The sequence below is a fragment of the Flavobacterium sp. Root935 genome (assembly GCF_001429295.1).
Taxonomy (GTDB): domain Bacteria; phylum Bacteroidota; class Bacteroidia; order Flavobacteriales; family Flavobacteriaceae; genus Flavobacterium.
Map to the genome: position 1 here is coordinate 1 of NZ_LMJL01000012.1, position 115,343 is coordinate 115,343.

Here is a 115,343-nt window from a genome sequence, read left to right on the forward strand (position 1 = left end):
GTTAAGCCCGCCTGCGCAGATGGTACTGCAGTATTGTGGGAGAGTATGTCGCCGCCTTTTTTTGAAAACCTCGTTCTACGAACGAGGTTTTTTATTCCAAATTTACTTTAAGTAAATACGGTACCTTAGCTCAGATGGTAGAGCAATGGACTGAAAATCCATGTGTCCCTGGTTCGATCCCTGGAGGTACCACATAATGCTCGGATGGTGAAATTGGTAGACACGCTGGACTTAAAATCCAGTGAACAGCAATGTTCGTGCGGGTTCAAGTCCCGCTCTGAGTACTAAAAACTTCAATTGGCTTTGCTAATTGAAGTTTTTTTTTGCTTTAAAGCGAAATTATAAATTCAGTCAAACTGAATATTTTTTATATTTTTACTTTTTTATTGAAGAGGAATAATATGTTTGTTAGATATTTAAAACATCATTTTACACGATAAAGGTTTAATTTAATCTATTTTATATGAAGACTTATTTTATTCTATTTTTTCTTTTACTCTGTATTTATTCAAATGCACAAAAGCAAGAAGTTCAAAAGAGTATCGATGTATTCTTTGACGGTTTTCATCAAAGAGATTCAATGAAGATAAAATCGGTTTGTGCAGATAAAATGATTCTACAATCGATTAGTGAAAGTTCTTCAAAAGGAAATAAATTATCTGATGAAAGCACTAAGGAATTTTACAAATCTATCGCTTCTATTCCTTTGAATATGAAATTTCAAGAGAAAATTTTAAATTATAATATCCAAATTGACGGTACTATGGCTCATGTCTGGGCTTCTTATGAGTTTTACATTAATGATAAATTAAGCCACAGAGGTGTAAATACTTTTACTTTATTTAAAGAAAAAGATATTTGGAAAATCATTTATTTGATTGATACCAGAAGAAAATAGTTAATTATGAAGTACTTGAGTATTATAATATAAACAAATATCTGTTAGTAAACATTCTTCGCATTTTGGTTTTGGCCTGCATATTTCTCTTCCTAAAAATGAAATTGCCATTCCAATTTCTGACCAGATATTTTTTGGTAAAACGTTCATCAGATCTTTTTCTATTTTATTTCCGTCTTTAGATTCTTTTACAATTCCAATTCTGGGCGCAACTCGGATTACGTGTAAATCAGCAATAATTCCTTCTGCTGGTTGGTGCGTTTCTCTTAAAATGACATTGGCTGATTTTCTTCCAACACCTTTTAAAGCGGTTAAGCCGGACATTGTTAATGGAATATCTTTATCGTTTTTAATTGATTTAGCAATTTCCAAAAGCCAATTTGCTTTTGTTCCATGGTTGCGAACCTTACTTACATATGGTGAAAAAGTTTCCAAATCAGTTTTTGATAAACTATTTAATGTTGGAAATTTTTCGAATAAAGCTGGAGCAATATTATTGATATTAGCATCGGAATCTTGCGCAGACAGAACAACCATTACCAAAAGCTGGTACGTATTTTTGTATTCTAAAGGATGTTTCTTGTCCTTATATTTCTTTAAAATGGGTTTTAATTTAGTTTCCCAATTTAATGTTTCTCCAAATAAATCCATTCATGATATTTTTTAAAAATTGATATTGAAGTAGTTACTTATATAAAGTTAATTTATTTTAATGAATTCTAAAGTTTTTTTAATCACATTATGATTGCCTAATATTTTTCTGTGACCAAGTCCGTCTGTTAGGTAAAGGGTTCCTTGTTCAAGATTTTGATGAATGTGAATTCCTGCTTTAACCGGAACTTCGGGATCATCATTATCATGTATTACTAAAACTGGAATTTTTATTTTCTGAGCTGCTCGATATGCTGAAAAGTCATCCATTTTGACTTTATATTTTTCTTCAAATAAATCTCTTAAATTATCACCAATTTCCTTTTTTAATCCTAATTTAAAAATAAACTCATTCAAAATATCTTGTACAATATCACCACTTCCTATTATTACAGCTTTATTTACTTTTAAACCGTCTTTAATCGCATTTAAAACGGACATTCCGCCAAGTGAATGTCCAATTGCAATTTCAAAAGGTCCAAATTCCTTTTCAATTTCAAGAATAGAAGCTATAAATTCAGACATTATTGTGGTTTTGCCTTCTGATTTTCCATGTGCTGGAGCATCAAAACTAATAGTTGAATAGCCATTTTGTAAAAGCTCATCTGCGATTTTGAATAACTGTGTTCCGCGGCCAGACCAGCCATGAACTAATAATATTTTATGCTCACTTTTGCCATATTCATAAGTCACAACGCTCTTATCGATTGCAGGAACATTAATTGTTTTTTGAATGCTTTTACGATCCATTTCAAATTCTCGTTTTGGAACTTTATGTTTTACTGGTGTTGTAAATATTCTTGCAGCAAATTTTGTAACTAATTTTTTAGAAATAAAAGCGCAAATTTTGGCAGATATTATAATTATCTGAGGAATTTTTAATGATTTAGTGGGATTGATTGCCTTTTTTGCCATTTCAATAAAACTTTTTTGGAAGCGGAACTTTGCTTATTTTTTGCTAAATTTAGAAAACATAAAAGTAACATATTACTGATTGTTCTTAAATAATAATTGCAAATTAATTTCTAAATGGAAATATTTCATATTAGTGCAGAATGTTATCCAATGGCAAAAGTTGGTGGTTTGGCCGATGTGGTTGGAGCGCTTCCTAAATATCAAACTAATGCTGGCCATAATGTACAAGTTGTTGTTCCTGCTTATGACACAAAATTTAAAAAAGAAAATCAATTCGAATGCGTTCATTGGGGATCTGTTAAACTCGGAAGTTTTAATTTTCCTTTTAGCGTTCTTAAAGAAAGCACAGATGTATTAGGTTATGAGCTATATCTTATAGAAATAAATGAATTATTCGATCGTCCAAATGTATATGGTTATGAGGACGATATAGAGCGGTTTTTATCTTTTCAGATTGCGGCCTTAGATTGGATAATTGCTCGAAATGAAGTTCCTGATGTAATTAACTGCCATGATCACCATACTGGGTTAATTCCATTTTTAACTCAATTTGCTTATAAATATGAAAAATTAAAAGATCTAAAAACAGTCATAACCATTCATAATGGTTTGTATCAAGGATGGTTTGGTTTTGATAAACTGCACTATCTGCCAGAATTTGATTTGAAGCACGTTGGATTTTTAGAGTGGAACAATTCAATAAACTCACTAGCTGTTGCAGTAAAATGCGCTCAGGCTGTTACTACAGTTTCTCCGAGTTATTTAAATGAAATTAACTACGCAGCAAACGGTTTAGAAAATTTATTTAATTCTGTTAGAAATAAATCAAAAGGAATTTTAAATGGAATTGATATTGAAGTCTGGAATCCTTTAAAAGATAAAATGATTGCAGAGAATTATTCGATAGAGAATTTTGAAATTGGCAAACAAAAAAATAAGGAAAAATTGTGTGAACAATTCGAGCTTGATCCGTCAAAACCTTTATTTAGTTTTATAGGACGTTTGTTTGAAGAAAAAGGAGGCGATTTACTACCTCAGGCTTCTGCATTAGCATTATCTGAAAATTTTGAAAATATCAATATCCTAATTCTAGGTTCAGGAAATTCAGAAATTGAATCGCAGTTAACACAATTGCGTAATGACTATAAAGGAAATTATAATGTTTTTATTGGGTATAATGAAGAATTAGCGCATTTGATTTATGCAGGTTCAGATTATATTTTAATGCCTTCGAGAGTTGAGCCTTGCGGTTTAAACCAAATGTATGCCATGAGCTACGGAACAATTCCGATTGTTAGGAGAACGGGAGGATTAAGAGATACGGTTATTGATTTTGGTGATGAAGGCAATGGAATCTGCCATGATCAGGCTTCGGTTGGAGATATTTGTTATTCCATAAATCGAGCTGTTAAATTATACGATGATAAAATAAGTTTCAATAAAGTTTTAAAAAGAGGAATGGAAGCTGACCATTCCTGGGAAAGTGTTTGCCAAGATTATATCGAGATATACAACCTAATAATTGAGAAAAATGAAATTTAAAAAGAAAAATGTAGTTGCTATTATTTTAGGAGGAGGACAAGGATCACGTTTGTTTCCATTAACAGAAACGAGATCAAAACCAGCCGTTCCGATTGGAGGAAAATATCGTTTGGTGGATATTCCAATTTCTAATTGTATCAATTCTGATATTTTTAAAATATTTGTTTTGACACAGTTTAACTCTGCATCTTTAAATGCACATATTAAAAACACTTTTAATTTTAGTATTTTCAGTCAGTCTTTTGTAGATATTTTGGCGGCAGAACAAACTCCAGATAATCCAACTTGGTTTCAGGGAACTGCAGATGCTGTCAGACAGTGTATGTCACATTTTTTAAAACACGATTTCGATCATGCTTTGATACTTTCTGGTGACCAGTTATATCAAATGGATTTTAATGAAATGCTTGAAGCACATATTGCTGCTGATGCTGAAATTTCTATTGCCACTTTACCAGTAAATGCAAAAGATGCACCAGAATTTGGAATTCTTAAAACCGATCATGAAAACAATATTCATGCTTTTATAGAAAAACCACACGCTTCATTGTTACCGGAATGGGAATCTGAAGTGAGTGAACATATGCAGGAAAAAGGTAAAAAATACTTAGCTTCAATGGGGATTTATATTTTCAATAAATCATTGTTAGTGGAGTTAATGGGGGATCAGGAAACTAAAGATTTTGGTAAAGAGATTATTCCGCAGGCCGTTGGAAAACATAAAATATTAAGTTATCAATACGAAGGCTATTGGACAGATATTGGAAATATTGAATCGTTTTTTGAAGCCAATATTGGTTTAACAGCAGATATACCAGAGTTCAATTTATTCGACAATGAGAATAAAATTTTTACCAGACCAAGATTATTGCCGCCTTCAAAATTTAGAAATTCTATTATTAACCAATCTTTAATTTCTGAAGGCTGTATTATTAATGCCAAAGAAATAAAAAGTTCTGTAATTGGTATTCGCTCCAGAATTGGAGAAGGCACCGTTTTAGAGAACTGTTATGTAATGGGTAATGATTTCTATCAAGATCTGGATGAACTAAATTTTGAGAGCGGGATTAATAAAATTCATGTAGGTATTGGTGAAAATTGTTTTATTAAAAATGCGTTAGTCGATAAAAATGTACGAATAGGAAATAATGTTCACATTAACGGCGGAAAACATTTGGATAATTTTACTAATGAATTATACAGTATAAAAGACGGAATTGTTGTGATTAAAAAAGGGGTTACGTTATCTGACAACTTTAGAATTGAATAAAATTTAGAATTCCAATAATTAAACTCAAAATTCCAATTTTCAATCGTTGCCTTAAAAAACAAATATGACTAAAGTAATCACACATTCTCTATTTACAGATTTTGATATTGATTTATTCAAAGCTGGTAAACACTTCAAATTATATGAAAAATTAGGAGCGCATTTAATTGAAGTTAATGGAGTTAAAGGTGTTTACTTTGCCGTTTGGGCACCTACAGCACATTCTGTTTCAGTTGTAGGCGATTTTAATTATTGGACTCAAGGCGAACATAATTTAAATGTTCGCTGGGATTCTTCTGGAATTTGGGAAGGATTTATTCCTGATATTTCAAAAGGAGCTCTTTATAAATATAAAATCCAATCGAATATTGGAGGAATTGTAACCGAAAAAGCAGATCCTTTTGCTTTGTATTGCGAAAATCCACCTCATACTGCATCTGTAGTCTGGGATTTAGATTATAGCTGGAAAGATGAAAACTGGATGCAGAATCGTCAGGAATTTAATGCTTTAGACAAACCTTATTCTGTTTATGAAGTTCATTTAGGTTCTTGGAAAAGAGCTGAGCACAATCGCTTTTTAAGTTATTTAGAGCTTGCCGATGATTTAGTTAAATATGTAAAAGAAACGGGTTTCACGCATGTAGAATTTATGCCGATTATGGAATATCCTTATGATCCTTCTTGGGGTTATCAGCTAACTGGATATTTCGCGCCAACTTCACGTTTCGGGAAGCCTCAAGATTTTATGGTTTTGGTTGATAGATTGCATCAGGAAGGAATTGGTGTAATTTTAGACTGGGTTCCATCGCATTTTCCTGATGACGCACACGGTTTGGGTTATTTTGACGGATCACATTTATATGAACATCCAGATCGAAGAAAAGGATATCATCCAGATTGGAAAAGTCTGGTTTTTAATTATGGAAGAAATGAAGTCCGCGCTTTTTTAATCAGTAACGCTGTTTTTTGGCTTCAGAATTATCATGTTGACGGATTAAGAGTTGATGCCGTTGCTTCGATGTTATATCTTGATTATTCTAGAAAAGAAGGGGAGTGGGAAGCTAATATTTTTGGAGGAAGGGAAAACTTAGACAGTATAAGTTTTCTTAAAGAATTTAATGAAGTAATCTATGCTAATTTCGAAGGTGTTCAAACTATTGCAGAAGAAAGCACTTCTTTTCCTATGGTTTCAAGACCGACATTTACAGGCGGATTAGGTTTCGGGATGAAATGGATGATGGGCTGGATGCACGATACCTTAAAATATTTTGAAAAAGAAACTGTCTATCGAAAATATCATCAAAATGATCTGACTTTCTCGATGACCTATGCGTTTACCGAAAATTTCATGCTTCCTTTTTCTCATGACGAAGTAGTGTATGGGAAAAAATCTCTTAATTATAAAATGCCGGGCGATGAATGGCAGCGATTTGCCAATTTGAGATTGTTATACGGTTATATGTTCACTCATCCAGGAACTAAATTATTGTTTATGGGAGCTGAATTTGGCCAGACAAGCGAATGGAATTTTGAGCAAAGTTTAGACTGGCATTTACTGCAATATGATTTTCATTCGGGAATAAAAAGATTGATTACAGATTTAAATCAGCTTTATAAATCATGTCCTGCATTGTATGAAAAGCAATTTACAGTAGATGGTTTTGAATGGATAAATTACTCCGATCATCAAAATGCGGTTTTATCTTATATCCGAAAAGGAAATAATCCCAATGAAAATGTAATTGTAGTCTGTAATTTTACAGAAGTAATAAGAGAAAATTACAGAATAGGAATTCCGAAGAAAGGTAAATTACAAGAAATTTTTAATAGCGATGCATTGATTTATGGCGGTGGCGGTGTTGGAAATGGAAAAACATTAAAAATTGATTCAATATCTTATGACGGAAGAGATTTTTCAGTTGAATTAATTTTACCACCTTTAAGTGTAACCGTGTATTCTTTCGTTTAAAAAAAATCTTACATTCATTTCCATAAGTGCTGTTTTGTCATTTTATTGTTCTTAAATTATCGATTTTTCGATTTTTTGAGCAGTAATTTAATTCTCGATCAGAAAAAACGTTTTCGTGAATAAACCTTTTATTCATAGGGCTTTACTAACTTTTTTTGTATGTTTGAAATAGAGATTAGCGTTTTATAATTAATTCATTAGCGATATGATTACAAACACATCATTAGAATACAAAGGCGATTTATATCCATCAAAAATTGTTTCGTACGAGCAGGAAGGAGATTCGATTTTTTTCAATACGGATAATAAAGTTATTTTAAAAGTCACTATTCTTAGAGACAGTTTGATTCGATTTCGCTTCACTACAAAAGGTTATTTTAGTAATGACTTTTCATATGCGATTGATAAAACACAACTTCATGGTTACAATTTCTTGGAACTTACAGAGGAAGAAACTTTCTTTCAGATTAGAACCAGCAAAGTAAAATGTAAAATTCAGAAAGCTGATCTTCGTCTAGCTATTTACGACCTAAATGACTTTTTGATTCTTGAAGATGAACTTGGTTTTCATTGGGAAGAAAGCTACGAATACGGTGGAAATATCGTAAAAATGAGTAAGTTTTCTAAAGATGGCGAATGTTATTATGGCCTTGGCGATAAGGCAACTCAAATGAACCTTAAAGGCAAAAGAGTCGAAAATTTTGCCACAGACCAATATGCTTATCAAAAAGATCAAGAGCCTTTATATAAGGTAGTTCCATTTTATATAGGACTTCATAACAAACAATCTTATGGTATTTTCTTTGACAATACTTTTAGAACTTTTTTTGATTTTTGTCAAGAAAGAAGAAATGTTACGAGTTTCTGGGCCGAGGGTGGAGAAATGAATTATTATTTCTTTTATGGTCCGCAAATGCAGGATGTTGTGACAACTTATACCGACCTGACCGGTAAGCCAGAATTACCTCCTTTATGGGTTTTGGGATATCATCAATGTAAATGGAGTTATTATCCAGAAAGTAAAGTAAAAGAAATTACTTCAAAATTTAGGGAACTTCAAATTCCTTGTGACGCCATTTATCTAGATATTGATTATATGGAAGGATTTCGCTGTTTTACTTGGAATAAAAACTATTTTCCAGATCCGAAAAAGATGGTTGCTGAATTAGCAGAAGATGGTTTTAAAACGGTTGTTATAATAGATCCCGGAATCAAAATCGATAAAGATTATTGGGTGTATCAAGAAGCTTTAGAAAAAGATTATTTCTGTAAAAGAGCCGATGGCCCATATATGAAAGGAAAAGTTTGGCCTGGTGAATGTAATTTTCCAGATTACACAAATCCCGCAGTTAGAGAATGGTGGGCTGGATTATTTAAAGAATTAGTTTCAGAAATAGGAGTGAAAGGAGTTTGGAATGATATGAACGAACCTGCAGTGATGGAGGTTCCAAATAAGACTTTTCCAATGGATGTTCGTCATTTTTATGATGGAAATCCGTGCAGCCATAGAAAGGCCCATAATATTTATGGAACGCAGATGGCAAGAGCAACCTATCATGGAGTGAAACGATTTACATATCCAAAACGTCCTTTTGTTATTACAAGATCTGCATATTCTGGTGCTCAGCGCTATACTTCTTCTTGGACAGGAGATAACGTGGCAACTTGGGAACATCTATGGATTGCTAACATTCAAGTGCAAAGAATGTCAATTTCAGGAATGGGATTCACAGGGTCAGATATTGGAGGATTTGCAGAACAGCCAACGGGCGAATTATATGCGCGATGGATTCAGCTAGGCGTTTTTCATCCGTTTTGCAGAACGCACTCTTCTGGAGATCATGGAAATCAGGAGCCTTGGGCGTTTGATGAAGAAGTGATTAATATTACCAGAAAATTTGTAAGTCTTCGTTATCAATTATTACCTTATTTATACACCATGTTCTGGCAGTATATTGAAGAAGGACTTCCAATGCTGAAACCTTTGGTTTACTACGATCAAGATGATACACAAACACATTATCGTAATGATGAATTTATCTTTGGAAATCAAATTTTAGTCTGTCCAATTCTTGAACCTAATGCTGTAGGTCGTCGTATGTATATACCAAGAGGTGAGTGGTATAACTACTGGACAAATGAACTTTTTATTGGAGGAAGAGAGATCTGGATTGACACTAAATTTGATGAAATTCCAGTTTTTGTAAAAGCAGGAGCCATTATTCCAAAATATCCGGTACAGCAGTATGTAGGAGAATTAGAATTTGATGAATTGACGCTTGATGTTTACTTTAAAAACGGAAAAGAAAAATCTGTTGTATATGAAGATGCACAAGATGGTTACGATTATAAAAAGGGACGTTACAGCTTTTTATCTTTTAGATCTATAGGAAAAGAAAAAGAACTAATTATTCAGCTTCATAAAGAAGGTAAATACGATACTCCTTATAGCAAATACAAAATTAATTTAATCGGTTTGCCGTTTAAAGTTTCTGAAATAGAAATAGACAATGAAAAAATTGAATTTGATAAAATTAATTTCGAACAAAATAATTTCTTAATTGTTGAAAAAGAGTTTAATGAATTACACATCGTAGGTGAATAGTTAAATTCTGATATTTTTTCACTTAATTGTATAAAATAAAATATTTTTTTTAATTGTATTTTTGGAAGAAAATTAGCTAGAATTATGAAAAAATATTTCTTTTTAGGAATTTTTGGAGCACTTGCAATGGCTTGTGCAACAAATCCAATCACAGGTAAGCAAAATTTGAATTTTGTTTCTAATAGTGAGTTATTTCCATCTTCATTTCAGCAATATAGTCAGTTTTTATCTGAAAATAAAGTGATCACTGGAACTGCAGATGCAAAACTTGTTGAAACTGTCGGCTATAAAATTAAGCTTGCAGCAGAAAAATATTTAACGTATTTGGGACAATCTCAGTATTTAAAAGACTACCGTTGGGAATACAAATTAGTGGACAACAAAGAGGTTAACGCATGGTGCATGCCAGGTGGAAAAATTGTTGTTTATTCTGGTATTTTACCCATAACTCAAAATGAAGCTGGTTTAGCAACAGTAATGGGACACGAAGTTTCACATGCACTTGCTAATCACGGAGCGCAAAGAATGTCTGCGGCACAGTTACAGCAAATTGGAGGTGTAGCGCTAGATGCAGCCACAAGTGGTAAATCTGAGTCTACAAGACAAATATTTTCGCAGGCTTACGGACTTGGTTCTGAAGTGGGAGTTATGCTGCCATTTAGCAGAAGCAACGAGAGCGAAGCCGATAAAATTGGTCTGACTCTTATGGCAATTGCAGGTTATAACCCAGATGATGCTATTGCATTCTGGACTAGAATGTCTGCAAAATCTGGAGGAGCTGGAACACCAGAATTTATGAGTACGCACCCTTCTGATGCTACAAGGATTGCAAATATAAAATCTTTAATTCCAGAAGCTAAAGCTATTGCGCTTAAAGTTGGAACTATAAAATAAGTTTATATTCTCAAGAGTATAATTTTAAAAGCTATTCATTTTTTGAATAGCTTTTTTGTTTTTAGTACAGTTGATAATTTAATAATGCACGAATTGAATAATTAATATTTGATTATAATAAAAATTGGATAAATTCGTAGGCTGTTATCAAAACCATATATATGAAAAACCTACAAAAAGGAGATAAGAAGCTGTTAAACGCCTGGGCATTTTATGATTGGGCCAATTCGGTTTATACATTGACTATTGCATCTGCAGTATTTCCAATTTTTTACGAAGCATTATTTAGTGATAGAGATCATTATATAGATGTTTTTGGACTTCATTTAAAGAACTCAGCTTTAATAAGTTTTATTACTGCTGCCGCATTTTTGGTTGTTTCGTTTATTTCCCCATTACTATCTGGGATTGCAGATTATGTGGGAAATAAAAAATCCTTTATGAAGTTTTTCTGCTATTTAGGAGCATTATCTTGTATGGGATTGTATTGGTTTGATCTGGACAATATTTACATTGGATTATTATTTTATTTCCTAGGATTATTAGGATACTGGGGAAGTTTAGTTTTTTATAATTCTTATCTTCCAGATATTGCTTTTGAAGAACAGCAGGATAGAATTAGCGCCAAAGGATATTCATTAGGATACGTAGGAAGTGTCATTTTGCTGATTGTCAATTTAGCCATGATTATGAAACCAAAGTTATTCGGAATTACCGGTACAGATGGAGAAGCTGCAATGAAAGCAATGCGCTATTCGTTTATAATGGTAGGAGTTTGGTGGATTTTATTCAGTCAATATACCTATTATTATTTGCCAAAAGGAAGTAAAGAAACAGGGCAAAAATTAACTAGATCTGTAGTGTTTAACGGATTTAAAGAATTAAAGAAAGTTTGGGCATTATTACAGGAAAACATTCCTTTAAAACGTTATTTAGGAGGTTTCTTTGTTTCGAGTATGGCTGTACAAACGGTTATGCTTGTAGCTACATATTTTGGAGCGCAGGAAATTCAATGGTCGTCTAAAGAAGAAAGCACTATTGGACTTATCATTTGTATTTTAATAATTCAGTTGGTAGCCGTTGTTGGTGCTGTTTTAACTTCAAGAGCTTCTGCTAAGTTTGGAAATATTCCAACTTTAATTGTCATTAATATCATTTGGGCCGTATTTTGTGCGCTTGCCTTTTTTATAATATTACCAATACATTTTTATGTTATGGCAACAGTTGCAGGTTTTGTAATGGGAGGAATTCAAGCGCTGTCCCGATCAACTTATTCTAAATTATTACCAGAAACAGAAGATACCGCTTCGTTTTTTAGCTTTTATGATGTTGCTGAGAAGATCGGAATTGTAATAGGAATGTGTGTTTACGGAATTATAGATCAAATTACAGGAAGTCCGCGTGCGGCGATTGTAATTTTAGCAATCTTTTTCGTTACAGCCATATTTCTTTTAAGAAGAGTACATAAAAAAGACGTTTCAAATTAATGAAACGTCTTTAATAATATTATATCACGAATTGCAGTAATTATTGATTGATGATAGTTTTTGTAATTCGTGATATTTTTTAATAATTAACCTTTTGAAATACTTCCTGAACCCGAAACTTTTACATCTCTTTTCTCAGGATTTCCTAAATATTTAATATTTCCTGAACCTGAAACTTTTCCAGTTAGGCTTGATTCGCAGTTTACAGTGCTGTTTCCAGATCCAGAAACATTAGCTTCTACATTTTTAGATTTTAAATTAGAGGCATTTACATTTCCCGAGCCAGATATTTTGCTGGTAAAAGAATCAGCTCTGCCTTTTAAAACCACGTCACCAGAACCGCTTAAGGCTAAATCAAGATTTTTTGCGTCAATTTCTAAATTAAAATTTCCAGATCCTGATAATTTGGCAGATAAGTTATCGCTTGTAATTTTATTTTTTGTTCTAATATCTCCTGAACCAGATAAAGTAACAGCAGAAATTTTCTCAAAAGGAACTATAACTTCAATTTTCTTCCCTATACTTGTGCGAATTTGAGTTCCTTTTTCAACATAAATTTTTAACTCATTTTCTTCAACTTCAACCTTAATTACGGCGAGTAGATTTTCTTCTCCTTTAATTGTAATTTTCCCTTCTTTTCCGGCAACTAAATCAACATCAAAAGAGCCCGCAATTTTGATTCCGTCATAATCGCCAGTTGTTCTTGTTTGGGTCACCATCTTACCGTTTCCATTTACTTTATTATTAGACCATTGTGCTTTAGCACTGCCGTTCACTAGAAAAACTGCTAAAAGTAAAAGTAAAATTGATTTTTTCATTGTTTTGATTTTTAGATGATTAATTTTTTATTAATGAAATGTTCCCATAGTTTGAATTAATATTAATCTTATTTTGTCCTTTTTTTCTGTAGAAACCGCTTATTCTTTTGCTGTTGCTTTTTGTTTCTGAAACTGAAATATCTAAAGAATTATCATGTTTGATGTTTGAATATCGGGCAGAAACATCAAAATCGAATGCATAATTAGGTGCGTAGCCAATAGCAATATCTGTGTATCCAGAATTTATGTTTACATTTCCAGCTTTTTCATTCAGAGTTCCAATATTGATTTTGCTGTAGTTTGTATCAAAACTAAAGTTGCTTGAAACCTCTCCAATAATAAGCGTTAAATAATTTCCTGAACCATTTAACGAATTGATCTTTTGGAACTTAAATGTGCCATAATTGCATTGGTATTTTATATTTTGAGCCTCGTTAAGATTAACATCGGTATAATTTGCATTTAGATTTAAATTACCAGAATCATTAATTTTTAGACCAGAATATCTGGCGTTAATTGATCCTGTTTTGATAAAATTTATACTTGAATTTTGACAGTATGCAATTTCAATTTGATTGTTGGATCCATTTAGTTTATCTAAGGTAACTTTGCCGTATTTACAATTAATATCAGTATTTGCTTCTAAGCTCAAAGCAGAAATATTACCATATTTGTTTACCAATTTGACAGAACCATTTTTAGGAATTTTAATTACGTAATTGATCTCAAAACTATTATTGCTTCCTTTACTTTTAAGAGAAGAATTTCCAAGATTAGTTACAGCTGAAACCAAACTTTTAAGAGCAGAAATTTCTACATCAATACTGTTTAAACGTTCGTTAACCCAGTTTTCATTTGGTCCATTCACTTTGATCGTGATATCAAGATCTATTTTGTCTTCATTCCATGTTGAGACCGTAATATTTCCGTATTTATTATCAATATCAATTCCAGCGTTTGAATTGACGATGTATGTTTTTTTAATGTTTTTTTGTTTAGTAATAAAAGTGTCATCATTTGAAAATCCTAAAAAAGGAATCAAAATAAATAAGATTAATACGTTATAGTGTTTTTTCATTAGAGGTGTTTTTTAATTTTTCGTTGTCTTCAATTCTTTTTAAAACGGTTTGCAAAAAAGAAATTCTGGTTTGGAGATTACTGATCATTGCATAAATAATCTGTTTGTTTTCGCCATTTTTTTGCAGTTCGTTAATGATTTTTTGATAATCAGCATCAAAGGTTTTCATTTGTTTTAATGCATCATTTATAATCTGCTCATTTTCTGGCGAACTCTTTTCTTTTAATTTAACCAGTTCATTATCGATCAGAATATTGAAAATAGAATCGGTTCGTTTAGTTTCTTTGGAGGCAAATTTGAATTCTTTTGGTTTTTCATTTTTATAAAAAATAGAAATTCCGAGCATTAATACAATCGAAGCGGCAATAGCTGTTATAAACCAGTATTTTTTCTTCGGTTCTTTTTTATTTAATTTTTGCATAAAATCAACTTGATGATCGGAGTTTAATTCCTGAACATCCCATTGGTTTTCCAATCTGCTGAATAATTTGTCTAAACTGTCTTTTTCATTTTTCATATTCCAATTCATTTTATATTTCTTCCAATTTTTTCCTTAGACTATCTTTGGCTCTGCTCAAGGTCGTTCTGCAGTTTGCATAGGTAATATTCAAAATTTCGCAGATTTCCTCCTGATCGTAGCCTTCAATGTAAAACAGTGTTAAAACCATTCTGTAATTATCCTTTAGCTGCAGGATAGTATCTAGAACCTGTTTTAGTTTAAGATTTTCTAAGTCAATATTTTCAGAAATTATTCCATCATTTTCTTCGACTTTGTATAATTGTTTGCTTATATCTTCTACTTGAAAAGTATTATTTTTTTTATAAAAATCGATACTATAATTAATGATTATTCTTTTTAACCACGCACCAAAAGCCACTTCTTGTTTGTAGTCGTTAATTTTTGTAAAAGCCTTTAAAAAACCTTCCTGCATGACGTCTTGTGCAAAATGTTCGTCTTTTACAATGCGATAAGCCACATTATACATCGCCTTGCAATAGCGGTTGTAAATTTCAAACTGCGCTTTCTGATTATTGCTTTTACAAAGCGCAATTAATTCCTCGATATTTTGGTTGTTTTGACTCAAGTCGTGGCTTTTGGTTTTTAATAGGGACTGTACTTTTTTTGGTTTGTTACACTTTTGATAAAATTAATTTTATTTTTTTTCAATCAGCAGAAAGTTATAAATCAAAATCTGATTTTAAAACTGACTTATTTTGCATTTGGCATAATGATTGTCTATTTTTATGGCCTGTCTTGTAAACTAAGCTCTTATCAAAAACAATACTTTTTAAGGAACGATTTACAGATAGTTTTAAACTTTTAATGACAAAACGACTTATATATTATTATGTCAAATCATAAAATACTTACTATTGACAATCTGTCACTTCAGGAATTAGATTCAGAAGCAGAATTAATTCCATTATTAACTCCAGAGGACGAAGAGGAAATGAACAATGAGGAACTGCCTGTTTCTCTGCCAATTTTACCTTTACGAAATACAGTTTTATTTCCAGGAGTTGTAATTCCGATTTCTGCGGGAAGAGATAAATCTATTAAATTGATTAATGATGCCAATGCGGGCGGAAAAATCATTGGAGTTGTATCTCAAATTAATGAAGAAGACGAGGATCCGTCAAAAGACGATATTCACAAAATAGGAACTGTAGCGCGTATTTTACGTGTTTTAAAAATGCCTGACGGAAACGTAACCGTTATTCTTCAAGGTAAAAAACGTTTCGAAATTGACGAAGTTGTTTTAGAAGAACCGTACATGACAGCAACAATAAAAGAAGTTGCTGAAGAACGTCCTGAAGAAAATGATTCTGAGTTTACAGCTATTTTAGATTCTGTAAAGGAATTGGCAATTCAAATTATAAAGGAAAGTCCAAACATTCCTTCTGAAGCTACATTTGCCATTAAAAACATTGAAAGCCAGTCGTTTTTAATCAATTTTGTTTCTTCTAATATGAACTTATCTGTAAAAGAAAAACAAGGTCTTTTATCGATAAATGGATTGAAAGAACGTGCTTTAGAAACATTACGTTATATGAATGTTGAGCTTCAAAAACTAGAATTGAAGAATGACATTCAGTCAAAAGTTCGTTTTGATTTAGATCAGCAGCAAAGAGAATATTTTCTTCACCAGCAAATGAAAACCATTCAAGAAGAATTGGGAGGCGTTTCGCAGGAAGAAGAAATGGACGAAATGGGGCTGAAAGCGAAAACCAAAAAGTGGGACGAAAAAACGCAGAAACATTTCGAAAAAGAATTGTCAAAAATGCGTCGCATGAATCCGCAGTCTCCAGATTTTGGAATCCAGAGAAATTATCTAGAATTATTTCTAGAACTGCCTTGGGGCGAATATTCTAAAGATAAATTCGATTTGAAATTTGCCCAAAAAGTTTTAGATAAAGATCATTTTGGATTGGAAGAAGTTAAGAAAAGAATGATTGAACATTTGGCAGTTTTAAAATTGCGAAATGACATGAAATCTCCAATTATATGTTTAACAGGGCCTCCAGGAGTTGGTAAAACTTCAATTGGTCGTTCGGTTGCAGAAGCTTTAGGCCGTGAGTATGTACGTATTTCATTAGGCGGTTTACGCGATGAAGCAGAAATTCGCGGACACAGAAAAACCTATATTGGTGCAATGCCGGGAAGAATTATTCAAAGCTTGAAAAAAGCTGGAACCTCTAACCCTGTATTTATTCTGGATGAAATTGATAAATTATCAAGCGGCAATAGTGGCGATCCTTCTTCTGCTTTATTAGAAGTACTTGATCCAGAGCAAAACAGTGCTTTTTATGATAATTTCCTAGAAATGGGTTATGATTTATCGAAAGTAATGTTCATCGCGACATCAAACAATATGGCAGCGATTCAGCCAGCATTGCGCGACAGGATGGAAGTTATAAAAATGTCTGGTTATACTATTGAAGAAAAAGTAGAAATAGCAAAAAGACATCTTTTTCCAAAGCAATTAGAAGCACACGGTTTAACGGCAAAAGATTTAACTATCGGTAAAAAACAATTAGAAAAAATTGTTGAAGGATATACAAGAGAATCTGGTGTTCGTAATTTAGAAACTAAGATTGCCCAAGTTATTAGAAATGCTGCAAAATCTGTAGCAATGGAAGAGGAGTACAACAAAAAAGTTACTGACGAAGATATTATTTCTATTTTAGGAGTACCTAGATTAGAGCGTGATAAATATGAAAATAATGACGTTGCAGGAGTAGTTACAGGTTTAGCTTGGACAAGTGTAGGCGGTGATATTTTATTTATAGAATCATTGATTTCTGAAGGAAAAGGGGCTTTGACCATTACAGGAAATTTAGGAAATGTAATGAAAGAATCTGCAACTATTGCTTTAGAATATATTAAGGCAAATGCAAAGAAACTTGGTTTAGCAAGCGAGTTGTTTCAAAAATATAACATTCACTTACACGTTCCAGAAGGAGCGACACCAAAAGACGGACCTAGTGCTGGTATTGCAATGTTAACTTCTTTAGTCTCTTTATTAACGCAAAAGAAGGTAAAGAAAAGTCTTGCCATGACAGGAGAAATTACTTTACGTGGGAAAGTTTTGCCTGTTGGCGGAATTAAAGAAAAAATCTTAGCTGCAAAAAGAGCGGGTATTAAAGAGATTATTCTGTGTCACGAAAATAAAAGTGATATTGACGAAATAAAAGCTGAATATTTAGAAGGACTTACTTTTCATTATGTAAAAGAAATGAGTGAAGTATTATCTTTAGCTTTGACAGATCAAAATGTGAAAAATGCTAAGACCTTAAAATAAAAGTCAATTAAATTTCAATATATTAAAATCCAAATTCCAACTTTACTTAAAGATTGGGATTTGGATTTTTTTATTCAATTCAGTGAAAGTTCTTTTAATTGAATTTTGGAATTCTTTTTTAATTGGAATCTGTGTTTTTTTTATAATTTTTTCAAGCGTTTGAAGTTGAAATTATGCTATAATTATTGAAAAACAGATACTTATAAAAATTATTTTTTAAGTTATATAATTTTATCTTTGTATTTACGTTATTCCCATATAGGAACGTTCCAAAAACATGTTAAAACAGATCGTTTTATTTCTGATATTACTGATTTGCTCGGCTTCGTTCGGACAAGTTGGAGGGCGTTACACTTATCAGTTTTTAAACTTAACTACTTCACCAAGGCAGGCAGCGTTAGGAGGAGATATTATTACCATATATGATGAAGATGTTAATCAAGCCATGTCTAATCCTGCACTTATAAACGCTGATATGGACAATCACCTAGCAATGAATTACGGAAGTTATTATGGAGAAGCCTCTTACGGCACTGCTTCATATGCTTATACTTATGACAGGCATTTGCAGACTTTTTATGCTGGCGTGAGTTATGTAAACTACGGATCATTTGAAGGTTATGATGAGAATGGTCAGGCAACATCAAATTTTACAGGAAGTGAAGGAGCGCTTACCGTGGGATATTCGTACAACGTACCTTACACTAATTTTTATGTTGGTACAAATGCGAAACTAATAACTTCTTCTCTGGAAAGTTATAATTCTATAGGTGGTGCGATTGATTTGGGGCTTTTATATTTAGACGAAAAAAATGATCTGAATTTTGCCTTGGTATTTCGCAACCTGGGAACGCAGTTTACCACATATTCAGGAATAAAAGAAAATCTGCCTTTTGAAATCGTTGCAGGAGTTTCACAGGAATTAGAACACGTGCCCATTCGCTGGCATCTTACTTTAGAGAATTTACAGCAGTGGAATATTTCTTTTTCAAATCCTAACAGGGGAGAAACCAACATTGACGGATCAACAAGTGAGGAAAAAGTTTCGTTTTTTAATAATGCTTTAAGGCACGTAACATTTGGTGTAGAGCTTTTTCCGAAAAGAGCATTTAATTTACGTTTAGGATATAATTTCAGAAGAGGAGAAGAGTTGAGAGTAGATGAACAACGTAATTTTTCAGGAGTTTCCTTGGGCTTTGGTTTAAAAATAAACAAGCTAAAATTTAATTATTCGTATTCTAGATATACATTGGCAGCTAACACAAGTCTTTTTGGTCTAATTTTAAATTTTCAGTAGTTATATGAAAATATTCTATTTGTTTTTGTTCGTAACTGTAGGGTTTTTAACGGGTTCGAAACTCTCTTTTAAAGAAGATGATGCTATTTCTACTATAGAAATGGAAAGAATTAACAGCAGAATTATTGATTTAAAAAATATGATTAACATTGATCATAAATACAATCAAAAAATTGCTTTTTTAATCGACATGAAAGTTCCTTCTGGGAAAAACCGCTTTTTTGTTTATGATTTAGAAAAAAACGTAATTATAGACCAAGGTTTAGTAGCTCACGGTTCTGGATCTGAAACAGGAATAAAAGGAATGCTTAAGTTTAGTAATATGCCAAATTCTAATTGCACTGCACTTGGAAGATACGCTGTAGGAAAAACGTATAAAGGCATTTTTGGGAAAGCATATCGATTGGCTGGTTTAGAAGAAAGCAATAACAATGCTTTAAAAAGAGCAATTGTACTTCATTCTTATTCTGCGGTTCCTTTAGAAGAGCAAGATTATTACATTAGCAACAGCCACGGATGCCCAATGGTTAACGAGCAATTCTTTAAACGAATAGAAAAACTAATTGACGGTTCTAAGTCAAATATTTTAATGGATATTTACTATTAATTAGAACTTTTAACTAATTTAAAATATAGCTTTTTATTGTCGAAATCGCTTTGATTTTCGATAATAAGAAGTTTTTTTTTGCAGATTTATTATGAAGAAAATAATTCTAATTTGCGTTTTTATTTTTTTAGCTTTTGTATCTTTCTACTTAATATCGAACAATAGAAATGAGGATTTATCTGCTGCGGATGCCAAAAGAATAGAATGTGAAGTTCTTAAAGTTAAAAAGCTTATAGAAACAAGTCCGCGATATAACAAGAAAGTTGCCTTTTTTATTGATATGAAAATCCCTTCGGGTAAAAATCGTTTTTTTGTTTATGATTTAAATACAAATAAAGTTATCGATAAAGGATTGGTCGCTCATGGTTCTGGTTCTGAAACTGGAGTAAAAGGAAAACTTCGATTTAGTAACGTTCCCAATTCACTAAAAACTTCATTAGGAAGATATTCAATCGGAAATCATTATGTAGGGAAATTTGGGAAAGCCTATAAATTGTATGGACTAGATACCACTAATAGTAATGCATTTAAAAGAGATATTGTTTTTCATTACTATTATGATGTTCCATATAAAGAGAAAGATGGCTACATTTGCAATAGTTATGGCTGTCCAATGGTGAATGAAAAGTATTTTGAAAGAATATCCAAGATAATTGATAGTTCTGAATCGGATATTTTGATGAGTATTTACTACTAATTCAGCTTTTAATAGAATAAAAATTTAAAAATAGAAAATTGAAAAAAATTACTATCGCTATCGATGGATTTTCATCAACAGGTAAAAGTACCTTAGCAAAACAATTGGCAAAAGAACTTGAATATGTATATGTAGATACAGGCGCTATGTATCGTGCAGTTGCTTTTTTTGCTATGCAGCAGAATATTATTGGAGCTGACTTTTTTGATAAAGACGCCTTGATTAACGCTTTGCCTAATATTCAATTGGAATTTAAATTTAATGCAGATTTAGGTTTTGCTGAAATGTTTTTGAATGGTGAAAATGTTGAAAAGCAAATTAGAACTATTGAAGTTTCTAATTTCGTTAGTAAAGTTGCCACCGTTTCTGAAGTTCGTGCTAAATTGGTAGAACAACAACAGGAAATGGGAAAAAATAAAGCCATAGTAATGGATGGTAGAGACATTGGGACAGTTGTTTTTCCAGATGCCGAACTTAAAATATTTATGACTGCAAGTGCTGAAACCCGCGCTCAAAGACGTTTTGACGAATTACAGCAAAAAGGAGATAATGTTTCTTATGAAGAAGTTCTTAAAAATGTTGTCGAAAGAGATCATATGGATACACACCGAGAAGATTCGCCTTTAGTTATTGCTGAAGATGCAATAGAAATAGATAATTCTTACTTAAATAAAGAAGAACAATTTGCAGCCGTTTTAGAATTAGTAAATGATGTTGTTAAAACACCATAATTTTTTGCAGATATTATTTTTAATGGTAGTTTTACCGCTTCATTTTTACTAAAGACAATTTTAAATATATGGGGATTAAAAACAGATTGATTTTAATGAGCTTTCTTCAATTTTTTGTTTGGGGAGCCTGGCTTATAACAATTGGAAATTATTGGTTTGGCACAAAAAACTGGGAAGGAACTCAATTCGGACTCGTTTTTGGAACCATGGGAATTGCATCTCTTTTTATGCCTACACTTACGGGTATTATTGCTGACAGGTGGGTAAATGCAGAAAAATTATACGGTGTTCTGCATATTCTTTACGCTGTTGTTTTATTTGCAATTGCACAGGTAAGTACTCCAGATACTTTTATTGCAGTTATGCTTTTAGCAATGTGTTGTTATATGCCTACAATTGCTTTAAGTAATTCTATTTCATACACTTCGTTAAAATTAAATAACAAAAATATAGTAAAAGATTTTCCGCCTATTAGAGTTTGGGGAACAATTGGTTTTATTGTAGCGATGTGGATTACCAATTTGAGCGGAAGTAAAGCAACAGAATATCAATTTTATATTGCTGGAATTGGAGCTTTAATTCTAGGAGTTTACGCTTTTACACTTCCAAAATGTGAACCACAGCGTTTAATTAAAGAAAATGCAACTTGGATTGAAACTTTTGGTTTAGAATCTTTTAAATTATTTGGAAACTACAAAATGGCTTTGTTTTTTGTTTTTTCTATGTTTTTAGGAGGGGCGCTTCAATTGACAAATGCTTATGGTGATGTGTTTTTAGATGAATTTAAACATTTCCCGAAATATGCAGATTCATTTGTAATCCAGTACTCTACTATTATTATGTCGATTTCTCAAGTCTCTGAGACATTATTTATTTTGGCAATTCCATTTTTCTTAAGACGTTTCGGAATTAAACAAGTTATGCTTATTAGTATGCTGGCATGGGTTTTACGTTTTGGATTGTTTGCTTTTGGAGATCCAGTAAATGGTTTATGGATGATTATTCTTTCTTGTATCGTTTACGGAATGGCGTTTGATTTCTTTAATATTTCAGGTTCTTTATTCGTAGAAAGTAATACAGATTCTAAAATTCGTTCGTCTGCACAAGGATTATTTATGATGATGACCAATGGAGTAGGAGCTGTTTTAGGAAGTTTAACTTCTGGCTGGGCGATCGATCGTTTCTTTACAAAATCGTTTACTACCACAACAGAATTAGCGGGATTTTTACAAACAGATCCAGCTAATGAAAAAATGGTAGAATTTGTAAAAAGCCAAGGAAATTCTATTTCTACAGACGGAGCTTTTACAAATCCGGTTTTAATGAAAGACTGGCATACAATCTGGTTATCCTTTGCTATTTATGCTTTGGTAATTGCAATTGCTTTTGCTGTTTTATTTAAACATAAACACGATCCAAAAGAAATTGAGAATTTGAGTCATTAATTGACTTTACAACATATTTTAAAGCCCATTTTTCAAACAGAAAATGGGCTTTTCTTTTTTAATTTATGCTTATATTTGATATTCATCTCTTGTTTCTATGCAAAATTCACCACAAGAATCATTACCTCCTTTTAGATCTATTAGCTCAAAACCCATGCGGTTTCTAAATCTTATCTTGGGGTCTTTTTGGGTGTTTTTGACACTGTTTTTTCTAACAGGATTGATTTTTTTACTGACAATTTCTCTTAATGAAACTAGACTAGATGAAGCAGGAACTATAGTTTTGTCTTTGGTATTTTCAATTATATTGTTAGGAATCGCAATATTGCTTATTTACTCAAAAAATAAAATGTTCACAACTACAATAATTGATGAAAAAGGAATTCGTTATTTAAATAAATTTAATGGAAGAATTGTAAAAGAAATACCTTGGAACAGCTTTGTAAAAAGAGAAAAACTCAAGCATTATTTTGAACCTCAAAAATATGATGTTACATCAGTTAGACCTTCGAAATCTTTTTATGATCAGTTTTATTGGCCTGTTATGATAGATGGAAAAGTTATAGCTCATAATGATGCTTTTCTAGGAAGGCATTTTTTTGTGATGCTGTATGCTAATCGAGCAGAATTGATTCGGACTTTTTTATTAGGAATAAAGCACTACCGACCAGATATTACCATTGATCCTATCATTTATACCGATCATTATATAAATCCAAAAACTTTTACAATTGATAAGAAGCAGCGCTTGAAGGTCGAAATTATAGGAGGATTATTGTGTATTCTAATCTTTGCGCTTTTGTGCTATTTTATTGTAGAATGAGAAAATAGCTCTAGTCATAAAATCTTACTGTATTGAGATAATCAGATCGTCGACTTGTTTTTTTTGTTCGCCGTATTTCTTTTGAAGTTCAGAGCCTACACCCATTCGGTTGTAATATTCTAAACCCTTTTGAGCGAAGAATTTTTTATGAAAATTGGAAATTTCTGGAACTTGCGGAAATAAATTATGAAAGTTCATTTCGTAATATGCCTGCCATTCTCGTTCGTTTTTATCTAAAATATAAGGTTTTATTGTTTTTTGTTTTACATGAACCATTTCGTGTACGATGAGAATCAGCATTAGTTCTAATGGAAATTCGAATGTGTTTTTTGGAATCCTGATAATTTGACGTTCTCCAAAATCGCCTTCGGTAGTCATTAGAATAAAATCTGGCTTGGCTTTTTCTCTAAATTCAAATCCTTTAAGATTTGAATTTTTAAGATTATACTTTTTTAAAAGCCAATAAACGGCATTGATTACTTGCCCATTTTTGTGAAAAGTTTCTATTTTAAGTTTTATTTCTTCTAATGTCATGATTTTATATGGAAGTAAAGTACCCTATAAATATTTAGTAAGGTTTAATAGGGAATAATTTAAGCTACAATAAATTCTCCTCTTTCAGAAGCAATTGTATTTCCCAATTGGGTAATTGATTCTAAAACAGTTTTAAAAGATTTTCCAAAGTCCGTTAAACCGTAGGTTACCTTTATTGGAGGCTTTTTTCCATCTACATTTCTAAAAATTAACCCATCTTCTTCCAACTGTTTGAGTTGTAAGCTTAATGTCCTTTCTGTCACTGTAGGCATTTCTTTTCGGAGTTCATTGTATCTTTTTGGATTGTCTTTTAAATGATACAGAATTACCGCTTTCCATTTTCCGCCCATTAAATCCATTACTAGACTGACAGTGCACGGATAAGTTTTTCCGTCGAGTTTAATTAAATCAGGTTCGCATTCTATCTTTTTCATACTGCTTGTTTGACCTATCCAATTGGATAGTTATTGTGGGATTGTAAAACTATAAATAATTTTGTAACTATAAAAATGATAGTATAAATAATTAAAAATGGCATTAATAATTTTAGGGCATCCACAAATAAAAGAATCAGTCGCAAATAAGGCAATTATCGAAGAAATTCAGATAACGAATCCAGAAATAGAAATTAGAAATCTGGCTGAATTATATCCTGATTTTAAGATTGATATAAAAGAAGAGCAAGAAGCTTTACTTCGTCATGAAGTTATAATTTTTCAATATCCTTTATATTGGTATAATATGCCGGCGATTTTAAAACATTGGTTTGATGTGGTTTTCGAACATCAATTTGCTTATGGTTCAAAAGGAGATAAGCTCAAAGGAAAAAAAGTTTTAGTGAGTGTGACAGTTGGTTCGTTGGAGCAGGAATACAGAACTTTTGGAAAACATAATTTTAGAATTGCTGAATTTTTTAAAAATATTGAACAGACAGCCTATTTTGCTCAAATGACTTTTTTAGATCCGATTTTTTTTCACGGAACATCATCAGTTGATGGTTTTACAAAAGATGAAGTCAAAGAAAGAGCAAAGATGTATGCGCATCGTTTGCTAAATTATGTTTTAAAATTGAAATGATATTAATAATAATATGAGTTTTCTTTTAGGTTTTAATAGAAACTTTTATGTAAGATTTCTAGATAATTTATGCTGGCTGCACCTTACAGGTATTCGAAACCTGTGAGGTGTAATTATATAGATATTTTAACTTATAAAATTAGAAGGATTTTTTGTTGAATTTTATAAAAATAAGTATTTTCGTACTTTTTATAAATAACATGAACCAGCAAAATTTACCACCCTTTAAGCCTATAGCTTCAATAACATCGAAACTGGCTAGTTATAGTTATAGCATCATGACGTTATTTGTTTTGATAATTTCTTTTGGGTTGTTGTTCTTTATTTTGTTTTTAGTAGATATAAGAGAAGAGTCACTTTTTATACTAATATTTTTAAATATTCCTCTTATTTTAATAAGTGTAGTTTATATTAAAAGAACATTAAGTTATACTACAATAACGATTGATCAAAAAGGGATTAAGTATTTCAACAAATTTAAAGGGCAAATAATCGAAGAGATAAATTGGGAAGATTTTGAATCGATAGACAAATTCGAAGGTTCGGTGTATTTTTTGAATAGGAGAACCGATTCAAATTATTTTAACTATGACGTTGCTTCACAGGTTGTAAATAATAAAGGAGCTCTAAGATTTTACTGGTTTACGCAAAAAAACGGAACAGTATTGCTTCATAAAGAAACATTTCAAGGAAAACATATTTTTAATATGTTTTATTCAAACAGATTAGAACTTGTTCGAAGTTTATTATTAGGGTTAAGACATTTTAGACCAGATATAAGAATTCATCCTCATGCTTACGGGTTGTACTTTATTAATCCAGAAACTTTTAAGATTGATTACGCTAAAAGGGATAACGCTATGGTATTAGCCTTTTTAATATTGTTGATTGTTGGATTGGTTTTGTTTTTTATCATAATGTCAAACTTAAATCATTGTTGTTGATGAAAAAAAGTAAAAAGAATAGTTTACCTCCTTTTGAACCCATAACATCGATTCCGCTAACAGTAATAAATTATAGTATTGGAGGGTTATTTATATTGCCTCTTGTATTGCTTGTCGCATCTGTATTTGTTTTTTTAAATGAGAATAATGTTTTAGCGGCAGTATGTATTACGATACTGCTTTTAGTAACCACTATTTTTATTATAGTTCATGCAGTTGATGTTTGGAAGAGGATATATACAGCAATGAGTATTGATGAAAAAGGTATTCACTATTATAATAAATTTAATAAGAAAGTTGTTAAAACTATAGCTTGGAAAAACTTTGTAAAAAAGAAAACATACACACCAGGCTTTGGAAATGATTTATATGACATTACGATAGAGTATCCACTTAGAGGGATTCGTGCATATTTCTGTTTCTATATTTTAGTTAATAAAGAGGAAGTAATGATTAAAGAAATTTTTCAGGGAAATCATATTTTTTATGCATTCTATTATAATAGAATACAATTAATTCGGACTTTTTTGCTAGGTGTTAAACATTTCAAACCTGAGTTAAAAATTTCTCCTATTGTTTTCATAAAGCATTTTATCGATCCTGAAACTTTTGTGATTCAGTATGGTAAAAGAAGGCTTCTTTTCTTTTATTCTACTTTGTTGGTGGTTTTGTTTTCTTTAATTTGTTTTTTAATATTTTTTTGGAATAATTTTTTCGCGNCAAGTAACTAGATAAATTGTAAAACTATAGGCTATTTTATTTTAATTCATCATCATTCTCCATTTGTTAAGTTCTTTTTTTACTAAAACTAAATATTAATTATTTAAAAATATAAGAAAAATACTATATATTTGTATTTTTATAGATAGATTATATGAACTGGTATTTAAAAGTTTTTAGGGACTACTTCAATTTTGAAGGCAGAGCACGAAGAAGTGAATATTGGATGTTTTCGCTTTATAATTTTAGTTTTGCAACAATACTATTTATAACAGATGCGATTTTTCGTTTAAGTTTAAATTTCTTTCCTTTCGGGTGGTTTTGCATATTATATGCTGTCACTTCATTTGTCCCAAGTATTGCTGTAACTGTTAGACGGCTTCACGATGTTGGCAAAAGCGGCTGGATGATTTTATTGTGTTTAATTCCTTTTTTTGGTGGAATTTGGTTATTTATTTTATTGATTTTAAATGGTGATTCGCAAAAAAATGAATACGGTGAAAATCCAAAATTTGAATCTAAAGATGAGGATTGTTCAAATGCAGATTCTATAATTCAGCTCGTATTAATTTCTACATTGATTAATGTATTAATCTATAAAGTTGCCGCAGAGTTTATTAATTCAGAAGTTTTTTATAAGTTTTACAAGTCAATTAATTATCCTAGTTTGTTATTTTGGTCAATTGTACCAATCACTCTTTCTTTTGCACTAAAGGATAAAAACAAACGCCTTCCATTTTTAATTTTAGGAAGTATCTATTTTCTTTACACCATGAAAGAAGTATTTGATACGCTTAAGGAACTTTTATATAATTGGTATTTTTTTCTTAAGGTTAAAAACATGTGAAGTCTTGAAAAAAAACAAAATTTTCTGCTCTTGAATAATTGCCTAACAATCAATCGGATTTATTTTGTTAATTCAGAAAAATGTATTAATTTTGCAGTCCTTTTGGCAGAGAAGAGTTTCCATTAGGAATCAACCATTTATGTAAAACAACTTCTGTATTTTCTATCGCATAAAGAAACTCGAGAAAAACAGAATACAAATTTTTTTATCAGCATGTCTGAACAAACAAAATCACAAGAAGAGTTTTTAGCAAATTTTAACTGGCATAACTTCCAAGAAGGAATTGATGCAGTAGATGAGAAAAACTTACAAGAGTTTGAAGAACTAGTATCAAAAACTTTCATCGCTACAGATCAAGAAGAAGTAGTTGAAGGAGTTGTTGTTAGAATTACAGATAGAGACGTTATCGTTGATATCAATGCTAAATCTGAAGGTGTTATTTCTTTAAACGAATTTCGTTACAACCCAAATTTAAAAGTAGGTGACAAAGTAGAAGTATTAATTGACATCCGTGAGGATAAAACAGGTCAATTAGTATTATCTCACAGAAAAGCACGTACTATCAAATCTTGGGATAGAGTTATTGCAGCTAATGAAACTGGAGAAATCGTTAACGGTTTTGTTAAATGTAGAACTAAAGGAGGTATGATTGTTGACGTATTCGGTATCGAGGCGTTCTTACCAGGATCTCAAATTGACGTTAAGCCAATTAGAGACTACGATGTATATGTAAACAAAATGATGGAATTCAAAGTGGTAAAAATCAACCACGAATTCAAAAACGTTGTTGTATCTCATAAAGCTCTTATCGAGGCTGACATTGAAGTACAGAAAAAAGAAATCATCGGTCAATTACAAAAAGGACAAGTATTAGAAGGTGTTGTTAAAAACATTACTTCTTATGGTGTGTTCATTGACTTAGGTGGTGTTGACGGATTAATTCACATTACTGACCTTTCTTGGAGTAGAATCAACCACCCAAGTGAAGTTCTTGAATTAGACCAAAAATTAAACGTAGTAATCCTTGATTTCGATGATGAGAAAACAAGAATTCAATTAGGATTGAAACAATTAAACGCTCACCCATGGGACGCTTTAGATGCTAACTTAACTGTTGGTGATAAAGTTAAAGGTAAAGTAGTTGTAATCGCTGATTACGGTGCTTTCATCGAAGTTGCTGAAGGTGTTGAAGGTTTAATCCACGTTTCTGAAATGTCATGGTCAACTCATTTACGTTCTGCTCAAGATTTCGTAAAAGTTGGAGATGTTGTTGAAGCTGTTATCTTAACTTTAGATAGAGATGATCGTAAAATGTCATTAGGTATCAAACAATTAACTCAAGATCCATGGACTGATATCACTTCTAAATACCCAGTAGGTTCTAAACATACAGGTATCGTTAGAAACTTTACAAACTTTGGTATTTTCGTAGAATTAGAAGAAGGAATTGATGGATTAATCTACATTTCTGACCTTTCTTGGACTAAGAAAATCAAACACCCATCTGAATTTGTAAATGTTGGTGAAAAACTTGATGTAGTTGTATTAGAATTAGATGTTGAAGGACGTAAATTATCTTTAGGTCACAAACAAACTACTGCTAATCCTTGGGATCAATACGAAGATTCTTTCGCTGTAGGAACTATCCACAATGGTGAAATTTCTGAAATCGTTGACAAAGGAGCTACTGTAGAATTCGGAGATGATATCGTTGCTTTCATTCCTACTCGTCACCTTGAAAAAGAAGACGGAAAGAAATTGAAAAAAGGTGATACTGCTGATTTCAAAGTAATCGAATTTAACAAAGAATTCAAAAGAGTAGTTGCTTCTCACACTGCTATCTTCCGTGAAGAAGAAGAGAAAAATGTGAAAGCTGCAACTGAAAATACTTCATCTAACTCTACTACTAATGCACCAGCTGCAACTTTAGGAGATAACAATGATGTATTAGCTGCTTTAAAAGCTAAAATGGAAAAAACTGAGAAAAAATAATTCTTAGATTTTTTATAAATAGAAAGTCCCACATTTGTGGGACTTTTTTTATTATTATAGTTTTTTATTTGTGTAAATTTATAGTCTTATTCTCGTTGTTTTCTTCTCAAAAAATAAAATTTTATTTAAATATAATATTTTTTTTGTAAGTTTATAGTGCTGTAAAACAGTTTTTTATAATTTTGTATTTGCAAATAACTGTTTATTGACCTTTCATATATTTTATATGATTTAATTATTTAAAAAGCTTTTTTTTAAATAAGTTGCTTTCACTCTTGATATTTAAGGAGACAGTCATAAATACCTTTAGTAGTCACTTATTTAAATGTAATTTTCAATCAATTAGATTTTAAATAGCGATTAATTTAATTTAATTTATAAATTTCAAAATGATGAAAAAAAAATACTCTTAATTATATTCTTAGCATTCTAGCTTAATATATTTTCTATAATCTATTTATGTTTTTTCTGTCTTAATACTGTGGTAATTATTATTTAAATTTCACAGAAATAAGATCAACTTAATCCTGTCGTCAATAAAATAATTACAATTTTTGGAAAATTTATTTTTTTACGCCTTCATTATACTTTGAAAACCACAATTACTCTTATTTTTAAATTTCTGCTTTTTCTACATCTTTCTTTTTCGAACATGTAATTAATATTTTGATTGATGATACTATAAAATTCCTACTATTTTATTTTATTAATTTAAATCAAAGTTTATGAAAATTAAAATTTTACTTCTACTTTTTGTTCTGGGAGGTTTGTGTAATGCTCAAGTTGGAATCGGAACTCCTTTACCGAATAATTCTTCTCAATTAGATGTTGTTGCAGCCAATAGAGGTGTTTTGATTACAAGAGTTCAATTGCAAAGTACAACGAGTATGAATCCTATACTTAATACAGGATCATTACCTTCAAGTCTTTTAGTTTTTAATGAAGCAACGGCTGGTACAGCGCCGCTAAATGTTACTCCAGGTTATTATTATTGGTACAATAATAAGTGGAACAGAATCGTAGTCTCTTCTGAAACAACAGTTCCAGAAGGAACAGTAGTATTTAATCCTGTTTCGAATACATTTTATTATGTTGATCAAAGTGGAAATCAGCAGATAATCAATTTTCAAGATATTGTGAAAAATAATGAAACAATTACTACTCTAGTTAATGCTCCAGATGGTAAACATACTTATACCAGTGAAAATAATACAGTAACTGTAATTGACGTTGTTGGCGATGTTACAAATAATGCTTCAACAATTTTAAATAATCCTGCNGGTTATAACGGAATTAACCAACATCATCAAAAATAATGAAACATTAACAAGTCTGGTTTATGATGCTGGTGCAAATACATTAACATACAACGCAGAAAATGGAACACCAACGGTAGTTAATTTATTAAATCTAGTCCAAGGTGCCGAAACACAGACAAGTTTAGTATACGATGCAACAGCCCGACGCTGACTTATAATCCGGAAAATGGAGTTCCAGCGGTAATAAATCTGTCTGATCTTGTAAAAGGTTCAGAAACAATTACTACTCTGGTTAATGCTCCAGATGGCAAACATACTTATACCAGTGAAGATAATACAGCAACTGTAATTGACGTTGTTGGCGATGTTACAAATAATGCTNTGTTGTAACGGAATTGGCAACGATCATAAAAAATAATGAAACATTAACAAGTCTGGTTTATGATGCTGGTGCAAATACATTAACATACAATGCAGAAAATGGAACACCAACGGTAGTTAATTTATTAAATCTAGTCCAAGGCGCCGAAACACAGACAAGTTTAGTATACGATGCAACGGCCCAGACGCTGACTTATAATCCGGAAAATGGAGTTCCAGCGGTAATAAATCTGTCAGATCTTGTAAAAGGTTCAGAAACAATTACTACTCTGGTTAATGCTCCAGATGGCAAACATACCTATACCAGTGAAGATAATACAGNNTAACTGTGATTGACGTAGTTGGCGATGTTACAAATAATGCTTCAACAATTTTAAATAATCCTGCCGTTGTAACAGAACTGGCAACCATAATCAAAAATAATGAAACATTAACGAGTTTGGTTTATGATGATGCTGCAAACACATTAACATACAACGCAGAAAATGGAACACCAACGGTAGTTAATTTATTAAATCTCGTCCAAGGCGCCGAAACACAGACAAGTTTAGTATACGATGCAACGGCTCAGACGCTGACTTATAATCCGGAAAATGGAGTTCCATCGGTAATAGATCTGGCTGCTTTAGTTACAAATTCAGAAACCGTTACAACTATTACTCCTGTTGTCACAACTGGTAATATTATTGCACAATATGCTAATGAAACTGGAGGAACACCAGTAGACATAAGAGAAACAACCACTAAAATAACACCAGTAGTACTAACTGGAAATATAATCGCTAATTATTTAAATGAAGAAGGTTTACAGGAAAATATCCAGGAAACCTTAACTTCATTGTCTTATGATCCAGCGACTAGTACATTAAGTTACAGTAGTGAAGACGGAACAGTAAGTCCTTTTGATTTAACAGGCCTAAAATCTGTGGTAACCGCTGGAACTAATGTTACAGTTACTGGTAATGGAGAAATAGCAACTCCGTATATTATTAATTCTCCTGTTGAAACTGCTTTATTAACACCTAGTACGGCTGTTCCAGCATCGTCAACAACAATTGCTGTTCCTTCTACAAATGTGCAGGGAGCAATTGAAAATTTAGCAACAGAATTAAAACAAAAATGGGATATTAGAGGAAATGCGCAAACAGTTGCCGGCACAAATTTTTTAGGTACAACAGATAATGTTGATTTAGTCTTTAAAAGAAATAACATTCAAAGTGGTCTTTTAAGTACAAATAATACTTCTTTCGGAGTTGGGGCAAATCCGCTTTCTGCAGGAACTTCTAATGTAGCAATAGGAAGCTTAAGTTTAAATTTAAATATAGGTGGAAATTATAATATAGCTGTAGGTTCCAATGCATTAGCAAATAATCTTTTTGGAAATTATAATATTGCTATCGGATATAATTCTCTTGCAAATAATACTGATTACAATAATATTGCAATAGGAGATTATGCACTAAATGCAAACACCACTGGAAACAGAAATCAAGCGATTGGGGTTAGGGCACTTACTTCAAACACAACTGGAATCAATAATACTGCAATTGGAGATTTTACTCTTAATAATAATAATACCGGAAATAATAATATAGCTTCAGGACTTAATGCACTTTACTCAAATATATCCGGAAGTAATAATATAGCCACGGGTATAGAAGCTTTGTTCGCGACTACTACAGGTCAGGCAAATGTTGCAGTTGGTTCTAGAGCTTTACAAAATAATGCAATAGGAAACAATAATACGGCGGTAGGAAATAATGCTGGTAATTTTAATCGTACTGGAAACTCAAATACTGCAATGGGAGATTTTGCATTAAGCCAAAATTTAGGAGGGAACAACAATACGGCTATTGGAGCTACCGCTTTATACGAAAATGTTTCTGGTTCTGGAAATGTTGCAATAGGATTTGAAAGTGGTAGATATTTCGGTGCTTCAGGAACAGATATTTTAAACGGGGCTAATAATTGTGTTTATGTTGGTACACAAATAAGAGCACTTAACAATTCTGCAAATAATGAGGTCGTAATTGGATATGCAGCTCTCGGCAGAGGAAATAATACTGTGCAGATAGGAAATGATGCTATGACCAGTATTGGAGGACAGGTAGCATGGTCAAATCCTTCTGATTTACGTTTGAAAAAAGAGATACAAACAAGTTCTTTTGGTTTAAATTTCATAAATAAACTGCGCCCTGTTACTTATCATCTAAAAACAGGCACAACCGATTTGCAATCTGGTTTTATTGCTCAAGAAGTAGAATCAGCAGCTAATTCTGTTGGATATCAATTTAGTGGAATTGTTAAACCAGCCAGCGAAAAAGATTTTTACAGCCTTCGTTACTCAGAATTTGTTGTTCCGCTTGTGAAAGCTGTACAAGAGCAACAAGTAATAATTGAGCAACAAGATAAAAAAATAGCAGATCTTGAAACACGCTTACAACGTTTAGAAGTAGTAGTTAGTAAATTAAAGTAAGAAGTTATGAGTAAAATAATGATATATTTATTTGTACTATCAATATGCTATGTTAGTAAAATAAGCGCGCAAACTTCAAATATTGGTGGTTTAACAGTGAGCTCAAATACCATTTTGTCTACTATAGAATCTTTTGATAATAAAACGACAGGAGATTTTGTTAATGACGGAACTTTCTATGTTTATGCTAATTTTAATAATGACGGGCTGGTAACTTTTTCTCCAAATTTGACTACAGGATTAACATATTTTAAAGGTAGTGCTGCGGCTCAAACCATTTCTGGAGTATCAGTTAGTGAATTGTATAATGCCAGATTTGAAAATAATTTTACTCAGCCTGCCTTTTTATTATCTGGAGATATTACTGTATTTGGCAGTTCTGATTTCTATTATGGAATTGTAGATAATGTGACTCAGCCCGGAAATTTTTTATTTGAAGAAAATGCAACGCATCAAAATACAAGTAATAACAGTTATGTTGCTGGTTTTGTTGAAAGAAATAAAAACAATCAATTTGAATTTCCTATAGGCGACGGCGGTTTTTTTAGGCCTTCGGCGATCAGTCAGAGTAACGCAACGACCAATTTTTTTAGGAGCAGATATTATCTAAAAGATTCAAATGCTTTACACCCACATAATCAGAAAGATCCTTTGATTCAAATTATTGATTTACCTGAATATTGGAGTTTTGAAAGCAACCAGAATCCTGTAGATATTGCAATTACTTTGTCCTGGAATGAAGCCACAACGCCCAACGAAATTATTAATGGTAATCCTGGAACAACATTAGCCATTGTAAGATGGGATGAAACTGCAAATAAATGGGTCTATTATACATCGGCTGTCGATGAAAGTGGTAAAACAGTAACAGCAACTATTGATAATGATGGGATTTTTACACTTGGACGAATTCTGTCTAATTCCTCTGATGAAATTGTCATTCACAATGCTATTTCTGCAAATGAAGATGGAAAAAATGATTTTCTTCAAATTGACGGAATCACTAATTTTCCAAACAATAGACTTCAAATTTATAATCGCTGGGGAATAAAAGTATTTGAAACAACCGGATACGGAATAGATAATAATTTTTTCTACGGATATTCTGAAGGCAGGGCTACAGTAAAAAAATCCAGTATATTACCAGATGGAACTTACTTTTATACACTAAGCTATGAGGTTACGAATGGTATTTGGAAAGAAAAAGCAGGATATATATATCTTACTTCGTCTAACTAATTTTGGCAGACTTTTTCATGCTGGAAATTTAATTTTTAATTATTAATTTGATGCTAATAATTTGGTTTCTTCTGGCGTAAATTCAGGAACAATTGCATAAGTATCAATCTTAACGATAGCCATTTCGTCGAGAATATCAACTAAATTTTTAAAATTAGACTTTTTGCTTGGTTTGATAATTACAATTGGACCATTTTTTGGTTTACCCATTGATGTGGAGTATTCGAGAATTGCTCTTTTTTTACCGAATAATTCTTTTCGAATTCCATCTCGACCATAAATAATTTCTTTTGGATTGACTGAAGAATCTTGTAGTAAACCTGAATAAGTTACAATTCTATCTTTATCATCTAAAAGTATTGTATAAATTCTATTAGTGTCCACACAAGCAATTGGTCTGCAGACAATATCTCCATTATCAGGTAGACTCAAATCAATAATTTTAGGCTTTGATAATTCCCCTACTACCATAAAAAATATAATCAGCAAAAAAGAAACGCTGACCATTGCAGTTAAATCAACTCTAGAACTTAGTTTTTTACTTCTTACTTTTTGAGGTAGATTTTTCATAATAAAGAGGTTTTGAATCTAAATTTAATAATAAAAAGGATTCGTTATTCTGTAAATAATAAAAAAGTAAAATATTTTTTTTATCATTAATAAGCTGTTTTACAATGTGTTTTGAGAATATTCTAATATTATTTTAAATTATTTTCATTTTTCATAAAACCAAAAGAAATATATCCCCGTAAATGTCATTATAACTTAAAAAAATAATTATGAAAACTAGAAAATTTTTAGCTTCAGCAGTTTTTGCTTTAGCATTCGGATTTACATCTTTTGCTCAAAAAACAGTAATGGTAGGTGGAGCAGCAATGTACCCAAATAAAAATATTATTGAAAATGCCGTTAATTCAAAAGATCATACGACATTGGTAGCAGCAGTAAAAGCTGCTGATTTAGTTGAGACTTTACAAGGCAAAGGTCCATTTACTGTTTTTGCTCCAACAAACGAAGCTTTTAATAAATTACCAAAAGGAACTGTTGAAACTTTATTGAAACCAGAAAACAAAAAGAAACTACAAACTATCTTGACCTATCATGTTGCTTCTGGGAAATGGAATTCGGCAGATATTGCAAAAGCAATTAAAGATGGAAAAGGAAAAGCAACTATTAAAACTGTTAGCGGTGGAACTCTTACTGCTTGGATGAAAGGTAAAGATCTATATATTACAGATGAAAACGGAAATAAAGCTAAAGTAACAATTGCAGATGTGAATCAATCAAATGGTGTAATTCATGTTGTAGATGCTGTATTACTTCCAAAAAATTAATACATAAATTAAATTTGAAAATCCTAAATTCCAAATTCCAAGTTTTAAATTGGGATTTGGAATTTTAATTTTTGAGATTTTTTAAATTACTTTTTAGCAGTCAAGGTGCTTCCTGCAGATGCGATTACAACACAAACAACTGCTAAAATTTCATAAAAACTTAAACTTTCCTGAAGAAAAATAAAAGCGCAAATAGAAGCTGCTGCAGGTTCTAAACTCATTAAAATACTAAATGTACGTGGAGGCAGCTGACCTAAGGCTTTCATCTCTAAAGTAAAAGGAATAGCACTAGATAAAAGTGCAAGCGCAACTCCCATCCCGAAGAGTTTTGGAGTTAGATTTGCCAATCCGTTTTCTATAAAACCGAATGGTAAAATTAAAATTGCAGCAAATAGCATCCCTGTAGAAACGGCTTGTCCGCCGTTCATTATTTTTGAAATTTTTCCTCCTAATACAATATAAGCAGTCCAAAATGCTCCAGCCAAAAGCGCGCATAAAATACCTAAAGGATCTAGACGATCATTTGTCCAAGGCGCAATTAATAAGATACCTATTGCAGCAAGCAAAACCCAGCAATAATCTACCCAACGTTTTGAGCCTGCTATAGCAAGCAGAAGCGGTCCAACAAATTCTAAAGTAACAGCTAATCCGATTGGAATTCTTTCAATAGCAAAATAAAAAATTAGATTCATCGCGCCTAAAGATAAACCATAAGGAATCACAATTTTCCATTGATCTGGCGTAATTGCTTTTAAATTTGGACGGTAGGCTAATAATAAAATTAATGCTGAAACACCAATACGTATCGATGCAGTTCCCGCAGCTCCAATTGCAGGAAAAAGTGTTTTTGCAATTGCTGCACCGCACTGTACACTAATAATTGCTAGTAATACTGCCGGAACAGGAGGGAGGTTTATTTCTTTATTTTTCATATATGATGATACAGAAAAAGATTCTTTTCTGTGTGATAAACAAAACGATCTAATAGCTAATTATCTAGTGCACGCTTTGTTACGTATGCACGATAACCAATAATAGCCATTTGCCATTTTTTTGCTTTTGAAATATCTAAACCTTGTTTGGTAAAACTTGGCAGTAAGATTTTATTTAGTTTGGCTAAGAATTTATACATAGTAGATTGTTTCTTCAAAGATATAAAAAAAAGACTTTGGGTTTAAACCAAAGTCTTTAAGGTGTAAATTATGTAATTTTAAATTTTAAGAATTAAGTTTTTATCGCCATCTGCTTCTCTGTTTATTACATTTTGAGGAGCTTCAATCCAGCCAGATTTATTAATTACAAATTTAAAAAAATGTGTCTTGTCTTTCTCAAAATTAGCTTTTGGAATCGATAATTCAAAGGTGTTTTTGCTTTTTTGAATCAATTGATAGTTTTTATCATTGGGGTTCCAATTATTGAATGAACCTGCAATCGATATACTTTTAATAAGATTTGAGTTTAAATTTTTATCATGTTCATAACTAAAAACAACATTGTTATTAATTATTTTATATCCATAAATACCAGTTTGTTTTTTGTATGCACTAAGTAAATCATTTGACAATCGTATGATGGCTTCTCCTAATGCATTTGCTGTATTTTCATCGCTTATATTTACAATGATCGATAATCCAAGTTTCCTTTCTGGATAAACAATCAACATGTTTTGAGTACCAAATGCACCACCGTGTTTCCAGCAGTTTTGACCATTTTCATCTACCTGAATATAATCCCAAAAATAGCCGTTCCAAGTTGTGATACTGTTTAAGAGATTTCGCTGCGATTCCTGAACAATTTTATTTTTTGTATTTAGTTCGTAAGCAATAAATTTAGTTAAGTCACCTAAAGTAGTTTTTAACCTTCCAGCAGCGCCCCAAAGATTATCTGAAATTCTCGGCATTAATACTCCTTTTAGATTGTAACCATTTGCAATAACTATGTCTGAATCTAAATTAATTCCAGTTGATTTCATGTCCAATTTTGAAAATATATTCTCTTTGAGAAGTGTTTCATAATCTTTGTGATAGACGTTTTCTAAAATATGAGCTGTCAAATTTAGACTTCCGTTACTGTATTTAAATTTAGTTCCTGGCAAGGTGTCTAATTTAATGGTTTTAAGATCTTCAAAGAACTTTTCACGACTGTAAGATTCGTCCAGCTTTTTAAAAGCCAAGTAACTGCTGTCGCTTCGATTTTTTCTTAATTCATCAGTATCTGGAAGATCTTTGTTAAAACCAGTTCTAAAAGAAACTAAATCTTTAATCGTAATTGGAGTACCGTTATATTCTAAATTTGGATAAATCCCAGTTAGATATTTTCTAATGTCGTCGTTGAGATTTAGTTTTTCCTCTAATACAGCTTGAGCTGTAAGTAAACCGGTAAATAATTTAGTGATCGATGCAATTTCAAAAACAGTGTTATTATCAGCTTTGTTTTCTTTGTTTTTATCAATTTCTCCATAATGTCTGGTAAAAAATTTCCCATTATTGACAACACCAATTGAGATTGAATTAGTTTTTGATTTTTCTAATAATATTGATGCTGTCTTATCCATAGCTTTAAAAATGGCTTTATCGGCTAAATTTTGCTGAGCAATAATAGAAAGACTAAAAAGCAAAAAAAGAGTTAGAAGATTTTTTTTCATTTTGCAATATTTAATATTAGAAATAGAAAAACCAGTGTTTTAACACTGGTTTTTTTAAATGAACAAAGTATATTAAGCTTTTTTATTTTCTTTTTCCATAGCTTTCATATCTTTTTCGTGCTGTTTCATGTTTTTTTCATGTTGCTTCATATCTTTCGCATGTTGTTTCATGTCTTTTTCATGCTGTTTCATATCAAGCTCCAACTGTTTCATGTCTTGCTCATATTGTTTTGTATTGCCATATTCTGCATCATTTTCAAATTTAAACTTAAAGTCGTAATTAAATTTTTCCATGTTTGCGTGGAACTTTTCCATTGCTATCTCATACTTAGCCATTTCTTTTTCGTAAATCGCTTCTCTTTGAGACATTAATGCTTCAACTTGTTTTTCATACGCTTCCAATTGAGGCTCAATAACTTCCATTTGTTTTTCAAAAGCTTCCATTTGTTTTTCAAACTTACTTACAGCAACTTTATCGTTCATGTTTTTTGGAGCAACTGGAGGTTTTGGCATTTTAGACATATCTAATGCAGGTGCAGCTGGCATGGGTCCTGAAGGAAAAACTGGCGGTGTTGGTGGTGTAGGAGGTGTAATGTCTGAATCTCCGTAGTGACGAACGATAACTTTTTCATTTCTCATCATAACAGGAACAGAGAAGTTTTCGTCTGTATTAATAACTATAGATTTTGTGCCATCTTCGTCAGTTCCAATTGAAAATTCACAGTCTTTTATAGCTTCATCACCGTCGATTACAATAGTTTGTTTCTTGCCCGATTCTGATTTTACTTTAATTTGAATAGCAGTTAATTCCTTTTTGGTATTTCTTTTAACGTCTGAAATTTCAATGTCAATATTATGATTTGCTTTTAATTTCCCTGGTAAATCCTTTAATTCCTGATCAGTTGTGTTTTTTGTGATTTTAAAAGTTTCATCGCTTGATTTAATAGTGTCTTTTGAAATAGACGGCAATCCGTTTTGTTTCTTTTCCTGCGCGATTGTTTCTATTTGAAATAAAAGTACAAAAGCTCCAAGAGCAGGAATTACGGCGTAATATTTCCAGTAATTCTTTTTGCTTGATTGATTTTTGTTTAACATGACAATTCGTTTTTTGATTAATGATTGATAAAAATGATTGGNGCAGGTTTCATGCGTTGTGATTTTTAAAAGCGTGTATTGATATGCTTTTTTGTCGTTGATTTTTTTAGAGGCCTCTCTGTCGGCTATGAATTCAAGATTTTGTAAAATAGCTTTTTTATAAAGCCACACAATTGGATTAAACCAAAATAAGATACAGAAGATTCTAGATATCAAAACATCAATCGTATGATTCTGGTCGCTGTGCACTTTTTCGTGTTCCAAAATACTTTCTAATTCTATTGGAGTGTATAGTGATGAGTTATACACAATATAATCGAAATAGGAGAAAGGAGCTATGTTTTCATTTATGTCAATAAATTTAAAATCTTCCTGCTGCTGTATTTTTTTCCCTTTTAAAACTGCGTTCAAACTATAAATATCAAACCCAAATTTGAACAAGAAAGCAGCTAATCCTAAACTATAGATTGCTATTAAGACTAAATCCCAATTAATTTCAATCGGCTCTTCTTCAACCAACGCTGCAGGGCTGTATTGGGGTTCGTAAGAAGCAGTACTAGCGCTATAAGTATTAGCAGTAGAAAAATTCTCAACCACTCTTTTGTTGATAATTTGCACAGCTGGTTTTTCGATCCAGATAACTTTGGTATAAACTACAAAAGGCAGAATTACAGAAGTAATTAATCCCGCTATTAAAAACCAGCGGCTGCTATTGAAAAAAGTTTCTTTGCGAAGTAAAAAGATGTAAGCAAAGTAAAACATTGCCAACAATCCGCTTGATTTCAGGATAAAAATGAAAAGTGCTTCCATAGTATTTTGATTATTTTCCTTCTTTTGGATTTTCGATCATATCTAATATTTCTCGTAATTCGGCTGCAGAAATTTTTTCTTCCTTAGCAAAAAATGAAACCATGCTTTTGTACGAACTATTAAAATAATTGTCGATAGCAGTACTCATAAAACCTTTTCGGTAATCTTCGATACTTACGATAGGATAATACTGATGCGTGTTTCCAAAAGCATTGTGCGCAACGTAACCTTTCTCTTCCAGATTACGAACAATAGTAGACAAAGTATTGTAATGCGGCTGATCTTCTAAAATCTCTGCTTGAATTTCTTTCACAAAAGCCTTTTTCAGCTTCCATAAAATATGCATGATTTCTTCTTCTTTATTGGTTAGTTTTTGCATTTTCTTTTTTATAAAAGTTTTTTATTTTTTAGTTTCAATTTCAATAACCCCATTTGCAGCGCGATTACCGTATTTAGCTACAGCTTGTGATCCTTTATAAATACTTACAGATTCGATATCTTTAGCTTTTATAGAATCAATATCAAAATTACTTGGCATTTCTTCTCCATCAACAATCACGAGTTGGCCATCTAGTTTAGTAGCACTTTTAGCAGAATTTGAAATAGCAATTGTTGAGCCCCCGTTAGTAATTACTTTAGTGACAACATTTTTATCATTATTTATAGTTACAACACCGTTAATATTTGTGTTAGTATCAGTATTAGTTTTTGTACTAGTAAAAGAATAAGTGTTAACATTGTTATCTGATTTAGTATTTTGGTTTTTGTTAATTGTAATTACTGAATTTGTTTTAGAATCATCTGAGCTATCAGAAGTTATGGTGCTTATACTTTTGCTAACTCCAACTTTAGACTCTTTAGCGGTTTTGGAATCTTTTGGATCATCAAAGGTTTGGATACCAATTGTTTTGTTTCCATCTTTGTCTGTTATAACAAGTACTCCAAAATCTTTTATAATTTGATCTCCTATTTGAATTGATTGAGCTTGCTGTTCGCCTCTTGTAACATTAACTTTTATTGAAGTTAGATTGTTTTTAGCATCTCTTTTTATTTCTGAAACTTCAAAATCAATATTATGAATTGATTTTAATTTTTCCTTAATTTCTTTTAATTCCGCATCTGTAGAGTTTCTTTTAATTTTATACACGTCTACAGACTTGGTTGTTTCCGAAATTTCTTTTTTTGCCTGAGGTTTTTCTTTTGCAATTACTTCAATTTGAAATAATAAAACAAATGCCGCAAGAGCTGGAATTATTGTGTAATACTTCCAGGAATTCTTCTTTTTTGATTGATTTTTGTTTAACATGACAATTCGTTTTTTGATTAATGATTGATAAAAATGATTGGNACAATTTTCGTGTGTTGTTATTTTTAAAAGCGTGTATTGGTAAGATTTTTTGTCTTGTAATTTTTTAGCAGCCTCGCTGTCAGCAATAAATTCAAGGTTTTGCGTGATCGCTTTCTTATAAAGCCAGACAATTGGATTAAACCAAAAAATAATACTGAATAATCTAGAAATTAATACATCTACAGTATGATTTTGGTCGCTGTGTACTTTTTCATGCTCGATGATATTCTCCAATTCAGAAGTGGTGTACAGTGATGAGTTGTATACAATATATTCAAAATAGGAGAAAGGCGCTATATTTTCATTAACATCAATGAATTTAAAATCAGCTTGCTGTTGTATTTTTTTTCCTTTGATAATAGAATTGAGACTATAAAAATCAATTGCAAATTTTATTATAAAAACTAAAAAGCCAATTCCATATAAAGACATGATAATATAACTCCAATTAAAATTAGAAGCTTCTCTTTCTGGAATTTCAATTAATGATGATTGAATGGTAGTACCTAAAGATGGAGCAGCCTCAATCCATATCACTTTTGTATAACTTAATAATGGCAAAATCGCTCCAATTATTAAACCAGACAATAAAAACCATCTGTTGCTGTTAAAGAATGTTTCTTTGCGCAGCAAAAAATAATAAACGCAATAGAAAAAAAGTATTAAACTGCTTGATTTGGCGATATAAATAAGAAGTGCTTCCATAAGCAAGATTATTTTTCTTCGTTTTTATTTTCAATCATTGATAAAATTTCTCGCAATTCATCTGCTGAAATTTTTTCTTCTTTAGCAAAAAAGGAAACCATGCTTTTATAAGAACTATTAAAGTAATTATCAATTGCCGTTTTCATAAATCCTTTTCTGTAATCTTCAATTGCAACAATAGGAAAGTATTGATGCGTATTTCCAAAGGCATTGTGCCCAACATATCCTTTCTCTTCCAAATTGCGTACAATAGTAGATAACGTATTGTAGTGCGGCTGGTCTTCAGTAATTTCTGCTTGGATTTCTTTTACAAAAGCTTTTTTCAGCTTCCATAAAATCATCATAATTTCTTCTTCTTTGTTTGTTAACTTCTGCATCATCTCTAATTTTAATTCAAACCTACAACTATTTTTTTAGTTACACAACTATAAAAATAGTTATTTAACTAAAAATTAAGTTGAATTCGGTTTTGAGCACAGAAATATGATTCAAATTTAATGGTAATTAATTGAATTTAAATAGATTAATAGGTTAAAAGTTTATTGTGTCACTTTTTCTGTAACAAGAGCATTTTTAATCCAGATACAACATCCAGTTGCGATTACGCCAATACAAGCCATAAATAGCCAGTTGATTTGGTATCCTAATCTTGTGATAATTTCAAACCCGACTTTTGAACTAATAATATGAGCAAGACTAAAACTCATAGTATATAGAGCCATGTAGCGACCTTCTTGTCCGCGTGGTGCTCTGCTCAAAGCAAAGGCATTCGAAAAAGGAAAAGTTAAAACTTCTCCAATAGAAATACAGACCATACTGACTACTAATATGCCTGCCCAGAAATTGATAAGAAGTATAAAGAAACTCAGAGCCATTATAAAAGAACCAACAATGATAATTCTGATTTTAGGAAAAGCTTTTCGTTCTAAAAATCCAACCGTAGGCATTTCTAAAGAGAAAATCAAAAGTCCGTTGAGTGTCATTAATAATCCAGTTTGAAATTCGCTTAAGCCAAATTTTTCATTATGATATAAAGGTAAAGTAGTAAAAAGCTGAAAGAATATCATTGCAGTGATAAAACTCACAAATAAGAAAACCCAGAAAATTTTATCATGAAAAACAGATTTAGTTTCAACAGCGCTTTCGGTCTTATCATCGTGAACTACTTTTTTCTTTTCTTTTACTAATAAAGCAAAAATTGAAATCGAAATAATACAAGAAGCCCCGTCAACCCAGAAAAGACCAGAATAGCCCATTCCCATAATAATTAGACCTCCAAGTGCAGGTCCTGCAGCAAAACCTAAATTTACAGCAAGACGCACAAGCGTTAGGGCACGTGTTCTATTTTCTGGTTTGGCATAAGCTCCCAAAGAAACAAACATCGCCGGCCTGAACATGTCAGCAATTGTCATTAATAAAAACATGGCAACGCAAAGAGCCCAAAAAGTAGTGATATATTGAACAAAGAATAAAGAAACACCGCTTGTAAACAAACTGAATATCATGATTTTATAGAAGCCTATTTTATCTGAAAGTTTACCTCCAAGCCATGAACCCAGCATAGAACCAAAGCCAAACGCAACCATAATCCATCCGACTTGATTATAACTGAAATGAAGATCTTCTTTTAAATATTTGGATAAAAAAGGAAGTACCATTGTTCCAGCACGATTGATAAAAGTGATGATGGCAAGAATCCAAATTTCTCTTGTAAATCCTCTAAAATTGTTGATGTAATGGGTAAAAGCGGTTTTAAGCATTTTGTTTGATAGATTATCGTCACAAAGTTAGGAAACTTTGTCGCGTTAAGTGGTTGTTGTTTTGTTACTTTTGAACTATTTTTGCAGAAAATTTCTAAGATGAAAACATTAAACGCCCTAGTTTTATTGTTGGTTTTTACTTTTGGCTATGGCCAAAAAAAATTTAGTAAAAGTGAAGTAGAAAAATTTCAGAAGAAATTGAATTCAGAATTTGCTGATCCTAAGACTAGTCCGTTAATGACTAAAGATTTAAAAACTTTTAAAAGCTTAGAATTTTATCCCGTAAACGAAACTTTTTTTGTAAATGCTACTCTAGTAAAAGCTAAAGGAGGAAAAGTTTTTGAAATGAAAGAGTCGGGAAAATATACTTCAAAATATATTAAATACGGTACTTTATATTTTAAAATAAAAGGTAAAGATTTCAAATTGAACGTTTACCAAAATTTAGAACTTATAGTACAGGAGAAATACAAAAATCATTTGTTTTTACCTTTTTCAGATTTAACCTCTGGAAAACAGAGTTATATCGGTGGCCGTTACATAGATCTTGAAATTCCGAAAGGAAATACAATTGCAGTCGATTTCAATAAAGCTTATAATCCGTATTGTGCTTATAACTACGAGTATTCTTGTCCACTAGTTCCGCAGGAAAATGATTTGAAAATTGAAGTTAAAGCGGGTGTTAAAACCTTTCATTAATGGAATATTTTAATTTTCATACCCATCAATTTACCAATCAGGCAGATGTTTTAGAATTGGTTAACCAATATCCGAAAGAGTTTGATGCTTCAATTGCATTTTATTCGATGGGAATTCATCCGTGGTATATTGAAGAAAATCGCATTGATGCCGATTTGAAAATTATAGAAGAAAAATTGCAAACCGAAAATTGTCTGGCAATAGGAGAGTGCGGTTTAGATAAAAGAATTGATATTCCGCTGGATTTACAAATTTCAGTTTTTGAACAACAATTAGCATTAGCAGAAAAATTCAAAAAACCAGTTGTAATACATTGTGTCGCAGCTTTTCAAGAAGTAATTGAAATTAGGAAAAGATTGAAAATTACAGTTCCGATGATTATTCATGGATTTTCTAAAAACAAACAGGTTGCCGAACAATTAATTGCAGCAGGATTTTATCTTTCATTTGGAAAATATTTATTGAAAAATCCAGATTTAAAAGCTGTTTTTCAAAGCGTTCCAAACGACAAATTCTTTTTAGAAACCGATATGATGGAGGAAACAATTCAGCAAGTTTATCAATTAGCATCAGAATATAAAAAACTAGAATTAAAAGAATTAAAAAGTATTATTTCAAGTAATTATAAAAGTGTCTTTGGATAGGGAATAGTGAGATGTGAGAAGTTAAATGTGAGAAGTTAAATGTGAGAAATTAAATGTGAGAAGTTGAACGTGAAAAGTTGAACGTGAAAAGTTGAATGTGATTTTTCACACTGAGTAAAGTTTAAGTTTATAACAGTAAGAAATCGGGCTTCGACTTCGCTCCGCATGACATATTTGAAACTTGAAACTTGAAACTTGAAACAAAATAGATAAACAAACATAAAAAAAACAATAATAGAGTATATGGCAGAGTGGACAGAAAGAGCTGAGCTTTTATTTACAAAAGAAGGATTAAGTAATTTACAGAATTCAAATGTATTAGTAGTCGGATTAGGAGGAGTTGGATCTTTTGCAGCTGAGTTTTTAGCAAGAGCAGGAGTAGGGAACATGACAATTGTAGATGGAGATGTTGTGGATATTACCAATATAAATCGTCAGTTACCAGCGTTACATTCTACAGTTGGTCAGCCAAAAATTAAAATTGTAGGCGATCGATTGATGGATATAAACCCAGAATTAAATTTGACGCGTGTACAGGAATTTCTTTCTCCAGAACGTGCTTTTGAAATTGTTTCTCCAGAATTTGATTATGTTTTAGATTGTATTGACAGTATTACTCCAAAATTGAATTTGATTATTGCTGCGAAAAGAAAAAGAGTAAAAATAATTAGCAGTATGGGTGCTGGCGGTAAAATGCTGGCTTCTAAAGTAAAAGTAACCGATATTTCTAAAACAATAAACTGCTACTTTTCTAAAACAATTCGTAAGCGTTTGAAAGAAGCAAAAATCAATAAATTAAAAGTGGTTTTTTCTTCTGAAATTCAAGACGAAAAAAGTTTAAAATTAACCGACGGAAAAAACTTTAAAAAGTCATTTTACGGAACAAACAGTTATATGCCAGGATTATTTGGTTTGCACGCTGCTGAAACAGTAATTAGACATCTTCTGAAAAAGTAATCAGTCACAGTCGCAGTTTTCAGTAAAAAAAAACCTTAGCCCCTCAGAACCTCAGAATCTTAAAAAAATGATTAAAACAGTAATTTTCGACATGGATGGCGTAATTGTAGATACAGAGCCTGTTCACCGTTATGCTTATTATCTACAATTTTCGGAATTAAATATAGAAGTACCTGAAGAGATGTACACTTCTTTTACAGGATTCTCTACTAGAAATACATTTCAAACTTTGAAGAGTTATTTCCCATCTGTAGAGCAGGAAGTGGAAGATTTGATTCAGAGAAAACGTAATATTTTTAATGACGCATTTGATACTAAAGAAGATCTCTATCTTTTGGATGGTGTTGAAGATTTAATTAAAGATTTGTACAATAACGGAATACAATTAATTTTAGCTTCTTCTGCATCAAAAGTAACAATCGATCGTGTTTTTACGAGATTCAATCTGCATCAGTATTTTACGCATATTGTGAGTGGTGAAGATTTTCCGCAGTCAAAGCCAAATCCGGCGATATTTCTTCACGCTGCTTCTCTTTCTATTGCACCAAAAGAAGATTGTATTATAATTGAAGACAGCACAAACGGAGTAAAAGCGGCGAAAGCAGCTGGAATATTTTGTGTGGGATATAAAAGTGAGCATTCTAACCTGCAGGATTTAAAAGAAGCAGATTTAGTTATAGATCATTTTAACGAATTAAATGCCGAAAAAATATCACAGTTAAAGTCTTGAATTATATAAAATTTAACATTTGTTCCCTTATTGAATTTGTAAATTTGAACAAAACAAAAAAATCATAAGAATGAAAAAACTACTTATTGCATTAGCCCTGATCTTAGCACCATTAGCATCAGAAGCACAAGTAAAAACTCCACAAGCAAGTCCAAAAGGATATATCAAACAAACTGTTGGTTTAACTGATGTTGAAGTTACTTATTCAAGACCAGGAGCAAGAGGAAGAGCGGTTTTCGGGAATTTAGTTCCGTTTGGGAAACTATGGAGAACTGGAGCTAATGAAAATACGATCATCAACTTCAGTGACGATGTGGTAATTGATGGAAAAACTTTAAAGAAAGGGAAATATGCAATTTATACAGTGCCAAGAATTGAAAGCTGGGACGTTATTTTTTACCTTTCTACAGATAACTGGGGATTACCAGAAAACTGGAGTGATGCTTATGTTGCTTTAAAAACTACTGTAAAAGAAGATGCATTACCAACACCAGTTGAGACATTTACAATTGGAATTAATGGTTTAGATCCAAATTTTGGTTATTTAGAAATGTCTTGGGAAAACTCTCATGTTGCTTTAAAATTTGAAGTTCCAACCGCTAAAACTGCTGTGGCAAGTATTGAAAAAACTTTAGCAGGTCCAACTTGGAATGATTATTATGCAGCATCTCAATATTTATTTCAATCAAATGGAAACATTGAAACTGCAAGAACTTACGTAGACAAAGCTCTTGATATGAGTACAGACAAACCATACTATGTAACGAGACTAAAATCACAGATTCAAGCAAAACAAGGAGATAAAAAAGGAGCAATTGAAACTGCAAAAGCTTCATTGGCATCTGCAGAAGCAGCAAATAATGCCGATTACGTAAAATTAAATAAAGACAGTATCGCTGAGTGGAGCAGATAATAATTTTTGCAAATTATAAATCTCAAATATAAAATTCCAAATTCCAAAGCTTTCGGGTTTTGGAATTTTTTTTATTTGTTTTTTAACCGCAAAGCACGTAAAGATTTACACAAATTTCAAAAAGTTTATTCGCAGCTTTGCGAACATTTTTTTTAGCAAGCTTTGTGTGCCAAAAAACCTTGCGAACTTTGCGGTTAACTATAATGATTGCGTTATAAGACCTCATTCTTTTGGAATTTAGTGCCGAAGTTTCGGGATAAAAATTGGAATTTAAAATTTAATTCAAACTCGGTGGTTCAGGAATTTTAATGGTTTTCTTTATTTTCTTGATCAAAAGATAAAAGGTAATTCCGCCCAGAATAATTAGAAGCGCAATTTGAAGCTGGCCAAGGCTATTGTTTTTACTGTACATCGCATTAGCAGCAGCCAGTTTAGCTTTTCCTTCTTCAATTTGAATCTGCGATAATGATTCTAATGTTTTTAGTGCTTTTGCACTAGAATTGGCAATTTCGTTCCAATTTTTATTTTCTACTTGTTTGTTTATTTCTTTGCAAGACTGCAAAAACATATCAAAATGCTGTTTTTCTTTATTGGTCAAAACCGTTTTAGCATACAAATCATCTATGTTATGAATAATGTCTAAAGTGTGATTGATTTCTCTCTTCTTTATAGTGTCGTTTAAATTTAGCTTTTCAGCTTCAGCTTTTATAAAGTGAAGTTCTTTAGAATATTGAAAAATATAATGTGCAACAACCAGTCGATCTTTATAAATCGCATTGATATTATCATTTACGTTTTTAGAGTTTCGAAGCGTATTAAAGTTTCCTAATAAAATGATTAACATCACTACTAATAGAATAAAAGCAGCCTTCATTTTATTGCTGTATTTTTTTAGATCTTTCATAAATGATGTTTTTTGGAGAAATTAAAAAAGAAGAATTTTTAATTAATCATTTTGTTTTGAATCAGTTGTATGTTTTTTATTGATGACAAAGGTGTGATTTTTATAGTTTTATCTCCTTTGACAAAATAAAAATAGTACAAACTGTTATTACCAATTAAAGATACATTTTTAGATTCACCTTCATTAAAATCCAATTGATAACTATATTCTAATTTGTTGTTTTTCAGCTTTTCTTTGCCAAAATAACCACCTGCAAGTCCGTAACCTAAAAAGAATGACAATAAGATTATTGCAAGAGATTTTATAGCAATACCGTTGTAATAGCTTTTAGTTTCTTCTGCAGATAGTTCATCTGTCGATTTTAACTCAAAAGTTTTTTTTATAAATGCTTTGTCTTTATTCTTAGCTAAATATGCAGGCAGATAAAAATGTGCTATAAACATTAGAATAATCGTAGCTAGAATAATTGGATTTGAAGTAAACTCAGCAATTGGACTAATTAACACATCCATAATTGTAGAGTATCTTAAAATATTGATTCCAAATTGATAATAATAAATACTGTCTTTTAGTATTCCCATTAAAATTAGGAAAAGGTAACCGAATGGCAGCAGTTTTTCTAAATCGTCAGAAATTTTCATTTATAGTTCTTTGGTTTATGGTTGTTTTTGGTTAATCTTTTAAGATTATTTGGAAGAACTAAAATAGCACTTTTACTTACAATTTTTTAATATTGAAGTATATTTTTTGAAGCTGTTTCCTGCTGTCCGATTTATCTTTTGTTTTTTAAAGAAAAAAGTAAAAGGATGCCGCTTCAATCAGGGAGGGTAGTAAGATTTTCTGAGTCTCCTTATTCTAAAATTAATTCATCATTTTCTTTTTTCCCTTTAAAAAATAAAAACTGCAATATTATCGCTACTACAATTGTCAAGATTGCTCCAATAAAGTTAAGCCATAAATAACCTAGTTTTTCCTGACTGTAAATCATAAAATAATAAATTACAAAGATCGTAAGCTGGCTGATAATCGCACTGATAAACATTGGTTTTGCTTGAACTTTTCGTAAATAGAAACCAACTAAGAATATACCTAAAACCGTTCCGTAAAATATAGATCCGATAATATTTACGAGCTGAATTAAATTTTCAAACAAAGTTCCAACGCAGGCAAAAAGTATAGCAACAACGCCCCAGAAAAGTGTAAAAAACTTTGTAGCATTCAGATAATGCTTTTCCGATTTCTCACTGACGTTTCGCTTATAAATATCAATTGCGGTTGTAGAGGCCAAAGCTGTTAGTCCGGAAGCCGTAGACGACATTGCTGCCGAAAGGATAACGGCCAATAACAATCCTATAAGTCCTTTTGGTAAATAATGCAGGATGAAGTGAAAGAACACATAATCCTTGTCGTTGGTTTCAGAATTACTGTCGGCTCTTGAAATAATTTCTTTGGCTTTATCGCGAAGGTCTTTTTCTTTATTAGATAAAGCAACTAATTCTTTGCGCAAAATCGGATTATCATAATCTTGATTCAACTGATCGATATACAATAAGTTGATTACCTTTTTATCTTCAGAAAGTTTTTCTAGTTTTTTTTCTAAAGCTTGATATTCTCCTTTATATGCAGATTTTTCAATAGCAATTTTATTATTCGGATTAAAATTTAATGGTACTGGATTGAATTGAAAAAATACAAAAACCATTACTCCTGTTAGAAGAATAAAAAATTGCATCGGAACTTTTAAAAGTCCGTTCATGATTAATCCCATCTGGCTTTCACGTACCGATTTTCCTGATAGATAGCGTCCAACCTGTGATTGGTCTGTTCCAAAATAGGCGAGTGCTAAAAAGAAACCGCCGGTAATACCGCTCCAAAAAGTATATTTTTCTTCGGGATCAAAGGAGAAATTAACAATATTCATTTTGTCATTTGCTCCTGCAATATGAAGCGCACTGTTAAAAGTCATGTCATTTGGAAGGTAATGCAGAATCAGGAAAAAAGTGATAAACATTCCAGACATGATTACAAACATCTGTTGTTTCTGTGTCACGTTTACGGCTTTTGTTCCACCAGAAAAAGTATAGATAATAACCAAAACTCCAATTATAATGTTCATTATGGTTAAATTCCATCCTAAAAGCGCTGACAAAATAATTGCCGGTGCATAAATTGTTAAACCAGTTCCTAAACCTCTTTGAACCAAGAATAAAATAGCTGCAAGAGAACGAGTTTTTACGTCAAATCTTCTTTCTAAAAATTCGTAAGCGGTATAAACTTTGGTTTTATGATATAGCGGAATAAACGTTACACAAATCACAATCATGGCAATTGGCAGACCAAAATAAAACTGCACAAACCCCATTCCATCGTGATACGCTTGTCCAGGCGTAGATAAAAAAGTAATGGCGCTAGCCTGGGTTGCCATAACAGAAAGTCCGACAGTATACCAAGGCGTTTCATTATTTCCTAAAATAAAATCCTCAACATTTTTACTGCCTTTGGTTTTCCACGAACCATATCCAACAATAAATAATAAGGTTACGATAAGTACGATCCAGTCAAATAGCTGCATAGGTTATGAGTATAATTGCATGATTAAGAAAAAAATAGCAATATAAATTGCATTAGCGACCAAAACATAGGTGTAGCTTTTTTTCCATTTTTTTTGTTTTTTCGCTTCCATAATTATTGCTTTATGTCTTGTTTAGGAGCTTCAATAGGCTGTTTTAGAGAAATAATATTCGATAATAATCGATATGCTCCAGAAACACCTTCTGGTAATTCCCTAAATAAACTCAAACCTGTGTAAATATAATATCCTTTTCCGTACGGAGCTACTAATAAAGCACCATCTTTAGCAGATTCTCCTTTATCATGCGACGAAATAATAGGAGTAAAGGCAGGATCATATTCATTTGGATAATACAAACCTTGTTCTTGTGTCCAGCCTTCAAAATCTTTTGAAGAAATTTTATTTGGCGTATTCAAAACTGGGTGATTTGGAGCTAGAAAAGTAATTTTTGCATTTTCTTCGGTCACACGGTCATTAGATAATTTTAACGGATAAGGTGCGATTTTATCGGTCACCAATTTTCCGTTAGTATTGTACTGAACAATCATGTTTTTACCGCCTTTAACAAAATTAAAAAGTATATTTTGTTTGTTAGCCAAAGCACTTACTGTATTGTAGGCGCGAATTCCTGTAATAACAGTACTAAAGGAATCTAATTTTTCTGGCGTAATTTCTTCTGGTTTTAAGATCGACACTTTATATCCCATTTGAGTTAAACTTTCTGGAACTTCGTCGCCTGCTCCCATAATGTAAGCAATTGCATCTCCAGAAGTTTTTAAATCGATTCGAATGCATTTAGATTCTGCTGGTTTTAATACCATTTGTTTTGTAATATGGCTAAAATCTATAATCGTTTGATCTTTATCAAAACGTTTGTTGTCTACAACTGCAATGCTTTTTGCCACAACTTCTTCTGGGTTAACGGGAGGAGTTACTTCAAAATAAAATATTTGTTCCGTTCCTTTTTTATCTAGTACAAACGGAATTTCTTTTGGAGAAACATTCCAGCTTTTTGACAATTCTAATTGTAAATTTCCTTTTACATCGTCTTTTCCTGCGCGGACTTTTACAGGAATCATTTTGCTTTTAGTATCTCTAAAAATCAAAACTTTTTCTAAAATTGAGGTTGTAACTTCTGGTACAATATCAAGAAAATTATACATTTCTCCTTTTACACCGTCATTATATTTGTAAACGACAGTTCGTTCAAACGGAATTTCTACACCGTTTATTTTTACATTAAAAACAACTTTTACATTTCTGATGATGTCTGGAATTCCAATATTTTCCTGATTAGAAACTGTGTACATTCCAACAGTTGCTTTTTCTTTTAACCAATAAGGCTGTGTATACTCAATAGTGTTCGGAAGTTGTAATTGAAGATTGATTCTCTGATCGTTATTATTCTTCAAAACGCTGTTTTGAACTGTAGTTTTATTGTCTGGCAATGTTGTTACACTTTCCAATTGCATATTAACACTGCATCTGTTAATAGCTTCAAGACTCAATCTAATTGTGCTTCCTGGAGTTGCTTCCTGCTCATTTGAAACTGCTTCAAGATATAATCCTGAACAAGATGCAATGATATTTTTAATAGCAGCAGATTTAATAGTTTTCCAATGTGTATCTTCCAAACCCTCGATCATAGAATAAGTTTTTACTAAATCTGGAATACTTGCAGATGGATTACTAAAATCATATTTCGAAATAATCGAAGTAATTAAGTCACCAACTGGTTTTCCGTTTTTAACTCGGTTCCAAGTTGTGTCAATTCCGTCAAATAAATTATCTCTTTCTTTTGGGTTTTCGCCGTTAATAAGTTCTAAATATTCGGTTTCTTCGCCACGAACTCCCGTGCTTCCAAAACCTTGAGATTGGTGGCGACTTCTGCTTAAAGCTGCAATTTCTTGGTTGGATTTCCCAATTCCAGTATAATAAACCCCAGTTTCTAATTTGGTAAATTTAGATTTATTAGCGGCATCAAATTTTTCCTGACTTCCGTAAAACCACCAAGACGGATTAAAAAATTGTCTTTTAACCTGCCACGGCGTTACATATTGCAATTGTTCTGGGTAAACTTTTGGATCATTGGTTAATTTAAAACTTTCAACACTCAACATTGCTGAGGATGTATGATGACCGTGCGTTGTTCCTGGCGAACGGTGATCGAATCTATTAATAATAATATCCGGCTGAAATTTTCTGATTGTCCAAACCACATCTGCTAAGACTTTGTCTTTGTCCCAAATATCTAGAGTCTCATCTGGATTTTTAGAAAAACCAAAGTCATTTGCACGGGAGAAAAACTGTTCTCCGCCATCAATTTTTCTGGCTTCAATTAGTTCTTGCGTTCTTATAACACCTAATAATTCACGTAATTGTGGTCCAATTAAGTTTTGTCCTCCATCACCGCGGGTTAACGATAAGTAACCAGTTCTGGCATTCATCTCATTTGCCAAATACGAAATCATTCGAGTATTTTCGTCATCAGGATGTGCAGCAACATATAATACAGAGCCTAAAAAGTTCAATTTTTTGATTTGATTGTAAATTTCAACCGAATTTGGTTTTTGTGGCTGTTGTGCAAATGAAGTTTGAAAACCTATAAAAAATAAAAGAAAGATTTGGATCTGTATTTTTCGCATGGTAAAGAGTTAGTTGTTTTCTGAAATTGTCCCAAAAATACTAATTATTTTATGGAAGATTATTTAAATGAATTGTTAACGCACAATAATTGTACCTTAATTAAAGCAGTTAAAATAAAAAAAGCTGCCAGATTAATTCTGGCAGCTTTCAAAATATTTAGGTTTTGAAATTTAACTATTGTTTATTTCAACTTGTTTTCTGTGTCTTTGTAAGTTCCTGTAATTGTAACATTACTTCCTTTTGTAACTTTCCCGTAGATTGTAATAGAAGAATCGTTTCCGATGAAATTAATTTTAGCACCGCTGTTTAATCTTAAATCTCCCCAAATTACAACCGAACCTTCAATTTGTAATACTGCATTATTATTTATGATAAGCTCTGTTGACTGTAGATATTTACCTTGAGACAAACTTCCTCTCATATTAAAAGTACCATTAGTGTTTAAAGTTAAGTTACTTAAAACAGTTATAGCGCCGCAATGTGTTAAAACTGCACCAGAATTTACAATTGCCGAATTGATAGCTGTTGCACCTTGGTAAGATTTAATTTCATTGGAGTTTAAAATCAAATCTCTGCCTTGATTATAAATTCCGTATGAAGAACAACTGGCAAATGTAGTGTTTGGTTTTTCCATCTTAATGATTTTCAAACCGCCTGTTCCGCTGGCAACGTAAATATAGTTTCCGCTTGATTTTACGTAGTTTGAAGAACCTGCAATTCCTACAGAACCTAATAAACTTAATTGAGTTCCTGATTGATAAACATTAAGGCCTAAAGCACCATTTGCAAGAAATGCATATCCGTCGTTTACAGAAACAGCATTTGTAACATTATCTTCGCCAGCAGTAGTAATTCCAATTGTTTGTAATTTAGAACCGCTGTTGATGTCGTAAACACCAAGACCATTTGGACCTTCAGAAACCAAAAGTTTTGTTCCATCAATATCCATTGTTCTTTTTGCACCGCTTATATCTGTAGAAGTTGTAAAGCTTTTTTGCAAAGCAAGTGTCGATTGATTATAGATGTTAACTCCTTTATTTCCACTCAAAGTCACGACTTTATCAGAAGTTAATGCAATAGAACGTAGATCTGACATTGCAGTTTTACCAGTAATTGCTTTAGTAGAAGTACTCATTTTAAACAAGCTTCCGTTATCTCCAGTTACAGCAAAATAATTAGAAGAATTAGCTGCTACATCTGTTGTAACTCTGCTTTCTAAATAATTAGTCGTTACTTTATCAGTAAGTAATCCTGAGCTTAATGGCATATTAAAAACTATTGCAGGATTGTTTGCAAGCAAAGGGTCTTTATCTACATCTTTTGCTGCTCCAATAATTAAGTTTCCATTAGAGTAGGTAAGAGATGTAATATCAGTATTTGGAATTAAAGCTGATGTAACTAATTTTGGTTTATATGGATCTGAAACATCAATTACATCGATCGCTCCAGAATATACATCGCCTCTTGTGATATAAGAAACATAAGCATAGTTTCCGTTTACTGTAACGTGGCTTGCTTGTAATGTTTTTCCGTTAGCATCAACTGGCGGTTTTACTTCAGCAATTTGAACTAAAGGGAAAGTTGTAATAGTGTTGTCAGCAGATTTTCCTGTTAAAGAACCGTTTTCAATAGAAATTACTCCAGAATTGGTATAATCAAGCCTTTGATTTAAAGCATTTTGATCTGAAGTAATAGTAATGTTATTCAACGATTGGTTATCGTTTTTGTTATCATCATTATTGTCACAGCCTATTAATAGTGACATTGTTAAAAATGAAAGCAAATAAACATTCTTTTTCATAAATTTCTTTTTTGGATTTTTAAAATTCGGTGCAAATATAAGTCAGAATCTCATTAAACAATGGTTAATTTTTTAAAACTAACTGTTTTTCAGTGATTTATATGTAAATTACAAAGATTTAACAAAAGTTCAAAGTTAAATTCGCAAAAAAAAGAGAGTATCATATTATTTGATACTCTCTTGTATTGAAAACTAGTGATTTAGTATTATCTTCTTCCACGTCCGTGATCATGGTCGTCGTGACGATCATCATGTCTGTCATGTTTATCATGATGCTTATCGTGTTTGTCATAATGTTTGTAATCTCTGTGGTCATGACGACGATCATTGTAACCATAAACTGGTCTTGGTTTGTATGGTCTTTGTGGAGCACCATGATATCCTTTATAATATTTTACTCTATGACGATCAAAATAAGTATAAGGAGTTCTACCATGATAATCGGTTAAAACTACTTTATAACCACCATATAAATCATAGTTTCTATATTGTCTTGGCAGGTAAGTTGTTCTAACCCATCTTCCTCCTCCAAAATATATAAATTGGGCAGCACGAACATCATAGTAAGCTTCAATATCTGGAAGATAATAATATTCCATTTCGCTGTATCCTGCAGGACCCCAAGCTGGAGGATTTCCTATGTTTACGTTTATCGATACTTGGGCTTGCGTGGCATTTGCAACCATTAGAAATAATCCGGCGATTGCTAATTTTATCGTTTTCATTTTGTTTATTTTTTTAAATGTTAATCTTGTTCAAAGATATTCATATACTGTGCCAAAAAAATAAAGCAAATGTATTTTATCGGATAAAAATGCATTTCGACGAGTCGTTTTTAGAAAATTTTTATGCTAAATAATTGATTATAAATTGCTTTACACTTTTTTGAAAATTTAGAAAAAAAAATAAAATTATTTATAATCAACAACTCTTGGTTTTGCAAGTTCGAAGCTTTGCAGTCCATAATCTGTAGTTTCAAAAGTATTTGTTTTGAAAACATTATCGCCCTGAAGCGGAATACTTGGATAATATGAAATTGAAAGCTGAAATGAACTAAAAACCAAATAGTCATTACTAACCAACAATCCTAGGGTGAGTTTAGAATACGGTTTGCTTTTAGTCATTGCGACTTCTGGACTTCCTAAAACGGCGATAGAGTAATTAAAAAATGGATTTAAACGAAAACCCCATAATGCATGCGGAGAATAGGTTTGAGTTTGCAGGGATAAAACCGCTTTACTTGTCCCGTACAATGCGGTATTAAATCCTGCTAAACCATTTTGTTCATTTATATTAAGTTCATCACCAATCACATTGTCACGGTTTATGCCAAAAACAAATTTTGGATTTACGAATTGTCTTAATTTCCAGTTCCCAATACTGTACAACTTTGTAAAATAATTCGATTCAAATAAAAAAGCAGTACGGTAGGTTTTAGATTGATGAAAGAAAGTTCCAGCCTCAAAATTCATACTCAGAAATCCTAATCGATAGTAATTTCCAAATGAAAATTGTGCGCCGACATAAGGCCTCCAAAATGTGTTTTTGTATTGATAGCCAAATGTTACTCCATATATTCTGCCTATAGGAACGTCTTCCGTTTGTCCATTTCTAAAGATATAACTGTCTTTGATAAACTTTCGAGTATTCAATCCGATACCGCTTAGAATCAGTTTCTCACTTGAATAAAAATGATCTGGATCATAAACTTCTGTTGGCGATTCGCTGTAATTGACATTTAGAAATCTCGCAGTTGTAATAAGGTTGGTTATTGCATCATGATCGTCTTTAAACATTTTAAAAGCTCGTCCCGCCCAAACATCCTGTGATGTATATTTCATCGGCTGATAGGCATAAGAAAGATCGGGAGCTTGAAGAGTATCTCGTCTGTAATATTCATCAACATAAACTCCGCCCGCCCATTTGGTTAAAGGAGAATAGAAATCACGTTCTACATCAATGCTTTTGATATAGTTATTATCTAAGTCCATTTTGTAATGAAGAATGGTACTGATATAAGTGTTTTTGATATTCGGAACGGTATAGGTTGCTTCATTAGCATTTCGTCCATCATCAAATCGATTCGTAAAACGGTATTCCAGCTGCTGTCCAGAGCCAAAAAAGTCTTTTTCTTTAAAACCAATCGAAACTTGATTACTCGAAATAGAAAATCTCGGAATTGTACTCCAGGAATCTAAAACTCTAATTGTAACATCTACAGAATCAGATGCTTTTCCGACAGATTGATTGGAGATTCGAACGGCGGTCACATAACGCTGGGAACGAATCAAACGCTCAGATTCTAAAACTTTATAGGTATTATAAGGTGTATTTCGTTTGAATAACAATAAATTATAAATCGCTATTTTTTTTGTTTTTAAATGAAGCTTGTTTCCTGTTCGTTCTCCCCAGTTTTTGGGTACCTGTGTGGTGTCTGCAACAGAATGACCAAACGGATCTAATGTAATAATATTTATATTTCGAATAATTTTGCCTTCATAATTTGTAGAGTCTATTTTTACCAAAAGTTCTTCTTTTTTCTTTGGTTTCCTCGATCTAAAAAATAGTTTATGCATAGTTTGCGTAAACTTATTTCTTTTAGAATAATTTCGAATTTTGTTATAGATTTCAGTACTGTCTTTTTGAGGTTTTGGCTCTTTTTTAGTTTGATCTACTTGTCCATATACACCTTGCAAGCAAAAGCATAACAGAATAAAAAATACTATTTTATTGTTTAAAGACATTCGGTAATTTTACTTCTAATAATTTTATTGTTTATGAATATAGGAATAAATAATAGGTTTAAAAAATAAGTTTTTTAATGCTCAACAGAAGTCCTTCTTATTCTCCATTTAAATTTCCTAGGTACGTGATTGCCCATGAGATATCCCCAAGGTGAAAGTGATTCAATTCTATCAAATATAATTTTTAGAATGGCTAAAAGCGGAATGGCTAAGAACATTCCGGCTATTCCTGCTGCAGCGCCGCCAACAATAATTCCCATAATAGAAACAAACGCATTGATTTCAACTTTAGAATTAATAATTAATGGCACAAGCAGATTATTATCAATAAGTTGAACAATTATATTTACTATCAGAATTCCAAGAATAACAGAAGTATCTGCAGATCCAGTTAATGATGCTAATACGGTAATGATTCCGGCAATTAAAATTCCGATATAAGGAATTAGGTTTAAAATTCCAGTTATAAGTCCTAACAATATAAAATATTTAATGCCAATAATCCACAATCCTAAACTGGTTAATATGGAAACAACAATCATTTCAATAATTAAACTAACAATATAATTGTTTACAGAAACTTTTATCTGCGAAAGAATGTCTTTTAAAACCGGATGATTTTCTTGGCTTATTAATTTAGCTAAAAACAATTTAAAATGTTCTTTATATATTAAAAACAAAAACGTATAAATTACGATAATCGTACTATCCAAAAGAACATCGCTTATAGATATTATAGAAGATACTATTGTAGCCTGGCCGTTTTTAACTGAATCTTTTGTTACTGTATCCAGATATTTTTTTTGTTCTCCAATGCTTACTTGAAAATTTTCTCTAATAAATTTATGAATTTCAATGATAAAAGTATTTGCATTTTTCTTTATGGTATCAAAATCATTCGCCATATAAGTAACCTGATAGGAAATGAAAACCAAAATACCGACAATGAAGGATAGAAAAATTAAAAGACAAACTATTGCGGCTAAATGCCTTGGGAATTTAAATTTTGTATTTAAAAAGGTAAAAATGGGAAGTAGTAGAACAGCAAATAAAAATGCCATTAAAACTGGAGTCAGAATATCTTTTCCAGTACAAAAAATAAAAGCAAAACAAATTAAAGTAACAAGTATAAAGCAAAGCTTTGCATAAAAAGGTAAAGTTATGGGCCGAGTCATTATTTGAAGATTTAAGCTGGTTTTATAAAACAAATATTACACTTTATTTGCTCTTTTCTGTTCTAGCTTTTCTTCGCGGCGTTATAGAATTCCCATTAACATTTAATCAAAAAACTCTCTTTCTTCATATTTGGCGGGAATAATAGAGATTCCTTTTTGCAGTAATAAATTGTTTGGGAAAATAATTTTCTCGCCTTCTTTCGTTTTTAAGCTCACATGGAAGGTATTGATGTCTTCAATTTCCGCTTCGATAGGAAAATCTTTATCATGTATTTTTATAGTGTCCCCAATTCTAAAGGGAAAAGAAAAGAATAAAATCATTCCAGAAGTAATATTGCTCAAAATCGACCATTGTGCAAACATAGCCACGCCAATTACAGTTGCAATCGAAGATATAGTAATGAAAATATCTTGCGTTTCAACGCCCCAAACCACAATTAAACTGGTTGTAACCAATATATTCATTAAAATATTAATATACTTGATTACTAAATTGGTTCGATGTTCAAACAAATGACTAGTAGAGGCAAAACGTCTTATCAATTTTGCAATAACCATTCGAAGAACAATCAATATAAGAATGAGAATTATGGTAGCTAAGATTTCGCGGCTATACTCTTTAAAAGAAAACATAAATAAATTTTTACACTAATGTACTTAAAAATTCGTAAACTTTTGCTGTCGGAAGCCCCATAACATTGGTGTAAGAGCCTTCAACTTTTGCAACTGCCATAAAACCAAACCATTCCTGAATACCATAAGCACCAGCTTTGTCGTAAGGTTTATAATTTTCTATGTAATACAAAATTGCTTCATCAGATAAATCATTGAAAGTAACTTTTGTAATATCATGCAATAGGGTAGAAGAGTCAGCAGTTTTAAAGCATACAGAAGTAATTACTTCATGAGTAGCGTTAGACATTGATTTGATCATTTCAAAAGCTTCTTCCGCATTTTTTGGTTTTCCCAATGCCTTATTTTGGTGCCAGACAATAGTGTCGCTGGTTACTAAAATTTCATTTTCTTGTAACTCGCCTTCAAAAGCTTTGGCTTTTAGTTCGGCCAGATAATCGGTTATTTCTACTGCTTTTAATTCAGGCGGATAAATCTCTTCAATATCTTTTAAACGAATTTCAAAATCAAGATCTAAATCCTTAAAAAACTGCTGTCTTCTTGGCGAACCAGAAGCTAAAATGATTTTATATTTTTTTAGTTTTTGTTTAAGCATTGTATTTGATATTTAAGGCGATAACCAAGATTGATAAAATTCCGAAGAATAAAACAAGTTTTAAAATAGTACTTAAATGATGAAAATCTTTTTGAGATTTTGCAGTAAATATTTTGACTATGAAATATAATAATGGGGCTAAAACTGTAACAAACGAATAAAGGACAGCAATATAAAGCTTGTTCTCCATAAAATAAATATTGCTGTAAAGCGCAGATAATATAAAAGCAATAACGGCAAAGCCTAAAGCAATTTTGGCAGCTCTATTAATTCCAATAGCAATGGGCAATGTATTCATTCCTTGATTGTAATCTCCATTTACATCTTCAATATCTTTAACTATTTCACGAATAAAATTAATCATAAAAGCAAATAAGGCATAATCTATTAGAATTGAAAAAAGACTTGCCATCTGCGCTTGATTTTCAGCAGTTGTTGCTGGAAAAAGATCAAAAACTCCAATAATTAAAACGCTCACAGCAAGAAGCAATGCAACAACAAAATTGCCCAAAATCATAATTTGCTTTAAGGTTGTTGCGTAAAAATATAATAAAGAAGCAATCAAGATAAAAAGCGAAGCAAAAGTTGGTCTCAGAATAATATTCGACAGAATAAAACCAATGGCAACTCCAGAAATATTTAAACCAATATAAATATTATAAGCCGCCGTTTCTGTTATTCCTTTACCAACAACCACGTCGTTAGGTTTATTAATACTATCGGTTGCAACATCATAAATGTTATTAATGACATAACCCGCTGCGGCTAGCAAAACAGTACTCAAAACCAATAATCCATATTGCCAGTCTGACAATGCTAACGGAATATCCTGCTGTTTTAAAAATGCATAACGAAAAAGAAGCTGCATAAAAGCAAGCATTAATAAGTTTTTATAACGAATAAGTTTTAGGTATTTCATTTTTGAGGTTCTGAGTGGCTAAGTTGCTAAGGTTCTAAGATTTTTATGTTTATGGCTTGTAAAAATATAAATGTTACGTTCATTAACAATTTATAATTGATAATTCACAATTAATTAATCGTGTTTTCCATCAAAATACTCCATCCATTTCCCTTGCACCTTCATAACTTGTTCGATGACGTCTCTTGCAGCGCCTCTTCCGCCTTTTACGTGTGAAATGTAACGACAGATATTTTTAATTTCTGGACTTGCATCTTGTGGGCAGGCTGGAAGTCCAACTAATTTCATTACATGAAAATCAGGAATATCATCTCCCATATACAACACATTTTCAGGCTTAATATTATAAGTTTCGGTGTATTCTTTAAAAGTTTTTACTTTATTTGGAGTTCCTAAATGAATGTCGTTAACACCCAGATTATGAAGACGAATGCGGACACCTTCATTGCTTCCGCCAGAAATAACGCATACTTTGAAACCGCTTTCGATCGCTGCTTTTAAAGCATAACCATCACGAATATTCATTGTTCTTAACATTTCGCCTTCATTGGTTACAAAAACAGAACTGTCTGTAAGTACGCCGTCTACATCAAAAACAAACGTTGTGATGTCATTCATTATTTCTTTATAACTTTTTGCCATTATCTTGTATAGATTGTGTTAGGATTTTATAGATATTTTTTTTGTTTTCATTTTGTAAAAAATCCAAATGTGCATTGATTGTTTTGGAATCTTCACGTTTTGCAGGACCTGTCTGCGCCTCAGTTGGATCAAGCGTATTAATTTTATCCGCCGTCTCCTGAATTAAAGGTCTTAGTATTGAAAAAGGAACTTGATTTTCTTCACAAATTTCTTGTCCAATTTGATAAAGGTGATTGGTAAAATTATTCACAAAAACTGCAGCGACATGAAGTGCTTTTCGCTGCTCTGAATTGATAGAATAAACAGCAGTAGAAACACTTTTAGCTACAGATTCTAAAAGTTTAAAATCAGCAGTATTTTCAGCCTCTAAACAAAAAGGAATTATAGAAAAATCTATATTTTTATTTTTAGAAAAAGTCTGCAGCGGATAAAAAACACCCCTACGATTTTTTTCATCTAAAACATCTATTGGTGATGTTCCAGAAGTATGCACTACAAACTGATTATTAAATGGAAGTTGTTCTGAAACTTCGGTAATTGCATTGTCTGAAACTGCAATTATATGTAGATCAGCAGTCTGTAATTCACTGTAGTCAGAAATAATTTTTTCATAATCAACCAAATGAGCCACAGCTTCCTTGTTTCTTGAAAAAACCTGTTTAATTTCTACAGTTTTGCTTGTATCAAAAGCTTTTATTAAATGCTGTGCGACGTTGCCGGAACCGATTATTGTTATTTGAATCATAAAAGCAAAATTAGTATTATTTTTTATAAAGATAATTTGTAACGAAAACTTTTGCGACAGATTGCAGGGTACTAATATGATTTTTATTTTCAGACATTATTCTAATTGCCAAGATTAAAGTATGATAATCTATTTTAATTTATAAGAAAACAATCAAGACAGCTATATTGTAGATGTTTGTTTTTGTAAAAATAAGTTTACTTTTTTGAGAATTTGATCAAATTTCTTGCTATATATTTGGTTTTTATTAACAAATATCACATACCTAAAATCAACATTTTTAAGTACTTTTGTGCCACTTTTATACAATGTAATTCCTTAAAAATGGATAAAAAAATATTCTCTTTTTTGTTTTCTACACGATTAATGGCCGTTCTTTTTTTAACATTCGCAATTGCAATGGGTGTTGGAACTTTTATCGAAAGTAAATACAATACCGATACAGCCAGAATACTTATTTACAATACTTGGTGGTTTGAGGCGATAATGCTTGTTTTTGTGATCAATTTCTTCGGAAACATTAAACGTTATCAACTGCTTAAAAAAGAAAAGTGGGCAACCTTCTTACTGCATATTTCTTTTATTTTCATCATTTTAGGAGCTTTTATTACCCGTTACATTAGTTATGAAGGAATGATGCCTATTCGCGAAGGCGCTGCAGAAAATCAAATTTACTCCGATAAAACTTTCTTAACCATTTTTGTGGATGGTGAATATAAAGGAGAACCAAAACGCAGGGTTTTTGAGAAAAACCTATTGCTTTCTCCTGTTACAAACAACAATTTTTCAATTTCTGGAAAATTTGATGAAACACCGTTTGAAGTTACATACTCTAATTATATAATGGGAGCGAAGGAAGTGGTTAAACCAGATCCAAACGGAACTTTATATCTTAAATTAGTAGAAGCTGGTGCCGGCGGACGTGAAGAACATTATCTTAAAGAAGGTGAGGTTCAAAATATTCACAATGTTTTATTTGCTTTAAATAAACCAACTGACGGAGCAATTAATATTAATACAACTGGTAAAGAATACACTATTCAGACTCCTTTTGAAGGGGAGTTTATGCGAATGGCAGATCAGTTTAAAGGAAAAGTTACTAAAAATAATGTACAGCCTTTAATGATGCGTTCGTTGTATAGCATTGGAGATATTAGAATTGTATTTCCAGATCCGCCAATGAAGGGAAAAGTGGAATATAAATCAAATAATGATTTTAAAGCTAAATCTCATACAGACGCTTTGGTCGTAAAAGTTAAAGCTGAAGGACAAGAAAAAGAAGTAATGCTGATGGGCTCTAAAGGCCAGATTGGAGAGGCTAAAACGGTTAAAATTGGTAATATTGAATATTCTTTATTTTATGGAAGTAAAGCATACATTTTACCTTTTAAAATAAAATTGAACGATTTTATAGCAGAAAAATATCCTGGTACCGAAAAAAGTTATTCTTCATATAAAAGTAAAGTTACTGTCCAGGATTCTACAGAAACTTTTGATTATGATATTTTTATGAATCACGTTTTAGATCATAAAGGATATCGTTTCTTCCAGTCTTCATTTGATCCAGATGAAAAAGGAACTGTTTTATCTGTAAACCATGATTTTTGGGGAACTAACATTACTTATTTGGGTTATTTTTTACTTTATATAGGACTTATGGCAATTATGTTTACAAAACATTCTCGTTTTGGTGATTTGAAACGTAAACTAGAAGCGGTTAAAAAGAAAAAAGAAAAGCTAATTACTATTTTAGTTTTAATGATAAGCTTAAGTGGTTTTGCACAGCAGACTCCACATGTTCATTCTCATGATCACGATCACGCGCATACCGCAGATCCTAATGATCATGCTAATCATGTTACAGCGCCGCCAAGTCAAAAACAATTAGATTCATTATTAACTATTTATAAAGCACCAGAATCGCACGCAGCAAAATTTGGACGATTGATTATCCAAGATGCCGGCGGAAGAATGAAGCCTATTAATACGTTTTCGTCTGAGTTACTTCGAAAAGTAAGCCATAAGGATACTTACAATGGAATGAATTCTGATCAGGTTTTCTTATCGATGACGCAATATGCTCAGGTTTGGATTCAGATTCCTTTGATTTATATTAAATCTGGAAATGATAGTATTCGTAAAATTATCGGAATTGATTCGAAAGATCAATACGCTCCGTTTGTGAAATTCTTTGATGAGCAGGGAAATTATAAATTATCTCCTTATTTGGATGAGGCTTACAAAGCTGCAAATCCAAATAATTTTGAGAAAGATTTTGTTGAGACAGATAAAAAAGTAAACTTAATGGAATCTGCTTTAAGCGGAAGCATTTTGAGAATATTCCCGGTTCCAAACGATCCAAATCATAAATGGGTTTCTTATTTAGAACGCAATAATAATGGCTTTAAAGGAATGGATTCAACTTACGTTAACCAAATTCTGCCTTTATATTTTAGTGCCCTAAACAACGGTTCAATTGCTAAAAACTTTGACACAGCAGACAATTTAGTTGAAAGCATTAATGGTTTTCAAAAGAAATTTGGTAGCAAAGTACGACCAAGTGAAGACAAAATCGATGCTGAGATAGCTTATAATAAATACGACGTTTTTCAAAAATTACCGTATTGGTATATTACAGTAGCAAGCTTTATGTTCATTTTTATTATCGTGAACATTTTCTTTGAGAAAAAATGGCTTCGTATTACAATAGATGGTTTCCATGTTTTAGTCGGATTGTTATTTGCAATTCATACATTAGGATTAATTGCACGCTGGTATATTTCTGGTCACGCGCCTTGGAGTAATGCTTACGAATCAATCGTTTATGTAGCTTGGTCTACAATGTTCTTCGGATTGGCTTTTGACAGAAAATCAAAATTAACAGTGGCGTCATCTGCATTTGTTACTGCTATGATTTTAATGGCGGCTTACATGAACTGGATTGATCCTGAAATTGCAAACTTACAACCGGTTCTTAACTCGTATTGGTTAATGATTCACGTGGCAGTTATTGTAGGTAGTTATGGTCCAACTGCATTAGGATTTATTTTAGGCTTTGTTGCATTGCTGTTGATTTTCTTTACAACTGAGAAAAATAAAGCCAAAATGGAACTTAATTTAAAAGAGATTACATATATCAACGAAATGGCTTTAACTATTGGTTTGATCATGCTTACTATTGGAAACTTCTTAGGCGGACAATGGGCAAACGAAAGCTGGGGACGTTACTGGGGATGGGATCCAAAAGAAACTTGGGCTTTAATCTCGATTATGATTTATGCATTTGTAATTCACGCTCGTTTTGTTCCTGCTTTAAGAGGAAAATGGTTCTTCAACTTAATGAGTATGTTTGCATTTGTTTCAATTCTGTTTACTTATTATGGAGTAAATTTCCATTTGGTTGGTTTGCATTCTTACGCAAGCGGAGAAGCGCATTCATTAAATTGGGTTTATTACACTTTGATTTCCATTAGTGTTATTGGAGCTGTTACCTATCCAAAATATAGAAAGTACTATAAAAGTAAAAAAGTAAAGAAATAAATAATTCAAAGGAATTATTAATTCAAAAAAAGGTTCAACTTAATGTTGAACCTTTTTGTTTTTTAAAAGTTACCTGTAATTAAAAGTATTACTGCAAAAACAATTGTAAAGCAGATTAAAAATATGATATGACTAAGTATCGATAAAAAGAATGCTCGTGTTTTTGATATTTTATTGAAAAATTGAATGTTGGTCCAAAATATTAATATAATACCTATTAGATAGGTTACAAACGAAAACTGCTGTAAATTATGCGTACTGTTGAAATAAAATAATATTGGAAATGTCAAAATCTGGACAAAAAGCCGCTGTGAAGCTTTAAAAGTATTGAGAACAAAAAATTCAAAAAAGTTATATCCCTGATTTCTAAAAACAATATAAGTACCAATTGTATATAACGGTATTGTAGCAATTGTTACCCAAGAGAAATGTGTTGTAATCCATTCATTTAGATTTTCATAATCTAATGCATCATTTGAATCATTTGCTAAATAATGAATATTAAAATAATGGAATAAAAAACCATAAAAAGTTGCTAACAGAACAACCAAAGATAAAGGTTTGAAATGTCTGACGCGTTTTCCTTCAATAAATTCGCGAACAGTATCTCCAGGCCTTGTAAATAGTTCCTTTAAGGAAAAGAGAATTCCCTGATCAAAATGGAATAAGCCATGCTGTATGTCGTGCCATAAAAAATGACCGTTAATTTTGTGTGTTTCTGTGCTTTGGCCGCAATTATTGCAGTAATTACCAGTATAAACTTGCTGACAGTTTTTACAAGTTATTTTCATCATAACTAATCTTTATAATTTAATTTAAATCCATTTGGGAACATAATCGCTAATAAAACACAAATTAATAAAAAATTATATTCTATACCATTTCTTCCACCGCCAACGACAAACCATCCATCCTGAAAATGAACCAGAATAATTCCCATAAGCAAAATAAAAATAGTTATGAATCCTGCAGGTTTTACATATTTGTTTAAAAGCAGTAATATAGCCGCTGCAATATGCGACAATTTAATTGACCAAGCCAGAAAAACACCAAAAGGAGCAAAGCCAATTTGATTTAAAAATAAATTTCCGAAATCATTTATTCCGTTATTAAACATTCCGAAAACAGAATGAGTTAATAAAATGATTGCAGTTGCAATTCTTAAAAGTAAAGTTCCATTCATAGATCTTTTGATAGAGTTTATTTTGTAAAAATAAAAAAGCGCATATTAAAAGTACTTAATATACGCTTTGCATTTATAAATATTTAAGTTTTTAAACTTTTCCTAAAGTATACAATTGTTCCATTGTTGGAGTTAAACTTCCTCCTGCAGGTTCCAGCGTGATACCAAAAGCTTCTGCCGAATCGGTCTGGCTTACAGCAAAGATTTTTTGTCTATTTCCTTCGAAATTATCCAGTAAACCAATACTTGTAGGCGTAAGAACTGGACTTAATTTTAAAGACCAAACTTGATAAACCATTCCTTTTGGAGGCGTTGGCAGACCAGCGGCATCAATATAAGTTGTTTTAGTTTGTTTATTCCAATACACTTTTGCAAAAGATGCAGGAGAAACAGCCTGACCGCCAAGAGTTACACCAGTATTTTTGATATCTCTAACAATACTCAGGTTTTTCTCTGTTTGTTTATTTTGCTGATCTAAATAAGCATACTCTCTTTGGATTTTATTTTTTTCATTTCCAACATTTGAAATTGCTTCTTTAGTTTTTGTTAATTCTAAAGTTTGATAGCCTAAACCAAGCAATAATAATACTGCCGCGGCCCAGCCCACATATTGAGACCAGTTTGAAGCTGGTTTCATATCGACTACTTTGCCATGTTTAAGTTCCAGACGGGCTTTTATTTTCTCAAAATTCTCCACAGAATGGAAAGGAGAGAAGCTCGAAGATAAAGCAATTATAGCCTTTTCGATCGAAATAATTTCCTGATCAACTTCAGGATTGTTTTTTGCCAGTTCAGCTATTTCTAGGTTTTCTTTTTCGCTTAGTAAGCCATATACATATAACTCTAGAATTCCTGATTCTATATATTCTTGTGCTTCCATTATATTTTTAAATAATTACGTAAATCGTTAATACAGTTTCTGTTTTGTGTCTTGATCGTGCCCAGTGGAATGGCTAATTCTTCCGAAGCTTCTTGCTGGGTATATCCTTTAAAGAATAACAAATTGATGATTTCAATACATTTTGGTTTAAGTTTCTTTACGAATTCCTGAATTCCAATTGCATCTAGTTTATTAGCTAATTTATTACTGTCATCTAACAGATTTACGAAATTATCCGAGGAAAGGTTTTTTTGACTGTTATTAAAGTTTTTAGAACGAAGTTTATCAATCGAAGTGTTTCGAGCGATATTAAGAATCCAAGTGTAAAATCGTCCTTTACTTTCATTATAAGAATCGATGTTTTTCCAGATTTTTACAAAGACGTCTTGTAAAACATCTTCTGCTTCTTCTCGATTTTTGATTAAGACATGAATGACAGAAAATAAGCTTTTAGAATACATATCATATAAATGTGTAAAAGCTTTTTCGTCCTTTTTGTAAATTAAAACTAACAATTCTTCTTGACTCATAGATTTGGATTTTAAGTTTAAACATAAAAAGTTAGACAGCTGGTGGTAACCAGTTATAAAGATAATTTATTTTTTTCGGATTTTTTTTTATTTTTTTTGTAGTCTAAACCCTAGGAAAATAAAGGGGTTTAAAAAAAATATGATTTTTTTTACTTTTTTTTAAAACCAAAAACAATCCAATTTCGTAAATAAATTTAGAAGTAGGAAAAAGAACATATTAAAAATGAAAACCGATTCTAAAAACTGATATTATGAATAATAGAAATGCAATTAAAATATTAATCGTAGGATTGACAACTGTTTTAGCATTGACTGTTTTTAATAAAGTTGATTTTAGAAAAGAGATATTGATTAAGAGCTCTAAATGAGAAACGTTATGAATTTGTTCTTTAAATTTTGAAAAGTTGAAAACTAAATATAGTATAGTTGATGCACTCGGACTTCCAAACCGAAGATTTTTTTAATTGTTAGAGTGAATTACACCATTTAAAAGTTACATCAATACAAGCCATTTGAAAATATTTTGAAAAGTTCGTTTTGACATTGGGGGTTAAGAAGATTTTCACTATAACCGAGTCATCAACTATAATTCGATAACATATAGATTATTTTATTTATAAAAAGATTACATAATAATTAATTCATGGTTTGATTTGTTTGTATGGGGGGAAGCCTAACGTCTGATTAACGTTAGGCTTCATTTTTTTATTTAACTTTTGATTAATAAAATTTAAAGAAAGAAAAGAGTTTTAGTAAAGCGGATTTTAGCTAATTTTATAAAAAATTATACGATGAAAAATATAGCAATTTTAGTTTGCAGTGCATTATTTATGATAGCATCGCAAGTTCAGGCTCAAACGAGCCATAAACCTAAAACAGAAGTCATGGCAAAAGAAAACATTTACCAGTTTAAAGTTGAAGATTTATCAGGAGATACTTTTGACTTTGCATCTTTAAAAGGTAAAAAAATCATGATTGTCAATACAGCATCAAAATGCGGTTTGACTCCTCAGTACAAAGATTTAGAGGCTATTTACAAAGAATATAAAGACAAAGGTTTTGTAATTGTAGGTTTTCCAGCAAATAACTTTGCTTCGCAGGAACCTGGAACAGCGAAGGAAATTGAATCTTTCTGTCAGCAGAATTATGGCGTAACTTTCCCGATGATGAACAAAATTTCAGTAAAAGGAAATGATATGGCTGATATTTACAAATTCCTGACTCAAAAATCTAAAAATGGCTTACAAGATTCTGAAGTAGAGTGGAATTTCCAAAAATACTTAATTAATGAAAAAGGAGAATTGGTAAAAGTAATTAAACCAAGAACTTTACCAACAGATCCAGAAGTTATTAATTGGATAAAAAGTTAATAAGTAAAGTAATGAAAAAAAAATCCGTAAATCTGAAATTTTGAGATTTACGGATTTTTTTTTGTTTGTCAGAATGAGCAAAGTCGAAGTCCTGTTTTGCTGAATCACTTTGCTTAACTTCGACTTTGCTCAGTCTGACAAAAATATAGTTATTTTAAAATCAACTGCATGAAAACCAAATCGAGCCAATGATCAAACTTGTAGCCCACTTCGCGAATTGTACCCGTTGCTACGAAACCAAATCTTTCGTGAAAAGCGATACTACCTGCATTGTCAGCATCAATTGCGCCAATCATTACGTGATAACCTTGTTCTTTTGCCAAGCGAATTAATTCTGCCAACAGTTTAGATCCAATTCCTTTTCCAATTACATGATCGACTACATAAACAGAATGTTCAACCGTAAATTGATATCCGATTTTTTCGCGAAACTGTCCGTAACTTCCAAAACCAACGACCTCGCCATCTAGATCGGCTACAACAACCGGTAGATTTTTGGCTGTTTTATCTTCAAACCACTTTTTTTGAACTTCTAGAGTTTGAATTTCATAGCTGTAATTAGCCGTTGTATGTAAAATCGAATGATTTACGATTTCTAAAATCTTTTGTAAATCATTTGATGTTGCTGGTCTTAAAACAATATTCATATTTAATTTTTGCGATTATTTTGCGTTTAATTCTGCTAGTAAAACATCTACATCTTTAGAATTCCAGCCCATTTCTTTTGCAATGGCTTTGGCTTCTTTAGCATATTCTAAAGCCTTTTTTTTATCTTTTATTTTATTATAAAGTCTGGCTTCTAATAAATTACCATCGTACGAATCATTTAATTCTAAAGAATGATTTACCCAGAAAATGGCTTTTTTCAAACTTTCAGTATCGTTAATATGCTTTAAATAAGTATTTCCAATATCTTTTAAAAAACTAGCATCATTCCAGGCCAATTTTTGTGTGTCTTCAAGAGTAACTTTTTTATAGAAATCCCATTTTTCTGTTCTTTCAGCTAAAGATAAATCATATTTAAAAACCAAAGAATCTGTTTTTTGAAGACGGATAGATTTAGCAACTTCTCTTTGTTTATAATAGTTTACAGTATCTAAATTGTCAACCAGCGGGCGAAGCAATTCGTTTACAATACTTTCAATTTTACGGTCAACTCTATTTTGAGAAGCTACAGCAGCAAATTCTTTTTGATGTTTTAAAACATATTGAAATTCCCTCGATTTAATATCTGTTACGCCGTTTGCAATAACTCTCCAATTCAATTCACTAATTAATTGCGCATCAGACTGTGTATTTAAATACTTATGTGTTGCTGGAGATAGTTCTGTTCTGTCTTTTCCTTTTTTTAAAGTATTTAAATAAGTGAAATATTTATCTGAATTACTCGGATCTGCCATAAATTCCTTTTCTAAATAAGGCAATTGCATTTTCGGATTTAAAGCGTAATGCAGTTCATTTAAAAATTCAGCTTTTTTCATTTCGCCTTTTAAAGCATAAATCAATGTTTCATTAGCATCCAAAAATAAAAAAGTAGGAAGTGATTTTGTGTTGAATTTGTTTTTTAGTGCAATTCCTTCCTCTTTTTCGATGTTTTTATACGTACAAACAAAATTTTTATTCAAAAAATCCATAACTGCTGGATCGCTTAAAACTTCACTTTTCATTAAATTACAATGCGGACACCAGTCAGCATACAACATTACAAAAAGAGGTTTTCCTTCTTTTTTAGCATTTTCCAGCGCTGTTTGATAAGGTGTATCAACAGGAACAAATTTATTTTGAGAAATTACAGTTTGAAAAGTTACAGCTAAAAAAAGTACATACAGAAAACGCATAGCAGGTCTGGCTTTTATTTATAATTCGATTTTACAAATATATTTCCTTTTTCGAGAAAGAGACTTAATATATTCCTAATTATAATTTAAATCAAGTGCGAAGTTTGTAACTTTGTAAGCAAGATTAAGAAAGTCAAATCAAAGATTTTCTTTAAAAAAAGTAATACGCGATCAGAATGATTTACCCCAAAATAGCGCTTGCACAAAGCATTATCGAAATTTTATCTGCCAAAGGCATCATTAATATTATTATTTCTCCAGGATCTAGAAATGCGCCATTAACCATTGGATTTGCTCAAAACCCTAATTTTAAATGTTATAGTATTGCAGACGAGCGCTGTGCTGCTTTTTTTGCTTTAGGAATTGCACAGCAAACCAAACAGCCTACAGCAGTGGTTTGTACATCTGGATCGGCTTTATTAAACTATTATCCGGCTTTTGCGGAAGCATTTTACAGCCAGATTTCGTTAATCGTAATTTCTGCAGATCGTCCTCAGAGTAAAATTGATATTGGCGACGGACAAACTATTCGTCAGGAAAATGTGTTTCTAAATCATTCTGTTTATAATGCCAATTTGACCGAAGATGCGTCAGAAGAAAATGATTTAAAAATCAATCTTGCAGTAGAAACGGCAATTCAGCAAAAAGGGCCAGTACACATCAATGCGCCTTTTGAAGAACCTTTATATGAAACTACTGAAGAACTTTTAGTGCAGCCAAAAATTACAAATCTGCAGTCTGACATTGCTCCAAAAACTATAGAAAATAGTGATGAATTTGTTTCTGTTTGGAATAATGCGAAACGAAAATTAATCTTAGTCGGAGTAAATGAAGCGAATGTTATTGATCAAGAAATAATAGAAAACTTAGCTTCAGATCCTTCAATCGTTGTACTTACAGAAACGACTTCGAATCTTCATCATCCAAGTTTTATTAATAGCATTGATACTTTAATTACACCTTTTGATGATTCTGATTTTAAAGAATTTAATCCAGAAGTTTTAGTGACTTTTGGCGGAATGGTTGTTTCCAAAAGAATCAAAGGTTTTTTAAGAAAATACAAACCCGAGCATCACTGGCACATTGATACGCTGCGTGCTTATGATACATTTGGAGCATTGACCAAACATTTTGAAATGCAGCCAGATGATTTTTTTAAAAACTTACTCTCAAAAACATCTTTTGTAGAAAGTGATTACTTTAAGGATATTCAAGATATTTATAAAACCCGACTAATTAAAAGACAAGAATATCTTAATCAAATTGGTTTTTCAGATTTTAAAGTTTTCGAGAAAGTTATTGAAACGCTTCCTAAAAATAGTATCCTTCAAATTAGTAATAGTTCGGCAATTCGTTACGCTCAATTAATTGATATTGATGAATCTATAGAAGTCTTCTGCAATCGAGGAACCAGTGGAATTGACGGAAGTACGTCAACTGCAGTTGGAGCTTCAGTTGGAAATGCTAAACAGACGGTATTTATTACAGGTGATATCAGTTTCTTATACGACAGCAATGCGTTATGGAACTCTTATATTCCTAAAAATTTCAAGATAATATTGGTAAACAATGGAGGAGGAGGAATTTTCAGAATTCTGCCTGGATACGAGGAAAAACCTGTTTTTAATACCTATTTTGAAACTTCTCATGGTTTAACAGCAGAACATTTAGCTAAAATGTATAACTGCAACTATTTTAAAGCGAATGATTTAGAATCATTAAATAGCAGTTTAGAAATACTCTACAATGCAAATGATGCGCCTGGAATTCTCGAGATTTTTACGCCGACAACAGAAAATGATATTATTTTAAAACAATATTTTAAAAAGCTTATCTAATAAATTTGTAAGTTAATATTTGTTAAAAATTAGTTTTTTTTCATTATAATATTTAGTTTTGGTTTTAGAAATAATAACCAATATAAAATATTATGAGCAAGAGAGAAGAACTAATTGTGAAGTATGCTTCAGATTTAAAAGACAAATGCGGAGTTACTCCAAACATGGATTTACTAACAAAAGTAACTATTGGCTGCGGACCATCTATTTATAATGATGATGCATCTACAGTAGCAGGAAGCCAGCAATCTGAATTGGATACCGTAAAAAATAACTTTTTAATTAAAAAATTAGGGTTAAAAGACGGACCAGAATTAATGGAAGCAATTCATGCTGTATTAGAAAAATATGGTAAGTCTAACAAACACAAATACAGAGTGGTTGTTTATTATCTATTAACGGTACACTTTAAAAAAGAAAGTGTTTATAAATAGTCTTCTGGAGATAAAATAAAGCGTCATAACTATGGCGCTTTTTCTTTTTAATATTAATCCAAAACATTTTTCAATTTACCATTTTCAAACTTCGTACCTTTGCAGCTCATAAACTTAGTTGCAAATCAACTTAGAACGTTAAAAAAATGCTTGAAATAGGAAAATACAATACACTAACTATATTACGTGATACCAAAGTTGGGTTGTTTTTAGGAGATCCTGAAAATGATCCAGAAGGAATTCACGATGTTTTACTTCCAAATAAATATGTTCCCAAAGAATTTGAAATTGGGGAAGAATTAATCGTTTTCGTTTATTTAGATCACGAACAGCGACCTGTCGCAACAACTCTAGTTCCTTATATTTTGTTGAATGAATTTGCACTTTTAAGAGTGAATTATATCAATAATGTAGGTGCTTTTATGGATTGGGGAATGGAAAAAGATATTCTTGTTCCGTTTAAAGAACAAGCCCGTCCAATGGAAAAAGGAAAACGTTATTTGGTTTATTTATACATGGACAAACAAACCAATCGTTTGGTTGCGTCTAGTAAAACCAATCAATTCTTGAATAATGACCAATTAACGGTTGAAAAAGGAGAAGAAGTGGATTTAATTGTTTCTCATATTACCGATATGGGAATTAATGTAATCATTAACGAACAGCATAAAGGTCTTTTGTATAAAGATGAAGTATACGACGACTCGATAAGAACAGGCGATAGAATGCGTGGTTATATTAAAAATATTCGTCCTGATAATAAAATTGATGTGGCGCTCCAAGTGCAAGGAGTTGAGAGTATTGAACCAAATGCAGAGAAGGTTTTAAGCGAATTAAGAGCCAGCAGAGGTTTCCTCCGTTTAAATGATAATTCTCATCCAGAAGATATTAAAACGGTTTTGAAAATGAGTAAAAAATCATTCAAAAAAGCCATTGGCTCTTTGTACAAAGAGAAATTAATCGAAATTAAAGAAGACGGGATTTATCTAATAAATTAAAGTTTATTTAAAAAAAAAAACAATATTCTAAAAATCCAAATTCCAATCTATCTATTAGTTGGAATTTGGATTTTTTTATTTTTGAAATTTACGAAAGTAAAGTTATTATAACACGAAAGGCTGCTCATTACAAGCAGCCTTTCGCTTTTTATTCTAGTTTTAAAAAAAATTGTAATTAAAAAAAAACAGAAATAAAATAATTCGAATCCATCTCAGAATAATAGCTTTACGTATTTTAGAAATTACCCCATTGATGGTATGTCTTTTAAACAATCAATGCACATATCTTAAAAGCAAAAAAAGAATTTCACGGCTTGATCCATTGGTTTATAAATAACTTTTAGAAAGTGTGAATTAGTACTTTTTTCTTCTTTTTCGTTATCATTCATATACTAATTATAGATACAATTCTAACATTTAACCTTAGGTGTTACTTTTTTCTTTTTGAAGTTTCGACAAACACATAAATCATTTGCTCATTAATTTGAGGTCTGTTAATAAAAACCGTAAAAAAATGAGCGACAAATTTTTTAAATTTTCTCAAAAAAATCATTTTTTAGGTTAATAAATCAGTGAAAGAAAATCAATCTGAAATCAATGAAAGAAAATGTATCTCATTGATTTCTAGGGTGTAAAATTAATTATTATTTTTCTAAACTAATGTTAAAAAATGTTATTTTTTGGAACCTTAAGACAATTGTTAACATTAAGAGTAATTTTCATTACAGACTTAAACAGAATTGAGTAGGTAAAAATGTAAAAATGCCTTATTTTTACCCTATAATTGTTTAAATAAAATAAATCAAAATGGATTGGATTACAGCCAGAGAATTTGAAGATATAACCTATAAAAAATGTAATGGAGTAGCGAGAATTGCTTTTAACAGACCAAATGTTAGAAATGCATTCCGTCCAAAAACTACTTCAGAATTATACCAGGCTTTTTATGATGCACAAGAAGACACTTCGATTGGAGTAGTTTTACTTTCTGCTGAAGGACCATCGACAAAAGACGGAGTTTATTCTTTCTGCAGCGGAGGTGACCAAAACGCGCGCGGACACCAAGGATATGTTGGCGAAGACGGTCAGCATCGTTTAAATATTCTTGAAGTACAGCGTTTAATTCGTTTTATGCCAAAAGTTGTTATAGCAGTTGTTCCAGGCTGGGCTGTAGGCGGCGGACATAGTTTGCACGTAGTATGCGATATGACTCTTGCGAGTAAAGAGCATGCGATTTTTAAACAAACAGACGCAGACGTAACGAGCTTTGATGGCGGTTACGGATCAGCATATTTGGCTAAAATGGTCGGTCAGAAAAAAGCTCGTGAAATTTTCTTTTTAGGTAGAAATTATTCTGCTCAGGAAGCTTTTGAAATGGGAATGGTTAATGCCGTAATTCCGCATGACGAACTTGAAGCTACTGCATACGAATGGGCTCAGGAAATTCTTCAAAAATCGCCAACTTCTATTAAAATGCTGAAATTTGCAATGAACTTAACAGATGACGGAATGGTTGGACAACAAGTTTTTGCCGGAGAAGCAACTCGTTTAGCTTACATGACTGAAGAAGCTAAAGAAGGAAGAAATGCTTTCTTAGAAAAAAGAAAACCAAATTTTGGTAAAAATAAGTGGTTACCATAAAATTAATAAATAGTTTCAAGTTTCATGTTACACGTTCTGTGGATAACTTGAAACTTCAAACTTGAAACAAAATAAAACTAAAAGAATAAATGAAACATTGGATTGAAGCCGCAAGACTGCGCACATTGCCTTTATCAGTTTCTGGAATTATAGTTGGAAGTATTTATGCTTTATCAAATCCAACAGAAACTATTAATACACCAACAGAAGTATTCAGTTGGAAAATTTTTGGTTTTGCACTTTTGACAACATTAGGATTACAAGTTTTATCCAATTTTGCAAATGATTATGGTGATGGGGTAAAAGGCACTGATAATGCAGATAGAATAGGACCCAAGCGTGCTATTCAGAGTGGCGTTATTACACCTCAGGCCATGAAAAAAGCCATTATAATTACATCTTTATTGACTTTATTATCAGCAATAATCTTGATTTATTTTGCTTTTGGAAGTGATAATTTCGGGTATTCTATCTTTTTTCTGTTATTGGGAATAGCAGCAATCGTTTCTGCGATTCGTTATACAGTAGGTAATTCTGCTTACGGATATAGAGGATTTGGAGATCTATTTGTATTTATCTTCTTCGGATTGGTAAGTACTTTAGGCGTAAACTTTTTATATGCAAAAGAAGTTGATCCGCTTTTAATTCTTCCTGCTGTTGCAATTGGATTATTGAGCGTTGGGGTTTTAAACCTTAATAACATGCGTGATCAAGAATCAGACAAGAAAGTGGGTAAAAATACAATTGTAGTGCAAATGGGTCCTGCGAAAGCAAAGGTTTATCACTATACTTTGATTATTACAGCGATGCTTGCAGTAGTTGTTTTTGCTATTTTGAGCGGTTACAATTTTGATCAGTATTTATTTTTATTGGCATATATTCCATTAACTAAACATTTAATAACAGTTTATAAAAATCAAGATCCTAAATTATTAGATCCAGAATTGAAAAAACTGGCATTAAGCACATTCTTGCTTTCTATTTTGCTCACAGTTTGTATGATTTCGTTGATTTCAGACATTATTGTAAACTTATTTTTAGGAGGAAGATAGAACTACGTTAAACTTTAAACTTAACAAAAATGAAAATTACATTTTACGGACACGCTTCTTTAGGAATAGAAGTGGGAGGAAAACATATTATTGTGGATCCATTTATAACAGGAAATCCGCAGGCAGCAGCAATTGATATCAAAACGCTTAAAGCAGATTATATCTTGCTGACACATGCGCACGGCGACCACGTTTTAGACGTAGAAGCTATTGCAAAAAACACAAATGCAGTAATTGTTTCAAATGCTGAAATTACAAGCTATTATGCCAAAAAAGGTTTCAATTCGCACCCGATGAATCATGGCGGAAGCTGGAAATTCGATTTTGGAAAAGTGAAATATGTAAACGCTATTCACTCCAGCAGTTTTCCTGACGGTTCTTACGGAGGAAATCCTGGAGGATTCGTTATCGAAGGCGAACATAAAAACATCTACATTGCTGGAGACACTGCATTGACGTATGATATGAAATTAATCCCACTTCGTACAAAATTAGATTTAGCAATTCTTCCAATCGGGAACAATTTTACAATGGATGTAGAAGATGCGATTATTGCTTCAGACTTTTTAGAATGCGATAAAATTTTAGGTTATCATTTTGATACTTTTGGTTATATCGAAATCAATCACGAAGAATCTATTCGCAAGTTTTTTGATAAAGGCAAAGATTTAATGCTTTTACAAATTGGTGAATCAATAGAATTATAATTATACACTAAAGTTTTGAGGGTTCCGGTAATTATTGGCACCCTCAAAAATAGTTCTACTCTCAGGGCTAAGCCACTCATTTCCATAAGAAAGTTATTTGGCATAATCTATGTTATTTATATTGTGAAGTTTTTTAAAAGTAAAAATTATTTTAATCTGTGAAATCTGTGGCAATTAAAGCATCATCACGAAATACAACTTTCCAAAAAATAATTCTATCGCTTTTTATTATAGTTTCCTTTAATTCTTTCGCTCAGAAAGAAGGCTATTGGGACAAAGAGCGAGCAACTACAAAAGAAATTATGGTTCCTGCGCGCGATAGAATTTCTATTGCAACAGAAGATTTGCCAGTTGGAACCACAGAAATCGTTTACCGAATTACACTTTTAGACAAAAATCAAGAAATGGCCAATAGCTTAGTTTCATTGCTAAAAGCTATTCCAGATCCAACAGGAGTAAGCCAGGGTTCTGCAGGAGCAGTTTTTTTGATGTCGAAAATTTCAGGAGATGATGAATGTACTTATTCTATTTTTACATCAAATGAAAACGCAAAAAAATATGTTGCCGATGGTAAGATAGACAAAGCGTGTTACTCTCAAGCTGAACCAATTAGCAAAGATGCCAAAAGACTTTCATTAGACAAATCTTCTTGTTTAAAACAAAATACTGGCACAATTTGGTTTGGTTTCGAAAGTAAAAATTGGCTGTTAAGTCAAAAAGTAGTTCTAGAAGTTGTGCCTTGGGTTGACACTAAATTAAACCGAGGCTGGAATCAAGACAATAAAAACGAAATCATCAGTTTGTGTAAAACTTCTACAATGGCACAAAAAATGGCCAACTCAGATGATTTTTGTGTTTGTATCTTGAATAAAATCATGAAACAATATCGCTATGATGAGTTTCAAAAATTATTAGCGGTTGAAAAAACAAAAGTGTACAAAGATTTTGGAAATGCCTGTTATAAAGATGCAGATATTTCTAAAAATGTCTTTAACGATTTAAGAACACAAGCATCTTCATTAATAAAACTACAAAAATATAACGAGGCAATTCCGAAACTAAACACAATAATTAGCGAAGGAAAAGCAACTGCATTAGATTACAGTTCTTTAGGTTACTGCTATATTTTGACCAAACAATATGCAAAAGCTTTAAAAGCACTGCAAGAAGGTGAAAAGCTGGATGATACAGAACTAATGGTAAAATTAAATTTAGCACATACTTATTTAATCACTAATGATTACAGTGAGGCAAAAGCTATTTATAAGAAATACCAAACTCAAAATGTTACAGATAGTTTAAGCTGGGTTGCCAAAACTAAGCTAGATTTTGCTGCTTTTGAAAAAGCCGGCCTGCCTTCTAAAGATTTTGAAAAAGTGCTTAAATTGTACAATTAAGATTTAAAACAATTCATTTGAAAGCTTCTTACCATAAATATTTATTAGATTTTAAAAGACCTTCTGGAACCTCAAGAGGTATTATGACCGAAAAGGAAACCTGGTTTATTGTTCTAGAAGAAAATGGAAAAATTGGAATAGGTGAGTGTGGAATTCTTCGAGGTTTAAGCGCTGATGATCGTGATGATTATGAAGAAAAACTTCGATGGGCATGCGAAAATATTCATTTAGGAGAAAATAAACTTTGGGAAGAATTACTAGAATTTCCATCTATCCAATTCGGAATAGAAATGGCTTTCCAATCCTTAAAAAGTGAAAATCCATTTGTTTTGTTTCCATCAGATTTCACCCGAAACAAAAGTTCTATTACAATAAACGGTCTAGTTTGGATGGGGGAATCTTCTTTCATGAAACAACAGATCGAAGAGAAATTAGCCGATGGTTTTAATTGCATTAAACTTAAAATAGGAGCAATAGATTTTCAAAAAGAATTAGAGTTATTGCAATTTATTAGAAGTCATTTTTCTCCAGAAGAAATTGAAATCCGCGTTGATGCCAACGGAGCTTTTTCTTCAATAGAAGCTTTAAATAAATTGAATCAATTAAAACAATTTCAACTTCATAGTATTGAACAGCCAATCAAAAAAGGCAATATTAGAGAGATGGCTGAGCTGTGCAAAGAAACGCCGTTTCCAATAGCTTTAGATGAAGAACTTATTGGTATATTTTCGTTCGAAGAAAAAGAAAAATTACTACAAGAAATCAAACCTCAGTATATTATTTTAAAACCAAGTTTTATTGCAGGTTTTAAAGGCACACAAGAATGGATTTCCTTAGCAGATAAATATAATATAGGCTGGTGGATTACTTCGGCTTTAGAAAGTAATATTGGACTTAATGCAATTGCACAATGGACATTTTTGCAAAATTCTAAAATGCCGCAAGGTTTAGGAACTGGAGCGTTATATACTAATAATATAGATTGTCCACTGGAAGTTAAAAACGGTCAGTTGTGGTATAATATAGCCAAAGAATGGGAATCTTCTTTTTTAGAAAATTTTTAAAAAGGGACAAAGGTTCAGAGTTGCAAAGGTACAGATGATAAAACCTTTGTACCTTTGTACCTTTGTACCTTTGCAACTCTGAAACTAATTTAATTCTTTCTTTATAGAAAAAAGTTAAAAGACACAAAGAAATAAACCTTTGCTCCTTTTTAACTCTGAACCTCTGAACCTCTGAACCTTTGAACCTAATTTCACTCTTTCCCGCCTAAAAGATTTTGCTGCCAGTCTTTTAATTCCTGCCATTTTCCTTGATAAGCCAATAACGCCTGCTTTGGCCAAGTACTCGGATTGTGTATGGCGTAATTTTCTCCACCGGCATCTAAAATAGATTGTAATTTTTCTGTTGATGCTTCAGCAAGATCATACCAAGAATTTATTCCCGCATTGTTCAATAAAGCCTCAATTTTAGGACCAATTCCTTCTACAATTTTTAAGTCGTTCTCTTTTATTTTCTTGCCAAGGTAATTTGCTGCTCCAGCACTGTCAAAAGCAATTGAAGAAGGAGCTGTCGCTGTAAACGACAGTGTAGTTATTTTAGATTTAGCAGCCAGATCTGCTTCTAGGGTTGAAATTCGGGCATTTAAATTTTTAGTGTTCGCTTTACAGGCATCTAAATCAGCTTGAAGTGATAATGCCAGAGAATCATCATTTTTCGAGTTCATTTTCCCTAGTAAGTAACCTAAAATTCCACAGATTAATCCCACTAGCACAGGTATTAAAATACAAGGTATATTCATGATCGTATGTTTTGATTAGTTATTTAATTGTAATTACTGTTCTTCTATTTGATGCCTTTCCTTCTGAAGTATTATTATCGCCAATTGGTTCATCAGGTCCTTTAGACTGAGTTTCGATCCTAGTTTGGTCAATGCCATTTTTAGAAAGATAATTTTTAGAGAATTCTGCTCTTTTTTGTCCAAGAGCAATATTAGCATCACGGTTTCCAACATTATCAGAATGGCCAACTGCTAGAATAACAGCATCTTTAACGTGCTCAGTATATTTAATAATATCAGCAACTTTTTGCTTCTCAAGACTGCTTAAAGTTTGGCGCGATTGATTCGTATTAAAATGAAGAATCAACGGATCTGCATTTATTTTATCTTTCAAAACGCTCCATTCATCATTTGGCGTTGCAGCTGCAGTAGAATCAATGGTTTCAAATGAATAATCAGCAGGTCCTAGAAGCGTGTCTGCACTCATTTTCCATTTTTCTATAATTTCTCCTTTAGTAATAAATTGCTTTTCAGACAACCCCTCAGTAACAAAATAATTTTTGACCTCATTTGCCCTTGCGAGACCTAGATTTTCAAAAGAAGTAGAATTTGTTTCATCAGATGTAGCGTAACCCGTTATCGTTATTTTCTGTTTTGGATTTGAAACCAAAAATGTCTTTAATTTAGCTATACCAGTTAAGACAGAATCACCAACAGGCATTATTAATGCTGCGCTGTTTTTGAGGAACTTGAGATTATCATTCGTATGATATTCAATTCCAGAACCATTCAATACAAACGGAACAAAATTAGGCTCCACGACAGGTGTTGAAACTGTTTTAGGAGTATCATCCGTTATTGTTTTCTCAGAGCAATTGCAGCAAAATTTAAGATATAAAAAAGTACCTAAAATGATGGTTATTGCAATGCCTAATAGATAAAGTGCTTTTTTAGACATAGATGATAAAGTTTAGATTCTATCAAATTTAACGAAAAAAATAACACATAACACGTTAATAATCAGTTATTTTAATGTTTTAAATTTGTGCTTTAAAAAGTAGTTTAATACGTTTTTACCTTTTTAAACTTTTAAGAGCTTGATTAAAATGAGTAACTTGCATAAAAAATAATGCACATTTAAAATGGTCGAAATAGAAAGAAAATTTCTTGTAAAATCTGACGACTTCAAGAAACAAGCTTTTACTCAAAATAAAATTGCACAAGGTTACTTGAGTTCTGTCCCGGAAAGAACTGTTAGAGTAAGAGTTAAAGGAAATAAAGGCTTTATAACCATAAAAGGTATAAGTCATAGCAGCGGTATGTCTCGGTTTGAATGGGAGAATGAAATTCCGCTGGATGAAGCGATAGAACTTTTAAAATTATGTGAGAAAGGTAAAATCGAAAAGACTCGGTTTGAAATAAAATCTGGTATTCATGTATATGAGGTTGATGAGTTTTATGGGGAAAACGAAGGATTAGTTATGGCAGAAATTGAACTAAATTCTGAAACTGATACTTTTGAAAAACCAGATTGGCTTGGTGAAGAAGTCACAAATGATGAAAGATATTATAATGCTTATTTGAGTAAAAATCCTTTTAAAGACTGGCAAAAATAAAATGACAGAATCCATATACGACCTTATTATAGTAGGCGGCGGGCCAATTGGTCTTGCCTGCGCAATCGAAGCCGAAAAGAAAAAATTAAAATATTTAATTATAGAAAAGGGTGCAATTGTAAATAGTATTTTCAATTATCCGCTTTACATGACTTTTTTTTCTACAGCAGAAAGATTAGAAATTGGGGACATTCCTTTTAATTGCTTAGCGCCAAAACCTGGGCGTCAGGAAGCTTTAGAATATTACAGAAACATCCATCGTTATTTTAAATTCAATATTAATTTATTTGAAAAAGTAAATGAAGTTCGAAAAGAAAGCAACGGGATTTTTAAAATTGATACCGATAAACAAAATTACGAAGCTAAAAATGTGGTGATTGCTACAGGTTTTTATGACATTCCGATTGAGATGAATATTCCTGGAGAAAATCTGCCGAAAGTTCGTCATTATTACAAAGAAGCACACGAGTATGCTTTTAGAAAAGTTTTGGTTGTTGGAGCTAATAATTCATCAGTTGATGCAGCTTTGGAATGCTGGCGAAAAGGTGCTGACGTAACAATGGTTATTCGTAAAAACGAAATCAATAATCGAGTAAAATATTGGGTCAAGCCCGATATAGAAAATCGAATCGCGGAAGGAAGTATAAAAGCCTATTTTGAATCTAATATTACAGAAATCAGAGAAAACGAAGTTGAAATTGAAACACCAAACGGCAGAGTTACAATTGAAAACGACTTTGTTCTGGCTTTAACGGGATATAAACCAGATTTAAGCTTTCTGGAAAGAATGGGAATTCAGCTTTCAAACGATGAATTAAAAATTCCTGTATATAATCCTGAAACGATGGAAACTAATATTGACGGATTATTTCTTGCAGGCGTTGTCTGCGGTGGAATGCAGACGCATAAATGGTTTATAGAAAACTCAAGAGTGCATGCCAGAATGATTGTGGATTATATAACTTCGAGATAAAAAGGTTTGCCACGAATTTCACTAACTAACACAAATTATTTCTATAGAATAGATTTCACTCTATGTGACAATCTATTAAATCTGTCAATTCGAGCGAAGTCGAGAACTTTGTATGATGCATTTCGACTTCGCTAAATGTGACATTAGGATAAATAAATTAAGAGCTGCAAGAAAGCATTGAACAGCCTACTTTAGATCTAGCCCAATCTGGACGTTTTGTAAACCATTTTTCAGATTCTGGCTGCTCGTCATATGGATTTTTTAATAGCTGAAATAATTCATCCACTAAAGAATAATCGCCTTTGTCTGCTTCATCAATAGCCAGTTGTGCCATATAATTTCGCAGTACATATTTTGGATTTATGAGGTTCATTTTCGCAGTACGTTCTTCGTCAGAAAGTGTTTCTACCTTTAATCTTCTGAGATAAACAGAAAGCCATTTTTGCCATGCATCTAGAATTTCGCCTTTTATTTCTTCTGGTAAATAAAATGCATATTCAATTTTTTCAAATGCCTGCTCTACAGCATCACTCTTTTTAATCTGGCTTAGGTTTCTAAAAAAGATAGTCATATCAGTTTCTGATAATTGTAAAATTTCTTCAATTCCTTGAATAATTTTATCATCAGTTTCACTTGAAGTGAAAAGTCCTAATTTACTTAAAAACATATTTTTATAATCCTCTTCGTAATCATTAATAAATGAATCTAAGATTTTTTCTAAAGGCTCTGCCTCATTAATTAAAGGATAAAGAGCATTTGCTAATTGGTATAAATTCCACTGGGCAACTTGAGGCTGATTTCCGAAACGATATCTTCTATTTTGACTGTCTGTAGTATTTGGAGTCCAATTTGGATCGTAGTTTTCCAACCATCCATAAGGCCCATAATCAATCGTAATTCCGTGAATCGACATATTATCGGTATTCATTACACCATGAACAAATCCGACACGCTGCCAGTGGAGAATCATTTCTCGAGTAGTATCTGCCACTTTTTTAAAGAATTGTAAATATTGTTCTTTAGGCTCACCGGTAATTTCTGGAAAATAATGTTTGATTGTGAATTCTACAAATTCTTTTAGATTTTTGAGCTCATTTCGAGCAGTCAGCATTTCAAAACTTCCAAAACGAATAAATGACGGCGCCACACGGCAGACAACAGCACCTTTTTCGTAAGCAGGATTTCCATTGTATAAAATATCTCTCAAAACCTGATCGCCTGAAAGAATCAGAGAAAGAGATCGAGTAGTGGGAACTCCTAAATAATGCATCGCTTCGGCGCATAAATATTCTCTTATAGACGAACGTAAAACGGCTAAACCATCTGCAGTTCTAGAATAAGGCGTTTTTCCAGCACCTTTTAACTGAAGTGTGTAAAATTGATTGTTGTTTTCAATTTCAGTTAAATTAATCGCACGTCCGTCTCCCAATTGTCCTGCCCAATTTCCAAATTGATGTCCGGCATAACACATCGCATACGGTTGGGTGCCAGGAAGAATATCTTTGCCAGAGAAAGTATTTAAAAATTCTTCTGATTGGATTTCTTCCTTAGAAATTCCAACTAATTCAGCAACTTCTTCAGATGCATGAATTAATTCTGGATGTGAGGGTTTTGTCGGATTTACATATGAAAAGAGCGTATTCTTTACTTGACGAATTTCGTTTGTCAAATCTGGATCTGCTGGCAGTTCGGCTGTAAATCGATTATTTATTTTGAGATTTTTCATTTTATTTCTTTTCTTTTATTGCCACAGATTAACGATTTCAAAAGATTGTTTTAATTAAAAATATTTCAAAAAATATAATCTGTGGCTTAACTTAAAATTAGCCAATTAATTTATCGGCGTACATTTTTTTAAGTTTTTGAATTTTTGGATCAATAACCACTTGGCAATATCCAGCTTCTTGATTTTCATTGTAATAATTTTGATGATAATCCTCAGCTTCGTAAAAAACTTCAAAAGGTTTCAATTGGGTAACAATCGGATCAGCATAAGCAGGCTGTACTTCTTCAAAAACTTTTTCTGCTATTTCTTTCTGCTCATCATTATGATATAAAATGATCGAGCGGTATTGCGTTCCGCTGTCACCACCTTGACGATTCAAAGTTGTTGGATCATGACTTGTCATAAAAATGAAAATTAAGTCATGATATGAAATTATGTCAGGATTAAAGGTAACTTGAATAACTTCTGCATGTCCAGTTCTGCCAGTACAAACTTCGCGATACGCTGGATTTTTTATAAAGCCATCTGAATAACCAGATTTTATTGATTCTACACCTTTTAAACGCTGAATTACAGCTTCGACACACCAAAAACAACCGCCACCAAAGGTAGCTACTGATAAATTTCCCATAAATAATACTTTCTATTAGTTTAATGCCTATTAATTCGATAGGATATTATGATAATTTATTAAAAAAAAGATCTTTTAACTAAAGATACCCGACAGGAATGTAATGTTTGAAGTTTACTATTGATAAATTCGCAATATTATAAAAAAGCGATATATTTGCAGTCAAACACAAGGCACAACTAATGAATAGCAAAAATAGTACCATCACTCTAGAAACTTATTTTCAGGAATTTAGACAAAATATTGTCGGAATAAATCAAGAATTTACGTCACCTTATGGCAGAAAATCAATCATTTATACTGACTGGACTGCCAGCGGAAGATTGTATCGCCCTATCGAAGAAAAACTTCTAAATGAGTTTGGACCATTTGTGGCCAATACACATACAGAAACTACTGTCTCTGGTACTGCCATGACAAAAGCGTATCATCATGCAAGACATATTATTAAACGTCATGCGAATGCAAGTAATGATGATGTTTTAATCACAGATGGAACTGGAATGACAGGAGTTATCAATAAATTCCAGCGTATTTTAGGTTTGAAAATTCCAGAAAATTTGAAAAGTTTCACGAATATTCCAGAAGAAAAGAAACCTATTGTTTTTATTTCGCATATGGAACATCATTCTAATCAAACTTCTTGGCTGGAAACTATTGCTGATGTGGAAATTATTCCTTCTTGCGAAAAAGGACTTTTCAATTTAGAAAATCTAGAAGCTTTATTGCAAAAATATAACGATAGAACCATAAAAATTGCTTCTATAACAGCATGTTCGAACGTTACGGGATTAAGAACTCCTTTTCATGAAGCTGCAAAATTAATGCACCAATATAATGGTGTATGCTTTGTTGATTTTGCTTGTTCAGGCCCTTATGTTGAAGTTGATATGCATCCAGCTGATCCAGAATCTTATTTGGACGCTGTATTTATGTCGCCTCATAAATTTTTGGGCGGACCTGGAACTTCTGGGGTTTTAATTTTCAACAAAAAATTATACAAAAACATGATTCCAGATTGTCCTGGCGGAGGAACGGTAACTTGGACAAATCCTTGGGGTGAACATCAATATATTGATAATATCGAAGATCGTGAAGATGGCGGAACACCTGGTTTTCTTCAAGTTATAAAAACTGCTCTTGCCATTGAGTTAAAAGAACAAATGGGAATTGAAAACATTATGCAGCGTGAACACGAAATTGTTGATTATGTTTTTAGTGAATTGGAACCAGTTTCCAATATTAAAATCTTAGCAGGACAACATAAAGAACGTCTTGGTGTCATTTCATTTTTTATTGATGATCTTCATTTTAATTTAGGAGTTAAACTTCTGAATGATCGTTTTGGAATTCAAACTAGAGGTGGTTGCAGTTGTGCGGGAACGTACGGTCACTATTTACTTCACGTTGATCAAGAAACTTCTAATAAATTGGTAAACGAAATTACAATTGGTGATTTGATCAAAAAGCCAGGATGGATTAGAATGTCTATTCACCCAACGACAACAGATGAGGAAATTGCTTATGTATGCCAAAGTATAAAAGAAATGGCCGCAAACCATAAAACTTGGGCTTTGGATTATTCTTATGATAAAAACAGAAATGAGTTTATTCATAAAAATGCAACTTCTTTTGAAGATGAATTGGTAGCAAGCTGGTTCAAATCATAAAGTTTAAAAAAGTTTATATAAAAGTAAACCCGACAAATTTTTAAAATTCGTCGGGTTTCTTGTTTCTTATGAAAATGATATTTGTGATTTAGCCCCGATAGAAGTGGAAATCCTTTTGTACTGCCCGAGGATTCGGGACCAGTACAAAAGATTGTAACGGATAGCGGGACTTCAGGTCTTGAAAAAAACGAAAATTTCTGCTTCTGTATATAATTACATAATCAGCCTTACACCGCCAAGATCTGAAACGCGATATGAAAATTTATTTCCAGGTGAGCCAATAAACATGAAATTTTTGGGAATTTTCCATTTTTGAGAAAGTTCATCAATTATTTCTGGACCGAAAACTCCTTCTATTTCTAGATATTCAATATCAAGTCCGTCGTAAGCGCGGTCTAAAACTTCTAGATCTTTTTTTAAAGCTTCATTGTTTGTAGAGCCATTTTTAACGTGGACGATCTTCAGTTTTTTGGTTGTTTCATTGTCTTCCACGTATTGCAAAACTTTATTGAGAATCGTGATGTCATCGCCTTTTGTGAAAAACACAAATTCCTGCGAATTGATTTGTGTGCTCAAATTTTGCAGATAGCGGTTACTCACAATAACCATTCTACGCAGCGGCTGATAAAAATATTCTAAAGCCTCGATTAGTAAACGAATTAAAATAACGCGATTGAGCATGATTCCTACAAAGATCAATGAAGGAATCATATATTGCAGAAATGTATAAAACGAATTGATATTGAGGCGCATATTTCCTAGAAAAGCAGCTATAACAAAAGTTACCGCGGCAAGTACTGCGATGCCTCGGGCACGTTCTGGTCTAGGAAGTTTTCTTCGTTTGTATTTTAAAAGTAAATTACCAATTCCGAATAAAGCCATTACCGCCAAGAACGAAAAAGTATAAACTCCGGCCAGAGATTCTAGATGTCCGCTAGTTGCAAAAAGTACTGAAATACAAAGAATTAAAAAGCTAATTACAATTCTGTAATGTGATCCTCTGCTATTTTGTTTCAAGAAATAATTGGGAAGAATTCTATCTAATGTCATTCGGTTTAAAAGTCCAGAAACTCCAACGAAAGAAGTTAAGACGGCTCCGCAGAGCACCATAACTGCATCGATAGAAATAAGCCAAGCCAGCCATGATCCGCCTGTTGTCTGTCCTAAATGTGCTAAAAGAGACTCTTTGTTTTCGCCGACTTCTGTTAACGGAATAACACTTATTAATAATATCGCAATAACGGGATTGAAGAAACTAACGATTGCCCACATATTTCTGAGTGTTTTTGGAAAAACACCATGTTCTTGTTCTTCAACAAAATTGGCAGAACTTTCGAAACCTGAAATTCCGAGCATGGCTGCCGAAAAACCTAGAAATAGCGCAGTTTTAATATTTTCATAAGCAATAGGAGTTTGCCAATTGATATGAAAAGTTTCTAATCCGTTTGTGAGAACAAACCAAATCGATGCAAGAACTAATAAAGTTAAAGTTCCAATATGGGTAAGAAAAATGATAACTGCCACAAATGCAGATTCTCCGATTCCTAAAATAGCTAATCCGGTAAATAAAATTAAAACCACAACGGTAGCAATCGTAACATTTAAGCCTTCAAAGATTCCGTGTAAGTAATGCATTCCTTCTGAAGCTGAAATTACAGCCGTTGCCATATACGACAAAACGGTTAAAGTTGCAGCCAAAGATGCCAGTCTTTTGGTAGAAGTATTTAGCAGAACATTGTAAGCACCTCCATTTAATGGAATCGCCCCAACAACTTCTCCGTAAATTTTTCTGAAAAGAAATAATACCACGCCAACAATTAAGAGTGAGATCCAAGCGTATTGACCTGCATATAAAATGGTTAAAGCAGATACATAAAGACAAGAAGAGCTAATATCGTTGCCGCAAATTGCAGTTGCCTGTAATTGATTTAATTTTTTGTGTACGATTTCTTTCATTAGTATTTAAGATTAACACTTTTAGTAAAAAATAATAAGTAACAATAAATTATAATCAGGCGAGAAGACTGTTGATGAATTTTAAATTTGGAAAACTATTTTGCTTCTTGAAATTTTTGTAATGATAATAAAGCCTGTTTTTGAACTTTTTTCTGAAAAAATCCTGTCCATCCTAATAAATATCCCATTGGACCAAAAGCTTGTTTAGACCATTTCCAGACATCAAAATTATCAGTATGTTTAATAATTAATCCATCTTGAAAGATAAATTCAGCATAGATTTTATTAATAACTTTTCTGTTTGTTTTACTAAAATTGTATGTAGCAGTCCAATTGGCAGAACCTGTTGCATCGTCAGCTTTAACGTTCGAAAATTCAATTTTTAAATTTCCTTTACTTTTTAAAAGTAACATTTCCCACATTTTTGAAACCTGATCTTCTTTTAATAAACCAAATGCCGGATCAATAAAATGTACCTTCGGATGGTAGCATTCGCTCATGGTTTTGGCATCTGCATTTGCAAAAGCGGTATAGAATTTTGTAATTAAGGCTTCGTTTGCGTTCATAAGAAAATATTTAATGTTAAATATAAGATTTATTAGATTAAAAAATCATTATAAAACACTAATTTCTTTTGCGGTATCAAATGTTTTTTTGGATTTATCGAATGCTGTCGAAAAGTAGTTCATTTTATTATAAGCTGTAAAATAACCAGTTTGATTGCCAAAAGTTGTTGGACCGCCAGCAATTATAAACCTAACAGCATAAATATCATTCTTTTTAAGCTTAAGCCATTCAGCAGGCGTAAAGTAATAATAAGAAGTTGTCTTACCGTCTGTAGATTCTTTTACATTTTTGTCTGTACAGGCAATAACATCGGCATTGGCTAAATCTACATAAAGTCCACCGGCAATTCTAGCTTTGTCGTTTGCTGTTGCAACTGTGATTTTTAAAACACCGCCTTTATCTGTTTTTGCTATTTGAATATTTACTTGCCCGGTGTAAGCATATTTTTCACATATAAAAGTGTATTCTTGGGTTGCAGGAAAAGGAGCAGAGCCTTTTACACTTATACTTTGCTGTGCTGCGGCAAAAGTTGAAACAAATAATAATAAGAGAAGCGGTAATTTAAAATTCATAATTTATATGTTTATTGATTGGCTAATTTAGCGTCAAATTTTTCATCCCAATCCATTGATTTTATAGCTGAAACAAGATTCTCGTCGTTTACAAATACTCGTAATTCTTTGTTTGCCACTTTTTTGCTGTACAAAGCATGGTAACGGTAAATGACTTCATCTTTGGTTTTGTAAACTCCGTCTAATTTTAAATCAATAAAGCTTCCGTAATATTGTCTAAATCTTTGGCAGGTTTTGGTTAAACGATCTTCCGTTGTATTTTCCATAACCGATTTAGTTACTTCAGTTTCATTAAAAGGTTTAAATTTTGAAGTATTACAAGTTTCTAAAACTCTTTTTCCCAAATCATAAGCTTTTTGCTGCTGAGTGGCGTTTACTTCTGCTCCAGAAACTTTTTTAATTTTTAAATCTTCTGTATCTCTGCTTACTGTTCCTGTTTTAGATTTACATCCAATTAATAATAACAAACATATAATCAATCCTGCTTTCTTCATAACTATTTAAGTAATTTTTAATAATAAGTTAGGATCGGGACAATTTTCTATATAAAAGTTAAGGTCTTTTGTGTTGCAGACACCTGGATAATCTCCCCAGTAATCTTCAATATTATGAATGATTTGAAAATGGACATGCGGCGCATAATCACCATTTACTGAGGCATTTCCTAAAGTGGCAATCTTTTCACCCTTTTTAAAATAGTCTCCGATATTTAAGTTTTCTATACTTTCTAACGACAAATGTCCGTATAAAGTATAAAATTTTTGATTTTCTACTTCATGTTCTAATATTATAGTAGGCCCGTAATCACCCAAGCCAATATTGTTTTTAAAACTATGAACTTTACCGTTTAGAGCTGCAAGAACAACGGTTCCTGCTTCTGCCCACAAATCTAGGCCAATATGTATATTGCGTTCTGGTTTAGAATCATTCAAAAAAATTGAGCTTCGCTGGTATAAAAAACGTCCCTCAATATAACCTCCAAATGCAACTTTAGCGTTATTTTCTCGTAGATAATTTGAAATGTATTTTTCAAAATCTTCTGATGTATCAAGTTTTGCTTCGACTAATTCTTTATTGAAAACCGACAAATTCAATGGCGTATATTCTGAAATCTTGATTGATTCGTCAATTACTTTAGTAGGTGGTAAGGCGTTTAAAATGGAGGCAAGGGGTTTCATAAAATTAAGCAACTTTTTTTATAATTATTAATTCATTGTGTACTTCAATGCGAGGCAGCATCTTGGTCATAAACAATTTTGGATTTACTTCTGAGATATATTTTCTGTTTCGAACATTGTGTGCTTCGTCAAGAATCATAGTATTAAACAAAACGTAGCCGTCATCTTTTAAAAGAGTACAAATTCTATCTACAAAAAACTTCTCAAACAAAAAGTTCGGCATGTGAGTATCTTCAAAAATGTCTATAATTATAAGATCGTATTTGTCTTTGGTTTTTAAAACAAACTCAAAAGCATCATCAATTACGAGTTCCAATTGTTTAATTTGATTCAGGTTAAAATACTCATTTGCAACTTGAATCATATCTGGATCTATTTCAACTCCAGTTATTCGGTCTTTATATTCAATTTCGTCTACTAATGTTTTTACTACACTTCCGCCGGCAACTCCTAATAGTAAAATGTGATCCATTTTTAGAATCGTATCATAACCAATATTTCGAAGTCCATATCGCAATATACGCTGCAGGCTTCCATAAGAATAATTAGTGTTTTCAGAATCTAGTACTAACTCTCCATTTGCCCAGGTAACTTCAATAATTTTACTTCTGGCAGATTTCTTTTTATAAATTTTTATGGGAATTAAGTAACTAAAAAATTTTCGAATCATTTTGAATGCTTTTACTCAAATTTAGTATTAAATCTTTTATTTTGCACCAAATATTAGATCTTTAATGAAAAAACTCTTGTACAAATTCATATTTTTTAGGCTAATGGGCTGGAAAATAGTGGGAATGGAAAATGCCGAAGTGAAAAAATGTGTATTAATGGTAATGCCGCATACCAGCAATCATGATTTTTATATAGGAATTTTTACTCGTGGTATATCTGGACTACAGATGAATTGGGTAGGAAAAAAGGAATTATTTAAATTTCCGTTTGGATATTATTTTAAAAATGTTGGAGGAAAACCCTTAGACCGCACCGGCGGATTAAATAAAGTAGATTCTATTGCTGCAATTTTTGACAGAAAAGACGTTTTTCGTTTGGCAGTTGCACCAGAAGGAACACGAAAAGGAGTAAATGAAATTAAAACCGGTTTTTATTATATTGCGCTTAAAGCTAATGTGCCAATTGTTCCAGTAGCTTTTAACTGGGGTAAAAAAGAAGTGAGTTTTGGAAAACCGTTTTTTCCAACTGGAAATTATGAAACTGATTTTGATATTCTCAAAAAACATTACAAAGGTGTTTTGGGTAAAATTCCCGAAAATGGCGTACAATTCTAAAATTCAACTAATTTTTCCAAACGCGTGAGAATCGCGTAAATGAAAATTATTTGTACGAATGTTCAAATATGCGATAATTTTTGAATTACGGCGAATAGGTTTTAAAAGTTCCGTTTTTATAGAAAAAGACAATTTTTTCAATTTCGTTATCTGCCACGTTTAAATTTGACGTTTTTGATTCCGTTGCATCCTTTGTTTTAGCTTTTTCATTTTCATCAAATTTTATTTCTGAAAATAAATCTTTTGACAAATTTTCATTCGAAATAGGTGAGATGATCTTAGTTTCAGAAATTACTACTTCATCATTTTTAGGAAAATTTCCTCTTCCAATCAAAATCCAATATAGGTCAACATCTGGAAAAACTTCTAAAATTTTCATCACAAAATCTAAACTTGGTTTGTTTCTGCCAGACAAAAGATGCGACATGCTAGATCTTTGTACACCAATCTTATCTGCAAATGCAGAGGCATTTAAACCATAATAATCTAATACAATCTCAAGCCTTTTTACGAAATCATCTATGTTTACCATTGTAAATTATTATTTTAAATTTGCATATTTACAAATGTAAACAAAAAGAATAACTATCACAATTTTACAGTTGTAAATATTATACAAGTCTTGAAATATCTTAACTTCTTACATTATATAAAGCTTGTTATTTAATTAATAAACAGTTATTTAGGTTTAATTATTTAAAGTTGTAACATTTGTAAGCCGATTACCTACAAGTGTGGATTAAATAACTCTGAAATATGTTTACATTTATAAATTTTCTTTCTTTTTAATAGTTTACAATTGTAAAAATAAAGATGTTTACTTTTGTAAACTAATCAAAACGCAATGAATTTAGAAGCACTTTTTACCCAATACAAAGAAGAATCTATATCTGGAAGATATTTGACTTTAGATCATATTAAACCACTTTTGGATAAACTAAATACAAACAATCAAGTACAAATTATTGGAAAATCTGTTTTAGGAGAACCTATATATAGTTATCAAATTGGTATAGGACCAACCCGTGTTTATTTATGGTCGCAAATGCACGGAAACGAAAGCACCACAACAAAAGCTTTATTTGACTTCATTAATCTGCTGAATGATGAAACGGATTTTGCAAAGAGAATGCTTAATACTTTTACTTTTTACTGTATTCCTATTTTGAATCCAGATGGTGCGAGATTGTATACACGTGCAAATGCTAATGATATTGACCTTAATCGTGATTCGCAAAATCTAACACAGCCAGAAAGCAATGTTCTAAGAGAAGTTTTCGAGAGCTTTAAACCTCATTATTGTTTTAATCTTCATGATCAGAGAACTATTTTTGGAGCAGGAACAACAGGAAAACCAGCAACGGTTTCTTTTTTAGCACCATCTTATAATGAAGAGAGAGAAGTTAATGAGAATAGATTAAAAGCAATAAATATCATTGCAGGAATCAATAAAGAGCTTCAAAAATATATACCCGGACAAGTCGGCCGTTTTGATGATTCTTTTAATATTAATTGTATTGGAGACACTTTTCAATTTTTAGGAGTTCCTACTATCTTATTTGAGGCAGGGCATTACCCAGGCGATTATGAGAGGGAAATTACTCGTAAATACATATTTTTCTCGTTAATTTTGAGCTTTAAATTAATTTCCGAAAACGATTTAGTTGATAATCGATTTGGTGAATATTTGAATATTTCACAAAATAATGTGGTTTTTTATGATTTTATGTATAAAAATGTCAAAATAAATTATGATGGTATCGAAATTATTACGAATTTTGTCGCACAATACAAAGAAGAATTAATCGAAAATAAGATTCATTTTAACGCTTACATAGTTGAAGTAGGTGAATTGGAAAATTATTTTGGACATTATGAATACGATGCAAAAGGGCAGGAATATTCGGATGATTTCACAAATTTTCCAAAAACGGGTCAGGAAGCAAATTTTTATTTAAATAAAAATGTTAAATTTGTTAACGGATTAATAAAAAGTTAATTTTTATGTGAATTTGTTGTTTTTTATATATAATTTTATACTTTGTAATAGCAATTAGTAATATTAATTAAACAATTATGAGTAAATTTCGTTTAGATGAAGTAGATCACCAGATTTTAGATATGTTAATAGACAATACGAGAGTTCCGTTTACTGACATTGCAAAAAAATTATTGATATCTGCTGGAACAGTACATGTTAGAGTAAAAAAGATGGAAGACGCAGGTATAATAATGGGTTCTTCTTTAGCCTTAGATTACGATAAATTAGGGTATTCATTTATTGCTTATGTAGGTGTATTTCTGAATAATACCTCTCAAACAAAATTTGTATTAGAGCGAATTAATCAAATTCCATTCGTTACTGTAGCTTCTGTAACAACTGGGAAATTTAATATTTTTTGCAAAATTAGAGCAAAAGATACTAAACACGCGAAAGAAGTTATCTTTATGATTGACGATATTGACGGTGTTTACAGAACAGAAACAATGATTTCACTAGAGGAAAGTATAAACGATAAGAAGCGTTTGATGCATACTATTTTCAAAAATATGTAAGAACTTTTCTTGAATGCTATATTAAAATATAACCTCAAGTTTATTCTTGGGGTTTTTTTATGACTAATTAACCAACCAACTATAACACGATTATGTATACGTTGCCAAAAATTGAACGTTTTAATCAAGACGTTCTCTCAAAATACCACATCTATAATAGTGTTTTTATAACATTACCATTCGATTCTATAGATAATACAGGAGTTTTACTTCCTTTATTTACAGAGACTTGCGAAACGGGTTTTAAAAAACAGGAAACACCAAAAGAAATTTTTGATTTTTTCTCTAGTAAATTTCTGAACAACGCTTCAGAAACTGAGAAAATCGATTTAATGTTTCGATTTATCCAGTACATAGAGCGTCAAATTGTATTATTTGATGCTATTGAAGACGCAGCTTTTCCTGAGGTTAACAATATGGAAGGACGCGGATCTTTGCGTGATATTAAAGAAAAATCAGATGCAAAGGAAAAAGATGATGAACTAATTGAATTTTTAGAAAGCTTTAATGTTCGTACTGTTTTAACAGCGCATCCAACTCAATTTTATCCTGGACCAGTTTTAGGAATTATAAATGATTTGACAGAAGCAATTCGTCAAAACGATTTATTGCAGATCAAACAATTGTTAGCTCAATTAGGAAAAACACCATTTATTCAAAACGAAAAACCAAATCCGTATGATGAAGCGGTAAGTTTGATCTGGTATTTAGAAAATGTGTTTTATGCCACAGCTGGTGAAATTGTACATTATCTACAAAAAAATATTAAAGAAGGCGAGCCAATTCATAACCAATTAATAAAACTTGGTTTCTGGCCAGGAGGTGACCGTGACGGAAATCCTTTTGTTACAACAGAGATTACGCTTAAAGTTGCAGATCGTTTGCGTACTTCAATTTTAAAGTGTTATTATGTTGAAATGAGAAATTTAAAACGTAAGTTAACTTTCTCTGGTGTAGACACTTTGGTAGCTGAACTTGAACATAAGCTTTACCGTTCTGTGTTCTATTCTAAAGGTGAAATTTTCATCACTTTAGAAGAATTATTGACGCAGTTAAATACTATTAGAACTATAATTATTGAAAAACATCAGTCATTATATTTAGATGAATTAGAAGCGTTTTTAGTTAAAATCAATTTGTTTGGTTTCCATTTTGCAACTTTAGATATTCGTCAAAATAGTAAAATTCATAACGCAGTATTTAAGGATGTCGTGAATTATTACTTGAATTCTGGTTCTACTATTTTTCCAAATAATTATTTTGAATTAACTGAGGAGCAAAAAATTGATGTTTTATCTAAAATCAAAGGCAATTTAAATCCGAGTGATTTTGAAGATGAAATCACCAGATCTACTTTAGAATCTGTTCAGGCCATTAAAACTATCCAAGCCAATAATGGAGAAGAAGGTGCTAATCGTTACATTATTAGTAATAATGAAAGTGCATTGAACGTAATGGAAACTTTCGCAATGATTCGCTTGAACAATTGGGAAAATCCTACGGTTGATATTATTCCGCTTTTTGAATCTGTTGATGATTTGCAAAACGCTCATTCAATAATGGAGCAGTTATATACAAATGCTGAATATTCTAAACATTTAAAATCTAGAGGAAATAAACAAACTATAATGCTTGGTTTCTCTGACGGAACTAAAGATGGCGGTTATTTAATGGCTAACTGGAGTATTTATCAAGCTAAAATTGCCTTGACTGAAATTTCTAGAAAATACGGCATTAAAGTTATTTTCTTTGATGGACGCGGCGGGCCTCCAGCGCGTGGTGGTGGAAAAACTCATAAATTCTATGCTTCTCTAGGTCCAAAGATTGAAAATAACGAAATTCAAATTACAGTTCAAGGTCAAACAATTAGTTCTAATTTCGGAACTCTTGATTCTTGCCGTTATAATATTGAGAATTTATTAAGTGCCGGCGTTACAAATCAGGTTTTCAGTAAAGGAAAAAATGAGCTTACAGCTGAAGAAACTGAAATTTTGACGCAGTTAGCTAATTTGGGTTATGATAAATATTTAAGTTTTAAGAATCATCCAAAGTTTATTCCTTATTTGGAAAAAATGAGTACGTTGAAATACTATTCTAAAACTAATATTGGCAGCCGCCCATCGAAAAGAAGTAAATCAGAATCGTTAGATTTTGCTGATTTAAGAGCAATTCCGTTCGTTGGATCTTGGAGTCAACTGAAACAAAACGTTCCTGGATTCTTTGGAGTTGGTTCAGCTTTAAAACATTTTGAAGAGAGCGGGCAGTGGGATAAAGTAAGTGATTTGTATCATAATTCATTATTTTTCAAAACCTTACTTGAAAACAGTATGATGTCATTGGCAAAATCATTTTTACCATTAACAGCCTATATGAGAAAAGATCCTGAGTTTGGTGAATTCTGGCAGATTATTTATGATGAATTCTCAGAAACAAAAAGACTTTTATTGAAAATTGCTGATCATAAAACGTTGATGGAAAATTATCCTGACGGTATAGCTTCGATTCAAATAAGAGAGCGTATTGTATTGCCATTATTGACAATTCAACAATATGCTTTACTTAGAATCAATGAGTTAAATAAAGAAGAGTCACCAAATGAAGAGTTGATTAAAGTTTACGAAAAAGTTGTAACTAGATCTCTTTTCGGGAACACTAATGCAAGTAGAAACTCAGCTTAAAACTGAGTTTCTAATATAATTTTAAAAAATGAAAGTAAGCGATATATTAGAAAATGAGTATGCAGGACATTTTGGTACTTATATCAAACAAGCCGGCGATGGAATATTGATAGAAGAGTTAGAAATTTCTCTTCACGAATTTATCAGGTTTGTTCAAAATATTCCGATGGATAAATTTGATTATCGTTACGCTCCAGGCAAATGGACTATTAAAGATATTATTCAGCATGTTATGGATACTGAGCGTATTTTTGCTTATCGTGCATTGCGATTTTCAAGAAATGATAAAACGCCTCTTCCTAGTTTTGAAGAAGATGATTATGCCAATAACACCAATTCAAATAGTCGAAGCATACAAGATTTATTGACAGAATTTTCAGCTCTAAGACATTCAACTTTATTGTTTTACAAAAGCTTATCTGAAGAACAACTTAAAAGAATTGGGATAGCTTCTGGCAATCAAATTTCAGTTCGGGCTTTAGGTTTTGTTATGATTGGACATCAAAAACATCATCAAAAAGTTTTTGAAGAAAGATATTTGTAAACCTTCCAAAATAAAAAATCCTGTGAAATATTTCACAGGATTTTTTTTATACGATTTGATTTTTCCTTTCTAAAAAAGCCAATCCAAAACGAATTTTATCATAAGACATTTTTTCTTCGAAATATTCGTAGTATGGTCTCAATGCCTCAGGTTTTTCTAGTTCTATTTGAGCTTTTTCAATTTTTAAGATTTCGTCTTCTGAAACAAATTGACTCAAATCTAAATCATTTCCATCAACATATAATTTAGCTAAATGAGAAATTATAGTTGTTTCTCCTAAATTCCGTTGACCGGCAATTTCTTCTACAGAAAGTCCTTTTTGAAATAGTTCTAATGTTTTAGCATAAGTGCTTTCTTTTTTATCTTTTTTGACAACAGATTTATTCTTGTAAAATTCAATAATCGCCTTAATAAATTCTGAACCATACTTTTCGAGTTTAGCTTTACCGACACCTTCAACAGCAAGAAAATCTTCGTCTGTCATTGGTCTTAAAATTTCCATTTGTCTTAAAGAAGCATCACTAAAGATTACATATGCGGGAACTTCTTCTTCCTTTGCAATTTCATAGCGTAATTTTCGAAGTGTTTCAAAAAGAGAATTCTTAGCAATCTTTGTTTTCGTTTCTTTAATTTCAGATTTATCGATAACTTTTTTAACAACAGTTGTCAATTTTACTTTTTCGCCTTCAAACAAAACTTTCTTTGCAAAAGGAGTAAGGAGTATTTTATTGTGTTGATGAAAAGCAATTTCGCAATATCCCAAATTAATAAGCTGTATTAAATACTGATTCCAGTCGTACCAAGAAATGTCATCGCCAATTCCGTACGTTTTAAGCGTTTGATAATTTTTTTCGTAGATATACGCGTTTCTCGAGCCTCTTAAAAAATCTACAATTACGGCTAAAGGCTCAGATTCCTTCAAACGGGTAATTGCAGATAAAGCTTTTTGCGCTAAAACGGTTCCATCAAAGAAAGTTGGCGGATTTTTGCAGATATCGCAATTGCCGCAATTTTCAGTTACCAATTCACCAAAATAAGAAAGCAGTATTTTTCTTCGGCAGCTTACAGCATCAGCATATTGTTTCATACGATCTAATTTAGCCAACTGAATATCAGCGTTAAGTCCGTCTGAAGCAAATTTTTGAAGTTGAATTACATCTGCATAACTTTCGAATAAAACAGTTTCTGCCGGAAGACCATCGCGGCCCGCACGCCCAATTTCCTGGTAATAACCTTCAATGTTTTTTGGGAGATTATAATGAATTACCCATCGAACATTCGATTTATCAATTCCCATCCCGAATGCAATAGTCGCACACACTACCTGACAATCGTCGTTTATAAACTGATCCTGTGTTTTGGCTCTCGTTTCATTATCCAAACCAGCATGATATGCTTTTGCCGTAATACCGCTTTTCTTTAATTTTTCTGCTAATTCTTCTGTGGTCTTGCGGCTTAAGCAATAGATAATTCCAGATTCGTTGGGTTTATTTTCAATAAAATCGATAATTTGTTTGACACGATCTAATGCTGGACGAACCTCTAAACTCAAATTTTTACGATCAAAAGAAGCTATAAAAGTTTTTGGCCTTACTAAATTTAACTGCTTTGTAATATCTGTACGAGTTGCTTTATCTGCAGTAGCAGTCAATGCTAAAACAGGAGTAGAAGGGAAGCGGCTTTTTAAATATCCTAAATTTGTATAAGCTGGTCTAAAATCATGACCCCAAGACGAAATACAGTGTGCTTCATCTATAGCTATTAAACTAATAGTCAGTTCGTTGAAAGCAACCTCTAAATAGGAGAGACTTTCGGGAGCTATATAAACCAACTTAAATGTATTAGATTTTAAATTGTCTATATAATATTGCTGTTCTTGTGCAGATTGTGAACTGTTTATGTAACAAGCTGAAATTCCGTTTGTTTTCAAACTATCAACCTGATCTTTCATTAATGCAATTAGAGGAGAAATTACAATTGTAATTCCTGGTAAAATTAAGGCAGGAAGCTGAAAACATATTGATTTGCCACCTCCTGTAGGCATAATAGCCAAAGCATCTTGTCCAGATAAAATGGTATTTATAATAGTTTCTTGATTGGGTCTGAATTTTTCAAAACCAAAATTCTCTTTTAATGCAGTATGTAATATTTCTGAAGTCATAGGGCGCATAATCTTTTAAATAAAAGATTAAAAATAAAAATAATCTTACAAAAATCAAAAATATAAATTTCGTCTAATCGTGTTAATTGTACTTATAAAAAAAAGGAACTCATATAGAGTTCCTCTTATTTATTTTAAAGAAATGAATTAATCTTCATCTTCTTCATCCTCTTCGTCATAATCAGTATCTGCTTTGTCATCATCATCTTCATCGTCGTCATCCCCGCCGTCTACATCAGGTTTGTCTTGATTATCATCTTCATCTTCATCGTCAATATCATCATCAAGATCCATTCCTTTAACTGGAACGATTGTATCTACATCAACATCAATATCATCATCTTCATCGTAGTTTTCAATTCTATCAGCAAGTTTAGTACTAATTTTTACTAAATAAATGGTGTCTTCTGTTCGAACTTCAACAGCTTCAACCAATTCGTTTTTAGCATTTCTAAAACGGATTACATCCGAATCATCATAACCATCAGGAAATTTTTCAACCAAAAGGTTCAAAATTTCATTGGTAAGTTTAGCGTAGTCTACTATAACTCTTTTCATAAATTATTTTATAAATCTAATAAATATGCGAAAATTAACGGAGCAACAATTGTAGCATCCGATTCAATAATAAATTTAGGGGTTTTGATATCTAACTTACCCCAAGTGATTTTTTCATTTGGAACCGCTCCAGAATAAGAACCATAACTAGTGGTTGAATCTGAAATCTGGCAGAAATAGCTCCAGAATGGAACATCATGCATTTCCATATCTTGATAAAGCATTGGCACCACACAAATAGGGAAGTCACCAGCAATACCACCACCAATTTGGAAGAATCCGATTCCGTTAGAGCTGTTTTTAGAATACCAATCTGCTAAGAAAGTCATGTATTCGATTCCAGATTTCATGGTAGATGCTTTCAAATCTCCTTTAATTACGTATGAAGCAAAGATGTTACCCATAGTACTATCTTCCCATCCTGGTACGATAATAGGTAAGTTTTTCTCTGCAGCTGCATACATCCAGCTATCTTTTAAATCAATTTCGTAATATTCTTCTAAAACGCCAGATAACAACATTTTATACATGAATTCATGCGGAAAATAACGTTCTCCTTTATCATCTGCATCTTTCCAAATTTTGTAAATGTGTTTTTGTAAACGACGGAAAGCTTCATGCTCAGGAATACAAGTGTCTGTAACACGATTTAATCCTCTTTCTAGCAAAGCCCATTCGTCTTCTGGTGTAAGATCACGGTAATTTGGTACTCTTTCATAATGAGAATGAGCAACTAAATTCATGATATCTTCTTCTAGATTTGCACCGGTACATGAAATGATATGTACTTTGTCTTGTCTGATTACTTCTGCAAAAATTTTACCAATTTCTGCTGTACTCATTGCGCCAGCCATACTCACAAGCATCTTTGCACCATCTGCTAATTGCTGCTCGTATGCTTTTGCAGCATCTACTAATGAAGCAGAATTAAAATGCAAATAATGTTTTTCAATAAACTGACTGATTGGTCCTTTCATTTTTTTTTGTTTTTTTTTGAATTAAAAAGTTTAACCTTTTTGGATGTTAATGCAAATTAAGAATTTTCTAAATACTAATCTTACTTAATTTGACGTTTTTTATAACTTTTTTTTGTAGCCTAAAATCTTCAATACATCGTCTGAAGTCTGTTGTTCTGAAAAAACTTCTGTTGCCAGAATACCGTTTTCATCACGATCTATCAAAATATGTTTCGGCTGCGGAATCAAACAGTGGTGAAGACCACCATATCCTCCAATTGTTTCTTGATAAGCGCCAGTATTAAAGAAACCAATATATAATGGTTTTTCTTTATTGTACTTAGGAAGATAAATTGCGTTCATGTTTTGCTCAGAATTGTAATAGTCGTCACTATCACAAGTCAGACCTCCTAACAGAACCCGCTCGTAAGTATCATTCCAGCGGTTTACCGCCAGCATAATAAAACGTTTGTTTATAGCCCAAGTATCTGGTAAAGTGGTAATGAAAGATGAGTCGATCATATTCCATTTTTCTCTATCATTTTGTTGTTTTTGATACAAAATCTGATAGATTGCACCACCGCTTTCGCCTACAGTAAATGATCCAAATTCCGTAAAAATATTTGGAACATCAACTTCAGCTTCATCACAGGCAATTTTAATTTGATTGATAATTTCATCAATCATATATTGATAATCATATTCAAAAGCAAGCGAATTCTTAATTGGGAAACCACCGCCGATGTTTAATCCATCTAGGGTAGGGCATTCCTTTTTAAGAGCAATGTATACTTTAATACATTTTACAAGCTCATTCCAATAATATGACGTATCGTTAATTCCAGTATTGATAAAAAAGTGAAGCATTTTAAGCTCTAATTTATCATTCTCCTGAATTTGTTTTTTATAAAACGAAACTATGTTTTTGTAACCAATTCCTAGTCTTGAAGTATAAAACTCGAACTTAGGTTCTTCCTCAGCAGCAATACGGATTCCAATTTTGAATTTCCCTTTAATTTCTGCCTGAAGCAAATCTAATTCTTCATAATTATCAATAATTGGAATAGTATTTTTATGTCCGTTATTGATTAATCTAGCAATATTAGAAATGTATTCGTCTCTCTTAAAACCATTACAAATTACATAAGTACTTTTGTTGATTTTTCCGTTTTCTAATAAATTTTCAACAATATTTACATCAAATGCAGACGATGTCTCGATGTGAATGTTATTCTTGAAAGCTTCATTCATAATATATTCAAAATGAGAGCTTTTTGTACAATAACAATAGTAATATTTTGCTTCGTACTTATTTTTTTCCATCGACTTTCTGAACCAAGCTTTTGCCTTATTGATATTTTCAGAAATTTGAGGAAGGTAAGTAAACTTTAATGGCGTACCATATTGTTCAACCAATTTCATCAAATCGATATTGTGAAATAAAAGGTTGTCTTTGTTTAGTTTAAATTCCTCTTGTGGAAAATAGTATGTTTGGTTTATTAGATCAGAATATTTTGTATTCATTTATATGTCAATATTTTATAGAGTGAAATTTTGTTTTTAATTTAGATGTTTTTAGAACTAAATCTTAAATTCAAACTCTAATATTGGCAAATATAATAGGCAGTTTTTCGTGCTCGGCTTTTGAACATTGGAAAACATCAAAACAAAGCGGGCTTTTACTATTATAAAAACGGTTCAACATTCTAAGTAAAGAACTGTTGAGACGGTTTCTATAAGAACTGAATTGTCTTTGTTTACTGTTTGTTTTCATCGTGGCAAATGTAAAAAATAATATATACCTAACGCAATGCTTTTGATTAAAAAAAGTTTAAGATTTATAATCTTGAAACGCGTCTAGAATTAATTTATTTTCAACGGATTGGTTAATTTTTATTTTTCCTATTCCTTCAATCAATGCAAATTGAATTGCGCCGTATTCATTTTTTTTGTCATGAATCAGTAATTCTAAGATCGGATCAATGTCATTTTCTTCAAAAATTACATCATCATAAATGCCTTTAATTACAGTTTTGATTTCTCTGTATTCTTCTTTTGAAATTAAATTTTTATGCAGTGAAATATAACTTTCCAAGATCATTCCAACAGCTATAGCTTCTCCGTGCAGTAAAGTTGTTTTAGTATCGCTTTCTAAAAAATAGCTTTCTATGGCGTGTCCTAAAGTATGTCCAAAATTTAAGGCTTTACGAATGTTTTTCTCTGTTGGATCCTGGATTACGATTTCATTTTTGATTTCTACTGAACGGTAAATTAATTCGTCCAAATCATCAAAAATAATTGATTTTAAGTCTGAGAACTGTCTCCAATAAGGTGCATCGAAAATCAAGCCGTGTTTTAGCATTTCAGCCAAACCAGAACGCATTTCGCTTTGCGGTAAAGTTTCAAGATATTGTGTATCTATTAAAACCATCTGCGGTACATTAATTACACCGATTTGGTTTTTAAGATTTCCTAAGTCAACACCTGTTTTTCCTCCAACAGAAGCATCAACCATAGATAATAAAGTAGTAGGGATATTTATAAAATCTACGCCTCTTTTAAAAGTAGACGCAACAAAGCCGCCTAAATCTGTTACAACACCACCTCCTAGATTAATTACAAGTGATTTTCTATCACCTCCAAGTTCGGTTAAAATATTCCAGATTTCAATACAAGTTTCTATATTTTTATTGGCTTCACCCGCTTCAAATTCGATTATTTCGATTGTTAAATCTGTTTCAAGAAGGGGAATAAATTTATGCAGACAATGTTCATTGGTTTGATCATCAACAATTATAAATATATTAGAGTATTTATTTTCTCTTAAATGTTTATTTAAAGCTTCGTATGCATTTTGGTTAAAATGAACGAAATAATTATTGGCTTGAATAGATTGCATAATTCTTTAGTTAATTGAAACCGCAAAATAAGGCATTTTTAAGGAAATAATATTCAAAGTTTACTGCTAATTTGTTTTAAAACGAATCATTCTAATTAACGGAGAGAGACATATATTTTCTTTTTAATAGAAAGCAGCACGACACATTAAAATTTTACTTTCTAATTTGTCCTATATAATGATCTCATTAACAATTTGAAAAAATATGATTGCATTTAGTAAATAATATTCAAAACACTCTATATCTTTGCACAAAAACTAAACTTAATGGAAAAAATATTCGATAACACTCAAGTTGCTTTTTCACTTAAAAGTGATACCGAACTTGATAGGGCTTATTTTCTTTTTAAAATGATTGACAGCGAGCCTTTGGTACGCATAGGAACAGCTGTTACCAATTTTGCAATCAAAGCACATCTTCCTGTTGAAGGACTGATTCGTGCAACTGTTTTTGATCATTTTTGTGGTGGTGTAAACGAAAATGACTGCTTAACTGTAGTTGATAAAATGTTTACCAAAGGTGTTTCTTCTGTATTAGATTATTCAGTTGAAGGAAAAGAAGAAGAGGAGCAGTTTGATGCAGCTTTGGAAATGACCTTAAAAACTATTGAATTTGCAAAAGAACGTTTAGCGATTCCGTTTGCAGTATTTAAACCAACTGGTTTAGGACGTTTTGAATTGTATGAGAAATTAGGCGAAAAACAAACTTTAACTCCAGCAGAACAAGAGGAGTGGAATAGAGTAGTTTCTCGTTTTGACCAAGTTTGCAGCGAAGCTCATAAAAAAGATGTAGCGCTATTGATTGATGGTGAAGAAAGCTGGATGCAGGATGCTGCAGATGATTTAGTTACTGATATGATGCGTAAATATAATAAAGAAAAAGCTATTGTATTTAATACTTTACAAATGTACCGTTGGGATCGTTTGGATTACTTGAAAAAGCTTCATGATATTGCTAAAGTTGAAGGTTTCTATATCGGAATGAAGTTAGTTCGCGGCGCGTACATGGAAAAAGAAAACAAACGTGCTGAAGAAAAAGGATATGTTTCGCCAATTTGTGTTTCTAAACAAGCTACAGATGATAATTATGATGCTGCTGTAAATTACATGTTAGATCACCTAGATACTATGGCTATTTTTGCAGGAACACATAATGAATTGAGTTCATACAAGTTAATGGAAATGATGGCTCAAAAAGTAATTGCGAAAAACGATAATAGAATCTGGTTTGGGCAATTATACGGAATGAGCGATAATATTAGCTACAACTTAGCTGAAAACGGTTATAATGTAGCAAAATATCTACCTTTTGGACCTGTTAAAGATGTTATGCCATACTTAATTCGTCGTGCAGAAGAAAATACTTCTGTTGCTGGACAAACGAGCCGTGAGTTATCTATGATTAAAGCAGAACGTAAACGTAGAAAAGGGAAATAATTTTCAGTTTTCAGTCTCGGTTTACAGTTTACATATTAAAAAGGTTCCAACTAAAATTGGAACCTTTTTCATTCGTATTAAACTCGACAGGTTTTTAAAACCTGTCGGGTTTGCTGGAGATGTATGATTTTAGATTTTAACAAAAAAGTCCATTTGTAAAGCAAATGGACTTTTTTGTATTGGAATTTGGAATTTTAAAAAATTGAAATTTTACTTAAGAATTACTAAACTGTAAATTACTTAAGTTCTTATATATTCCGTTTTCTAAGTTTATTAATTCTTGGTGAGTTCCTTCTTCGGAAATTTTTCCGTTATCTAAAACTAGAATTTTATCTGCGTTTCTAATAGTCGAAAGGCGATGTGCAATAATAATACTTGTTCTTCCTTCCATTAAAACTTCTAAAGCTTCCTGAACTAGTTTTTCGCTTTCACTGTCTAAAGATGAAGTGGCTTCGTCTAATATTAAAATACTCGGGTTTTTAAGCAGTGCTCTTGCAATTGCAATACGCTGACGTTGTCCGCCAGATAATTTAACACCGCGTTCTCCAACTAATGTTTCAAATTTTTCTGGGAAACCTTCTACAAAATTGAATGCATTTGCTTGTTTTGCTGCTTGAATAATTTCTTCATCAGTTGCGTCTGGTTTTCCATAGGCAATATTCTCTCTAATTGTTCCTCCAAAAAGAATAACATCTTGAGGGACAATACTCATATTACCACGAAGATCTTCTAAATCATAATCATAGATGTTTTTTCCATCAACAGTAATTTCCCCAGAAGTAATATCATAAAATCGTAAAAGAAGCGAAGAAATAGTCGATTTCCCAGCACCGCTTGGTCCAACAATTGCAATTTTCTGTCCAAATTCGGCTTTGAAATTTACGTCTTTCAATACCTGAATTTCCTGACGTGTCGGGTAACTAAAAGCTACATTGTTGAAAGTTACATTTCCTTTTATTTTTTCTTTGCTTTTATTTGAATCAGAATTGATTTTTTCTGGATTTTCGTCTAATAATTCGAAAACTCTTTCCGTTGCGCCAATTGCTTTTTGAATCTGTGCATATAATTCAGCGATTCCACCAAATGAAGCTCCCACAAAAGTAGAATATAAAACAAATGATATTAATTGTCCTACGCTCATTTCTCCCGCTATACTCAAACGAACGCCAAACCAAACTACAGCTACGATAGCACCAAATAAGCAAAATATTATAAATGAAGCAAAATAACCGCGGTATTTCCCCCCTTTAATGGCCAATTTTACAACATCACTAATTTTACCTTTATATCGTGCAATTTCATACCATTCGTTTGCAAAAGCCTTTACAATGCTGATTCCCTGCATGGTTTCTTCAACAATTACCTGACTTTCAGCAACCTGATCTTGTACTTTTTTAGAGTATTTTCTAATAAATCTTCCAAAAACTACTGCAGCAATTGCAACTAATGGAACAACTGACAGCATTAATAAGGTTAATTTTAAACTTTCGGTTGCCAGTAAAATTACACCTCCAATAATTAATATAAATTGACGTAAAAATTCTGCTATTGTGGTAGTTAAAGTATCTTGAATCTGAGTAATATCGGCACTGATACGGCTGTTTAATTCGCCGACTCTTTTTTGAGAAAAGAAAGTCATTGGCAGTTTTACCAAATTAGTATATAAAGCCAAACGCAGATTTGCTAATGTATTTTCGGTAAAATTTACAAATAATGATAATCTGAAGAATGAGAAAAATGATTGTAAAAATAAGATTGCAATTAATCCTAAAGCAATATTATTTGCTTCGTCATTGTCCTTATTTTTTACGCAGTCTACCAGCATTCCCATTAATTTAGGAAAGGCTAGGGCAGTGGCTCCTGTTAAAAGCAGAAAAATCAACCCGATGAAGAATTTCCATTTGTGATTTCCTGCGTATGTGAATATTGTTTTTGCTTTGGAGAGTGAAGTAGCCGTTATTTTTGATTTAGGTAAATCATTTTCTTTAAATCGTGCCATTAGAATATAGTATTTTTAGGTATGCAAATGTATGACTATAGCAAATGAATACAAAGCAATATTAAGAATTACAGATCCAGATTTCGTTTTTTAACTTAATTATAAGAAAAAAGAAAAATTTCTTTGTTTTTTAAGGAGCTGAAAAATAGATTGCTAAAGAAAAAGATGAAAAATAATTTCATTTTTTTTCTAATTATGCTTGCAAATACAAAATCTAGCTGTATATTTGCACTCGCAATCACAAACGATAGCAGCCTAGTAAAATAGGGCGATTAGCTCAGCTGGTTCAGAGCACCTCGTTTACACCGAGGGGGTCGNGGGGTTCGAACCCCTCATCGCCCACNNAAAAATTCCAAAAACTCCAAAATCTTATGATTTGGGAGTTTTTTTTATTTTAATCATTTATGGAATTCATTGTATATATACTTTTCAGCGAAACTAAAAATAAATTCTATATTGGCTTTACTTCAAATTTAGTTGAAAGGCTTGTAAGGCATAATCAAAAAAGTAAAGGTTTTACTGGAAGCGTTAATGACTGGCAAGTTGTTTATACAGAAAATTACGAAACAAAAGAAACTGCTCATAAAAGAGAATTACAATTTAAATCTTGGAAAAGCAGAATTAAAATCGAAGAATTAATTAAAAATAAAAATTAGCTCAGCTATTTTTGAGCATTCCGATTTTTCATCGGAAGTGGTCGGGGGTTCGAACCCCTCATCGCCCACAAAATTTCAAAACTCCAAAGTCTTATGATTTTGGAGTTTTTTTTTGCTTTACCTTTTTCTTTTCATACCTCAAATTTCATAAATGTTATAAACATTTTTAAATAGATATATATCCAATAGCCTTAGTACGATATAAAATCCTATAATATTTTTTTTATTACATTTGGCAGAGATATTGTTTTGTTTAGCAGCTTTATTGCTAAACAGAAATCGATTCATCAAACCCAAATCTTAAAATGAAAAAAAAATTAATAACTCTTTTATTTGTCTTTACTGCGATAAATATATTTGGGCAAGCTCCCGCCAATAAAACTAATTATTCTAATAAAGGTTTAAGCGAAAGTGAAATTGTGACGAATAAAGCCATGAAACCACTTAAAAAAGTTGCATTAGACGAAGCATCGATCTTAATTTACGATTATGACGGTTCACTTTTTTCATATGATTTAGAGACTGAAACAATTGGCTGGACTGTAAAAGCTACAGATTCGCATACAGAAATGTGTGCCAATAAAGTAACAATAGCTGATGGAGTTGTTTATCTTCCGTTTATTAATGGTGAAATTTTTGCAATAGATAACGAGACCGGCAGTATTTTTTGGAAATCAAGATTAGGTAATATTACAGATCAAATTGTTTTAAAAGACCAGACTCCAGTTATACATAACGGAAAACTTTATATTACTGCTCAAAACCAAAATCAAGGCAGTAATTTATATGCCCTTGATATAAAAGACGGTAGTTTAGCATGGAATTATAAACTGGATTCGGCAAGCAACGATATTCCAGTACTTTTTTTTGATAACAAAATTTTTACCCAAAGCGGTTCAAATGTTTATAGTTTTGATGCAAATACAGGAAAAGTTCTCAACCAAAAAAACTTTGAGGGAACTATAAGCGGAAAGCCTGTAACAGATGGTCAAAATATATTTATTGCAAATGATAAAGATGTTCTTTTTGCTTTAAGTCCTGATAAATTAGATGTTGTTTGGCAGTTTAAATTAACTGAAAATCAATACAATATTAAAGAACGCATACTTTGCAATGACAATAAACTTTATTTTGGAGCACAAGGAACCAATGTTTCTTCTCTTTATGCTGTTGATTCAAAAACTGGAACTCAGCTATGGAAAACTGATTTTAAAGATGATAATATCGAATACATTATCAAAGAAAATGAGAATATTTGGGGTTACACCAAAAAAGCAAAACTTTTTGAATTAGACTTAACAAATGGTGAAATAGCATTCGAAACTAAATTAACAACTCTGCCTGTTTCAAACATTGAATTTCCAAATGATGATAACTTGTTGTACTATTATTGTGATGCGGGTTTAATTCAATTTGATTTGAGAGAAAAAGACGAAAATGTATATTATATGAGAACTTCTCTTCTGGATAATATCTACACCGCATATCTCAAAATAATTCGATAATAAAAAACGTCTTAAATTTTATAAATGAAAAAAGCTTAAAGTAAAATTGTTGCAGATATTCAAAAAAAGCAATAAATTACATAAAATCTAAAAATTCATTATAGAATATGGAACAACAAAAAGACTGGTCAATAGACGAAATTCAGGATGTTTGGCAATTGGTTTCAAAACTACATGACGGACAAAAATATGGTGGTGTAAGTGAAGGGGAAAGAGTAGAGTATATCAATCATATAGGAAGTGTTGTTTTTGAAGTTTTAAACGCCACTCGATTAACAGAAAACATGAATTCTGATTTGGCTGTTAAATGTGCAATGCTCCATGACATAATAGAAGACACCACGTTTGATTATGAAAAAGTTAATGATTTATTTGGAAGCCAAGTTGCATCTGGAGTTCTGGCTTTAACCAAAAATGATCAAATAACTGATTCATTGGAAAAAATGCTGGATAGTCTTAACCGAATTAAACAGCAGCCTATAGAAGTTTGGGCGGTTAAAATGGCCGACAGAATATCAAATTTGTATGAGCCTCCATATTATTGGAATGACGAAAAAAAGTTGAAATACATTGAAGAAGCTGAAATTATTCACAATGAACTGAAAGATGGAAATGAATATTTAGCAAGACGATTAAAAATTAAAATTAAAGAGTATTATCGTTTTCTAAGTACCTCAAATTAATTTCAGTCAACAAAAAACAACCTCCAAAGAATTTCCTTTGGAGGTTGTTTTTTATAAATTATTTCAAAATGGTTTCTATAATTTTGTTCTACTTCTATAAATGAAAAAGTCTAATAATATCTATATGAGTTAAGATAAAAAAAACTACAAGACAAGTTGTGAATTAGAAATTGATTAACTTAGTATAATTGTATAATTGAATCTAATGAAAATTAATTATGAAAACGAAAATGATCTGGGCAAACTTAGTTTCGCATGATTTGCAAAAAACAATTCAGTTTTATACCGATTTAGGGTTCAAACAAAACGGAAAAGAAACTAACGAATTAGTTAGTTTTGCTTTCGGCGACAATAACTTTATAATCAACTTTTTTATTGAAAAAAGACTTGAAAATGCTGTAAAAGGAAAACTTACCAATACAAAAAACGATAATGAAATTATATTTTCTTTATCGGCAGCAAGCAGGGAAGAAGTAGACCTTTGGTACGCAAAAGTCAAAGAAATTGGCGGAACTATTTTTTCTGAACCAGAAAATTTTGAAGCAGGCTATACTTTCGGTTTTGCTGATCCTGACGGACATAAATTTAATTTTCTGTATTGGCCTGGAATGTAGTTTTTTAGAAACTATAGCTACTCTTTGAGCTGGATTACAATTCCTCCAAATCTTGCTTCTTGTGCAAAAAACAATTTACCATCAATTATACAATCACAAAATTGTTCGGTATCATTTTCTTTGATAACTTTTCCATCCTTATTTTTTGTAGCTGCTTTAAAACCGCCTGAGATTCCGAGGTTAGAAAATTCAAGTATATTTCCATTAGTATCGTATGCGTCTTTAGCAGCACATTCTTGACAAATATATTTTGGATAGCGTCCATAATAACTCACTGGCTTAGAACAATTGGCACACCATTGTTTTATTTCTTTCTTTTTATACTCATCACTCCAAACGCTTCCCTGCCACTCATTAATTTTTTCATATTCTTTAAATGAAGATTTTTGTTCCCTGCGTAATTCATTCAAATACTCTGTTATATGTTTTGCCAAAACCAATATTTTATGGTCAAAACCGTAATGTATATTATATTTTAAATACCATTTTTCCTCTTTAATAAAATCGTTCCAAAATTCATCTATATTATAATAAACAGCGATTTCATCATATTGTAATGACTGCCAATCTTCTTGTTTTGAAGGAAATATGTCTCCTTTAGACAAAACAAATTCATCATTTACAAAAGTAAGTTTGAATGTGTAAAAAGCATCATAGTAGTAAATTATAACATCCTGATCTTTTAACTGATTAATCTGAATCTTATAGAATTCAGCTAAA

Annotated in this window: 102 protein-coding genes, 3 tRNA genes and 3 pseudogenes (1 of these 108 running past the window's edge); 53 read left to right on the forward strand and 55 right to left on the reverse strand. The window is 31.8% G+C overall.

What is annotated here, in order from left to right:
• The first annotated feature begins 119 nt into the window (after positions 1–119).
• The 3 genes from ASE40_RS14690 (at position 120) to ASE40_RS14700 (ending at position 898) form a co-directional block, all read left to right on the forward strand.
• Positions 120–192: transfer RNA gene (locus ASE40_RS14690), tRNA-Phe, on the forward strand.
• Between the two features lie 6 nt (positions 193–198).
• Positions 199–284 (forward strand) — tRNA-Leu (locus ASE40_RS14695).
• A 179-nt stretch (positions 285–463) separates the two neighbouring features.
• Positions 464–898 carry a nuclear transport factor 2 family protein gene (locus ASE40_RS14700; RefSeq protein ID WP_057117846.1) on the forward strand — a complete coding sequence of 145 codons (435 nt, stop codon included), beginning with the start codon at positions 464–466 and terminating at the stop codon, positions 896–898.
• On the opposite strand, the gene ASE40_RS14705 is transcribed toward ASE40_RS14700, so the two are convergent.
• A complete protein-coding gene (locus ASE40_RS14705) occupies positions 899–1,549 on the reverse strand; it encodes an endonuclease III domain-containing protein (RefSeq protein ID WP_057117847.1) in 651 nt (216 codons plus the stop codon).
• Positions 1,550–1,597: 48 nt separating this feature from the next.
• The gene (locus tag ASE40_RS14710; protein WP_057117848.1) at positions 1,598–2,464 is read right to left on the reverse strand and encodes an alpha/beta hydrolase; all 867 of its coding nucleotides are present in this window, start codon (positions 2,462–2,464) and stop codon (positions 1,598–1,600) included.
• 114 nt (positions 2,465–2,578) lie between these two features.
• Between ASE40_RS14710 and ASE40_RS14715 the strand changes: the two genes are divergently transcribed.
• The 6 genes from ASE40_RS14715 (at position 2,579) to ASE40_RS14740 (ending at position 12,231) form a co-directional block, all read left to right on the forward strand.
• Positions 2,579–4,006: a glycogen synthase gene (locus tag ASE40_RS14715; protein WP_057117849.1), complete on the forward strand. Its 1,428-nt coding sequence runs from the start codon at positions 2,579–2,581 to the stop codon at positions 4,004–4,006.
• On the forward strand, positions 3,996–5,276 hold the full coding sequence (locus ASE40_RS14720; RefSeq protein ID WP_057119768.1) for a glucose-1-phosphate adenylyltransferase: 1,281 nt from the start codon (positions 3,996–3,998) through the stop codon (positions 5,274–5,276). The genes ASE40_RS14715 and ASE40_RS14720 overlap by 11 nt, the downstream gene beginning before the upstream one ends.
• 64 nt (positions 5,277–5,340) lie before the next feature.
• On the forward strand, positions 5,341–7,245 hold the full coding sequence (gene glgB, locus ASE40_RS14725; RefSeq protein WP_057117850.1) for a 1,4-alpha-glucan branching protein GlgB: 1,905 nt from the start codon (positions 5,341–5,343) through the stop codon (positions 7,243–7,245).
• A 205-nt stretch (positions 7,246–7,450) separates the two neighbouring features.
• Positions 7,451–9,850, forward strand: a complete 2,400-nt coding sequence (locus ASE40_RS14730; RefSeq protein ID WP_057117851.1) for a glycoside hydrolase family 31 protein — start codon at positions 7,451–7,453, stop codon at positions 9,848–9,850.
• A gap of 84 nt (positions 9,851–9,934) precedes the next feature.
• Positions 9,935–10,744: a M48 family metallopeptidase gene (locus ASE40_RS14735; protein WP_057117852.1), complete on the forward strand. Its 810-nt coding sequence runs from the start codon at positions 9,935–9,937 to the stop codon at positions 10,742–10,744.
• A gap of 161 nt (positions 10,745–10,905) precedes the next feature.
• Positions 10,906–12,231 (forward strand): MFS transporter, encoded by a 1,326-nt coding sequence (locus tag ASE40_RS14740; protein ID WP_057117853.1) that lies wholly within the window; start codon positions 10,906–10,908, stop codon positions 12,229–12,231.
• Between the two features lie 86 nt (positions 12,232–12,317).
• Here ASE40_RS14740 and ASE40_RS14745 read toward each other — a convergent pair whose 3' ends face one another.
• Genes ASE40_RS14745 through ASE40_RS14760 form a run of 4 tightly spaced genes read right to left on the reverse strand, consistent with a single transcriptional unit; the run spans position 12,318 to position 15,212 of the window.
• Entirely contained in the window at positions 12,318–13,049 is a 732-nt protein-coding gene (locus ASE40_RS14745; protein WP_057117854.1) for a head GIN domain-containing protein, read from the reverse strand.
• Between the two features lie 19 nt (positions 13,050–13,068).
• A complete protein-coding gene (locus ASE40_RS14750; protein ID WP_057117855.1) occupies positions 13,069–14,127 on the reverse strand; it encodes a hypothetical protein in 1,059 nt (352 codons plus the stop codon).
• Positions 14,111–14,644 (reverse strand): hypothetical protein, encoded by a 534-nt coding sequence (locus ASE40_RS14755; protein ID WP_057119770.1) that lies wholly within the window; start codon positions 14,642–14,644, stop codon positions 14,111–14,113. Before ASE40_RS14755 ends, ASE40_RS14750 begins: the two co-directional genes overlap by 17 nt.
• Positions 14,645–14,657: 13 nt before the next feature.
• Positions 14,658–15,212, reverse strand: a complete 555-nt coding sequence (locus tag ASE40_RS14760; RefSeq protein ID WP_057117856.1) for an RNA polymerase sigma factor — start codon at positions 15,210–15,212, stop codon at positions 14,658–14,660.
• A 264-nt stretch (positions 15,213–15,476) separates the two neighbouring features.
• Between ASE40_RS14760 and lon the strand changes: the two genes are divergently transcribed.
• From lon to ASE40_RS14795, 7 genes are all read left to right on the forward strand, one after another.
• Positions 15,477–17,930 (forward strand): endopeptidase La, encoded by a 2,454-nt coding sequence (gene lon, locus ASE40_RS14765; RefSeq protein WP_057117857.1) that lies wholly within the window; start codon positions 15,477–15,479, stop codon positions 17,928–17,930.
• 277 nt (positions 17,931–18,207) lie between these two features.
• Positions 18,208–19,227: a type IX secretion system protein PorQ gene (porQ, locus tag ASE40_RS14770; RefSeq protein ID WP_057117858.1), complete on the forward strand. Its 1,020-nt coding sequence runs from the start codon at positions 18,208–18,210 to the stop codon at positions 19,225–19,227.
• Positions 19,228–19,231: 4 nt separating this feature from the next.
• On the forward strand, positions 19,232–19,834 hold the full coding sequence (locus tag ASE40_RS14775) for a murein L,D-transpeptidase catalytic domain-containing protein (protein WP_057117859.1): 603 nt from the start codon (positions 19,232–19,234) through the stop codon (positions 19,832–19,834).
• A 91-nt stretch (positions 19,835–19,925) separates the two neighbouring features.
• Positions 19,926–20,531, forward strand: a complete 606-nt coding sequence (locus tag ASE40_RS14780; RefSeq protein WP_057117860.1) for a murein L,D-transpeptidase catalytic domain-containing protein — start codon at positions 19,926–19,928, stop codon at positions 20,529–20,531.
• Positions 20,532–20,569: 38 nt separating this feature from the next.
• The gene (gene cmk, locus ASE40_RS14785; RefSeq protein ID WP_057117861.1) at positions 20,570–21,262 is read left to right on the forward strand and encodes a (d)CMP kinase; all 693 of its coding nucleotides are present in this window, start codon (positions 20,570–20,572) and stop codon (positions 21,260–21,262) included.
• Between the two features lie 68 nt (positions 21,263–21,330).
• Positions 21,331–22,707 carry a nucleoside permease gene (locus ASE40_RS14790; RefSeq protein WP_057117862.1) on the forward strand — a complete coding sequence of 459 codons (1,377 nt, stop codon included), beginning with the start codon at positions 21,331–21,333 and terminating at the stop codon, positions 22,705–22,707.
• Between the two features lie 97 nt (positions 22,708–22,804).
• On the forward strand, positions 22,805–23,530 hold the full coding sequence (locus ASE40_RS14795) for a hypothetical protein (RefSeq protein ID WP_157848515.1): 726 nt from the start codon (positions 22,805–22,807) through the stop codon (positions 23,528–23,530).
• A 24-nt stretch (positions 23,531–23,554) separates the two neighbouring features.
• Here ASE40_RS14795 and ASE40_RS14800 read toward each other — a convergent pair whose 3' ends face one another.
• Together ASE40_RS14800 and ASE40_RS14805 are read right to left on the reverse strand one after the other, a co-directional pair.
• Positions 23,555–24,064, reverse strand: coding sequence for a hypothetical protein (locus ASE40_RS14800; protein ID WP_057117864.1), 510 nt, complete (start codon positions 24,062–24,064; stop codon positions 23,555–23,557).
• A 59-nt stretch (positions 24,065–24,123) separates the two neighbouring features.
• Positions 24,124–24,498 (reverse strand): winged helix-turn-helix transcriptional regulator, encoded by a 375-nt coding sequence (locus tag ASE40_RS14805; protein ID WP_057117865.1) that lies wholly within the window; start codon positions 24,496–24,498, stop codon positions 24,124–24,126.
• Positions 24,499–24,595: 97 nt separating this feature from the next.
• Between ASE40_RS14805 and ASE40_RS14810 the strand changes: the two genes are divergently transcribed.
• The 7 genes from ASE40_RS14810 to ASE40_RS14850 all read left to right on the forward strand — a co-directional run bounded on the left by ASE40_RS14810 (position 24,596) and on the right by ASE40_RS14850 (position 34,999).
• Positions 24,596–25,141: an NAD(P)H-dependent oxidoreductase gene (locus ASE40_RS14810; RefSeq protein WP_057117866.1), complete on the forward strand. Its 546-nt coding sequence runs from the start codon at positions 24,596–24,598 to the stop codon at positions 25,139–25,141.
• A gap of 200 nt (positions 25,142–25,341) precedes the next feature.
• Positions 25,342–26,085, forward strand: coding sequence for a hypothetical protein (locus tag ASE40_RS14815; RefSeq protein ID WP_057117867.1), 744 nt, complete (start codon positions 25,342–25,344; stop codon positions 26,083–26,085).
• Positions 26,085–26,804, forward strand: a 720-nt coding sequence (locus ASE40_RS14820; RefSeq protein ID WP_206742874.1) for a hypothetical protein, incomplete at its 3' end; no start/stop codon positions are given. The genes ASE40_RS14815 and ASE40_RS14820, both read left to right, overlap by 1 nt.
• 155 nt (positions 26,805–26,959) lie before the next feature.
• Positions 26,960–27,652 carry a DUF805 domain-containing protein gene (locus ASE40_RS22540; RefSeq protein ID WP_082586816.1) on the forward strand — a complete coding sequence of 231 codons (693 nt, stop codon included), beginning with the start codon at positions 26,960–26,962 and terminating at the stop codon, positions 27,650–27,652.
• Positions 27,653–27,865: 213 nt separating this feature from the next.
• Complete coding sequence (gene rpsA, locus ASE40_RS14830; protein ID WP_057117869.1) at positions 27,866–29,644, forward strand: 30S ribosomal protein S1; 1,779 nt, start codon at positions 27,866–27,868, stop codon at positions 29,642–29,644.
• 3,726 nt (positions 29,645–33,370) lie between these two features.
• Positions 33,371–33,760 carry a tail fiber domain-containing protein gene (locus ASE40_RS22610; protein ID WP_410503491.1) on the forward strand — a complete coding sequence of 130 codons (390 nt, stop codon included), beginning with the start codon at positions 33,371–33,373 and terminating at the stop codon, positions 33,758–33,760.
• 6 nt (positions 33,761–33,766) lie between these two features.
• On the forward strand, positions 33,767–34,999 hold the full coding sequence (locus ASE40_RS14850; protein WP_082586817.1) for a gliding motility-associated C-terminal domain-containing protein: 1,233 nt from the start codon (positions 33,767–33,769) through the stop codon (positions 34,997–34,999).
• Positions 35,000–35,041: 42 nt separating this feature from the next.
• Here the strand turns inward: ASE40_RS14850 and ASE40_RS14855 are convergent, their stop codons facing one another.
• Complete coding sequence (locus tag ASE40_RS14855) at positions 35,042–35,569, reverse strand: ExbD/TolR family protein (protein ID WP_057117874.1); 528 nt, start codon at positions 35,567–35,569, stop codon at positions 35,042–35,044.
• 209 nt (positions 35,570–35,778) lie between these two features.
• On the opposite strand from ASE40_RS14855, the gene ASE40_RS14860 reads away from it, so the two are divergent.
• A complete protein-coding gene (locus ASE40_RS14860; protein WP_057117875.1) occupies positions 35,779–36,333 on the forward strand; it encodes a fasciclin domain-containing protein in 555 nt (184 codons plus the stop codon).
• An 86-nt stretch (positions 36,334–36,419) separates the two neighbouring features.
• Here the strand turns inward: ASE40_RS14860 and ASE40_RS14865 are convergent, their stop codons facing one another.
• The 9 genes and pseudogenes from ASE40_RS14865 to ASE40_RS14900 all read right to left on the reverse strand — a co-directional run bounded on the left by ASE40_RS14865 (position 36,420) and on the right by ASE40_RS14900 (position 44,695).
• Positions 36,420–37,265 (reverse strand): EamA family transporter, encoded by an 846-nt coding sequence (locus tag ASE40_RS14865; protein ID WP_057117876.1) that lies wholly within the window; start codon positions 37,263–37,265, stop codon positions 36,420–36,422.
• 56 nt (positions 37,266–37,321) lie between these two features.
• Positions 37,322–37,465 (reverse strand): hypothetical protein, encoded by a 144-nt coding sequence (locus ASE40_RS14870; protein WP_057117877.1) that lies wholly within the window; start codon positions 37,463–37,465, stop codon positions 37,322–37,324.
• A gap of 78 nt (positions 37,466–37,543) precedes the next feature.
• Positions 37,544–38,977, reverse strand: a complete 1,434-nt coding sequence (locus ASE40_RS14875; protein WP_057117878.1) for a serine hydrolase — start codon at positions 38,975–38,977, stop codon at positions 37,544–37,546.
• A 72-nt stretch (positions 38,978–39,049) separates the two neighbouring features.
• Positions 39,050–40,113, reverse strand: a pseudogene (locus tag ASE40_RS22390) (peptidase M56); the annotation flags it as partial.
• Between the two features lies 1 nt (position 40,114).
• Positions 40,115–40,882 (reverse strand): annotated as a pseudogene (locus tag ASE40_RS22395) (M56 family metallopeptidase); the annotation flags it as partial.
• A gap of 10 nt (positions 40,883–40,892) precedes the next feature.
• On the reverse strand, positions 40,893–41,261 hold the full coding sequence (locus tag ASE40_RS14885) for a BlaI/MecI/CopY family transcriptional regulator (RefSeq protein WP_057117880.1): 369 nt from the start codon (positions 41,259–41,261) through the stop codon (positions 40,893–40,895).
• Between the two features lie 969 nt (positions 41,262–42,230).
• A pseudogene (locus tag ASE40_RS22405) lies at positions 42,231–42,935 on the reverse strand (M56 family metallopeptidase); the annotation flags it as partial.
• 8 nt (positions 42,936–42,943) lie between these two features.
• Positions 42,944–43,312 carry a BlaI/MecI/CopY family transcriptional regulator gene (locus ASE40_RS14895; protein WP_057119772.1) on the reverse strand — a complete coding sequence of 123 codons (369 nt, stop codon included), beginning with the start codon at positions 43,310–43,312 and terminating at the stop codon, positions 42,944–42,946.
• A 162-nt stretch (positions 43,313–43,474) separates the two neighbouring features.
• Positions 43,475–44,695, reverse strand: a complete 1,221-nt coding sequence (locus tag ASE40_RS14900; RefSeq protein ID WP_057117882.1) for an MDR family MFS transporter — start codon at positions 44,693–44,695, stop codon at positions 43,475–43,477.
• Positions 44,696–44,794: 99 nt separating this feature from the next.
• Here ASE40_RS14900 and ASE40_RS14905 point away from each other — a divergent pair, with 99 nt between their 5' ends.
• The 5 genes from ASE40_RS14905 to ASE40_RS14925 all read left to right on the forward strand — a co-directional run bounded on the left by ASE40_RS14905 (position 44,795) and on the right by ASE40_RS14925 (position 48,638).
• Positions 44,795–45,394 (forward strand): DUF1684 domain-containing protein, encoded by a 600-nt coding sequence (locus ASE40_RS14905; RefSeq protein ID WP_057117883.1) that lies wholly within the window; start codon positions 44,795–44,797, stop codon positions 45,392–45,394.
• Positions 45,394–46,038: a TatD family hydrolase gene (locus ASE40_RS14910; protein WP_057117884.1), complete on the forward strand. Its 645-nt coding sequence runs from the start codon at positions 45,394–45,396 to the stop codon at positions 46,036–46,038. Before ASE40_RS14905 ends, ASE40_RS14910 begins: the two co-directional genes overlap by 1 nt.
• 243 nt (positions 46,039–46,281) lie before the next feature.
• The gene (locus tag ASE40_RS14915; RefSeq protein ID WP_057117885.1) at positions 46,282–46,995 is read left to right on the forward strand and encodes a ThiF family adenylyltransferase; all 714 of its coding nucleotides are present in this window, start codon (positions 46,282–46,284) and stop codon (positions 46,993–46,995) included.
• A gap of 67 nt (positions 46,996–47,062) precedes the next feature.
• Positions 47,063–47,725: an HAD family hydrolase gene (locus ASE40_RS14920; RefSeq protein WP_057117886.1), complete on the forward strand. Its 663-nt coding sequence runs from the start codon at positions 47,063–47,065 to the stop codon at positions 47,723–47,725.
• A 70-nt stretch (positions 47,726–47,795) separates the two neighbouring features.
• Entirely contained in the window at positions 47,796–48,638 is an 843-nt protein-coding gene (locus ASE40_RS14925) for a DUF2911 domain-containing protein (protein WP_057117887.1), read from the forward strand.
• Between the two features lie 277 nt (positions 48,639–48,915).
• Here ASE40_RS14925 and ASE40_RS14930 read toward each other — a convergent pair whose 3' ends face one another.
• From ASE40_RS14930 to ASE40_RS14990, 13 genes are all read right to left on the reverse strand, one after another.
• Positions 48,916–49,542, reverse strand: coding sequence for an MCP four helix bundle domain-containing protein (locus ASE40_RS14930; RefSeq protein WP_057117888.1), 627 nt, complete (start codon positions 49,540–49,542; stop codon positions 48,916–48,918).
• A 38-nt stretch (positions 49,543–49,580) separates the two neighbouring features.
• Entirely contained in the window at positions 49,581–50,183 is a 603-nt protein-coding gene (locus tag ASE40_RS14935) for a hypothetical protein (RefSeq protein ID WP_057117889.1), read from the reverse strand.
• A 209-nt stretch (positions 50,184–50,392) separates the two neighbouring features.
• On the reverse strand, positions 50,393–52,114 hold the full coding sequence (locus ASE40_RS14940; RefSeq protein ID WP_057117890.1) for a sodium:solute symporter: 1,722 nt from the start codon (positions 52,112–52,114) through the stop codon (positions 50,393–50,395).
• A 113-nt stretch (positions 52,115–52,227) separates the two neighbouring features.
• Positions 52,228–54,759: a PIG-L family deacetylase gene (locus tag ASE40_RS14945; protein ID WP_057117891.1), complete on the reverse strand. Its 2,532-nt coding sequence runs from the start codon at positions 54,757–54,759 to the stop codon at positions 52,228–52,230.
• A gap of 182 nt (positions 54,760–54,941) precedes the next feature.
• Positions 54,942–56,561 (reverse strand): hypothetical protein, encoded by a 1,620-nt coding sequence (locus tag ASE40_RS14950; RefSeq protein ID WP_057117892.1) that lies wholly within the window; start codon positions 56,559–56,561, stop codon positions 54,942–54,944.
• Positions 56,562–56,767: 206 nt separating this feature from the next.
• Positions 56,768–57,286 (reverse strand): hypothetical protein, encoded by a 519-nt coding sequence (locus ASE40_RS14955; protein WP_057117893.1) that lies wholly within the window; start codon positions 57,284–57,286, stop codon positions 56,768–56,770.
• A 186-nt stretch (positions 57,287–57,472) separates the two neighbouring features.
• Positions 57,473–59,305, reverse strand: a complete 1,833-nt coding sequence (locus ASE40_RS14960) for a hypothetical protein (RefSeq protein WP_057117894.1) — start codon at positions 59,303–59,305, stop codon at positions 57,473–57,475.
• Positions 59,306–59,379: 74 nt separating this feature from the next.
• Entirely contained in the window at positions 59,380–60,480 is a 1,101-nt protein-coding gene (locus ASE40_RS14965; RefSeq protein ID WP_057117895.1) for an AI-2E family transporter, read from the reverse strand.
• A 102-nt stretch (positions 60,481–60,582) separates the two neighbouring features.
• Positions 60,583–61,113 carry a mechanosensitive ion channel domain-containing protein gene (locus tag ASE40_RS14970; RefSeq protein WP_057117896.1) on the reverse strand — a complete coding sequence of 177 codons (531 nt, stop codon included), beginning with the start codon at positions 61,111–61,113 and terminating at the stop codon, positions 60,583–60,585.
• 10 nt (positions 61,114–61,123) lie between these two features.
• Positions 61,124–61,708, reverse strand: coding sequence for a Maf-like protein (locus ASE40_RS14975; protein WP_057117897.1), 585 nt, complete (start codon positions 61,706–61,708; stop codon positions 61,124–61,126).
• Positions 61,701–62,627: a geranylgeranylglycerol-phosphate geranylgeranyltransferase gene (locus tag ASE40_RS14980; protein ID WP_082586818.1), complete on the reverse strand. Its 927-nt coding sequence runs from the start codon at positions 62,625–62,627 to the stop codon at positions 61,701–61,703. The genes ASE40_RS14975 and ASE40_RS14980 overlap by 8 nt, the downstream gene beginning before the upstream one ends.
• A gap of 114 nt (positions 62,628–62,741) precedes the next feature.
• Positions 62,742–63,269, reverse strand: coding sequence for a KdsC family phosphatase (locus ASE40_RS14985; RefSeq protein WP_057117898.1), 528 nt, complete (start codon positions 63,267–63,269; stop codon positions 62,742–62,744).
• Positions 63,253–64,014, reverse strand: a complete 762-nt coding sequence (locus tag ASE40_RS14990) for a Rossmann-like and DUF2520 domain-containing protein (protein ID WP_057117899.1) — start codon at positions 64,012–64,014, stop codon at positions 63,253–63,255. The genes ASE40_RS14985 and ASE40_RS14990 overlap by 17 nt, the downstream gene beginning before the upstream one ends.
• Before the next feature lie 324 nt (positions 64,015–64,338).
• Here ASE40_RS14990 and ccsA point away from each other — a divergent pair, with 324 nt between their 5' ends.
• Positions 64,339–67,554: a cytochrome c biogenesis protein CcsA gene (gene ccsA, locus ASE40_RS14995; protein ID WP_057117900.1), complete on the forward strand. Its 3,216-nt coding sequence runs from the start codon at positions 64,339–64,341 to the stop codon at positions 67,552–67,554.
• Between the two features lie 62 nt (positions 67,555–67,616).
• On the opposite strand, the gene ASE40_RS15000 is transcribed toward ccsA, so the two are convergent.
• The 4 genes from ASE40_RS15000 to ASE40_RS15015 all read right to left on the reverse strand — a co-directional run bounded on the left by ASE40_RS15000 (position 67,617) and on the right by ASE40_RS15015 (position 70,147).
• The gene (locus tag ASE40_RS15000) at positions 67,617–68,348 is read right to left on the reverse strand and encodes a DUF3667 domain-containing protein (RefSeq protein WP_057117901.1); all 732 of its coding nucleotides are present in this window, start codon (positions 68,346–68,348) and stop codon (positions 67,617–67,619) included.
• Between the two features lie 2 nt (positions 68,349–68,350).
• Positions 68,351–68,737, reverse strand: coding sequence for a DoxX family protein (locus ASE40_RS15005; RefSeq protein WP_057117902.1), 387 nt, complete (start codon positions 68,735–68,737; stop codon positions 68,351–68,353).
• Between the two features lie 91 nt (positions 68,738–68,828).
• A complete protein-coding gene (locus tag ASE40_RS15010; RefSeq protein WP_057117903.1) occupies positions 68,829–69,617 on the reverse strand; it encodes an anti-sigma factor domain-containing protein in 789 nt (262 codons plus the stop codon).
• Complete coding sequence (locus ASE40_RS15015; RefSeq protein ID WP_057117904.1) at positions 69,617–70,147, reverse strand: RNA polymerase sigma factor; 531 nt, start codon at positions 70,145–70,147, stop codon at positions 69,617–69,619. Before ASE40_RS15015 ends, ASE40_RS15010 begins: the two co-directional genes overlap by 1 nt.
• A gap of 791 nt (positions 70,148–70,938) precedes the next feature.
• On the opposite strand from ASE40_RS15015, the gene ASE40_RS15020 reads away from it, so the two are divergent.
• Positions 70,939–71,517 carry a glutathione peroxidase gene (locus ASE40_RS15020; RefSeq protein WP_057117905.1) on the forward strand — a complete coding sequence of 193 codons (579 nt, stop codon included), beginning with the start codon at positions 70,939–70,941 and terminating at the stop codon, positions 71,515–71,517.
• 149 nt (positions 71,518–71,666) lie between these two features.
• Here the strand turns inward: ASE40_RS15020 and ASE40_RS15025 are convergent, their stop codons facing one another.
• Both ASE40_RS15025 and ASE40_RS15030 read right to left on the reverse strand, forming a co-directional pair.
• Positions 71,667–72,164, reverse strand: a complete 498-nt coding sequence (locus ASE40_RS15025) for a GNAT family N-acetyltransferase (RefSeq protein ID WP_057117906.1) — start codon at positions 72,162–72,164, stop codon at positions 71,667–71,669.
• 15 nt (positions 72,165–72,179) lie between these two features.
• Positions 72,180–73,355 (reverse strand): thioredoxin family protein, encoded by a 1,176-nt coding sequence (locus ASE40_RS15030; protein WP_057117907.1) that lies wholly within the window; start codon positions 73,353–73,355, stop codon positions 72,180–72,182.
• A gap of 176 nt (positions 73,356–73,531) precedes the next feature.
• Here ASE40_RS15030 and menD point away from each other — a divergent pair, with 176 nt between their 5' ends.
• The 8 genes from menD (at position 73,532) to ASE40_RS15070 (ending at position 82,486) form a co-directional block, all read left to right on the forward strand.
• Positions 73,532–75,193 carry a 2-succinyl-5-enolpyruvyl-6-hydroxy-3-cyclohexene-1-carboxylic-acid synthase gene (gene menD / locus ASE40_RS15035; RefSeq protein WP_057117908.1) on the forward strand — a complete coding sequence of 554 codons (1,662 nt, stop codon included), beginning with the start codon at positions 73,532–73,534 and terminating at the stop codon, positions 75,191–75,193.
• A gap of 92 nt (positions 75,194–75,285) precedes the next feature.
• Positions 75,286–75,627, forward strand: a complete 342-nt coding sequence (locus tag ASE40_RS15040; protein ID WP_057117909.1) for a DUF2853 family protein — start codon at positions 75,286–75,288, stop codon at positions 75,625–75,627.
• A gap of 146 nt (positions 75,628–75,773) precedes the next feature.
• Entirely contained in the window at positions 75,774–76,625 is an 852-nt protein-coding gene (locus tag ASE40_RS15045) for a S1 RNA-binding domain-containing protein (protein WP_057117910.1), read from the forward strand.
• Positions 76,626–77,432: 807 nt separating this feature from the next.
• Positions 77,433–78,266 carry a 1,4-dihydroxy-2-naphthoyl-CoA synthase gene (locus tag ASE40_RS15050; RefSeq protein ID WP_057117911.1) on the forward strand — a complete coding sequence of 278 codons (834 nt, stop codon included), beginning with the start codon at positions 77,433–77,435 and terminating at the stop codon, positions 78,264–78,266.
• Between the two features lie 89 nt (positions 78,267–78,355).
• Positions 78,356–79,318 carry a 1,4-dihydroxy-2-naphthoate octaprenyltransferase gene (gene menA / locus ASE40_RS15055; protein ID WP_057117912.1) on the forward strand — a complete coding sequence of 321 codons (963 nt, stop codon included), beginning with the start codon at positions 78,356–78,358 and terminating at the stop codon, positions 79,316–79,318.
• A gap of 29 nt (positions 79,319–79,347) precedes the next feature.
• Entirely contained in the window at positions 79,348–80,025 is a 678-nt protein-coding gene (locus ASE40_RS15060; RefSeq protein ID WP_057117913.1) for a metal-dependent hydrolase, read from the forward strand.
• A gap of 158 nt (positions 80,026–80,183) precedes the next feature.
• Positions 80,184–81,422: a tetratricopeptide repeat protein gene (locus ASE40_RS15065; protein WP_057117914.1), complete on the forward strand. Its 1,239-nt coding sequence runs from the start codon at positions 80,184–80,186 to the stop codon at positions 81,420–81,422.
• Between the two features lie 17 nt (positions 81,423–81,439).
• Entirely contained in the window at positions 81,440–82,486 is a 1,047-nt protein-coding gene (locus ASE40_RS15070; protein WP_057117915.1) for an o-succinylbenzoate synthase, read from the forward strand.
• A gap of 191 nt (positions 82,487–82,677) precedes the next feature.
• Here the strand turns inward: ASE40_RS15070 and ASE40_RS15075 are convergent, their stop codons facing one another.
• Both ASE40_RS15075 and ASE40_RS15080 read right to left on the reverse strand, forming a co-directional pair.
• Positions 82,678–83,223 carry a hypothetical protein gene (locus tag ASE40_RS15075; RefSeq protein WP_057117916.1) on the reverse strand — a complete coding sequence of 182 codons (546 nt, stop codon included), beginning with the start codon at positions 83,221–83,223 and terminating at the stop codon, positions 82,678–82,680.
• Between the two features lie 19 nt (positions 83,224–83,242).
• Positions 83,243–84,160: an OmpA family protein gene (locus ASE40_RS15080; protein WP_057117917.1), complete on the reverse strand. Its 918-nt coding sequence runs from the start codon at positions 84,158–84,160 to the stop codon at positions 83,243–83,245.
• A gap of 184 nt (positions 84,161–84,344) precedes the next feature.
• Here ASE40_RS15080 and ASE40_RS15085 point away from each other — a divergent pair, with 184 nt between their 5' ends.
• Together ASE40_RS15085 and ASE40_RS15090 are read left to right on the forward strand one after the other, a co-directional pair.
• Entirely contained in the window at positions 84,345–84,818 is a 474-nt protein-coding gene (locus tag ASE40_RS15085; RefSeq protein ID WP_057117918.1) for a CYTH domain-containing protein, read from the forward strand.
• Position 84,819: 1 nt separating this feature from the next.
• Entirely contained in the window at positions 84,820–85,791 is a 972-nt protein-coding gene (locus ASE40_RS15090) for a YpdA family putative bacillithiol disulfide reductase (RefSeq protein ID WP_057117919.1), read from the forward strand.
• A gap of 157 nt (positions 85,792–85,948) precedes the next feature.
• On the opposite strand, the gene ASE40_RS15095 is transcribed toward ASE40_RS15090, so the two are convergent.
• Both ASE40_RS15095 and msrA read right to left on the reverse strand, forming a co-directional pair.
• Positions 85,949–87,517, reverse strand: a complete 1,569-nt coding sequence (locus ASE40_RS15095; RefSeq protein WP_057117920.1) for a protein adenylyltransferase SelO — start codon at positions 87,515–87,517, stop codon at positions 85,949–85,951.
• Positions 87,518–87,614: 97 nt separating this feature from the next.
• Entirely contained in the window at positions 87,615–88,148 is a 534-nt protein-coding gene (gene msrA / locus ASE40_RS15100; protein ID WP_057117921.1) for a peptide-methionine (S)-S-oxide reductase MsrA, read from the reverse strand.
• A gap of 182 nt (positions 88,149–88,330) precedes the next feature.
• Between msrA and ASE40_RS15105 the strand changes: the two genes are divergently transcribed.
• Entirely contained in the window at positions 88,331–89,818 is a 1,488-nt protein-coding gene (locus ASE40_RS15105; RefSeq protein ID WP_057117922.1) for an aminotransferase class V-fold PLP-dependent enzyme, read from the forward strand.
• A gap of 213 nt (positions 89,819–90,031) precedes the next feature.
• Here the strand turns inward: ASE40_RS15105 and ASE40_RS15110 are convergent, their stop codons facing one another.
• The 6 genes from ASE40_RS15110 to ASE40_RS15135 form a co-directional block, all read right to left on the reverse strand.
• The gene (locus ASE40_RS15110) at positions 90,032–91,774 is read right to left on the reverse strand and encodes an APC family permease (protein WP_057117923.1); all 1,743 of its coding nucleotides are present in this window, start codon (positions 91,772–91,774) and stop codon (positions 90,032–90,034) included.
• A 95-nt stretch (positions 91,775–91,869) separates the two neighbouring features.
• Positions 91,870–92,340 carry a nuclear transport factor 2 family protein gene (locus ASE40_RS15115; RefSeq protein ID WP_057117924.1) on the reverse strand — a complete coding sequence of 157 codons (471 nt, stop codon included), beginning with the start codon at positions 92,338–92,340 and terminating at the stop codon, positions 91,870–91,872.
• A gap of 48 nt (positions 92,341–92,388) precedes the next feature.
• The gene (locus tag ASE40_RS15120; protein ID WP_057117925.1) at positions 92,389–92,913 is read right to left on the reverse strand and encodes a hypothetical protein; all 525 of its coding nucleotides are present in this window, start codon (positions 92,911–92,913) and stop codon (positions 92,389–92,391) included.
• 11 nt (positions 92,914–92,924) lie between these two features.
• Positions 92,925–93,407, reverse strand: a complete 483-nt coding sequence (locus tag ASE40_RS15125; RefSeq protein ID WP_057117926.1) for a hypothetical protein — start codon at positions 93,405–93,407, stop codon at positions 92,925–92,927.
• 6 nt (positions 93,408–93,413) lie between these two features.
• A complete protein-coding gene (locus ASE40_RS15130) occupies positions 93,414–94,091 on the reverse strand; it encodes a peptidoglycan DD-metalloendopeptidase family protein (protein WP_057117927.1) in 678 nt (225 codons plus the stop codon).
• A gap of 4 nt (positions 94,092–94,095) precedes the next feature.
• On the reverse strand, positions 94,096–94,761 hold the full coding sequence (locus ASE40_RS15135; protein WP_057117928.1) for a spermidine synthase: 666 nt from the start codon (positions 94,759–94,761) through the stop codon (positions 94,096–94,098).
• A 64-nt stretch (positions 94,762–94,825) separates the two neighbouring features.
• On the opposite strand from ASE40_RS15135, the gene ASE40_RS15140 reads away from it, so the two are divergent.
• On the forward strand, positions 94,826–95,377 hold the full coding sequence (locus ASE40_RS15140; RefSeq protein WP_057117929.1) for a 1-acyl-sn-glycerol-3-phosphate acyltransferase: 552 nt from the start codon (positions 94,826–94,828) through the stop codon (positions 95,375–95,377).
• Between the two features lie 85 nt (positions 95,378–95,462).
• Here the strand turns inward: ASE40_RS15140 and ASE40_RS15145 are convergent, their stop codons facing one another.
• Complete coding sequence (locus ASE40_RS15145; RefSeq protein WP_057117930.1) at positions 95,463–95,909, reverse strand: helix-turn-helix domain-containing protein; 447 nt, start codon at positions 95,907–95,909, stop codon at positions 95,463–95,465.
• 312 nt (positions 95,910–96,221) lie between these two features.
• Between ASE40_RS15145 and ASE40_RS15150 the strand changes: the two genes are divergently transcribed.
• The 4 genes from ASE40_RS15150 (at position 96,222) to ASE40_RS15165 (ending at position 101,155) form a co-directional block, all read left to right on the forward strand.
• Positions 96,222–97,376: a M14 metallopeptidase family protein gene (locus tag ASE40_RS15150; protein ID WP_057117931.1), complete on the forward strand. Its 1,155-nt coding sequence runs from the start codon at positions 96,222–96,224 to the stop codon at positions 97,374–97,376.
• A 77-nt stretch (positions 97,377–97,453) separates the two neighbouring features.
• Positions 97,454–97,933, forward strand: a complete 480-nt coding sequence (locus ASE40_RS15155) for an Lrp/AsnC family transcriptional regulator (RefSeq protein ID WP_008468989.1) — start codon at positions 97,454–97,456, stop codon at positions 97,931–97,933.
• Positions 97,934–98,025: 92 nt separating this feature from the next.
• Positions 98,026–100,611: a phosphoenolpyruvate carboxylase gene (locus ASE40_RS15160; protein WP_057117932.1), complete on the forward strand. Its 2,586-nt coding sequence runs from the start codon at positions 98,026–98,028 to the stop codon at positions 100,609–100,611.
• Between the two features lie 28 nt (positions 100,612–100,639).
• Positions 100,640–101,155, forward strand: coding sequence for a DinB family protein (locus tag ASE40_RS15165; RefSeq protein WP_057117933.1), 516 nt, complete (start codon positions 100,640–100,642; stop codon positions 101,153–101,155).
• Between the two features lie 46 nt (positions 101,156–101,201).
• Here ASE40_RS15165 and recQ read toward each other — a convergent pair whose 3' ends face one another.
• The 5 genes from recQ to aroB form a co-directional block, all read right to left on the reverse strand.
• Positions 101,202–103,316, reverse strand: a complete 2,115-nt coding sequence (gene recQ, locus ASE40_RS15170) for a DNA helicase RecQ (protein WP_057117934.1) — start codon at positions 103,314–103,316, stop codon at positions 101,202–101,204.
• A gap of 147 nt (positions 103,317–103,463) precedes the next feature.
• Positions 103,464–103,874: a hypothetical protein gene (locus ASE40_RS15175; RefSeq protein WP_057117935.1), complete on the reverse strand. Its 411-nt coding sequence runs from the start codon at positions 103,872–103,874 to the stop codon at positions 103,464–103,466.
• A gap of 8 nt (positions 103,875–103,882) precedes the next feature.
• Positions 103,883–104,851, reverse strand: coding sequence for a deoxyhypusine synthase family protein (locus tag ASE40_RS15180; protein ID WP_057117936.1), 969 nt, complete (start codon positions 104,849–104,851; stop codon positions 103,883–103,885).
• Between the two features lie 99 nt (positions 104,852–104,950).
• Positions 104,951–106,354, reverse strand: coding sequence for an arginine decarboxylase (locus ASE40_RS15185; protein WP_057117937.1), 1,404 nt, complete (start codon positions 106,352–106,354; stop codon positions 104,951–104,953).
• A gap of 307 nt (positions 106,355–106,661) precedes the next feature.
• Positions 106,662–107,729, reverse strand: coding sequence for a 3-dehydroquinate synthase (gene aroB / locus ASE40_RS15195; RefSeq protein WP_057117939.1), 1,068 nt, complete (start codon positions 107,727–107,729; stop codon positions 106,662–106,664).
• Positions 107,730–107,996: 267 nt separating this feature from the next.
• Between aroB and ASE40_RS15200 the strand changes: the two genes are divergently transcribed.
• Positions 107,997–109,166 carry a proline dehydrogenase family protein gene (locus tag ASE40_RS15200; RefSeq protein WP_057117940.1) on the forward strand — a complete coding sequence of 390 codons (1,170 nt, stop codon included), beginning with the start codon at positions 107,997–107,999 and terminating at the stop codon, positions 109,164–109,166.
• 214 nt (positions 109,167–109,380) lie between these two features.
• Here ASE40_RS15200 and ASE40_RS15205 read toward each other — a convergent pair whose 3' ends face one another.
• A complete protein-coding gene (locus tag ASE40_RS15205; RefSeq protein ID WP_057117941.1) occupies positions 109,381–111,165 on the reverse strand; it encodes an ABC transporter ATP-binding protein in 1,785 nt (594 codons plus the stop codon).
• A gap of 266 nt (positions 111,166–111,431) precedes the next feature.
• Here ASE40_RS15205 and ASE40_RS15210 point away from each other — a divergent pair.
• The 5 genes from ASE40_RS15210 to ASE40_RS15230 all read left to right on the forward strand — a co-directional run bounded on the left by ASE40_RS15210 (position 111,432) and on the right by ASE40_RS15230 (position 114,623).
• A tRNA-Val gene (locus ASE40_RS15210) sits at positions 111,432–111,507 on the forward strand.
• Positions 111,508–111,569: 62 nt separating this feature from the next.
• A complete protein-coding gene (locus ASE40_RS15215) occupies positions 111,570–111,821 on the forward strand; it encodes a GIY-YIG nuclease family protein (protein WP_057117942.1) in 252 nt (83 codons plus the stop codon).
• Positions 111,822–112,126: 305 nt separating this feature from the next.
• Positions 112,127–113,326 carry a PQQ-binding-like beta-propeller repeat protein gene (locus tag ASE40_RS15220; protein ID WP_057117943.1) on the forward strand — a complete coding sequence of 400 codons (1,200 nt, stop codon included), beginning with the start codon at positions 112,127–112,129 and terminating at the stop codon, positions 113,324–113,326.
• A 107-nt stretch (positions 113,327–113,433) separates the two neighbouring features.
• Positions 113,434–114,009 carry an HD domain-containing protein gene (locus ASE40_RS15225; RefSeq protein WP_057117944.1) on the forward strand — a complete coding sequence of 192 codons (576 nt, stop codon included), beginning with the start codon at positions 113,434–113,436 and terminating at the stop codon, positions 114,007–114,009.
• Positions 114,010–114,227: 218 nt separating this feature from the next.
• Entirely contained in the window at positions 114,228–114,623 is a 396-nt protein-coding gene (locus ASE40_RS15230; RefSeq protein WP_057117945.1) for a VOC family protein, read from the forward strand.
• Between the two features lie 17 nt (positions 114,624–114,640).
• Here the strand turns inward: ASE40_RS15230 and ASE40_RS15235 are convergent, their stop codons facing one another.
• On the reverse strand, positions 114,641–115,343 hold the 3' portion of the coding sequence (locus ASE40_RS15235; protein ID WP_057117946.1) for a hypothetical protein. It continues 509 nt past the right edge of the window; the window shows 703 of its 1,212 coding nt (coding positions 510–1,212); its start codon lies beyond the right edge, outside the window; its stop codon occupies positions 114,641–114,643.

Coding starts and splice junctions, on each gene's coding strand:
- ASE40_RS15200 (WP_057117940.1), top strand. CDS start 107,997: ATGGAAAAAATATTCGATAACACTCAAGTTGCTTTTTCACTTAAAAGT.
- ASE40_RS14715 (WP_057117849.1), top strand. CDS start 2,579: ATGGAAATATTTCATATTAGTGCAGAATGTTATCCAATGGCAAAAGTT.
- ASE40_RS14885 (WP_057117880.1), bottom strand. CDS start 41,261: ATGCAAAAACTAACCAATAAAGAAGAAGAAATCATGCATATTTTATGG.
- ASE40_RS14700 (WP_057117846.1), top strand. CDS start 464: ATGAAGACTTATTTTATTCTATTTTTTCTTTTACTCTGTATTTATTCA.
- ASE40_RS15150 (WP_057117931.1), top strand. CDS start 96,222: ATGAATTTAGAAGCACTTTTTACCCAATACAAAGAAGAATCTATATCT.
- ASE40_RS14970 (WP_057117896.1), bottom strand. CDS start 61,113: ATGTTTTCTTTTAAAGAGTATAGCCGCGAAATCTTAGCTACCATAATT.
- ASE40_RS14910 (WP_057117884.1), top strand. CDS start 45,394: ATGGAATATTTTAATTTTCATACCCATCAATTTACCAATCAGGCAGAT.
- ASE40_RS14805 (WP_057117865.1), bottom strand. CDS start 24,498: ATGAAAAAGATAGAATGCGAACCTGATTTAATTAAACTCGACGGAAAA.
- ASE40_RS15125 (WP_057117926.1), bottom strand. CDS start 93,407: ATGAAGAAAGCAGGATTGATTATATGTTTGTTATTATTAATTGGATGT.
- ASE40_RS14870 (WP_057117877.1), bottom strand. CDS start 37,465: ATGTATAAATTCTTAGCCAAACTAAATAAAATCTTACTGCCAAGTTTT.
- ASE40_RS14895 (WP_057119772.1), bottom strand. CDS start 43,312: ATGCAGAAGTTAACAAACAAAGAAGAAGAAATTATGATGATTTTATGG.
- lon (WP_057117857.1), top strand. CDS start 15,477: ATGTCAAATCATAAAATACTTACTATTGACAATCTGTCACTTCAGGAA.
- ASE40_RS14780 (WP_057117860.1), top strand. CDS start 19,926: ATGAAGAAAATAATTCTAATTTGCGTTTTTATTTTTTTAGCTTTTGTA.
- ASE40_RS15075 (WP_057117916.1), bottom strand. CDS start 83,223: ATGAATATACCTTGTATTTTAATACCTGTGCTAGTGGGATTAATCTGT.
- msrA (WP_057117921.1), bottom strand. CDS start 88,148: ATGGGAAATTTATCAGTAGCTACCTTTGGTGGCGGTTGTTTTTGGTGT.
- ASE40_RS15115 (WP_057117924.1), bottom strand. CDS start 92,340: ATGAACGCAAACGAAGCCTTAATTACAAAATTCTATACCGCTTTTGCA.
- ASE40_RS15080 (WP_057117917.1), bottom strand. CDS start 84,160: ATGTCTAAAAAAGCACTTTATCTATTAGGCATTGCAATAACCATCATT.
- menA (WP_057117912.1), top strand. CDS start 78,356: ATGAAACATTGGATTGAAGCCGCAAGACTGCGCACATTGCCTTTATCA.
- ASE40_RS15230 (WP_057117945.1), top strand. CDS start 114,228: ATGAAAACGAAAATGATCTGGGCAAACTTAGTTTCGCATGATTTGCAA.
- ASE40_RS22540 (WP_082586816.1), top strand. CDS start 26,960: ATGAACTGGTATTTAAAAGTTTTTAGGGACTACTTCAATTTTGAAGGC.
- ASE40_RS14730 (WP_057117851.1), top strand. CDS start 7,451: ATGATTACAAACACATCATTAGAATACAAAGGCGATTTATATCCATCA.
- ASE40_RS14875 (WP_057117878.1), bottom strand. CDS start 38,977: ATGAAAAAAAATCTTCTAACTCTTTTTTTGCTTTTTAGTCTTTCTATT.
- ASE40_RS15105 (WP_057117922.1), top strand. CDS start 88,331: ATGAATAGCAAAAATAGTACCATCACTCTAGAAACTTATTTTCAGGAA.
- ASE40_RS15010 (WP_057117903.1), bottom strand. CDS start 69,617: ATGGAAGCACAAGAATATATAGAATCAGGAATTCTAGAGTTATATGTA.
- ASE40_RS14815 (WP_057117867.1), top strand. CDS start 25,342: ATGAACCAGCAAAATTTACCACCCTTTAAGCCTATAGCTTCAATAACA.
- ASE40_RS15160 (WP_057117932.1), top strand. CDS start 98,026: ATGTATACGTTGCCAAAAATTGAACGTTTTAATCAAGACGTTCTCTCA.
- ASE40_RS14790 (WP_057117862.1), top strand. CDS start 21,331: ATGGGGATTAAAAACAGATTGATTTTAATGAGCTTTCTTCAATTTTTT.
- ASE40_RS14925 (WP_057117887.1), top strand. CDS start 47,796: ATGAAAAAACTACTTATTGCATTAGCCCTGATCTTAGCACCATTAGCA.
- ASE40_RS15120 (WP_057117925.1), bottom strand. CDS start 92,913: ATGAATTTTAAATTACCGCTTCTCTTATTATTATTTGTTTCAACTTTT.
- ASE40_RS22610 (WP_410503491.1), top strand. CDS start 33,371: ATGACCAGTATTGGAGGACAGGTAGCATGGTCAAATCCTTCTGATTTA.
- ASE40_RS14905 (WP_057117883.1), top strand. CDS start 44,795: ATGAAAACATTAAACGCCCTAGTTTTATTGTTGGTTTTTACTTTTGGC.
- ASE40_RS14720 (WP_057119768.1), top strand. CDS start 3,996: ATGAAATTTAAAAAGAAAAATGTAGTTGCTATTATTTTAGGAGGAGGA.
- ASE40_RS14920 (WP_057117886.1), top strand. CDS start 47,063: ATGATTAAAACAGTAATTTTCGACATGGATGGCGTAATTGTAGATACA.
- ASE40_RS14935 (WP_057117889.1), bottom strand. CDS start 50,183: ATGAAAATTTCTGACGATTTAGAAAAACTGCTGCCATTCGGTTACCTT.
- ASE40_RS14855 (WP_057117874.1), bottom strand. CDS start 35,569: ATGAAAAATCTACCTCAAAAAGTAAGAAGTAAAAAACTAAGTTCTAGA.
- ASE40_RS14810 (WP_057117866.1), top strand. CDS start 24,596: ATGGCATTAATAATTTTAGGGCATCCACAAATAAAAGAATCAGTCGCA.
- ASE40_RS14745 (WP_057117854.1), bottom strand. CDS start 13,049: ATGAAAAAATCAATTTTACTTTTACTTTTAGCAGTTTTTCTAGTGAAC.
- glgB (WP_057117850.1), top strand. CDS start 5,341: ATGACTAAAGTAATCACACATTCTCTATTTACAGATTTTGATATTGAT.
- ASE40_RS14950 (WP_057117892.1), bottom strand. CDS start 56,561: ATGAAAAAGAATGTTTATTTGCTTTCATTTTTAACAATGTCACTATTA.
- ASE40_RS15130 (WP_057117927.1), bottom strand. CDS start 94,091: ATGAAACCCCTTGCCTCCATTTTAAACGCCTTACCACCTACTAAAGTA.
- ASE40_RS14755 (WP_057119770.1), bottom strand. CDS start 14,644: ATGAAAAATGAAAAAGACAGTTTAGACAAATTATTCAGCAGATTGGAA.
- ASE40_RS15030 (WP_057117907.1), bottom strand. CDS start 73,355: ATGCGTTTTCTGTATGTACTTTTTTTAGCTGTAACTTTTCAAACTGTA.
- ASE40_RS15090 (WP_057117919.1), top strand. CDS start 84,820: ATGACAGAATCCATATACGACCTTATTATAGTAGGCGGCGGGCCAATT.
- ASE40_RS14865 (WP_057117876.1), bottom strand. CDS start 37,265: ATGAAAAATAAAGAAATAAACCTCCCTCCTGTTCCGGCAGTATTACTA.
- ASE40_RS14800 (WP_057117864.1), bottom strand. CDS start 24,064: ATGACATTAGAAGAAATAAAACTTAAAATAGAAACTTTTCACAAAAAT.
- ASE40_RS15185 (WP_057117937.1), bottom strand. CDS start 106,354: ATGAATACAAAATATTCTGATCTAATAAACCAAACATACTATTTTCCA.
- menD (WP_057117908.1), top strand. CDS start 73,532: ATGATTTACCCCAAAATAGCGCTTGCACAAAGCATTATCGAAATTTTA.
- ASE40_RS15025 (WP_057117906.1), bottom strand. CDS start 72,164: ATGAATATTGTTTTAAGACCAGCAACATCAAATGATTTACAAAAGATT.
- ASE40_RS15000 (WP_057117901.1), bottom strand. CDS start 68,348: ATGATGAAAATAACTTGTAAAAACTGTCAGCAAGTTTATACTGGTAAT.
- ASE40_RS15135 (WP_057117928.1), bottom strand. CDS start 94,761: ATGATTCGAAAATTTTTTAGTTACTTAATTCCCATAAAAATTTATAAA.
- ASE40_RS14945 (WP_057117891.1), bottom strand. CDS start 54,759: ATGCGAAAAATACAGATCCAAATCTTTCTTTTATTTTTTATAGGTTTT.
- ASE40_RS15020 (WP_057117905.1), top strand. CDS start 70,939: ATGAAAAATATAGCAATTTTAGTTTGCAGTGCATTATTTATGATAGCA.
- ASE40_RS14965 (WP_057117895.1), bottom strand. CDS start 60,480: ATGACTCGGCCCATAACTTTACCTTTTTATGCAAAGCTTTGCTTTATA.
- ASE40_RS14975 (WP_057117897.1), bottom strand. CDS start 61,708: ATGCTTAAACAAAAACTAAAAAAATATAAAATCATTTTAGCTTCTGGT.
- ASE40_RS15045 (WP_057117910.1), top strand. CDS start 75,774: ATGCTTGAAATAGGAAAATACAATACACTAACTATATTACGTGATACC.
- ASE40_RS15220 (WP_057117943.1), top strand. CDS start 112,127: ATGAAAAAAAAATTAATAACTCTTTTATTTGTCTTTACTGCGATAAAT.
- ASE40_RS14985 (WP_057117898.1), bottom strand. CDS start 63,269: ATGGCAAAAAGTTATAAAGAAATAATGAATGACATCACAACGTTTGTT.
- ASE40_RS14705 (WP_057117847.1), bottom strand. CDS start 1,549: ATGGATTTATTTGGAGAAACATTAAATTGGGAAACTAAATTAAAACCC.
- ASE40_RS15180 (WP_057117936.1), bottom strand. CDS start 104,851: ATGAAAGGACCAATCAGTCAGTTTATTGAAAAACATTATTTGCATTTT.
- ASE40_RS14990 (WP_057117899.1), bottom strand. CDS start 64,014: ATGATTCAAATAACAATAATCGGTTCCGGCAACGTCGCACAGCATTTA.
- rpsA (WP_057117869.1), top strand. CDS start 27,866: ATGTCTGAACAAACAAAATCACAAGAAGAGTTTTTAGCAAATTTTAAC.
- ccsA (WP_057117900.1), top strand. CDS start 64,339: ATGGATAAAAAAATATTCTCTTTTTTGTTTTCTACACGATTAATGGCC.
- ASE40_RS14795 (WP_157848515.1), top strand. CDS start 22,805: ATGCAAAATTCACCACAAGAATCATTACCTCCTTTTAGATCTATTAGC.
- ASE40_RS15110 (WP_057117923.1), bottom strand. CDS start 91,774: ATGAAAGAAATCGTACACAAAAAATTAAATCAATTACAGGCAACTGCA.
- ASE40_RS15140 (WP_057117929.1), top strand. CDS start 94,826: ATGAAAAAACTCTTGTACAAATTCATATTTTTTAGGCTAATGGGCTGG.
- ASE40_RS14740 (WP_057117853.1), top strand. CDS start 10,906: ATGAAAAACCTACAAAAAGGAGATAAGAAGCTGTTAAACGCCTGGGCA.
- ASE40_RS15145 (WP_057117930.1), bottom strand. CDS start 95,909: ATGGTAAACATAGATGATTTCGTAAAAAGGCTTGAGATTGTATTAGAT.
- ASE40_RS14750 (WP_057117855.1), bottom strand. CDS start 14,127: ATGAAAAAACACTATAACGTATTAATCTTATTTATTTTGATTCCTTTT.
- ASE40_RS14940 (WP_057117890.1), bottom strand. CDS start 52,114: ATGCAGCTATTTGACTGGATCGTACTTATCGTAACCTTATTATTTATT.
- ASE40_RS15225 (WP_057117944.1), top strand. CDS start 113,434: ATGGAACAACAAAAAGACTGGTCAATAGACGAAATTCAGGATGTTTGG.
- porQ (WP_057117858.1), top strand. CDS start 18,208: ATGTTAAAACAGATCGTTTTATTTCTGATATTACTGATTTGCTCGGCT.
- ASE40_RS15165 (WP_057117933.1), top strand. CDS start 100,640: ATGAAAGTAAGCGATATATTAGAAAATGAGTATGCAGGACATTTTGGT.
- aroB (WP_057117939.1), bottom strand. CDS start 107,729: ATGCAATCTATTCAAGCCAATAATTATTTCGTTCATTTTAACCAAAAT.
- ASE40_RS15060 (WP_057117913.1), top strand. CDS start 79,348: ATGAAAATTACATTTTACGGACACGCTTCTTTAGGAATAGAAGTGGGA.
- ASE40_RS15005 (WP_057117902.1), bottom strand. CDS start 68,737: ATGAATGGAACTTTACTTTTAAGAATTGCAACTGCAATCATTTTATTA.
- ASE40_RS14930 (WP_057117888.1), bottom strand. CDS start 49,542: ATGAAAGATCTAAAAAAATACAGCAATAAAATGAAGGCTGCTTTTATT.
- ASE40_RS14960 (WP_057117894.1), bottom strand. CDS start 59,305: ATGTCTTTAAACAATAAAATAGTATTTTTTATTCTGTTATGCTTTTGC.
- ASE40_RS15040 (WP_057117909.1), top strand. CDS start 75,286: ATGAGCAAGAGAGAAGAACTAATTGTGAAGTATGCTTCAGATTTAAAA.
- ASE40_RS14850 (WP_082586817.1), top strand. CDS start 33,767: ATGAGTAAAATAATGATATATTTATTTGTACTATCAATATGCTATGTT.
- ASE40_RS14980 (WP_082586818.1), bottom strand. CDS start 62,627: ATGAAATACCTAAAACTTATTCGTTATAAAAACTTATTAATGCTTGCT.
- ASE40_RS14710 (WP_057117848.1), bottom strand. CDS start 2,464: ATGGCAAAAAAGGCAATCAATCCCACTAAATCATTAAAAATTCCTCAG.
- ASE40_RS14860 (WP_057117875.1), top strand. CDS start 35,779: ATGAAAACTAGAAAATTTTTAGCTTCAGCAGTTTTTGCTTTAGCATTC.
- ASE40_RS15205 (WP_057117941.1), bottom strand. CDS start 111,165: ATGGCACGATTTAAAGAAAATGATTTACCTAAATCAAAAATAACGGCT.
- ASE40_RS15175 (WP_057117935.1), bottom strand. CDS start 103,874: ATGAAAAGAGTTATAGTAGACTACGCTAAACTTACCAATGAAATTTTG.
- ASE40_RS15085 (WP_057117918.1), top strand. CDS start 84,345: ATGGTCGAAATAGAAAGAAAATTTCTTGTAAAATCTGACGACTTCAAG.
- ASE40_RS14735 (WP_057117852.1), top strand. CDS start 9,935: ATGAAAAAATATTTCTTTTTAGGAATTTTTGGAGCACTTGCAATGGCT.
- ASE40_RS14915 (WP_057117885.1), top strand. CDS start 46,282: ATGGCAGAGTGGACAGAAAGAGCTGAGCTTTTATTTACAAAAGAAGGA.
- ASE40_RS15215 (WP_057117942.1), top strand. CDS start 111,570: ATGGAATTCATTGTATATATACTTTTCAGCGAAACTAAAAATAAATTC.
- ASE40_RS14775 (WP_057117859.1), top strand. CDS start 19,232: ATGAAAATATTCTATTTGTTTTTGTTCGTAACTGTAGGGTTTTTAACG.
- recQ (WP_057117934.1), bottom strand. CDS start 103,316: ATGACTTCAGAAATATTACATACTGCATTAAAAGAGAATTTTGGTTTT.
- ASE40_RS15050 (WP_057117911.1), top strand. CDS start 77,433: ATGGATTGGATTACAGCCAGAGAATTTGAAGATATAACCTATAAAAAA.
- ASE40_RS15155 (WP_008468989.1), top strand. CDS start 97,454: ATGAGTAAATTTCGTTTAGATGAAGTAGATCACCAGATTTTAGATATG.
- ASE40_RS14955 (WP_057117893.1), bottom strand. CDS start 57,286: ATGAAAACGATAAAATTAGCAATCGCCGGATTATTTCTAATGGTTGCA.
- ASE40_RS15015 (WP_057117904.1), bottom strand. CDS start 70,147: ATGAGTCAAGAAGAATTGTTAGTTTTAATTTACAAAAAGGACGAAAAA.
- ASE40_RS15095 (WP_057117920.1), bottom strand. CDS start 87,517: ATGAAAAATCTCAAAATAAATAATCGATTTACAGCCGAACTGCCAGCA.
- ASE40_RS14900 (WP_057117882.1), bottom strand. CDS start 44,695: ATGCTTAAAACCGCTTTTACCCATTACATCAACAATTTTAGAGGATTT.